Source organism: Cobetia sp. 5-11-6-3 (genome assembly GCF_013374055.1).
Classification (GTDB): domain Bacteria; phylum Pseudomonadota; class Gammaproteobacteria; order Pseudomonadales; family Halomonadaceae; genus Cobetia; species Cobetia marina.
Window position 1 is genome coordinate 230,687 of sequence record NZ_BLWJ01000004.1, and the last position, 115,343, is coordinate 346,029.

Annotated in this window: 96 protein-coding genes and 2 pseudogenes (1 of these 98 cut by a window edge); 65 read left to right on the forward strand and 33 right to left on the reverse strand. The window is 62.0% G+C overall.

Features of this window, described 5'->3' with window-relative positions; genetic code table 11:
• The 5 genes from flhD to fliD all read right to left on the reverse strand — a co-directional run.
• A protein-coding gene (gene flhD / locus HXS66_RS09045) for a flagellar transcriptional regulator FlhD (RefSeq protein ID WP_255303174.1) crosses the window boundary here: on the reverse strand, positions 1-29 show its start. It extends 304 nt beyond the left edge of the window; 29 of the gene's 333 nt are visible here — the first part of the coding sequence; the start codon lies at positions 27-29; its stop codon lies beyond the left edge, outside the window.
• Between the two features lie 925 nt (positions 30-954).
• Complete coding sequence (locus HXS66_RS09050; protein ID WP_176503359.1) at positions 955-2,856, reverse strand: hypothetical protein; 1,902 nt, start codon at positions 2,854-2,856, stop codon at positions 955-957.
• Positions 2,857-3,020: 164 nt separating this feature from the next.
• Positions 3,021-3,371, reverse strand: coding sequence for a flagellar protein FliT (locus HXS66_RS09055; protein WP_176503360.1), 351 nt, complete (start codon positions 3,369-3,371; stop codon positions 3,021-3,023).
• Between the two features lie 2 nt (positions 3,372-3,373).
• Entirely contained in the window at positions 3,374-3,775 is a 402-nt protein-coding gene (fliS, locus tag HXS66_RS09060) for a flagellar export chaperone FliS (protein ID WP_176503361.1), read from the reverse strand.
• Positions 3,776-3,865: 90 nt separating this feature from the next.
• Complete coding sequence (gene fliD, locus HXS66_RS09065) at positions 3,866-5,302, reverse strand: flagellar filament capping protein FliD (RefSeq protein WP_176503362.1); 1,437 nt, start codon at positions 5,300-5,302, stop codon at positions 3,866-3,868.
• A gap of 339 nt (positions 5,303-5,641) precedes the next feature.
• Between fliD and rbsD the strand changes: the two genes are divergently transcribed.
• The 8 genes from rbsD (at position 5,642) to HXS66_RS09105 (ending at position 15,002) form a co-directional block, all read left to right on the forward strand.
• Entirely contained in the window at positions 5,642-6,061 is a 420-nt protein-coding gene (gene rbsD, locus HXS66_RS09070; RefSeq protein ID WP_176503363.1) for a D-ribose pyranase, read from the forward strand.
• Between the two features lie 5 nt (positions 6,062-6,066).
• Positions 6,067-7,701, forward strand: a complete 1,635-nt coding sequence (locus tag HXS66_RS09075) for a sugar ABC transporter ATP-binding protein (RefSeq protein WP_176503364.1) — start codon at positions 6,067-6,069, stop codon at positions 7,699-7,701.
• A complete protein-coding gene (gene rbsC, locus HXS66_RS09080; protein WP_176503365.1) occupies positions 7,701-8,684 on the forward strand; it encodes a ribose ABC transporter permease in 984 nt (327 codons plus the stop codon). Before HXS66_RS09075 ends, rbsC begins: the two co-directional genes overlap by 1 nt.
• A 157-nt stretch (positions 8,685-8,841) precedes the next feature.
• Complete coding sequence (gene rbsB, locus HXS66_RS09085) at positions 8,842-9,735, forward strand: ribose ABC transporter substrate-binding protein RbsB (RefSeq protein ID WP_176503366.1); 894 nt, start codon at positions 8,842-8,844, stop codon at positions 9,733-9,735.
• Positions 9,736-9,899: 164 nt separating this feature from the next.
• The gene (locus tag HXS66_RS09090) at positions 9,900-10,925 is read left to right on the forward strand and encodes a LacI family DNA-binding transcriptional regulator (protein WP_077376151.1); all 1,026 of its coding nucleotides are present in this window, start codon (positions 9,900-9,902) and stop codon (positions 10,923-10,925) included.
• A 138-nt stretch (positions 10,926-11,063) separates the two neighbouring features.
• Entirely contained in the window at positions 11,064-12,284 is a 1,221-nt protein-coding gene (locus HXS66_RS09095) for an MFS transporter (RefSeq protein WP_255303175.1), read from the forward strand.
• A 226-nt stretch (positions 12,285-12,510) separates the two neighbouring features.
• Positions 12,511-13,716, forward strand: a complete 1,206-nt coding sequence (locus HXS66_RS09100; protein ID WP_176503368.1) for a dicarboxylate/amino acid:cation symporter — start codon at positions 12,511-12,513, stop codon at positions 13,714-13,716.
• 248 nt (positions 13,717-13,964) lie between these two features.
• Positions 13,965-15,002 (forward strand): hypothetical protein, encoded by a 1,038-nt coding sequence (locus HXS66_RS09105; RefSeq protein WP_176503369.1) that lies wholly within the window; start codon positions 13,965-13,967, stop codon positions 15,000-15,002.
• Positions 15,003-15,144: 142 nt separating this feature from the next.
• Here the strand turns inward: HXS66_RS09105 and HXS66_RS09110 are convergent, their stop codons facing one another.
• The 4 genes from HXS66_RS09110 to HXS66_RS09125 form a co-directional block, all read right to left on the reverse strand.
• On the reverse strand, positions 15,145-15,684 hold the full coding sequence (locus tag HXS66_RS09110; RefSeq protein WP_176503370.1) for a hypothetical protein: 540 nt from the start codon (positions 15,682-15,684) through the stop codon (positions 15,145-15,147).
• Positions 15,685-15,997: 313 nt separating this feature from the next.
• Positions 15,998-17,539, reverse strand: coding sequence for a cytochrome c (locus HXS66_RS09115; RefSeq protein WP_205632757.1), 1,542 nt, complete (start codon positions 17,537-17,539; stop codon positions 15,998-16,000).
• A gap of 2 nt (positions 17,540-17,541) precedes the next feature.
• Positions 17,542-19,155, reverse strand: coding sequence for a GMC family oxidoreductase (locus HXS66_RS09120; RefSeq protein WP_077376139.1), 1,614 nt, complete (start codon positions 19,153-19,155; stop codon positions 17,542-17,544).
• A gap of 109 nt (positions 19,156-19,264) precedes the next feature.
• Complete coding sequence (locus HXS66_RS09125) at positions 19,265-19,849, reverse strand: sugar dehydrogenase complex small subunit (protein WP_176503371.1); 585 nt, start codon at positions 19,847-19,849, stop codon at positions 19,265-19,267.
• A gap of 319 nt (positions 19,850-20,168) precedes the next feature.
• Here HXS66_RS09125 and HXS66_RS09130 point away from each other — a divergent pair, with 319 nt between their 5' ends.
• The 4 genes from HXS66_RS09130 to HXS66_RS09145 all read left to right on the forward strand — a co-directional run bounded on the left by HXS66_RS09130 (position 20,169) and on the right by HXS66_RS09145 (position 23,999).
• Positions 20,169-20,711, forward strand: coding sequence for a carboxypeptidase regulatory-like domain-containing protein (locus tag HXS66_RS09130; protein ID WP_176503372.1), 543 nt, complete (start codon positions 20,169-20,171; stop codon positions 20,709-20,711).
• Positions 20,712-20,775: 64 nt separating this feature from the next.
• A complete protein-coding gene (locus HXS66_RS09135; RefSeq protein WP_166018146.1) occupies positions 20,776-21,510 on the forward strand; it encodes an AraC family transcriptional regulator in 735 nt (244 codons plus the stop codon).
• Positions 21,511-21,700: 190 nt separating this feature from the next.
• Positions 21,701-22,828 (forward strand): DMT family transporter, encoded by a 1,128-nt coding sequence (locus tag HXS66_RS09140; protein WP_176503373.1) that lies wholly within the window; start codon positions 21,701-21,703, stop codon positions 22,826-22,828.
• Between the two features lie 172 nt (positions 22,829-23,000).
• Positions 23,001-23,999 (forward strand): DMT family transporter, encoded by a 999-nt coding sequence (locus HXS66_RS09145; RefSeq protein WP_176503374.1) that lies wholly within the window; start codon positions 23,001-23,003, stop codon positions 23,997-23,999.
• A gap of 119 nt (positions 24,000-24,118) precedes the next feature.
• Here HXS66_RS09145 and HXS66_RS09150 read toward each other — a convergent pair whose 3' ends face one another.
• From HXS66_RS09150 to HXS66_RS09165, 4 genes are all read right to left on the reverse strand, one after another.
• Positions 24,119-24,448, reverse strand: coding sequence for a HigA family addiction module antitoxin (locus HXS66_RS09150; protein ID WP_176503453.1), 330 nt, complete (start codon positions 24,446-24,448; stop codon positions 24,119-24,121).
• A 14-nt stretch (positions 24,449-24,462) separates the two neighbouring features.
• Positions 24,463-24,618: a type II toxin-antitoxin system RelE/ParE family toxin gene (locus tag HXS66_RS17360; RefSeq protein WP_218015160.1), complete on the reverse strand. Its 156-nt coding sequence runs from the start codon at positions 24,616-24,618 to the stop codon at positions 24,463-24,465.
• 305 nt (positions 24,619-24,923) lie between these two features.
• Positions 24,924-26,225: a cytosine permease gene (codB, locus tag HXS66_RS09160; RefSeq protein WP_176503375.1), complete on the reverse strand. Its 1,302-nt coding sequence runs from the start codon at positions 26,223-26,225 to the stop codon at positions 24,924-24,926.
• Between the two features lie 548 nt (positions 26,226-26,773).
• Positions 26,774-29,224 (reverse strand): FdhF/YdeP family oxidoreductase, encoded by a 2,451-nt coding sequence (locus tag HXS66_RS09165; RefSeq protein WP_176503376.1) that lies wholly within the window; start codon positions 29,222-29,224, stop codon positions 26,774-26,776.
• Positions 29,225-29,565: 341 nt separating this feature from the next.
• Here HXS66_RS09165 and HXS66_RS09170 point away from each other — a divergent pair, with 341 nt between their 5' ends.
• Positions 29,566-30,006, forward strand: a complete 441-nt coding sequence (locus HXS66_RS09170) for a hemerythrin domain-containing protein (RefSeq protein WP_077376112.1) — start codon at positions 29,566-29,568, stop codon at positions 30,004-30,006.
• Between the two features lie 273 nt (positions 30,007-30,279).
• On the opposite strand, the pseudogene HXS66_RS09175 reads toward HXS66_RS09170, so the two are convergent.
• A pseudogene (locus HXS66_RS09175) lies at positions 30,280-30,960 on the reverse strand (spermidine synthase); the annotation flags it as partial.
• A gap of 658 nt (positions 30,961-31,618) precedes the next feature.
• On the opposite strand from HXS66_RS09175, the gene HXS66_RS09180 reads away from it, so the two are divergent.
• The 4 genes from HXS66_RS09180 to HXS66_RS09195 all read left to right on the forward strand — a co-directional run bounded on the left by HXS66_RS09180 (position 31,619) and on the right by HXS66_RS09195 (position 35,709).
• Positions 31,619-31,978, forward strand: coding sequence for a hypothetical protein (locus tag HXS66_RS09180; protein ID WP_077376109.1), 360 nt, complete (start codon positions 31,619-31,621; stop codon positions 31,976-31,978).
• A 222-nt stretch (positions 31,979-32,200) separates the two neighbouring features.
• On the forward strand, positions 32,201-33,055 hold the full coding sequence (locus HXS66_RS09185; RefSeq protein WP_084208606.1) for an SDR family oxidoreductase: 855 nt from the start codon (positions 32,201-32,203) through the stop codon (positions 33,053-33,055).
• A gap of 333 nt (positions 33,056-33,388) precedes the next feature.
• Complete coding sequence (locus HXS66_RS09190) at positions 33,389-34,411, forward strand: patatin-like phospholipase family protein (protein ID WP_176503377.1); 1,023 nt, start codon at positions 33,389-33,391, stop codon at positions 34,409-34,411.
• 89 nt (positions 34,412-34,500) lie between these two features.
• Positions 34,501-35,709: a hypothetical protein gene (locus HXS66_RS09195; protein WP_218015161.1), complete on the forward strand. Its 1,209-nt coding sequence runs from the start codon at positions 34,501-34,503 to the stop codon at positions 35,707-35,709.
• Between the two features lie 80 nt (positions 35,710-35,789).
• Here the strand turns inward: HXS66_RS09195 and HXS66_RS09200 are convergent, their stop codons facing one another.
• On the reverse strand, positions 35,790-37,256 hold the full coding sequence (locus HXS66_RS09200; RefSeq protein ID WP_176503378.1) for a PLP-dependent aminotransferase family protein: 1,467 nt from the start codon (positions 37,254-37,256) through the stop codon (positions 35,790-35,792).
• Positions 37,257-37,672: 416 nt separating this feature from the next.
• Between HXS66_RS09200 and HXS66_RS09205 the strand changes: the two genes are divergently transcribed.
• The 9 genes from HXS66_RS09205 (at position 37,673) to HXS66_RS09245 (ending at position 49,005) form a co-directional block, all read left to right on the forward strand.
• On the forward strand, positions 37,673-39,097 hold the full coding sequence (locus HXS66_RS09205; RefSeq protein WP_084208603.1) for an APC family permease: 1,425 nt from the start codon (positions 37,673-37,675) through the stop codon (positions 39,095-39,097).
• A 158-nt stretch (positions 39,098-39,255) separates the two neighbouring features.
• Positions 39,256-40,749, forward strand: a complete 1,494-nt coding sequence (locus tag HXS66_RS09210) for an NAD-dependent succinate-semialdehyde dehydrogenase (protein WP_176503379.1) — start codon at positions 39,256-39,258, stop codon at positions 40,747-40,749.
• 137 nt (positions 40,750-40,886) lie between these two features.
• On the forward strand, positions 40,887-42,173 hold the full coding sequence (gene gabT, locus HXS66_RS09215; RefSeq protein ID WP_371861075.1) for a 4-aminobutyrate--2-oxoglutarate transaminase: 1,287 nt from the start codon (positions 40,887-40,889) through the stop codon (positions 42,171-42,173).
• A 306-nt stretch (positions 42,174-42,479) separates the two neighbouring features.
• Positions 42,480-43,904 (forward strand): amino acid permease, encoded by a 1,425-nt coding sequence (locus tag HXS66_RS09220; RefSeq protein ID WP_176503380.1) that lies wholly within the window; start codon positions 42,480-42,482, stop codon positions 43,902-43,904.
• Positions 43,894-44,889 (forward strand): homocysteine S-methyltransferase, encoded by a 996-nt coding sequence (mmuM, locus tag HXS66_RS09225; protein ID WP_176503381.1) that lies wholly within the window; start codon positions 43,894-43,896, stop codon positions 44,887-44,889. The genes HXS66_RS09220 and mmuM overlap by 11 nt, the downstream gene beginning before the upstream one ends.
• A 266-nt stretch (positions 44,890-45,155) precedes the next feature.
• Positions 45,156-45,809, forward strand: a complete 654-nt coding sequence (locus tag HXS66_RS09230; RefSeq protein WP_176503382.1) for a DsbA family oxidoreductase — start codon at positions 45,156-45,158, stop codon at positions 45,807-45,809.
• A gap of 165 nt (positions 45,810-45,974) precedes the next feature.
• Positions 45,975-46,910 carry a pyrimidine-specific ribonucleoside hydrolase RihA gene (gene rihA, locus HXS66_RS09235; protein WP_176503383.1) on the forward strand — a complete coding sequence of 312 codons (936 nt, stop codon included), beginning with the start codon at positions 45,975-45,977 and terminating at the stop codon, positions 46,908-46,910.
• 16 nt (positions 46,911-46,926) lie between these two features.
• A complete protein-coding gene (locus HXS66_RS09240; RefSeq protein WP_176503384.1) occupies positions 46,927-48,606 on the forward strand; it encodes a GMC family oxidoreductase in 1,680 nt (559 codons plus the stop codon).
• A gap of 171 nt (positions 48,607-48,777) precedes the next feature.
• Complete coding sequence (locus tag HXS66_RS09245; protein ID WP_176503385.1) at positions 48,778-49,005, forward strand: glutaredoxin family protein; 228 nt, start codon at positions 48,778-48,780, stop codon at positions 49,003-49,005.
• Positions 49,006-49,264: 259 nt separating this feature from the next.
• Here the strand turns inward: HXS66_RS09245 and HXS66_RS09250 are convergent, their stop codons facing one another.
• Both HXS66_RS09250 and HXS66_RS09255 read right to left on the reverse strand, forming a co-directional pair.
• Entirely contained in the window at positions 49,265-50,038 is a 774-nt protein-coding gene (locus HXS66_RS09250) for a hypothetical protein (protein WP_176503386.1), read from the reverse strand.
• Positions 50,039-50,305: 267 nt separating this feature from the next.
• Positions 50,306-50,986, reverse strand: coding sequence for a GntR family transcriptional regulator (locus tag HXS66_RS09255; RefSeq protein ID WP_176503387.1), 681 nt, complete (start codon positions 50,984-50,986; stop codon positions 50,306-50,308).
• Between the two features lie 426 nt (positions 50,987-51,412).
• On the opposite strand from HXS66_RS09255, the gene HXS66_RS09260 reads away from it, so the two are divergent.
• The 4 genes from HXS66_RS09260 to madM all read left to right on the forward strand — a co-directional run bounded on the left by HXS66_RS09260 (position 51,413) and on the right by madM (position 56,143).
• Positions 51,413-52,903: a malonyl-CoA decarboxylase gene (locus HXS66_RS09260; protein ID WP_176503455.1), complete on the forward strand. Its 1,491-nt coding sequence runs from the start codon at positions 51,413-51,415 to the stop codon at positions 52,901-52,903.
• A gap of 164 nt (positions 52,904-53,067) precedes the next feature.
• Positions 53,068-54,627 carry a malonyl-CoA synthase gene (locus tag HXS66_RS09265; RefSeq protein WP_176503388.1) on the forward strand — a complete coding sequence of 520 codons (1,560 nt, stop codon included), beginning with the start codon at positions 53,068-53,070 and terminating at the stop codon, positions 54,625-54,627.
• A gap of 270 nt (positions 54,628-54,897) precedes the next feature.
• Positions 54,898-55,371, forward strand: coding sequence for a malonate transporter subunit MadL (madL, locus tag HXS66_RS09270; protein ID WP_077376063.1), 474 nt, complete (start codon positions 54,898-54,900; stop codon positions 55,369-55,371).
• Positions 55,372-55,381: 10 nt separating this feature from the next.
• Positions 55,382-56,143 (forward strand): malonate transporter subunit MadM, encoded by a 762-nt coding sequence (gene madM, locus HXS66_RS09275; protein ID WP_077376060.1) that lies wholly within the window; start codon positions 55,382-55,384, stop codon positions 56,141-56,143.
• 209 nt (positions 56,144-56,352) lie between these two features.
• Here the strand turns inward: madM and HXS66_RS09280 are convergent, their stop codons facing one another.
• Together HXS66_RS09280 and HXS66_RS09285 are read right to left on the reverse strand one after the other, a co-directional pair.
• A complete protein-coding gene (locus HXS66_RS09280) occupies positions 56,353-57,228 on the reverse strand; it encodes an alpha/beta hydrolase (protein WP_176503389.1) in 876 nt (291 codons plus the stop codon).
• 170 nt (positions 57,229-57,398) lie between these two features.
• A complete protein-coding gene (locus tag HXS66_RS09285; RefSeq protein WP_176503390.1) occupies positions 57,399-59,570 on the reverse strand; it encodes a TonB-dependent siderophore receptor in 2,172 nt (723 codons plus the stop codon).
• 135 nt (positions 59,571-59,705) lie between these two features.
• On the opposite strand from HXS66_RS09285, the gene HXS66_RS09290 reads away from it, so the two are divergent.
• From HXS66_RS09290 to HXS66_RS09330, 9 genes are all read left to right on the forward strand, one after another.
• Entirely contained in the window at positions 59,706-60,710 is a 1,005-nt protein-coding gene (locus HXS66_RS09290; protein ID WP_176503391.1) for an AraC family transcriptional regulator, read from the forward strand.
• Positions 60,711-60,878: 168 nt separating this feature from the next.
• Positions 60,879-62,186: an O-acetylhomoserine aminocarboxypropyltransferase/cysteine synthase family protein gene (locus HXS66_RS09295; protein WP_176503456.1), complete on the forward strand. Its 1,308-nt coding sequence runs from the start codon at positions 60,879-60,881 to the stop codon at positions 62,184-62,186.
• Between the two features lie 419 nt (positions 62,187-62,605).
• Positions 62,606-63,598, forward strand: coding sequence for a DctP family TRAP transporter solute-binding subunit (locus tag HXS66_RS09300; RefSeq protein ID WP_176503392.1), 993 nt, complete (start codon positions 62,606-62,608; stop codon positions 63,596-63,598).
• 2 nt (positions 63,599-63,600) lie between these two features.
• Entirely contained in the window at positions 63,601-64,194 is a 594-nt protein-coding gene (locus HXS66_RS09305; RefSeq protein WP_255303176.1) for a TRAP transporter small permease, read from the forward strand.
• Entirely contained in the window at positions 64,191-65,480 is a 1,290-nt protein-coding gene (locus HXS66_RS09310; RefSeq protein ID WP_176503393.1) for a TRAP transporter large permease, read from the forward strand. The genes HXS66_RS09305 and HXS66_RS09310 overlap by 4 nt, the downstream gene beginning before the upstream one ends.
• A 3-nt stretch (positions 65,481-65,483) precedes the next feature.
• Positions 65,484-66,263, forward strand: coding sequence for an aldolase/citrate lyase family protein (locus tag HXS66_RS09315; RefSeq protein WP_176503394.1), 780 nt, complete (start codon positions 65,484-65,486; stop codon positions 66,261-66,263).
• Between the two features lie 108 nt (positions 66,264-66,371).
• Entirely contained in the window at positions 66,372-68,108 is a 1,737-nt protein-coding gene (locus HXS66_RS09320) for a thiamine pyrophosphate-binding protein (RefSeq protein WP_176503395.1), read from the forward strand.
• Position 68,109: 1 nt separating this feature from the next.
• A complete protein-coding gene (locus HXS66_RS09325; protein WP_176503396.1) occupies positions 68,110-69,447 on the forward strand; it encodes a Zn-dependent hydrolase in 1,338 nt (445 codons plus the stop codon).
• The gene (locus HXS66_RS09330) at positions 69,444-70,976 is read left to right on the forward strand and encodes an aldehyde dehydrogenase (protein ID WP_176503397.1); all 1,533 of its coding nucleotides are present in this window, start codon (positions 69,444-69,446) and stop codon (positions 70,974-70,976) included. Before HXS66_RS09325 ends, HXS66_RS09330 begins: the two co-directional genes overlap by 4 nt.
• A gap of 148 nt (positions 70,977-71,124) precedes the next feature.
• Here HXS66_RS09330 and HXS66_RS09335 read toward each other — a convergent pair whose 3' ends face one another.
• Positions 71,125-72,129, reverse strand: a complete 1,005-nt coding sequence (locus HXS66_RS09335) for a LysR family transcriptional regulator (protein ID WP_084208581.1) — start codon at positions 72,127-72,129, stop codon at positions 71,125-71,127.
• A gap of 187 nt (positions 72,130-72,316) precedes the next feature.
• On the opposite strand from HXS66_RS09335, the gene HXS66_RS09340 reads away from it, so the two are divergent.
• From HXS66_RS09340 to HXS66_RS09360, 5 genes are all read left to right on the forward strand, one after another.
• Entirely contained in the window at positions 72,317-73,744 is a 1,428-nt protein-coding gene (locus HXS66_RS09340) for a sodium:solute symporter (RefSeq protein ID WP_176503398.1), read from the forward strand.
• Positions 73,745-74,421: 677 nt separating this feature from the next.
• Positions 74,422-75,411, forward strand: coding sequence for a TRAP transporter substrate-binding protein DctP (dctP, locus tag HXS66_RS09345; protein ID WP_176503399.1), 990 nt, complete (start codon positions 74,422-74,424; stop codon positions 75,409-75,411).
• A gap of 10 nt (positions 75,412-75,421) precedes the next feature.
• Positions 75,422-75,973 (forward strand): TRAP transporter small permease, encoded by a 552-nt coding sequence (locus HXS66_RS09350; RefSeq protein WP_141391557.1) that lies wholly within the window; start codon positions 75,422-75,424, stop codon positions 75,971-75,973.
• Positions 75,974-75,976: 3 nt separating this feature from the next.
• The gene (locus HXS66_RS09355) at positions 75,977-77,281 is read left to right on the forward strand and encodes a TRAP transporter large permease subunit (RefSeq protein WP_176503400.1); all 1,305 of its coding nucleotides are present in this window, start codon (positions 75,977-75,979) and stop codon (positions 77,279-77,281) included.
• Positions 77,282-77,303: 22 nt separating this feature from the next.
• Positions 77,304-77,972, forward strand: coding sequence for an RraA family protein (locus tag HXS66_RS09360; RefSeq protein WP_255303177.1), 669 nt, complete (start codon positions 77,304-77,306; stop codon positions 77,970-77,972).
• A gap of 117 nt (positions 77,973-78,089) precedes the next feature.
• On the opposite strand, the gene HXS66_RS09365 is transcribed toward HXS66_RS09360, so the two are convergent.
• Positions 78,090-78,587 carry an OsmC family protein gene (locus HXS66_RS09365; protein WP_176503401.1) on the reverse strand — a complete coding sequence of 166 codons (498 nt, stop codon included), beginning with the start codon at positions 78,585-78,587 and terminating at the stop codon, positions 78,090-78,092.
• Positions 78,588-78,745: 158 nt separating this feature from the next.
• Between HXS66_RS09365 and HXS66_RS09370 the strand changes: the two genes are divergently transcribed.
• The gene (locus HXS66_RS09370) at positions 78,746-79,834 is read left to right on the forward strand and encodes a hypothetical protein (RefSeq protein WP_176503402.1); all 1,089 of its coding nucleotides are present in this window, start codon (positions 78,746-78,748) and stop codon (positions 79,832-79,834) included.
• Positions 79,835-79,852: 18 nt separating this feature from the next.
• Here HXS66_RS09370 and HXS66_RS09375 read toward each other — a convergent pair whose 3' ends face one another.
• Genes HXS66_RS09375 through HXS66_RS17450 form a run of 4 tightly spaced genes read right to left on the reverse strand, consistent with a single transcriptional unit; the run spans position 79,853 to position 82,432 of the window.
• On the reverse strand, positions 79,853-80,704 hold the full coding sequence (locus HXS66_RS09375) for a hypothetical protein (RefSeq protein ID WP_176503403.1): 852 nt from the start codon (positions 80,702-80,704) through the stop codon (positions 79,853-79,855).
• Positions 80,694-81,176 (reverse strand): hypothetical protein, encoded by a 483-nt coding sequence (locus HXS66_RS09380; protein WP_176503404.1) that lies wholly within the window; start codon positions 81,174-81,176, stop codon positions 80,694-80,696. Before HXS66_RS09380 ends, HXS66_RS09375 begins: the two co-directional genes overlap by 11 nt.
• A 23-nt stretch (positions 81,177-81,199) precedes the next feature.
• Entirely contained in the window at positions 81,200-82,030 is an 831-nt protein-coding gene (locus HXS66_RS09385; protein ID WP_176503405.1) for a hypothetical protein, read from the reverse strand.
• 51 nt (positions 82,031-82,081) lie between these two features.
• The gene (locus HXS66_RS17450) at positions 82,082-82,432 is read right to left on the reverse strand and encodes a hypothetical protein (protein WP_255303179.1); all 351 of its coding nucleotides are present in this window, start codon (positions 82,430-82,432) and stop codon (positions 82,082-82,084) included.
• A gap of 260 nt (positions 82,433-82,692) precedes the next feature.
• Here HXS66_RS17450 and HXS66_RS09395 point away from each other — a divergent pair.
• Positions 82,693-83,019, forward strand: a pseudogene (locus tag HXS66_RS09395) (transposase); the annotation flags it as partial.
• Positions 83,020-83,073: 54 nt separating this feature from the next.
• On the opposite strand, the gene HXS66_RS09400 reads toward HXS66_RS09395, so the two are convergent.
• Together HXS66_RS09400 and HXS66_RS09405 are read right to left on the reverse strand one after the other, a co-directional pair.
• Positions 83,074-83,652: a hypothetical protein gene (locus HXS66_RS09400; RefSeq protein ID WP_176503406.1), complete on the reverse strand. Its 579-nt coding sequence runs from the start codon at positions 83,650-83,652 to the stop codon at positions 83,074-83,076.
• A 273-nt stretch (positions 83,653-83,925) separates the two neighbouring features.
• Positions 83,926-85,584, reverse strand: coding sequence for a sigma-54-dependent Fis family transcriptional regulator (locus tag HXS66_RS09405; RefSeq protein WP_255303199.1), 1,659 nt, complete (start codon positions 85,582-85,584; stop codon positions 83,926-83,928).
• Between the two features lie 394 nt (positions 85,585-85,978).
• Here HXS66_RS09405 and speB point away from each other — a divergent pair, with 394 nt between their 5' ends.
• The 4 genes from speB (at position 85,979) to HXS66_RS09430 (ending at position 91,949) form a co-directional block, all read left to right on the forward strand.
• Positions 85,979-86,929, forward strand: a complete 951-nt coding sequence (speB, locus tag HXS66_RS09415) for an agmatinase (protein WP_077376000.1) — start codon at positions 85,979-85,981, stop codon at positions 86,927-86,929.
• A gap of 353 nt (positions 86,930-87,282) precedes the next feature.
• On the forward strand, positions 87,283-88,599 hold the full coding sequence (locus HXS66_RS09420) for a YjiH family protein (protein ID WP_255303200.1): 1,317 nt from the start codon (positions 87,283-87,285) through the stop codon (positions 88,597-88,599).
• Between the two features lie 146 nt (positions 88,600-88,745).
• A complete protein-coding gene (locus HXS66_RS09425) occupies positions 88,746-90,398 on the forward strand; it encodes a 5-guanidino-2-oxopentanoate decarboxylase (RefSeq protein ID WP_176503408.1) in 1,653 nt (550 codons plus the stop codon).
• 84 nt (positions 90,399-90,482) lie between these two features.
• Complete coding sequence (locus HXS66_RS09430; protein WP_255303181.1) at positions 90,483-91,949, forward strand: aldehyde dehydrogenase family protein; 1,467 nt, start codon at positions 90,483-90,485, stop codon at positions 91,947-91,949.
• 154 nt (positions 91,950-92,103) lie between these two features.
• On the opposite strand, the gene HXS66_RS09435 is transcribed toward HXS66_RS09430, so the two are convergent.
• The 3 genes from HXS66_RS09435 to HXS66_RS09445 all read right to left on the reverse strand — a co-directional run bounded on the left by HXS66_RS09435 (position 92,104) and on the right by HXS66_RS09445 (position 96,209).
• Positions 92,104-93,945 carry a SulP family inorganic anion transporter gene (locus HXS66_RS09435; protein WP_176503409.1) on the reverse strand — a complete coding sequence of 614 codons (1,842 nt, stop codon included), beginning with the start codon at positions 93,943-93,945 and terminating at the stop codon, positions 92,104-92,106.
• Complete coding sequence (locus HXS66_RS09440; protein WP_176503410.1) at positions 93,938-95,251, reverse strand: FAD/NAD(P)-binding oxidoreductase; 1,314 nt, start codon at positions 95,249-95,251, stop codon at positions 93,938-93,940. Before HXS66_RS09440 ends, HXS66_RS09435 begins: the two co-directional genes overlap by 8 nt.
• A gap of 79 nt (positions 95,252-95,330) precedes the next feature.
• Positions 95,331-96,209: an MBL fold metallo-hydrolase gene (locus tag HXS66_RS09445; RefSeq protein ID WP_176503411.1), complete on the reverse strand. Its 879-nt coding sequence runs from the start codon at positions 96,207-96,209 to the stop codon at positions 95,331-95,333.
• Between the two features lie 232 nt (positions 96,210-96,441).
• On the opposite strand from HXS66_RS09445, the gene HXS66_RS09450 reads away from it, so the two are divergent.
• The 11 genes from HXS66_RS09450 to HXS66_RS09500 all read left to right on the forward strand — a co-directional run bounded on the left by HXS66_RS09450 (position 96,442) and on the right by HXS66_RS09500 (position 110,546).
• Complete coding sequence (locus HXS66_RS09450) at positions 96,442-97,914, forward strand: sugar porter family MFS transporter (protein ID WP_255303182.1); 1,473 nt, start codon at positions 96,442-96,444, stop codon at positions 97,912-97,914.
• Positions 97,915-98,290: 376 nt separating this feature from the next.
• On the forward strand, positions 98,291-99,292 hold the full coding sequence (locus HXS66_RS09455) for a substrate-binding domain-containing protein (protein WP_176503413.1): 1,002 nt from the start codon (positions 98,291-98,293) through the stop codon (positions 99,290-99,292).
• A 55-nt stretch (positions 99,293-99,347) separates the two neighbouring features.
• Entirely contained in the window at positions 99,348-100,616 is a 1,269-nt protein-coding gene (locus HXS66_RS09460) for an ABC transporter substrate-binding protein (protein ID WP_103751427.1), read from the forward strand.
• 259 nt (positions 100,617-100,875) lie between these two features.
• Positions 100,876-101,724, forward strand: a complete 849-nt coding sequence (locus tag HXS66_RS09465; RefSeq protein WP_077375970.1) for a carbohydrate ABC transporter permease — start codon at positions 100,876-100,878, stop codon at positions 101,722-101,724.
• Positions 101,724-102,629: a carbohydrate ABC transporter permease gene (locus tag HXS66_RS09470; RefSeq protein ID WP_218015162.1), complete on the forward strand. Its 906-nt coding sequence runs from the start codon at positions 101,724-101,726 to the stop codon at positions 102,627-102,629. The genes HXS66_RS09465 and HXS66_RS09470 overlap by 1 nt, the downstream gene beginning before the upstream one ends.
• Before the next feature lie 87 nt (positions 102,630-102,716).
• On the forward strand, positions 102,717-103,742 hold the full coding sequence (locus HXS66_RS09475) for an ABC transporter ATP-binding protein (RefSeq protein WP_077375967.1): 1,026 nt from the start codon (positions 102,717-102,719) through the stop codon (positions 103,740-103,742).
• A gap of 110 nt (positions 103,743-103,852) precedes the next feature.
• Entirely contained in the window at positions 103,853-105,196 is a 1,344-nt protein-coding gene (locus HXS66_RS09480; protein WP_176503414.1) for a trehalase family glycosidase, read from the forward strand.
• On the forward strand, positions 105,196-106,458 hold the full coding sequence (locus HXS66_RS09485; RefSeq protein ID WP_308478220.1) for an AGE family epimerase/isomerase: 1,263 nt from the start codon (positions 105,196-105,198) through the stop codon (positions 106,456-106,458). Before HXS66_RS09480 ends, HXS66_RS09485 begins: the two co-directional genes overlap by 1 nt.
• A 348-nt stretch (positions 106,459-106,806) precedes the next feature.
• On the forward strand, positions 106,807-108,102 hold the full coding sequence (locus tag HXS66_RS09490; protein WP_176503415.1) for a DUF3100 domain-containing protein: 1,296 nt from the start codon (positions 106,807-106,809) through the stop codon (positions 108,100-108,102).
• Between the two features lie 84 nt (positions 108,103-108,186).
• Positions 108,187-109,347 (forward strand): M20 aminoacylase family protein, encoded by a 1,161-nt coding sequence (locus tag HXS66_RS09495; RefSeq protein WP_176503416.1) that lies wholly within the window; start codon positions 108,187-108,189, stop codon positions 109,345-109,347.
• Between the two features lie 119 nt (positions 109,348-109,466).
• Positions 109,467-110,546 carry an NAD(P)-dependent oxidoreductase gene (locus HXS66_RS09500; protein WP_176503417.1) on the forward strand — a complete coding sequence of 360 codons (1,080 nt, stop codon included), beginning with the start codon at positions 109,467-109,469 and terminating at the stop codon, positions 110,544-110,546.
• A gap of 49 nt (positions 110,547-110,595) precedes the next feature.
• On the opposite strand, the gene HXS66_RS09505 is transcribed toward HXS66_RS09500, so the two are convergent.
• The gene (locus tag HXS66_RS09505) at positions 110,596-111,516 is read right to left on the reverse strand and encodes a LysR family transcriptional regulator (RefSeq protein WP_077375953.1); all 921 of its coding nucleotides are present in this window, start codon (positions 111,514-111,516) and stop codon (positions 110,596-110,598) included.
• 440 nt (positions 111,517-111,956) lie between these two features.
• On the opposite strand from HXS66_RS09505, the gene arfB reads away from it, so the two are divergent.
• The 4 genes from arfB (at position 111,957) to HXS66_RS09525 (ending at position 113,951) form a co-directional block, all read left to right on the forward strand.
• Entirely contained in the window at positions 111,957-112,370 is a 414-nt protein-coding gene (gene arfB / locus HXS66_RS09510; RefSeq protein WP_077375950.1) for an alternative ribosome rescue aminoacyl-tRNA hydrolase ArfB, read from the forward strand.
• A 105-nt stretch (positions 112,371-112,475) separates the two neighbouring features.
• On the forward strand, positions 112,476-113,183 hold the full coding sequence (locus tag HXS66_RS09515) for an SIMPL domain-containing protein (protein ID WP_176503418.1): 708 nt from the start codon (positions 112,476-112,478) through the stop codon (positions 113,181-113,183).
• Between the two features lie 73 nt (positions 113,184-113,256).
• Complete coding sequence (locus tag HXS66_RS09520; protein ID WP_077375943.1) at positions 113,257-113,559, forward strand: helix-turn-helix domain-containing protein; 303 nt, start codon at positions 113,257-113,259, stop codon at positions 113,557-113,559.
• Between the two features lie 83 nt (positions 113,560-113,642).
• On the forward strand, positions 113,643-113,951 hold the full coding sequence (locus tag HXS66_RS09525) for a hypothetical protein (RefSeq protein WP_084208557.1): 309 nt from the start codon (positions 113,643-113,645) through the stop codon (positions 113,949-113,951).
• A gap of 101 nt (positions 113,952-114,052) precedes the next feature.
• Here HXS66_RS09525 and HXS66_RS09530 read toward each other — a convergent pair whose 3' ends face one another.
• Both HXS66_RS09530 and HXS66_RS09535 read right to left on the reverse strand, forming a co-directional pair.
• Positions 114,053-114,388, reverse strand: coding sequence for a hypothetical protein (locus HXS66_RS09530; protein WP_084208556.1), 336 nt, complete (start codon positions 114,386-114,388; stop codon positions 114,053-114,055).
• A gap of 349 nt (positions 114,389-114,737) precedes the next feature.
• Positions 114,738-115,163: a DUF1090 family protein gene (locus HXS66_RS09535; RefSeq protein WP_176503419.1), complete on the reverse strand. Its 426-nt coding sequence runs from the start codon at positions 115,161-115,163 to the stop codon at positions 114,738-114,740.
• Positions 115,164-115,343 lie beyond the last annotated feature (180 nt).

Below are 115,343 nucleotides of genomic sequence, written 5' to 3' on the forward strand. Positions count from 1 at the left end.
CTCTGTATATCATTGAGCAGTGAGGACATCATGATTCCCTGAGTGGTCTGATCGTCCCGAGCTACCGACAACCCTGGCGCTCGACCGTCATTCCTTATGGTTTTGATGTAATGAAACGAAATACTCAATGGCGCCAGACCAGTGGCGCCATGCGGGCTAGTGGCTTCATGACCATATGAGCCTCCCGCTTTAAGATGGCGATTCTAATACTTAATCAAGTAATGAACCAGACTCTTTACAAACATTTTTTTACATGCCGCTACGCTATATGCACAAAAGATGCATCAAGCAGCCAAAATGGCAGCAAGCTGTGTGAGAAAAGCCCTCAATCTTATCTTCAATACGACTTGAATAATCACGATGCATCAGATTTGTCATACAAAGCAATAGCAAACGAATGGTGCGCACAGCGTGTTGCATCTTTGTGAAAGGGAGCCCTAGCTCTCTCCCGGCACCCAAAGCATGCCTTGTACAATATCGAAAAATCGCCCTAAATAGGCCGGCAACAGTCAGCAAGTTAGCCCTTCGTAAAGACTAGGAACAAAGCGATACCAGCACTTGATCAGGATAAACTATCTGCTATTTCAACGCAGCGTGAGGATCCGCTAGCGGCCCGCATAAATGGGCTTTTCTCTGCGCTCAACAGAATAAAACACTGCATATGAGGCTCCTGGAACAAACAACATGCAGGGCCTGATCGTATTTTCATGGCGACTTTCGGTGGAGTTTCATTCCCGTCTCCACGCAAGCAATGCGACTGAGACGCAATTTATTTAGATATTAAAAATAAATTATATTCCTCAATGTCATGACAAATGGCGTGCCGTCTGAGGTGTCATTTTACACTCCCTCTGGCGCCATGCAGGGACATGCCAAAAAACATTCACCAGGGCTCAATGAGCAAGAATCGTACAAGGATGAAACATCATCATGCAGGACTGGACACTCGAGGATTTATTCGGAGGGCGTCTTCTGTGAGCGATGTCTCTCTACCCATAGCTCGGCGATCTTGACGACGACCTGCATCAAGGCTGCGGGCAACTCCTTGCGTGCCGGCAAGCCGGTGGCCAGCATTTCAACCAGCTCAGGCATCTCATGCACGCTCAGACCCAGCGAATTAGCACGCTGCTGGATACGCTGCCCCAGCCTCTCACCCTGGGTATGCATGAAGTCCACTGTATGCCCTGCTGTGGTCTGGGGGGCATCGACAGATGTGCCATCAGAAGACGCGGGCGCCTCATGATCAGGCACTGCATCGACGGGGCGTACGTGCACCCTGGGCGCCATCCCGGCCAGACCTTGCGCGAGCGCATGCTGAAGATCGCGCAAGGCCGTATCACGCTCGCCTGAGTTGCTGGAGGGTTGCGTCAGTCGCTCGATCTCGACCACCAATGCCACAGGCGCAGCTAGCTGATACCAGGTCAGCTTCACTGCAAGCATTGCCCTCTCTGAAGCATCACTGCTCCTGCTCTTCTCACCACCCTCACTTTCCGCACTGGCTGGCGCGGACGCTTGCGTCTGCTCTTCGCCCTGCTCCGCGGTGTCTCGCGCAGCAAGATCCTCCGGCTCAGCAGTCACCTGTGGTTTGCGATCGCCGCCCTCCTCGCCATCGCTGTCGCCTGCCACCAACGTCAGCGACATCTTCCACTGTTGAGCCTCGCCGTGATCACTGCGGCGACTGTCAGGTGTGGCGTCATGCGCAGCCACGGGTGTCACGCCCAATGGCGCTGCACGTCGCTCCTCCTCATCCCGCGAGCGATGCCGATAAGGCGGCCCCGGGAAATAGAGGCTGAAGAAGACATGCAGGCCGGGCATCAACAAGCCCTGCCAATTGAAGGGCTGACCCAGAATCAACAACAGCTGTTGCTGTACCAGCCCGCTGGCAAGGGCGTCTGAGCCAATCGCCTGGCGAGACACATCAGAGGCGGCAGGTTGAGCGACGCCCAATTGCATGTTGGCGCGATAGGCACCCAGCGCACTGGCTTCATGGGAGCCTGCGCCCTGTCGGGCCGCGTCAATGCCACCCAGCGGCAAAAGCATGTCACTGCTCGGGCGAGCCATGCCCGGGCGCGACTCACGCCGCAGCTCTGCTCGCATGTCTCGCATGCGCCAGACAAAGGCGTCCTCGCGTGCCGCCTCCCAGGGGATGAAGCGCGCTTCCGCCAGCACCGGCCATTGCCGCCAGGCCAACAGAGCCTCCAATCTGGCATTGGCGAGCTGCGGATGACCGATGAGGTCGGCCAATCCCAGGCGATTCTCGACCCAGGCAAGCAGGTCCGCCTCGTAGAAGAGCCCGCTCTGGTGAATCTGCTGGCTCAAGGCCGCCGGCAGACTCAGAAGCGATGCGCTGGACAACGCCATGGGCGCCAGAAGACCGGGCAAGGGCTGGCCGCGCGCCAGCAGAGAAACAAGCGATTGCCCTTCCGGCAACGCCAACCCTACCCGCGCAGACGGTGAGCCGCTGGCCACCAGCTGTGACAGGGCATCGAGCAAGCGCGACATCGTCTGTGTCTGCGTCGTCAGTTCGACGGAAGCACCGGACGGTGGGAGGAAAGAGGAAGGTGACGCGGGGGCGCCGGTTGGAGAAGTGGAGGCTTGCGAGGCTGTCAGCAACGATGCGCCAGCATCCAATGACGGGGCCGCAGGCCTTGCGCCTGCTCCCGTGTCTGTCTGGAAGAGCAGATTGGTGCCATTCTGGCCGCCACTGCCCTTGGCGTCTTCCGCCCCCAGCCCATGACGCGACTGGAGAGCGGATGTCGGGAAGACGACACCGGAGTCCGCCGGCGGCGGGCGTTGTGCCGCCCTCCCCAACACCTGATGGAGCAGACTATCGATCAAGGGATTGATGCCGCTCATGTCGTGCAATCCTCATTGCCAAGGAGGCCGCCGGGGAGTCTGCCCGAAGCCTTGGAGACTCGACTCTCGGCGCTCACGATCAGGACTTGCTGCCTTGTTCGTATCAGCACTGCTCCTGGCCGATCTAATCGTAGTTCCCCTGGTTGGCCCGGGCTGTTCTGGACTTAGCTATTCTGACCGTAGCTGCCTTGGCCGTAGCTGCGTGCCAGCTTGCGGCGCGTACTGACATCTCCGAGCACTTCCTGCAACTGGCTCTGGCGCGCCTTGAGCTGAACGGTAAGCTCTGACTCCAGAGTCGTCAGAGTGCGCAGACGTTGTTCCAGCGCCCTGCGCGTCTCGGCGTTTCCACCTCGCGGCATGCGCAGCTGCTGCATCTTCTCGATATAGCTGGCCTGCCCGCCGAGTACCGCGGGCCAATCACCCAGGCGTGCTGAGCGCAACATGGCATTCATCTGCTCCAGCAGCTCATCGCATTGCTGGAAGGTGTCATAGGCGAGCAGTGCATTGCTGTCCATGGTCAGCCCAATCCCTTGTCGTGAGCCGCGATCTGACGCCAGGCCTCGCCCAGCTCGCTGAGCAGGCGGCGCGCTTCATCCAGCTTCTCCACACTGTTGGACAGATTGGCCTGGAGCAGCAAGCGGGCAATGTAGTCATACATCCGATCCAGGTTGGCGGCGACATCCGCTCCCTGCTCGTGATCCAGACAGGCACGCAACCCATCGGTGATGATGTTGATGGCCTTGGTCAGAGATTGTCCCTTGGCCACGATATCGCCTGCCTCCATCTGCAGACGGGCCGCGGCCAAGGTGCGATCAGCTCCCTCGAACAGCATCACGATCAGCTGGTGGGGACTGGCAGACAGGACTCCGGATTCCACGCCGACACGGGCGTAGGCATTGGCCCCACGATAGCGACTCATGACGTTTGTCTTCCTTTGTTCATAGCGTATTCAAGGCCTTCAACAGCCTGAAGTCAGATGTAGGATGGCGGCGTTTGATCACCTGGCCGGCTAGTCGGTCAGGTTCCAGCTGTTTTCCAGAGTTTCCAGCTGTCCCGTCAGGTAATCGCTGGTCGAGGTCAGGTTGGCGACCAGAATGTCCAGTGCCGTGAACTGTTCCCGGTAGCGCTCGATGGTGGCGTCAATGGTGGTCTCGGTCTGCTCGTACTGACTCTCGAGACTTTCCAGCGAGCTTTCGATGCTTTCGGTCGTGTTCTCGAGGGTACCGTCATCGCCGACCACCTGATCCAGCAGGCCAGCCATCTGACTTGCGAAGCCCACGCTTCCCGCCTCGCTGTCCGAGATGAAGAAGCCGGACATGGCGGCCAGCTGCGTGGCATCCGCCTCATCGACCATGGCGCTGTCGAACTCAAGCTTGCCATCGTCCGTGCGAGTGACTCCCAGCGAGGACAGCGCATAGAAGTCCCCCTCACTGGTGAAATTCAGCGCCGAGGTGAGCCGGCTCTCGATGGTTCGCAGCGTCGAATCGCCCAGCAACTCGCCCGCCGTGCCTTCATCGGCATTGAAGGCGGTGTAGTTGTCGATGGTCTTCTGCAATTCGTTGTAAGCGGTGACGAAGGCCTGCAATGCCGAACTCGCCTTGTCCGGGTTCTCGGCCACCGTCACCGTGCTCGGTGTCGTGGTCACGTCGCTCAAGACGAGACTGAGGCCATCCACGGCATCGTCGATGTCATTGGAGGTGCTGTGCATGGCGATGCCATTGACACTGAAGCTGGCATCCAGCGGTTCCACCACCTGCTCGACCTGACTCGCGGATGGCGCGGCGGGGTCGAAGCCAAGCAGGTCCTCCAGCGCCGGCTCTTCACCGCTGGTCGACAGGCTGATGACGGAGTCCTTGCCGGTCTCCCGGGAGGTCAGCACCAGACGATACGGCGAGTCAGAGCCGTCGTTGACGATGGAGGCGCTGACCTCAAGCCCTGCCGCATTGATGGCATCTCGGATGCCTTCCAGACTGTTGTTGCTGGAGTCGATCACGATCTCGGCGGTGCGCTCGGCGTCCGCCACATAGCCATCGTCACTGCCGAGACTTCCAAGCGAGAGCGTCAGCGTGGTGGCCGTCCCGCTCCCGATGGCCTCATCGCGATGGGTCTGACCCCCGGTCGCCAGGCTCTGCGCCTGCGCCAGCTGGGAGATCGAGACCGAATAGCTGCCCGGCTCCGCGATATTGGTGGCGCTGGCACTGACGCCACTGCCACTGGCGGTGGTCGTCATGCCGGCATAGATATCGGGATCAGCCAGGGACGCTGCCGCCGTGTCCAGCGACTCCAGACGGCTCTGGATCGTTCCCCAGGCCGACAGCTCCGCCTCGTAGCTGGCCTGCTTGTTGGCAATCGGCGTGAGCTTCTGGCGCTCGGCGCTCTCCAGGTCACTCAGCAGGCCATTGAGGTCAAGCCCTGACCCTATCCCCAGCGATGAAATCGTCGCCATAAGCCTTCCCCTTGAGCATTAGCGATATTCTGGCATGCCGTTCGCAGCGCCATCGGGCGAAAAAGCACGCATACCACACGCATTTGTGTCCCGGTTGCTGCATTTATCGGCCACATCAGCAATCACTTGAGTCCCGTGGCGTCATTTCTTCATCACCGATTCTCGCCCCCGCTCGCTCGCCTTCTGCGCCGTCCACTACAAAAAAGTAGTCGCTCTACAGGGGCTACGACGTTTCGCCTACCGCGCCGCAAACGTTTGCGCGTCATACTGTCGCCCATGGTGAACCCGTCAGGTAAATGACTGGATCGACTCGCCCCTGCCTCATTCAAGGACTGAGACGTGAAACGACAAGGCCTACTCAACGCGCCGCTCAGCGGGCACATCGCTCGCCTCGGCCATACCCAGACCCTGGTGATCGCCGATGCCGGCCTGCCGATTCCCGCCGATATCCCCTGTGTGGATCTGGCGATCATTCCCGGGCTGCCGGCCATGCTGCCGGTGCTCGACGCCCTGCTTGCAGAGCTGTGCATCGAAGCCGTGACCCATGCCAGCGAGCTGGCGCTCAAGAGCCCGGAGCTTCACGACGCGCTCTCGACCCGCCTGGCCTCACTGGAGCAGCGTGACGCCAAGCCGCTTGAGCGCCATGTGATCGAGCACGAGGCCTTCAAGGCCGAACTCCCCAAGGCCAGCGTGATCGTACGCACCGGTGAGTGCACGCCCTACGCCAATCTGATCCTGCATTGCGGAGTTCCCTTTTGATGGGCATGCAGACGCAAGATGTCACGCATCCGACCCCGCAAGCGCCCAAGGTCAATGAGGACGCTGCCCCGCGCGTGCTGATGGCATTGCGCGGCATCGACAAGGGCTTTTCCGGGGTCAGCGTGCTCAAGGGCGTCGACCTGACGCTGCGCGCCGGCCGCGTGCATGCGCTGGCTGGCGAGAACGGCGCAGGCAAGTCGACGCTGATGAAGATTCTCTCCGGCGTGTATCGCTATGACGCCGGCACCCTGTGGCTTCGCGATGAGGAAGTCATCTTCACCACCCCACGCCAGGCCATGGACAGTCGCATCGCCATCATCCACCAGGAACTCAATCTGGTGCCGGGCCTGTCCGCCGGCGAGAACATCTTCCTCGGGCGTGAACCACGCACTGCGCTTGGCACCGTCGACTGGAAGCGCCTGCATGCCGATGCCCGCCAACTGCTGGATCGCCTGCGCCAGACACTGGATTCACGCACCGCCGTCAGTGAACTGAGCATCGGTCAGCAGCAGATGGTGGAGATCGCACGTGCCCTGTCGCTTGACGCCGAGATCATCATCATGGATGAGCCCACCGATGCCCTGACGGACATCGAGACGGACATCCTGGCAGAGGTGGTCGCGGAGCTGCGCGGTGAAGGACGCTCACTGGTGCTGATCACCCATCGTCTCAACGAGATCTTCAGCATGTGCGATGAAGTCGCCGTGCTGCGTGATGGTCAGATGATTCATCAGGGGCCGACGGCGGAACTGGACGAGGATGGCTTGATTCGCCTGATGGTCGGCCGTGAACTGGCCGAGCGCTATCCCTATACGCCCGCCAGTCCCGATGGCGAGGTGATGCTGGAGGTGAAGGAGCTTCACGCGCCGGGCGTCAATGGCATCAGCTTCTCGGCGCGCCGCGGTGAGGTGCTCGGCTTCGGCGGCCTGATGGGCGCAGGACGCACCGAGCTTGCGCGCGCGCTGTGCGGTGATACCCGCATCGCGGCGGGAAGCGTGACCTTCAACGGACAGTCCGGGCAGTTCCCCTCGCCGGCCGCGGCACTGGCGGCAGGCCTGGTCTATGTGCCGGAAGATCGCAAGCAGTCAGGACTCATTCTGGCGCACTCGGTGGCCAGCAACATGTCTCTCAGTGCCCTGCCGAACTTCTGCGGTGCGCTGGGGCGCATTCGTCACGGCGAGGAAGCCGCCGCGGTCGAGCAGTTCGTCAAGAGCATGCAGATCAAGATCAGCGATACCGCCCAGGCGGTCGATACGCTGTCCGGTGGCAATCAGCAGAAGGTGTCGCTGGCCAAGGCACTGATGCCGGCACCGGAGCTGGTGATTCTCGATGAGCCGACCCGCGGTGTCGATGTCGGTGCCAAGCGCGAGATCTACCTGCTGATCAACGAGCTCAAGCGTCAGGGCAAGTGCATCCTGCTGATCTCCTCCGAGATGCCCGAGCTGCTGGGTCTGGCAGATCGCATTCTCGTGGTGGCCGATGGCCGGATTTCCGGTGAATTCAGCCGCGAGAACGCCACCCAGGAAGCGATCATGACAGCCGCCTCCGGTCTCGAGAGCCCGCTGAGTGCCAGCACTGGCGCTGCCCGGGCGACTCCGCCACACACGTCTTCTGATTTCCCCCACGAGATGCCGAACTGATGTCCACTCCCACTCCCACTTCCTCCGCCGCCGGCGACCGTCGACTCGACATCATGCGCCTGCTGGTCGACAACAAGGCACTGATCGCGCTGGCACTGTTGATCGCCGTCAGCGCCGGCCTGTCCGACAACTTCCTGTCTGCCGACAACCTGCTCAACGTGCTGCGCCAGACCAGCATCAACGCCATCATCGCCATGGGCGTGACCTTCGTCATTCTCACCGCCGGTATCGACCTGTCAGTGGGTGCGGTACTGGCACTGACCGGCGCCTTCGCCGCCTCGATGACCGCCGCCGGCCTGTCACCGTGGCTGAGCGTGCCCGGCACCATCATCGCCGGTGCCGCACTGGGCGCAGTCTCGGGTCTGTTCGTCGCCTTCGGACGCATCCAGGCCTTCATCGTCACCCTGGTGGCGATGACGGTACTGCGCGGCGCGACACTGGTCTATACCGATGGTCGCCCGGTCTCCATCGGCGTCAGTGAAGCCGCCGACAGCTTCTGGAACCTGGGCGGCGGCTACTGGATGGGCGTCCCGATTCCCATCTACATGATGTTCTTCGTCTATGTGCTGTGCTGGGGCGTGCTGCATCACACCCGCTTCGGCCGTCACGTCTATGCGGTCGGCGGTGGCGAGAAGGTGGCGCGCCTGTCCGGCATCAACGTCAATCGCATCAAGATCAGCGTCTACGCCATCGCGGGTGCCTTCGCGGCACTGGCGGGTGCCATCCTGGCCGCCCGTCTGGGTTCGGCACAGCCGAATGCCGGCACCGGATACGAACTCGACGCCATCGCGGCCGTCGTCATCGGGGGCACCAGCCTGATGGGTGGTCGAGGCCGCATCTTCGGCACCTTGATCGGCGCACTGGTGATCGGGGTCTTGAACAACGCGCTGAACATCATGGGGGTCTCAAGCTACTTCCAGATGATCGCCAAGGGCGCCGTCATCCTGCTCGCGGTACTGATCGACAGCCGCGCCCAGAAATAGTCTCGAACGCGCGCGAAAGACGCTTGCGATTTCATTCCCGGCAGCATCGAAGACCCTCGATCCCGTGCGCCAACCACGGGGTCATGCATCGCCAGCAGGGTCGCCGACAACGAAGACGCCAGACGATGGCGTCGACAACAATGAAAGGAACCACGCCATGAAAAAACTGCTCGTTTCCTCGCTGACCACCGCCATCACCGCCGCCGGTCTGAGCATGATGCCGGTGCAATCCGCCATGGCGGACAAGATCGCGCTGGTCGTGTCCACACTCAACAACCCGTTCTTCGTCAGCCTGCAGCAGGGTGCCAAGGACAAGGCGGCGGAGCTCAGCCATGAGCTGATCGTGCTGGATTCCAGCAACGACGCCGCACGTGAGCTGTCCAACGTGGAAGACGCCCTGTCACGTGGCGTGGACCTGCTGCTGGTCAACCCGACCGACTCCGACGCCGTCGTCTCCAGCGTGCGTACCGCCAATGCGCGCAACGTGCCGGTGGTGACGCTGGATCGTAGCGCCAACGGCGGCCGGATCGCCGCCCACGTGGCCTCCGACAACGTCGCGGGTGGCGAACTGGCCGGCAGCTTCATCGCCGAGAAACTCGGCGGAGAAGGCAAGGTCGTCCAGCTTGAGGGCGTGGCCGGTGCCTCCGCGACACGTGACCGTGGGGAAGGCTTCCTCAAGGCCATCGAGGGTCACTCGGACATCAGCCTGATCGCCAGCCAGCCGGCCAACTTCAATCGCACCCAGGGCCTCAACGTGATGGAGAATCTGCTCCAGGCGCATCCTGAGGTGAATGCCGTCTTCGCGCAGAACGATGAAATGGCCCTCGGCGCACAGCGCGCGCTGCAGGCGGCCGGCAAGGACATCCTGCTGGTCGGTTTCGACGGCACCGATGAAGGCATCAAGGCGGTTCAGGCCGGCAAGATGGACGCGACCATCGCGCAGCAACCGTCACTGATCGGCAGTCTCGGCGTGGAAGTCGCCGACAAGCTGCTCAAGGGCGAGGACGTCGACAAGACCACCGACGTGCCGCTCAAGCTGATCACCGAGTAAGCGCGAGCCCGCGAGACGTGACACCAAGACGCCGGCCTCGTGCCGGCGTCTTCGTCACCGCTCTCCACCGGCGCCACCAACACGCCACGACATTCACATCGACAGACGTGACGACAGGCGTCAGAACAGACGCATCATTCCACCAGGGACAGGGGACAGGCAGCGTGATTCGACTCAAGGATGTGGCGGCACGGGCAGGCGTTTCTGTCACCACCGTCTCACATGTGGTGAATGCCACTCGGCCCGTCGCCAGGGACACCGAAGCGCGGGTGCGCGAGGCCATCGCGGCACTCGGCTATCGGCCGGACAGCGTGGCACGTGCGCTGAAATCCAATCGCAGCCGCACGCTGGGGATGATCGTCACCAGCGCACACAACCCGTTCTTCGCCGAGGTGATCCGTGGAGTCGAGGACCGCTGCTATCAGGCAGGCTACAGCCTGATCCTGTGCAACAGCGATGATATCGATGCCAAGCAGCTCAGCTATCTCGAGACACTGCGCGATCGCCGCATCGATGGGCTGGTGGTGATGACCGCCGAGAACGGCGAGGGCTTTCTGCAGGCTCTCAGCGCCCTGCCGCTGCCGACGGTGATGATGGACGCCGACCCTCAGCCGGGCTGGGACATGACGGTGGTCAACGATGACTCGCGCCTGGGGGGCAGGCTTGCCATCGAGCATCTGATATCCCGCGGACTCGAGCGCATCGCGCTGCTGACCGGCCCACGCGATCACGCCCGCTCGCGGGAGCGCCTGTGCGGAGCACTCGGGGCGCTCAAGGCCGCCGGCCTGGGCGTACCGGAGGACTGGCAGGTCGCCACCGACCTGATGCTGGAAGATGGCCATCGCGCCGCTCACCTGCTGCTGGCGGACCCCGGGGATCGTCCGGACGCCATCTTCGCCTTCAATGACCTGCTGGCGCTGGGCTGTCTGCGCGCCGCGCAGGATCTTGGCCTCGAGGTCCCACGCGAGCTGTCGATCATCGGCTACGACGACATCGAGATCAGCGCCTACCTCAACCCGGCACTCACCACCATCCGCCAGCCGATCTATGATCTCGGCACCACGGCAGTGGAACAGCTCATCGCCCGCCTGGAGGGTTCCCCCTTCCCGGGACAGACCCAGCTGGCCCCCACGCTGGTCGTGCGCGAGAGCGTCTCGAGGGTAGACCGGGCCTCATCAGGCTCGCGCTGATAACAGCTCGGCATCAAAGATATCCATTATCAACATTTCTCTTATAGGTGATGGCGACATACCGTAGGCCACCTTGATCGACGCCAGATCAGCGCGTCAGATCCGCACATCAGCACAATGCGCAAGAGGAGCCTTTCGGTGAGCCATCAAGACGAGACGACCACGGAGACCCCCGAGTCCTCCCCCATCAGTCGCGGCCTGCTGTTGCTGATGACGATTGCCGTGGCCGCCACGGCAGCCAACCTGTATTACAACCAGCCGCTGCTGGCCGACATGGCAGCCTCACTCGGCGTCAGTCAGGGCACCATCGGCATGATTCCCTCGGCCACGCAGTTCGGTTATGCCGTGGCGATCCTGCTGATCTCGCCGCTGGGCGACACCATGGACAGACGCCTGTTGATCCGCAATCTGTCCATCACCCTGGCCGTGGCCTCGCTGGGCGTCTTTCTTGCCCCGAGTCTCTGGCCATTGCTGGTGGCGAGTTTCGTGGTCGGTCTGGGCGCCAACATCACCCAGCAGCTGATCCCGTTTGCCGCGTCACTCTCCACTCCGCAGAGGCGCGGCAAGGTGATCGGCACGCTGATGACGGGGCTGACCATCGGCATCCTGCTCTCGCGCACCCTGAGCGGCAGCATCGCCGAGTACTGGGGCTGGCGCAGCGTCTTTCTGGTCGCCGCCATCCTCGCCATCATCATCGGCGTGTCACTGTATCGTCAGCTGCCGAGTCGTGCCCCTGCGGTGCAGATGGCCTATCCCAGGCTCATCGCCTCGATGTTCACGCTGCTGAAACGCCATGCGCTGCTGCGCGAATCCGCGCTCACCGGCGCACTGTGGTTCGCGGCCTTCAACGCCATGTGGGCGACACTGGCACTTCATGTCACCGACACGCCCTTTGATTACAGCGTTCAGCAAGCCGGACTGTTCGGCATCATCGGACTGGCGGGGATCATCGGAGCCAAGGCGTCGGGACGTCTGGTCAATCGTGTCGGCGCAGGCCCCTTGATCAGCCTCGCGCTCACGATGGTGGTGGCCGCCTTCGCGGTACTCGGCCTCTGGGGCGACAGCCTGACGGGGCTGATCGTCGGCATCATCCTGCTGGATCTCGGGGTCTTCGCCGCCCAGATCCCCAATCAGGTACGCATCTTCTCCATCGACCCCGAGGCGCAGAGCCGCATGAATGCCGTCTACATGCTGTGCTATTACACCGGTGCCGGCCTGGGCTCGGCCGTCGGGGTCAAGATGATGAGCCTCTTCGGCTGGCAGGGCATGGCAGTGTTCGGGCTGACGCTCGGGGCGCTGGCGCTCGTGCATCACCTGCTCAGACAGCGCCGGCCAGCGGCGCCCTCCCACAAGGCCTGAACGTCCCTATCAAGGGGACCGTGGGCCCCGACGACAGCGAATGCCGCCATCACTCACGGACTGCGGCAAATGACGCCATGATTCAGGTAGTCGATTCAGGTACACTCTGCGCGCCATTTCGGTGCGTGGCCTGACTGCGACGACCTGCAGTCCGCCGACCAGCGAGATGGTACGCGATTCACGGCCTGTACTCAGGGCAAGAACCCGTCAAACTCTCGAGATCCACATGAAGCTCATCGTCAAACTTGTCCTCGGCATCATCGCCGGTCTTCTGATCGGTCTGATGGCCCCGGATATCGTGGTCCGCGCGGCGCTGACCGCCAAGGTCATCATCGGCCAGCTGATCAACTTCACCATCCCGCTGATCGTCCTGTTCTACGTGATGAGTGGCATCGCCTCTCTGCCGAAGAATTCAGGCGCCATGCTTGGACGCACCGTCGGCATGGCCTATGGCTCCACCATTCTCGCTGGCATCTTCGCCTTCCTGGTCGCCAGCAATCTGCTGCCGGGCATGCTGTCCGGCATGGCGCCCGTGGCCGAAGGCCGCGACGCACTGGCCCCCTTCCTCGATCTCGAGATTCCGGCCGCGTTGCCGGTGATGACGGCGCTGGTACTGGCCTTCGTCTTCGGTGTCGTCATCAGTCGTCGGGAGCTTCCGACCCTGAAAAGCGCGGTATTTGAATCACGTGAAGTGGTCGACGTGTTCCTCAACAGCGTCATCATCCCGCTGCTGCCGCTGTTCATCGCCGGTACCTTTGCCGAGATGGCCTATGAGGGCAAGGCGCTGTCGACACTGGATACCTTCTGGAAGGTGCTGGTGCTGGCCATCGTGATGCACTGGATCTGGTTGAGCACGGCCTATCTGATCACCGGGCTCGTCCAGCGTCGCTCGCCGCTGGGACTCCTGCGCAACATGCTGCCCGCCTATCTGACGGCGCTGGGCACCATGTCCTCCGCCGCGACCATTCCGGTCAGCCTGCGTCAGACCAAGGCCAACGGGGTCAGCGATGAAGTGGCGGATTTCAGCGTGCCGCTGTGTGCCACCATCCATCTGTCAGGCTCCACCATCACCATCGTGACCTGCGCTACCGCCGTGATGATGATGAGCCATGACCTGGCCATCGCCAGTCTCGGCGAAGTCGTCCCCTTCCTGATCATGCTGGGCCTGACCATGATCGCCGCGCCCGGTGCGCCGGGCGGCGCCGTGATGGCCGCACTGGGCGTGCTGGGCAGCATGCTCGGCTTCGGCGAGGCGGAACTTGGCCTGATGATCGCGCTGTATCTGGCACAGGACAGCTTCGGCACCGCCACCAATGTCACCGGCGACGGCGTGATCGCGCTGTGGGTCGACCACTTCGCCCGCCGCGATGGCGTCGTCGCGGACAGCGATGCCCGAGCGCTTGATGAGCAGACCGCGCGTTCACGCTCCTGAAGCAGGCCACCCGAGCGTCACGGGCTGATCTCCAGGGCGTTCGGGACAACCGCTGCACACGAAAAAGCCCCGTCACTCGAGAAGTGGCGGGGCTTTTTCGTGTGCAAGGCTTCCACATGCTCAAGGTGAGGCATGACGCCGCGCCGCGCCTGACACCATGCCCGCGAACGGCTACCATGAGCGCCCACGCGTGAGCGCTGTCATGGCGGTGAGTTACCGCCTCTCTGTTACCGTTGCCGGAGTGCCAGATGTCCCTGCTTGACTCTTTCCCCCTCACCTCGCGTGCCCAATGCCTGCCCCTGCGACGCACACTGGCGGCCTGGTGCCTCGCCGGTGGCAGCTTGATGCTGGCGCAAAAGGCCAGCGCCCTGGAGATCGGCATGCCTGCCGACGCCGGTGTCAGCGCCAGCCCTGCCGTCGTGCTGGAAGCCGAAGGTACCCTCGAGGACTCATTGCGCGAGCCGCTGACCCTGACGCAATTCGCCAGTGCGGATGAGGTGATGAAGGGGCTGCGTGATGGCACGCTGGACGCCGCCTACCTGACGCCCTGGAATCTCAAGGCACTGGCCGAGAGCGGCGTGCCGCTGCGGGTACTGGATGGCGCGGACCTGGATGATGTCAGCCTGGTCGCACGCGATGAGCTGATCCGCTATACCAAGCTGTTCGAGCCGCAGGAAATGCTGATCCGCTTCCTGAATGACACCACGCGTGCAGTGCGGGTGGTGATCAGCGACAGTGATGCGCGCTCGCATCTGGCGCTCAAGCAGTGGATCGAGGTCAAGGTCGGTTCCAGCATGCAGCTGGTGAGCCCGCGCTCGCTGGAAGCGCTGGAAGGTGATGAGTACGCCGGCGATGCGCCCAAGGCGCTGATCAACAGTCGCAAGATGCATGCCGCCTTCCTGGGTGGCGATGACGCCTCCCGTCTGGTGGCCCTGCACCCGCTCTCCAAGGACTGGCTGCCGCGCGCCAACATGCTGGATCTCCCGCGCATGCTGCTGGTCAGCCGCGCCGACATCGCCGATGACGCTCTCGATGCCGAGCTTCAACAGCTGGGCCAGGCCCACGCCGCGGCACAACGCACCCTGCATCAGGAAGACCCGACGAAGGCGGCCTTCATGCTCAAGCAGGAGTGGCCGGCCCAGGCCGGTGAAGCGCCAAGCCTGCCCCAGGTGGTACATGCGCTGAATGGCAATGCGCTTGCCGTCAGTGACATGCGTCAGGCGCTCAATGACTGGCTGGGCGAGCAGCAGGCCAACGTCACCTGGCCCGAACTCCAGAGTGAGTGACAGTCGTGAGTGACAGTCGTGAGCCGTCTTGATCCCAGGCCGTCTTGTCCCTCAGGCCGCCTCGGGCCGTCAAACGCCAGGCACGTCAGCCAGACACGAAAAAACCCGCCAATTGGCGGGTTTTTTCATTCATCAGCGACGATCAGGCGTCCAGCGCTTCCGCGATCTGGGACTGAGCCTTGGGACCGATACCCTTGACCTCAGCGATCACGCCGTCAGCGTGGGCCTTGCGGACCTTGGCGACGTCATCGTAGCCGGCTTCGGTCAGCGCGCGGATAGCCGCAGCGTTCAGACCCAGGTCTTCCAGGGTAGCCGCGTCTGCGGTGTCCTCGGACTCCGCCTGCTCTTCAGCGGCTGCCATCGGCATCATGCGGGACTGGGCGATGGCCTGTTCACGGGCCAGACGCGCCTTGTACTGCACCAGCTTCTGGTTGAACTCGTGTTCGACCTGCTTGCGGTGCTTGTCAGAGGCTGCTGCCTTCTCGCTCAGACGCTCGTTGCGAGCACGCAGGTCCTCGACTTCCTTCTTTGCCTTGTCACGGGCATTGCGGAGCTTGTCGGCTTCCTTGCTGGCTTCACGCAGCTGACGCTCCAGCTCCTTGATGCGGGCGTTCTGGTCCTGCTTGGTGTCCTGCTCCTGAAACAGGGATGCAAGCTGATCGTCAAGAGTAGCGTCGGTCATACTGCTATGTTGCCTCGAATAATTGATAAAGAGCTAAAGTCTGGGCGCACATTCTACCGCAGTTCTTCAGTTTGTGCTGCATTTGAGCGCAACCGAGCGGGATGAATGTGATGTCGGTGTCCTGCCTGGCGCAATTTTACCCCATCCTCACCATAGCGCCAGCACTGGTTGTCTCTGGCGCCGGGTGAGCCTATCGGCCAGTCGTCGTGGCGGTCTTCACGCATGCCACGTCGACTGGCCAGGCAATTCCTGCCCCCTTCTCACGTTCACATTCACATTCATGTTCACGCAAGAGGGGGCGATCAAGGGCGCCTCAGTGCTTGCGCCATTCTTCCAGCTTGTCCGCCAACTGCTGGCGACGCGCATCAGGTGCCGCGAGAGAGGCACTCTGGTGACCTTCCCCGAAGCGATTCTCCAGGTAGTCCATCAGGTTGATCAGCTCGCCGTCGGTCAGGTTGTCATCAAAGGCCGGCATGAAGACGCTGTGACCATTGTTCTCGCGCTGCACGCCATTGAGAATCGCCTGCGCCAGGTTGTCCGGATAGACACTGCCCGTAACGCTGTTGTGGAACAGCGACGGGTAGTAACCATCCTGGGTGCCGGCGCCATCCGCCCCGTGACACATGGCACAGTGGCCCAGATACAGGCGCACACCCGGGGTGGCATCCGTCAGCTGGCCGATCAGCGCTTCGTCATCCGGGCGCTTGTCGAGTGGCTGACCGCGCAGCAACAGGACATCGTCAGCCGGTGCCCCCTGATTGAACCGCGTGGCGACCTGAGGCTCGCTGGCCTGCTCGGCTTCCGCCTGGCGATCGCCATCATTGATCGCCTCGCCCTGCTCACCCTTGCCATTCACGGCCGGGATGGACTTCAGATAGACGGCAATGGCACGCAGATCATCTTCGCTCATGTGACGCATGGAGTGCGTGACGACATCCGCCATCGGGCCGCCGGCCTGCGCCTTGCCCTTGAGGTTGCCGGTGGCGAGGTAGGTCTGGATATCCTGCTCACTCCAGCTGCCCAGACCATCCTGCATGTCCGGCGTCAGGTTGAAGGCACGCCAGCCTTCGATCATCGCACCACCGAGATAGCCGTCCTCATCGCCTGTCAGCGCCTTCTCCTGGAAGGCGATGCCACGCTCGGTGTGACAGCTGCCACAGTGTCCCGGCCCCTGGACGAGATAGGCGCCACGGTTCCAGTCGGCGCTCTTCTCGGGGTCATCCTGCCAGGGCTCCAGCGGCGAGAAGATCTCTTCCCACAGCGCCATCGGCCAACGCATGTTGAGCGGGAACGGAATCTCGCTCTCACGGTTCGGCGTGGCGCTCGGCGTCACGTCATGCATGTTCCAGGCATAGAGTGACTTGATGTCGTCATCGGTCAGACGTGCATAGGACGGGAACGGCATCGCCGGATAGAGATTGTGGCCATCGGCCGCCTCACCTTCGCGCAGTACACGGGTGTACTCCTCGAGGGTGTAGTTGCCGATGCCGTGTTCGGTGTCCGGGGTGATGTTGGTGGCGAAGATCTTGCCGACCGGCGTCTCGAAACCGAGGCCGCCGGCGTACTCATCACCGTCTTGCGTACTATGACAGGCAGCGCAATCACTGGCGCGTGCCATGTACAGGCCCTTCTCGATCAACGCCGGATCATTGGTGGCGGCCTTGTCGGCCTCCACCTGCCTGGCGTGCTCATCTTCACCACTGCCACAGGCGCTGAGCAACAGCGCACTGGAACCGGCAATGGCAGCAAGACGAATTGCACGGGCCAGACGCGCGGGACGGGCCGTGAGGCGGGCACCTCGGGCATTCTCATCAATGGCATCACGAATGCCAGCAGTACGGGCGTGCGGGACCATGCTTATATTTCCTGTTCGAGCAGATCGGCAATACGAAGAGACAAGGCGGCAATCGTCAGAGTGCAGTTGACCGAGCCGACTGTCGGCATGCTGCCGGAGCTGGCGACGAACAGATTGTCGTGGCCATGCACTCGGCAATCGCGGTCCACCACGGATTGCGTCGGGTCATCTCCCATCAGGGTCGTACCGCAGATATGCTGGTTGTTGGAGAACTCATCACGGAACGCGATGTCCGTGCCTCCCATCAGCTTGGCGATGCGTGCATATTGCTCCCGCGTATGCACGGCGCTGCGCTTGACGTAATCATCGATAGCATAACGGAATTCCGGGCGCGGCAGACCCAGTGCGTCACGTTTTTTTGACGGCGTGATGCGATTGGCTGGCTCGGGCAGCAGCTCATGGAAGCTGTCGAACTGCACATAACGGCTGGCACGATTGTCGATCTGCGCCTGCAGGTCTGCGCCCAGCCTCAGGGGTGTCTCCGCCAGCACCTCGGTGGTCATCTGCTGAGTCCGGGCGATGTTGGAAAGGTGCAGCTTCTTGGAGGCGAATTCACGGCGGAAATCCCCGTCACGCCAGGTGATGATGGACGTCATCTCCTGGGGGCCACGGCCGGCCCACAGTGCCTCATCGGCCAGAAAGCTCACACCGGTACCCGGGTGATCCATCAGATGCCGGCCGACCATGTCGTTCTGGTTGCCCACACCGTCGGGGGTATGCGCATTCACCGACATCTGCATCAGCTTGGGCGTCTCGATGCCATTGGCCGCCAGCACCACCTTGGGTGCGCTCAGTCGATGCTGCTTGCCTTGCGGGTCGAGATAGCGCACCTCGCGGATCTTGCCGCTGGCATCGCTTTCCAGATGATGGACGATGGCATTGTCGATCAGTCGGGCACCGGCGCGCTCCGCCTTCTCGACGTGAATGATGCCGGAGTACATCGCCCCGATCGGGCAGATCGGCATGCAGTTGTTGTTGCCGCAGCAGGTCGGGCGGTCATCGTAGGGGCGGCTGTTGCGCGCCACCGGCTCGGTGACCATGTCAAAACCATGGGGATTGATGCGCTCGCTGACCCGCCGTTCGTTCCACGACAGCGGCAGAGGCGCCATCGGATACTCGGCGCTGCGCGGGCTGCCGAGATCGACATCATTCGGCCCCCAGACACCCAGCGCCACCTCGGCCCGGAAGTAGTAGTCTTCCAGGTCCTCATAGGCGATCGGCCAGTCGAGACCTACTCCATATTCGCTCTTGAGACGGAAATCGCTGGGCAGGAAGCGCCAGGCCGAGGCCGCCCAATGCCAGGTGGTACCGCCGACGGCGCGGATATACTGCGCGTCATAGGGCTGCTCACCCTTCTGGACGAGATAGTCGGCATTGTCGCCATGCAGCATGGGATGCGGTGCCGCCTTGCTGGCGGGATACGGCCCCATGAAGTCCATCTTGTCGGCCTGATTGCGAAAGCGCTCCACGATCTGCCAGCGCTCCAGGCGCGGGCCGGCTTCCAGCATGATGACCGCCTTGCCGGCTTCGGCCAGACGATGCGCGATCAGGGCACCGGCAACGCCGGAGCCCACCACGATCACGTCAGCGTCATACGTACGAGCTTCCTCAGCCATGCGGGGTTCTCCTCAAGGTGCTTTGCGTCACCGCAGCGGGACTGCGATGTCGTCAGGGCATTCGTTGCCGCCCGCTCTCATGGCGATGCTGGCAGTTGAACGAGTGGGTTCAGGCAGGACGCTCGGCCCAGAAACCGGGACGATTCGGGCAATAGGTCCGCACGACCTGGACATCGCGGGGGCCTGCATACATGCCGGCATGTTCAAAGGCGATCACCTCGGCCTGCGGGTCGGTGGCAGATTGCCCCACCGTCCCCAGCATCCAGGCCTGCAGCACGCGGCGCACCAGCGCCATCTCGGCTTCGCTCACGTCATCCCCGCGCAGATATTCACGCTGCTCCCCCAGGGCCAGGAGACGATCTCTCAGGTCCACCAGCGTGCCAAGGCCCGGCACGCCATCGACGGGCGTGCGCGCCAGTGCCTCGAAGAACCGCTGCCCGAGGCGCTCATTGAGGACTCTGTCACTCAAGAGCCATGCCGAGAGGGACATGAAGGCGGCAAAGGCGCCATCCTCATCCGTCTCCTGGGCACTGCTGGTGACCGTTTGCGCCAGCGCCGACAATGGCAGGCTGGTCAGTGTCGCGGCACCGACCCCGAGCAGACCACGCTTGAGCAGGCGACGCCGGGAAGCATCGACGCGTGCGATGTCATGAGTCGAATCAGGCAAGGCATCAGTCTCAGGCGAAGTCGTCATGGGGCTCTCCGGGCAATCATGGGAACAGATACGCACACTCGAGCACGCTGGCAGGCGAGCAGCAGGTCAAGCGGGAAACATTAACATTGGGTGAATGGTAACAATTGGCACCCCCTCATAGACGAAAGACTAATGAATCGTGCGTTCGCACTTGCGCAACCCTGTCATCGCGCTCGATGCAACCCGAGCGAACGCGGCAGCCCCCATCCCTCGCCCCGAGAGCGTGGCTTACGTCTTTCGCGGCGGCTGACGTTTTCAGTCATCTCGCGGCACAGTAGGATGTGGGCTTGATCCCTTCGTCATTCCAAGGATGGCCATCATGCTTCGCACCCTGCGTACCCCTCTCGCGTTGATTCTCACCACCACTCTGCTGGCAGGGTGCGAGAGCGCGTCCCGTATCGCCGACAGCATTTCCCTTCCGGACTTCGGCAGCACCACTGCCTCCGAGGACGGCGATCAGCGCGTCAAGCGGACAGTGGCCTTCCCGGAGGCGGAGTACGCCAAGCTCGACAAGACGGGAACCTCGGTCATTAAGGGCCGCATGTCCTATGACTGGCAGGGTCAGACGATCCATGCCAACCGAGCCGGCATCTCCATTGCCCCCGTCACCACCTACTCCGCGGAAGCCGCGGAACTGGCACTGGCCGGCAAGACGGCAGAGCGCGCCGACCCGCGTGCCCAGGCCTATACCCATATCGTGCGCACCGACAGCAATGGCTACTTCAATGCCACCGGCCTGCCCGCCGGCACCTTCTATGTCGCCGGCGTCATCAAACTGCCCGATGGCACACGCAGCCCGCTGATTCTCAGTCAGGTGCAGGTGGGCAGTGGCCAGACCCGCGACATCGAGTTGAGCCGCTGACAGCCCGCGTGTTCCTCTTGCTCTGCTTGCTGCCCTTGCACCGCCGGATGAAGGCCACCGCTCCATGACGACGCTTTCGCTGCGCGCCTATACCCCGCAGGCCACGGTTCACGACCACGACCACCACCAGCTGGTGCTGCCGATCCGCGGCCATCTCGATATCCAGGTCGGCAGCCATCACGGTACCGTGGTCACCGGCGAGTGCGTCATCATTCGCCCAGGAGAGTCACACCTGTTTCATGCCAAGGACGCCGCGCGTTTCATCGTCGCAGACCTGGACTACCTGCCCGACAATCTCGCGGCGTCGCAACGGGTAGTGTTCTCGATCAGCACCCTGCTGATGAACTACCTGCTGTTTCTCGAAGCCCAGCTGCAGGGCGAGGTCGACAAGCACATCGATCAGCTGTCCATCGCGCTGTTTCTCGGCCTGCTGGAGAAGCAGACCTGTGATCAACGTGTCGATCGTCGTTTGCTCAGAGTGCTCGACATCATGAATGCGCAGCTTGAGCAGCCCCACGACGTGGCATCACTGGCCAGACTCGCCCACCTGAGCCCGACCCAGTTTCACAAGGTGTTCCGCGACAATCTGGGCGTTAGCGTCAAGCAGTACCTGACCGCGAGACGCATGGAGCGCGCGCGGGCACAGTTGATCCATACCGATCTCAGCGTCCAGCAGGTCGCCGAGGCCGTCGGCTATCAGAACCTTTCCGCCTTCTCGCGACGCTTTTCCTGCTACTTCGGCCAGTCCCCGCGCGAGATGACGCGCCAGTATTCGAGTCTCACTCCCGCGAATGACTGAATGAGCGACTGACTCGATCATCTGGACAACCGATTGAGTCCCCGAACCCGACAGACAATCACCGCACTCTGGCGGTCCATGACGTTTTGCTTCTCCTGGCAGAACAGAGCGTAGTTTCAGCACAATATATTCTCGCGATGAGGCGTAATCTCGTGCACACCGAGACACACTTCATTGCGAGCCATCCACCATGCAGCACTCCTTCTCCCGGACGCCCTTCCGCCCAGCGCTGGAACGCCAGATCGGCAACCTTTCCGTCCTCACGGCCGCCCTGCTATGGGGCACGACCGGCACCGCCGCCCACTTCAATCAGGATGTCAGCCCGTTGGCCACCGGCGCCTTCGCCATGGGCTTTGGCGGCATTCTGCAGGCCGTGCTGTCGCGACGAATCCTTCATGAGGAACTGGCCGCCCTGCTGGTCCACAAGCATCTCGTGCTATGGGCAGCGCTGTTCATCATCATCTACCCGCTGGCGTTCTATTCGGCCATGGAATACACCGGCGTCGCGATGGGCACCGTGATCACCATCGCCACGGCGCCGTTGGCGGCAGCGGTGCTGGAATATGTGCTGGATCGCAAGCGCGTCAGTGCGCACTGGTACGCGGCGCTGATACTGGGCATGGCCGGCGTAGGGCTGATGGCGATGGGCGAGACACGTCTGGCAGATACGGCGGCGCACGCCACTGCCAGCGGCGTTGCCAGCGAGAGCCGCAAGCTCATCGGTATCGGGCTGGGCGTGCTGGCCGGCGCGAGCTACGCCACCTATTCGCTGCTTGCCAGACGCATGATGCTGCTGGGCGTCCATCGCCGTGCGGCCATGGGGGCGATGTTCGGCTGTGCCGGCGTCGTGTTGTTGATCGGCCTGGCCATCAGCTGCCTGTTCCTCGATCCGCGCCTGTTCGCCACACCGATGAATTCGGCGGTCGCCATCTACATGGCGCTGATCCCGATGCTGCTGGCCAGCCTCATCTTCGGACGCGGGCTCGCCAGCGTGCCTATCAGCCGGGTGACGGTATTGACCATGTTCGAGCCACTGGTGGCGGGCCTGCTGGCCGTCATCGTCGTCGGCGAGCAGTTCACGCTGATGGGGGCCATCGGCATGGTGCTGATCATGACCTGCTTGATGCTGCAACTGCGTCCGCAGGCAACGCAGGCGTCGATGGCCAGCCCGCAGGCAGACCTCGCGGCCTGGACGACGCCAGACACCGCCTCCGACGCTCTGGTTGAGACACAAGGCGACACGGCCTGTTGGGGTGAGCGTGAATCGTGGAGCGATAACGAGCAAGGATCGCAGCCATGGCAGCGTCACGACGCCTGAAGGCAATGAGGGTAATGAGGGAATGGATGGCAAGCCACGTTGGACGTACTGAGCGGCAGCCAGCTGGCGTGACGACTCACCTGGCCGAAAGTGGTTTCAGCACACTTTTTCCAGGACTCATGCCGCGACTGAAAACGGCCACGGGAATGGCAAGACACGCAAGGACATCACCATGACAACCACTCGCACCGATATCGCGGCCTCTTCAAGGTCGGCCGACATGGGCAGCCTGGCCGTTCTGTTTGCCGCACTGCTGTGGGGCACCACCGGGACGGCGGCCCACTTCAATCAGGATGTCAGTCCGCTGGCGACCGGCGCCTTCGCCATGGGCGTCGGCGGCATGCTTCAGGCAGTGATCGCACGGCCCAATATCATCGGCTGCCTGGGCCTGTTGATGGCGCAGAAGGGCCGGGTATTGCTTGGCGCCGTATGTGTCGTCATCTACCCGCTGGCCTTCTACTCCTCGATGCATCTGGCCGGCGTCGCCATCGGCACGGTGATCACCATCGCCACGGCGCCACTGGCCGCGGCGATTCTCGAGCGCCTGTTCGGCCACCACCGACTCACGCTGAGCTGGTACATCAGCCTCGCGCTGGGCATTGCCGGTGTGGTGATGATGGCGATGGGCGAAACGGCCACACATGGTGGGGACATTGCCGCGGTCAGCGCCGCTGGTGACCCGATGGTTATTGGGTCAGGGTGCATGCCTGACGCTGACTGGCAACGTCTGCTCGGTATCGTGCTGGGCATCATCGCCGGCACTACCTACGCTGCCTATTCGCTGATCGCCCGGCGCATGATGGACCACGGCACCCACGCCCGCGCTGCCATGGGTAGCCTGTTCGGCGTCGCCGGTTTCGCGCTGATCGCAGGCCTTGGCTTCAGCATGCTGGTGGCCGACCCACGTCTGTTCGCCACCCCTGGGAATACAGCGGTCGCGCTCTATATGGCGCTGGTGCCGATGTTCCTCGGCTATATCACCTTCGGCTTCGGCCTGAAGACTGTCGCCGCCAGCAAGGCCACCCTGCTCACGCTGTTCGAACCGCTTGTCGCCGCGCTGCTCGCCGTGACCATCGTCGGGGAACATATCGCTCCGCTCGGCTGGCTCGGCATGGTGCTGATCGCTGTCTGTCTGGTGATTCAGGTGAAGCCGAAACGATCTGAAGAATGACTGAAGCCTGAACAACAGAAAGCCCCAGCCTGATCCTCAGGCTGGGGCTTTCTGTGTTACTGGACATCAACTCTCGGCCTCACGCCATTCCGATCTCTCGCCGTGAAGCGCGCGTGACGTCAATGCGAGGCAAGCTCGGCGGCATCGACCTGTGGTGTTATGCGACGTACGCCCTTGGCATCCTGCGCGTAGGCACGATGACGCACATCCCAGAGCTCCACGGCATGCTGGATGTTGAGCCAGAACTCCGGCGTATTGCCTAACGCAGCCGCCAGCTTGATGGCCATCGGGGCCGTCAAGGTGCCCTTGTCATGCACGATCCGGCTAAGGGTATTTCTGTGCACTCCCATCGCCTCGGCCAGGGTGCGGATGTCGATGTCCATCGGCTCCAGAAACTCTGCCGTCAACATCTCGCCTACCGTCAGTGGGCGCCGCTGGGTATTTCTCATCACTGCTACCTCCTCTAGCCCTTGTAAGCATGCGGGTCTAGATATGTTTGACGGGCAATCCCAGCCTCCCATCGAAAGATGAGCCGATACTGCCTGTTGACGCGAATGGAGCAATAACCTGCGAGATTGCCCTGTAGATGCTCGAAACGATTGCCTGGCGGAATCCTCAAATCAGACTCCTAGCTTGCGGCATCGAGAATCTGCAACTTGCGATAGAGCGAACTTGAGAGCGCCGCAGGTATCTTGCGGGGCCAACATCTTGCTCGTAGAAGCTCTCGAGCCACTCATCCCTGAATTCCAGCGCCATGGCAGCACCTTTTTCCCTCATTCTATGCACAACCATGTTGTGCATCAAGTGACTCTCCCCTGAGGTGGCTCTCCCCTGACGCTTCTTCACACATGAAAAACGCCCAACGAGTCCAGGACTCGTTGGGCGCTTCGTATGCCTCTGGCCTTCACATCAGCGCTCAGCGGCTCACGCTGCCGTCTTGTTGACCAGCTCGACCTTGGCAAGCTTGATCAGCCCGCCGTAGACGACGAAGGCGACCACGACCCCCACGACCGGCGGCATGAACGGTGAGCTCCAGGCACACAGGCAGGCGATGGCGTAGGCGGCGAGGCCCGGCCAGTGGTATTCCACCTTGGGCATCTCGGCGAGACGCGGATACTGGCCTTTATGGCCGAGCCAGAAGTTGGCCATGATCACGCCGCCGATCGGCGGAATGAAGGTGCCGAGCAGAATCAGGAACGGGATCAGCCACTCATACATGCCGAGTACCGCCAGCACCGTGCCGATGGCCGCGCCGCCCAGGGTGACACGCTGACGATGCGGCGTGCGCAGCAGATTGCAGCCGGCGATGGCGAAGTTGTAGATGGTGTTGTCCTGGGTGGTCCAGATATTGAGAAACAGCATCAACACCGCGAGGCTGACCAGCCCCTGGGCAATCATCACATCGACGATATCGGCCTGCTGATAGATCATCGCGCCGAGCGCACCGGTCAGCACCATCAGGCCATTGCCGACGAAGAAGGCCGCCAGCGTGGCGATCACGGCGATCTTCGGCGAGCGTGCGAAGCGACTCCAGTTGGTCGCCTGGGTGCCGCCACTGATGAAGGTACCGATCACCGCCGTGATGGCGGCCGTCCAGCTCGTGGAATCCGTGGGCGTCAGTGCCGCGAGTCCTGCCATGCCACCGACATCGACCATGCCGGTATAGAGACTGAACAGAATGAACAGCAGCATGGCCGGCACGGCAACCCGCGAGAGCATGTCCAGGCCGCGATAGCCGATCATCGCCGTCAGGCAGAAGGCGAAACCGAAGATGACCATCAGCGGCGTGGTCAGCCATTCCGGCAAGCCGAGTGTCTTGACCAGCACGATGGCGATGGTCGCGGTGCCCCAGGCGTACCAGCCGATCTGGGTGAAGCCGAGCACGAAGTCCGACAGACGGCTGCCCTTCTCGCCAAAGCACAGGCGGCCCATCAACACCGAGTTGAGGCCGCTCTTGCAGGCGATGTAGGCCAGCGCCGCCGCATAGCTCCCCAGCAGCAGATTGCCGATCACGATGATCCACATCAGCTCATTGAGTTCGAAGGCCGCGCCCAGTGACCCACCGGCCCACATGGTGGCGGTGAAGAAGGTGAAGCCGAGCAGCACCATCGAGGTAGAGAGCAGCCCACGTCGTGCCGAAGCGGGGACTTCGCTCAAGGGATAGTCATTGCCTGCGGCCGAAGCCAGCGGTGAGGTCTGTGAAGTTGATGAGCGGTCATCTGCCATGCGGGGTATCCCTCGGACTCGTGCATCGCGCCGAGTCTCTTCGTGTGAGGCCGTGTCAGCCGGAGTTAAGGTGCCATGCTCTCTCGCCACCTGGCAGATCGCTCTCATGGAACGCTGCGCTCGACGGGCAGCGCGTCGGTCGATGAGAGCCTGCCAACCGCTGGCGAAGTGCGGATGAGCGGGACTGGCGGTCGCCACCCTAACACCACGCAAGAAACGCGCCAGTCCTTGAGATGTCCGCGCACCTGTCCGCGGACTGCCCAGCGCCATAACTTGTCCCTGGCGTCAGGATCTCGCGCTGGAGAGGGGGTGAGGCAGTCATTGGCGCAGCAATGCCCTCTCTGGCGTATCGCTTGCGTCACTTGGCCGGTGATGGCGCAAGATCCCCGTAAGATGCCCTCAATATGGCAGTGATCCACAAAAACGCCACGCGGCGCACTCTTTCAGTGCAGCGCGTGGCGTTGATCGCATCGTCCTTCCTCCACGCCATAACCTGACGCCAAGTGCAGGATGCAAATTTTTTCAGACATTCCCGGTCAGAGGCGTCCTCAAGCGCTTGCCAGCACTCCTTCACTGGCATTGACCTCTTCGCTGTCCATCAGACGCAATCTGACAGGCACCGATTTCGAGGCCGGCGTATTGCTGCGCGCATCACGGTGATCCAGCGGAATCAGGTCATTGGTTTCCGGGTAATACGCTGCCAGACAGCCGCTCGGGATATCGTAGGCCTTGAGCTTGAAACCGGCCATGCTGCGCTCGACACCATCCTCACTCACGGTTTCCATACGCACGCGCTGGCCCTCGGACAGGCCGAGCGTTTCCAGATCCTGCGGGCTGATCATCACCACCATGCGCGTCCCGTACACGTCCCGATAGCGGTCATCATTGGAATAGACGGTGGTGTTGAACTGATCATGGCCCCGCATGGTGCTGAGCAGGAAGGTACTGTCCATGTCCAGCGTCTCGTGGGTGACCTTGTCGAGGCCCTGCTCATCGGTGCCAAGTCCCTCGGGGAACAGGAAGTTGGCGCGCCCGGAGTCGGTGTGCCAGATGCGCTCACGCGGGGCGATGCGGATGTGGAAGCCACCCTGCGCCAGGCGGGCATTGTAATCCGGGAAGATCTGCGGGAAGACCTGTTCGATACGGTCGCGAATGCGCGCGTAATCCGCCTGCAACCAGTCCCAGTCCAGGGTGGGATGCGCCGGCAGAGCGGCCTTGGCCAGCTGACAGGTGATGGCGATCTCGGAATGCAGGCTGGCATCCGCCGGCGCCATCACGCCGCGCGAGGGCGAGACGTTGCACATGCCGTCCTCGACACTGGTGGTCTGCTCCGCGCCCTTGCCATCGGCGCCGGCCTGCAGATCCCGCTCGCTATGACCCAGCGTCGGCAATACCCAGCCGTGCTTGCCGGGATGCAGATGGCTGCGATTGAGCTTGGTGGCGATATGCACCGTCATGTCCAGCTCGTGCACCTTCTCCACGATGCGCTTCTGGTCCGGAATCGCGCGGAAGAAGTTGCCGCCCATGCCGATGAAGGCCCGTGTCTCACCGCGCAGAATCGCCTCACAGCATTCGGCGACATCATGGCCGTTGTCCCGTGGGCACTGGATGTCGAAGACGCGATCGAAGGCATCCAGCATCGCGCCGTTGGGCAGGTTCTCGATACCGACGGTGCGATCGCCCTGCACGTTGGAATGGCCGCGCACCGGACAAGGCCCGGCGCCCGGCTTGCCGATATTGCCGCGCAACAACAGCAGATTGACGATCTGCTGGATGGTATCGCCCCCCCGCGCATGCTGAGTGATGCCCATGCCCCAGCAACAGATCACGCGCTCGGCCTCAAGATAGGTCTGCGCCGCCTGCTCCAGTGACTCCCGCGACAGGCCGGACATCTCGACCAGATCCTGCCAGTCGAGCTTGCGGCAGTGATCGGCGAAGGCCTCGAAGCCGTGGGTGTGCTGGGCGATGAAGTCATGATCCAGCAGCCCCACCGCATGCGGATTGCGCTCACGCAGCGCATCGTCGGCCTCGATCACGTACTTGCACATCGCCTGCACGGCAGCGAGGTCACCGCCGATGCGCAGTTGATGGTACTGGGTGCTGATCTCGACGCCCTTGCCGCTCAGCATGTCCCTGGGCGATTGCGGGTCGGCAAAGCTCACCAGCGCCCGCTCGCGCAGAGGATTGAAGCTCACCACCTCGGCACCACGGCCACGCGCCTCGTGGAGATCGCCCAGCATGCGGGGACTGTTGGTGCCGCTGTTCTGGCCGAAGATGAAGATGGCATCGGCCTGCTTGAAGTCCTCGAGATTCACCGTGGCCTTGCCGATGCCGATGGACTCCGGCAGTGCCCGGGAGGTGGTCTCGTGACACATGTTCGAGCAGTCGGGGAAGTTGTTGGTGCCGTACATGCGCCCGAACAGCGAGAACAGGAAGGCCGCCTCGTTGGAGGTGCGCCCCGAGGTATAGAACTCGACCTGGTTCGGGTCCTCATACTGCTTGAGACGCTCACCGATCTCGGCGTAGGCCGCCTCCCAGCTGGTGACCTCGTAGCGATCCTGCTCGGCGTTGTAGCGCAGCGGGTGCGTCAGGCGCCCTTCCTTCTCCAGATGATGATCCGTCCACTCGCGAAGCTGGCTCACGGTGTTCTGAGCGAAGAGTTCATCGCTGACGCGTTCACGCGTCGCCTCCCACGCCAGCGCCTTGGCACCGTTCTCGCAGAAATTGGCCCCCTTGGGCTTGTCACCATTCGGCCAGGCGCAGCTCGGACAGATGAAGCCATCCGGCTTGTTCATCTTCATCAGGCTGACATGCCCGGCGATCGGCAGGTGCTCCTGCCAGAGGAATGTCTCCACTGCCTTGAGCGATGGCCAGCCGCCGCCCGGCGGACGATCAAGCTGGCTGCCGGAAAGCTCGCGGGAAAGGTCAGGCGCATGGGACCCCTTGTGGCCGAAGGTGCTGGAAGAAGCGGGCCGGGACGTGGGCGCGTCGTGTGACATGTCAGAACTCCTGCGCGGTGCGTGCTCGATCAAGAAAGAGAAAGTAGCAGGCAAGATATGAGCGATACCTCATCTCTTGCTCTCGCGCGGGGGATTTTCAAGGGCAGCCGGCGTTGCGCCCTTGAAGTTCTTTCGATCCGCCACCAGAGTTGTACATACCTGACACAATGAGCTCGAGAAAATGCGCTGACACGGCGAGCCCCTGACAGACGTGAGCCGTCCTCTGGAATGCTGGAACTCCAAAAGCTTGAAGGGAGAAGCTGAGAGTCCGGCAAGAAGAGAGACAGGCCACGCGTCTCGCCCAGCCACTCGACAAGCTGACGCTGATGAGGAGCCCGAACATGACCATCTTTGAAGCCCTGCGCGAGACCCACGACGAACAACGCCGCCTGCTGGACATGCTGCTCAAGACCGAAGGTGACAGCGAACCGCGCGATGACCTGTTCAAGCGCCTCAAGGAATCGCTCACCAATCATGCGGGAGCTGAGGAGCGCGCGCTCTACATCCCGATGATGGAACACGACATGACGCAGGAAAAGGCGCGTCACAGCGTGGCCGAGCACCATGAAATCGATGAGCTGGTCGAGAAACTCGAGACGACGGACTACAGCTCACCGGGCTGGCTGGCCGCCGCCAAGCAGCTTGAGCATCTGGTGACTCACCATCTGGACGAGGAAGAGCAGGAAGTCTTCCAGCTGGCCGGTCGCGTCTTCGATGACGCCACCAAGCAGCGACTCGCCGATGAGTACCTGAAGGACATGAAGGCGCGCGAAGCGGCCTGATATGTTTCCTGATGCCTAGCGCCTGACGCCTGACGCTCGACAGTAGCCAGGCAGGACATGACACGGGCTGGCCACATGACGTGGCCAGCCCGTTGTCGTTGATGGCGGTCGAGAAGTTGGCGAAAGAGGCTGACGCCCGGCCGCACGACATTACCGGCGGCGGCTGCCTTTCGCCCCGGCCCCCTTGAATGAGCCACCAGCACGCTTGCCCTTCTTCTCTCCCTTGCCCGCCCCTGGCCCGGTCTCGGAGGTCGCGGAACGTCCGACATGACGTGCGATCCAGATCGTATGCCTGGCTCCGGACGTGCCATGGGCATACACCTGACGTGCCTCGGCCTTGAAACCGGCCCGCGACAGACGCTGCGAGAAGCGCGCATCGGCCGTGGCCGACCACACTGCCAGAATGCCGGCAGGTCGCAGTGCCCTGGCGCATACCGCCAGCCCTTCCGCGCTATAGAGCCAATCATTGTCGTCAGCGGTCAGCCCCTCCGGGCCATTGTCCACATCCAGCATGATGGCATCGAAGCCGCCAGGTGCTTCACGCAGCACCTCGGCCACATCGCGATTCTCGACGGTCGTGCGCGGATTGCGGATCGGATACCCCGCCTTGGCCCCCAGCGGGCCGTCATTCCAGGTGATCACGCCCGGCACCAGCTCGGCGACCACCACCTCGGCATCTGCCTTGAAGTGCGCAAGCGCCGAGGCCAGCGTGAAGCCCATGCCCAGACCGCCGATCAGGACACGCTGCGGCGCCGACGGCGTTCCGCGACTCTTCAGCAGGCCAGCAGGAATCTCTGCCAGCGCGTCTTCCGAGCCATGCATGCGGGTATTCATCAGCTGCCCCCCCTTGCCGCTCTCGATCTTGATGACGAAGTCCTCGCCATACTCGAACAGACAGAGCGAATCCGTGGTACCGGGGATCGGGGCGGTATCGAGCAGCACAAAACGTTTCATGGCATATCCAGGCTAGAAGAGATCACGCGACAATCGATACCTGCAGGCAACTCCAGCCGGGGCGACGCGCATTGACGCAATATCCCGCTGGCAGGCATCTGCATGATCCAGAGGAGCGTTATCCTACCAGCCATGCGCGTCATGGCGATAATGAGCCAGTCACTCCACAGGGATACCTGCCAGAAAGGACAACAGCAGTGGCAACGGTTGAGAGACAACAGAGCCCCTGCAACAGAACTGGCACATTCTCGTGGTATCTCTAATACTGGCTAGGTGGTTACGAAAATCCACAATCGTTAATCAATGGAAGTTGCATAATGCAAAACGCTGGCGCGAAGGTGCCAGACACGCGGCAGCGATGCTCTCTGGCTTGAGCGCCAGCCAGACCACGGCCTGCTCGGGAGATCGTGCCCGCCACGCATGACTCTCGGGTCATTGCCTGACCCCGCCTTGAGGCGACACACTATGGGGAAAGGCGGTCTGCGGGACAGGCGAAATGGTGATTTCGCACGACGATTCACGCACGCAAACAACGACACCTATAACAGCGACGCCTGACAGAAAGACACTCTCACGTGGCGGCAGACGCCGCCATGACCAGCGAATGACACGCATCATCCGCACTCGGGACACCGAGTGCCATCTAGGGGAACCACCGATGCCACACACCAACCCAGAGCAACTGGCGACCATCAGTGCCGAAAAGGTAGAGGAACGCTTTCGCGGTCTGCATCCCATCGTCGCGCTGGTGTCAGCCACGCGACTGATGCAATACCTGGAGCGTGAGGGCCTGATGCTGCAGGCACACCGCCGCCTGTGTGCCTGCATCATCCGAGAGGCCCTGCCCACGCTGGAAGCCGGTCCGGGGCATGACCCCGAGAACCTGCCAGAGCTCAATGTCCAGGCCTCACCCCTGCAACGGGAGCAGGCGCTTGCCCCCGCCGTGGCCTCCGTCTCGCCCCAGGGGGCCCCCACCCCGGCGACCGTGCACGACAAGCCACAGGGCGTCGTTTCCTGAACCGCTGACACCTGGCCTGAGCCGAAGATGACACCCCCGCCCGTTGCTTTCCCCTGAGCAACGGGCGTTTTCATTGGTGGCATGACCCCGCCCCACATGAACATCAAGTTTTTTGAATGTAGGGGTTTGAATCCGCACGAAGATCCACATGTCATTCAGGTAGGCGTTCGCGTCTGAAGGCGATTGCGTCGTCATCATGATTCACGGACAAGGAGTGACAGCATGAGTCAACTACAACCCCCGCAGCATCAGGATCATCAACCGGGTGATGAACATCGCATGCAGCCTCGCCCCGAATATATCCGGGAAGGCTATCAGGGCAGCGGAAAGCTCAAGGGCAAGGTCGCCGTCATCACCGGAGGCGACAGCGGCATCGGGCGCGCCGCCGCCGTCCACTTCGCGCGCGAAGGGGCCGACTGCATGATCACCCACGTCGGCAGCGAGGAAAAGGACGCCGAGGAAACCCTCCGACTGATCGAGGCCGAAGGTCAGAAGGCCAGCCGCATCGCCGGTGACATCGGTGACCCGGCCTTCTGCCGCAAGGTGATAGAAGGCACGCTGGAGGAATTCGGCAAGCTCAACATCCTGGTCAACAACGCCGCCGAGCAGTACGACTGGAATGACGTGACCGAGATAGATGACGAGCAGCTCGAACGCACCTTCAAGACCAATCTCTTCAGTCACTTCTATCTGATCAAGGCCGCCGTCCCGCATCTTTCCAAGGGCGACTCCATCATCGCCACCTCCTCGGTCAACGCCTTCAAGGGCAATGACAGCCTGATCGATTACAGCGCCACCAAGGGGGCCATCCAGGGGCTGGTACGCTCGCTGTCCGGCACGCTGATGGACCGCGGCATCCGCGTCAATGCCGTGGCCCCCGGCCCGGTCTGGACACCGTTGATCCCCGCCAGCTTCGAGGATGACAAGGTCGCCGAATTCGGCAAGCAGGTACCGATGGAGCGCCCCGGGCAACCCAGCGAGATGGGCCCGGCCTACGTCTATCTGGCCAGCGACGATTCAAGCTACATGTCGGGACAGACGATCCACCTCAATGGTGGCGTCGTGCTCAACACCTGATCACGATGCGTCCCTGAACGCTTCACTGCGCCAGCGGCTGGTGATCACTGTCCGCCCAGCGACGAGACGATCACCACGCAGCAACACCAAAGGCCACCCGATCCGGGTGGCCTTTTTCACATTCCCATAGGGGTCTGCTCAAGGAATGCGTACCGCGTCTCAGCGCTTGTGCCGCGTTCGAATCACCTCTTCTCCCTGCCAGTATCAGGCCCTCCTGTCGGTCCGTATCAGGCATTTCACACGGCTGTAAAGCGTTGGCCTCTCTATTCTGGTAGCAGCCCAGGGAATGCCATGGGCAGGAAAGGAACGTCACTCGCGCTGCAGGAGGCCTGCATGTCCAAGCTGATTCTCTCGCTGGATGGTGGCGGCATACGTGGGGCAGCCACCGCCCGGTTTCTGATGCATGTCGATGCGACACTCAAGCGCGACCACCAGACCACACTGCGCGACTGCGTCGATTTCTACGCAGGCACCTCTACCGGCAGCCTGATCGCGCTGGCGCTGGCTACCACCGACATGAGCCTCGAGGACATCAACGGGCTCTACAGCGCCACCAATGCCAGGAAGATCTTCGTCGACAATCGTGGCTGGTTCGAACTCGATGGCATCAATGCGCCGCGCTATGAGGCCAAAGGCAAGAGCACGATGCTCAAGAAGCATCTCGGCCAGGCCAAGCTCCGGGATGTCCCTGACGGCAAGCAGGTCCTCGTCGTCACCTACGGGATCGAGAGACGCCGCCCGCATGTGCTGAAGTCCAGCAAGCGCGAGCATCACAAGCTGCTGGCCTGGCAGGTGGCGGATGCCTCGAGCGCCGCGCCCACCTACTTCCCGACCCGCGACATGAAACTCGGGACGGACAATGAGCAGACCTGGCTGATCGATGGCGGCGTGATCGCCAACAACCCGACCATGTGCGCTATCGCCGAAGCCTGTCGACTGTGGCCGCATGACACCCGGCGCGTGCTGTCGATCGGTACCGGGACGCGCACGCGCAAGATCAACGGCCCGGATTCCCGGCATTGGGGCGCGGTGCAGTGGATGCTGGAAGGCAGTCTGATCGATGTGCTCTCCGACGAGAAGGTCGTCGGCTATCAGGCCATTACCATCTCGCCGCCGGGCAGCTACATCCGCGTTAACGCCGAGATGCGCCCGCAACCGGGATTGCCCAGGGCGCCTGACGATGCGATGGACGACATCAGCGTCACCAATATCCAGCGCCTCAAGGGCATGGGCGACTTCTGGTTCGCGCAGTACGGCGAGGCAGCGGTGGCGCTGATCATGGACCACTATCGTGGCCCGTCGCTGGACCGCATCGACCCCGCCACCGGCAAGCCCGAGGCCTATGAGCCTCACTGAGCACGCCTTGCAAGACGCGAACTCGGAGACGCCTGTCAGCGATTTTGCTACTCTGCGCTGCCATGCTCATGCCGACCCGAGTGTCCCCGATGCCCCAAGGTAGTTCGCCAGTGTCTCGCCGCCCCGCCACCCGCCTCCTGGCAGCGCTCAGTCTGTCATTGGCGACCCTCGCGCCCACCCTGACGCCGGGTCTCGCCCTGGCAGCCGATGACATGCACTTCGACCAGCCGGAAGCCTTCGCCACCTTGAAGAAGGCGGTCGGCTATTTCGATGAGATGGACACCTTGCCGGAAGAGGCCTGGATCAGCCGCGATCAGGCCTCCGCGCACAGCGATATGGACGAGATGATCGAGGAAGCCATGCAGGCCCTCGACGTGCCACAACTCTCGACCCTGCGCAGCACCTATCGACAGGTCGAGGACAAGATACGTGAATCGCGCCGTGAGATTTCCGAGTTGAAGGAGAAGCGTATCCTGGCGCCCGACACCGAGGTCTCGACGCTGACGCGTTTCACGCCTACCGATACCCTGCGCGAATTCACCGCCAGCACACGCGGCGATTATGACCTGCTGATCGCCGCGCATGAGAAGAACATCACCGCCTATCAAGGCGAGCTGACCACGCTGGAAGGCAAGCTGGCCGCGCGGCTCGATGAGATCGGCATCACCCTGACGCCGGACCAGGTCCAGGTGTGGCTGTCCTCGGTGGTCGGCGACGACGTGCTGACCATGAGTGTCGTGTTCGCCAGCATCAAGTCGGTGGCCCAGCAGCTCGCCGAGCTGACCCGCGACAGTGGCGAGAATCTGGACTACGCGCGTCGCTACTACGGCATGGTCGTCATGCTCCACCGCATGATCGTGACCATGCAGCAGGACTTCATCACGCGCGTGGATGACGAGGTATTGCCGCAACTGCAAGGGTTCGCCGACGAAGCCGAAGCCACCACGCGGGATGCGCGGGCGCTGATCAAGCAAGGCGGCTCACGTGAGAGTCTGGAGAATAACATCCGCGCCAATGCGCTGACGCTCAAGACGATCAACCTGTATCGCTCGCTGGTGAGCGAGCAGCGCGACCGCGTCAAGACATCGCTCACCAAGAGCCAGCGCGAACTTGCAGTGGCGACCAATACCTATCGCACCGTCAAGCTCAGCGCGCATGTCGCCGACCTGATCCGCCAGGGCGTCAAGACCTTCGACACCCTCGCCGGCCTGCAGGTACCGGTTGCCACCAGCTTCGAGAACAGCGCCATGCGTGAGGAATTCCGCAAGCTGACCGAGCGCATGCAGCAGGCAAAGTAGCACTCGCGTTCAGTGTCGATACCACGCCTTCGCCCTGCCGGGCGGAGGCGTTTTCAGTTCTGGCGCTGCTCAGTGCCGCCCTACCGGATGTCGCGCATGGTCAATATGCTCTCCAGCGTGCGTCTGAGCCGGGCCACCTCACTGACCAGACTCTCGCCTGCCAGCATGCCGACCCCCAACACCAGCCCGCGCCGCGAGTCCTCGCTGCTGCAGACCATGCTCAGTGGCCGCACGATCAGATGCTCCTTGACCATCAGTTGCGCGACACGCTTGTCATCGATCTCGGGGGCGAACTGCACGCACAGGCTGATGCCGCGCGAGGGCGGCGAGACGCTGATCACTCCCTTCACCTGACACAGCTGGTCATGTACCACCTGCTGTCGGCCGAGATAATCGCGCTGGATGCGCTGATACCAGGCATCGAGATCCCCATCGGCGATGAACTGCGCCAGCACCGCCTGATCCAGCATGCGCCCCTCGCGAAACACCTCGCTGCGCAGCCGATTCATCGGCCCGGCCAGCGCGCGTGGTACCACCAGATAGCCCAGCCGCAGGCCAGGAAACATCAGCTTGGAGAACGAGCCGACCAGCAGGCGATTGTCGGCGTCCGGGTCAAACAGCAGCTGATCATGGTCATCGCCACTGAACTCGTAGTCATCCTCGAGGATATAGGCGGGCTGACAGGCCTCGCAGAGCGCCAGCTTGTCACGCCGTGAGGTAGGGACACTCAAGGGATAGTGATGCGAGCCGGTGAAATAGGCGATCTGCACCGGACGACGCGCCAGCAGGGCGATCTCGTGGCCCGGGGCATCGGCGGTGTCATCTCCGGGCCGCCAGGGAATCAGCTGGGTCTCGAGTCCGGCGGCCAGAAAGACATTGCGTGCCCCCCAGTAGCAGGGAGACTCCATCACCACCTGCTGGCCGGCGTCCGCCAGCGCCAGCGCGCACAGCTCGATGCCGTGGTGGGTGCCCTCGGTGATGATGATCTGCTGGGTATCGCAATCGATGTTGCGCCAGCGGCGCAGAAAATCCCGAATCTCCCGCTTGAGGGGGCCATAGCCGCCGCTGGAATACGACAGCAGCAGCGCGTTGTGGGGCACCGTCACGCTGGCATACAGCTGACGCCACTTGCGCATCGGAAAGCGCGCGATATCCGGAATGCCCGGCACGAAGGCGCCACTCTGGATCAGGCTGGCCCCCTGCCCGCCCAGCACCCGGCGTGCGCGAGTGGAGAGCGGCAGTGGCGCAGGTGCCTCGGGCGAGGCGCTGTCGGGTCTCGCGGCATGCGGGCGGCGCGTCCAGGTGCCCTGACCCTGCCCGGTGTGCAAATAGCCTTCCTCGATCAGCGACTTGATGGCCAATGACAGGGTGTTGCGTGCCACGCCCAGCGCCTCGCACAGCTTGCGATGCGCAGGCAGCCGTACCCCCACCGGCCATTGCTCACGAATCATCTCGAGCAATGCCTGCTCCAGCCGCACCTGCTTGCCCAGGGCCTGCGACTGGCGGCGATAGCACTCGATCAATGGCTCAAGCGTGGCCAGTTCCATGCAGGTCTCCCGATATCGTTCATGTAGCACGTAACGTCCATACGCTGCATAGATCACGTGAGCAACCAGCCTGGCTGGCGGGGTACAGCGCCCATTCATCCCTGATTATCCGCAGTCCACCAAGATTGGTCCAGTCAAACGCTCAATTGGTCTATTCGCCTGAACAGTGACCGCTGATAGCGTGTCCCTCAGGCGCTGCCTACTGACTGATGCTCACAGCCCACGATGGCTGGATCGCTCCTGCGATGTCGACAGGAGCGAATTTTTTCCACAAGCCTCAGCCAGCGACAGGACTGACCTTGCACCTGCTTACCCGCCAGAACGTTCGGCAGAGGACAGCAGACGCACACGAAAGACATCAGCAGGTCCGGCACCGCCATATAACAAATTCCAAGATCGACTCGGACGCATCCCCCATGACCCAAACAACTCCCCCTGCAGAACAACTTGTCAGAGTCCTCGCCCGCGGCGACGTTCTGGCCCTCGCCTTCGGTGCCATGGTCGGCTGGGGCTGGATCGTCCTGACCGGCGGCATGATCCAGAATGCCGGCAGCATCGGTGCCATCATCGCCTTCATCATCGGCGGCATCGCCGTCGTGCTGATCGGCCTGACCTATGCCGAACTGGCCGCCGCCATGCCCAAGGTGGGTGGCGAACACGTCTACAGCTACCGTGCCATGGGACATTTCTCGTCCTTCCTGTGCACCTGGACCATCATTCTCGGCTACCTGAGCGTGGTGTCCTTCGAGGCGGTGGCCCTGCCGACCGTCATCGAGAACCTCGCACCCGGCTATGCCGTCGGCCACATGTGGACCATCGCCGGCTGGGACGTCAAGGCCACCTGGGTTGCCGTCGGTGTCGGCGGGTCTCTGGCGATGATGGCGATCAACTATGTCGGCATCACCACGGCAGCGCTGCTGCAGAAGGTCGTGACCGGCGTGATCCTGATCGCCGGTGTCCTGTTCGTGACCGGTGCACTGTTTGAAGGCGATGTCGCCAACATGACACCGCTGTTCACCCAGTCTGAGGGTGGCGTGACGGCTGGCATCATCGCGGTACTGGTGCTGGTGCCCTTCCTGTTCGTCGGCTTCGATGTCATCCCCCAGGCCGCCGAGGAGATCAATCTTCCCTACAACGCCATCGGCAAGGTGCTGATGATGTCTGTGGTACTGGCAGTGGTGTGGTATGCCCTGATCATCCTGGCCACCAGCCTGGCACTGGATCACGACTCCCTGCTGGCAAGTTCACTGAGCGTGCCGGATGCCATGCAGGCACTGTTCAACACGCCCTGGGCCAGCAAGCTGATGATCCTGGCGGGTATCGCCGGCATCATCACCAGTTGGAACGCCTTCTACATCGGTGGCTCACGCGCCATCTACGCCCTGGCGCATGCCGGCATGCTGCCGGCCGCCCTCGGCAAGCTGCACCCGAAACACAAGACACCGACCAACGCCGTACTGCTGATCGGCCTGCTGTCCTGCATCGCGCCCTTCTTCGGTCGTCCGGCACTGGTGTGGATCGTCGATGCGGGCGGGCTGGGTATCGTCATCGCCTATCTGTTCGTCGCGATCTCGTTCCTGATCCTGCGCATCCGCGAGCCGGACATGCCGCGTCCGTTCCGCGTGCGTCACGGCAAGCTGTGCGGTGTGCTGGCCATCCTGCTGTCCTTCGCCATGGCCTGTCTGTACCTGCCGGGCAGCCCTTCCGCACTGACCGGCACCGAGTGGATGATCTTCGGCGCCTGGATGGCACTGGGCCTGGTGATGTACGCCATCGCCCTCAAGCAATTCGGACGTGAATACAGCGACCGCATCATGGCACCGGCCTTCACCGCTCACTGAGCAAAGGCCTCGTCATGTGACCGCCGGGCAGGTCCGTCCGCCTGCCCGGCCCCATCGGACTCGACTACCGCGAGCCGATATCAGGACAGTCCGCGCGATTCTCCAGCGCTGTCCACTCAATGAATGCACTGCACGCCAGACCGCCAGAGGAGCTCCACATGTCCCGTATTGCACTCCCGACCAGCGACTTCCTGAAGCGCTACGTCAACTCGGAGAACAGCCGCGACGTCTTCGTCCCTGCCTTGATCGGCAGCGAGCGCCGCGAGACCGGTACCACCTTCAACGTGACCAATCCGGCGACTGGCGAGCAACTGGCCCGTGTCGCGGAAGTCAGCGCCGAGGATACCCGTGACGCCGTCGCCGCCGCCGAGATCGCCGGCAACGCCTGGAAGAAGGTGCCGGTGAAGGAGCGCTCCGCCCTCTTGCGCCGCTGGTTCGACCTGGTGCTTGAGCACCGGGAAGACCTCGCCCAGCTGATGACCCTGGAACAGGGCAAGCCGCTGGCGGAATCGCGTGGCGAGGTGACCTATGGCGCCTCCTTCATCGAATTCTTCGCCGAAGAAGCCAAGCGCATGGCCGGTGAGACCCTGCCGTCCCACGGTGCCGACAAGCGCCTGATGGTACTGCGCGAGCCCATCGGTGTGGTGGCCGCGATCACGCCGTGGAACTTCCCGCTGGCGATGATCACCCGCAAGTGCGCGCCGGCGATCGCCGCAGGCTGTGCGGTAGTCATCAAGCCGGCCGAAGCGACACCGCTGACCGCGCTGGCGCTGGCGGATCTCGCACTGGAAGCCGGCCTGCCGGCAGGTCTGATCAGTGTCGTCACCGCCATGAAGCCGATCGCCATCGGCGAAGTGCTGACCACCGACCCGCGCATCCGCAAGGTCTCCTTCACCGGCTCCACCCCGGTGGGCAAGACGCTGATGGCGCAGTGTGCCTCCACCGTCAAGAAGACCGCCATGGAGCTGGGCGGCAACGCGCCGTTCATCGTCTTCGATGATGCCGATGTCGATGCCGCCGTCGACGGTGCCATCGCCTCCAAGTTCCGCAATGCCGGCCAGACCTGCGTATGCACCAACCGCTTCCTCGTCCAGGACGGCGTCTACGATGCCTTCGTCGAGAAGCTCGCGGCGCGGGTCGCCGCCATGCAGGTCGGCGATGGCCTGGTCGATGGCAACACCATCGGTCCGCTGATCAACGGCGCTGCCGTCAGCAAGGTGCAGAGCCACGTCGATGACGCCATCGGCAAGGGCGCGCGCCTGGTCACCGGTGGCAAGCCGCACGCCCTGGGCCACAGCTTCTTCGAGCCCACCGTGCTGGCCGATGTCACCACCGAGATGGTGGTGGCGGATGAGGAGACCTTCGGGCCGCTGGCACCGGTGTTCCGCTTCCACAAGGATGAAGACGCCATCGCGATGGCCAATGACACGCCCTTCGGCCTGGCCGCCTACTTCTACGCCACCGACTACCGTCGCATCTGGCACACGCTGGAAGCGCTGGAATACGGCATGGTCGGGGTCAATGAGGGTCTGATCTCCACCGAGCTGGCGCCCTTCGGCGGTATCAAGGAGTCCGGTCTGGGTCGTGAAGGCTCCCATCACGGCCTGGAAGAGTTCACCGAGCTGAAGTACGTCTGCATCGGCGGCCTCTGATTTTGTGAGGACGCCTCGCGTGGTTGTCTCACGAGGACGCCTCGAGAGGACGTCTCACGACATTATCCCACCACGTTTACTAGACAACGGTGGCATGGCCCGCGCCATGCCACCGGCAACAAGAAAAGGAACCTGACATGAGCCACTCCCAGCTGAGCAACGAACAACTCGACGTCCTCAAGCACAAGTACGTCGCCAAGGGTGCCGTCACCGCCACGCCGCAGTTCGCCGACACCGCGCTGAACGCCGAGATCTGGGATGCGGACGGCAACCGCTGGATCGACTTCGCCGGCGGCATCGGCGTGCTCAACCTGGGTCACCGTCACCCGAAGGTCGTCGCCGCCGTCAAGGCACAGCTCGACAAGGTCATGCACACCGCTGCGGGCGTCATCTCCTACGCCCCGTACGTGCAACTGAGCCAGAAGCTGGCCGAGCTGACGCCGGTGCGTGGCCCGGAACGCAAGACCCTGCTGGTCAATTCCGGCGCGGAAGCGGTCGAGAACGCCATCAAGATCGCACGTGCCGCTACCGGCCGCAGCGGTGTCATCACCTTCGACGGCGCCTTCCACGGCCGCACCATGATGACCCTGGCGATGACCGGCAAGGTGCTGCCGTACAAGAACGACTTCGGCCCGATGCCGGGTGACATCTTCCGTGCGCCCTACCCGAACCCGATTCACGGCATCAGCGAAGAGCAGTCCCTGAACGCCATCCGCACCCTGTTCAAGACTGACATCGCACCGCACCGCACCGCCGCCATCGTCATCGAGCCGGTGCAGGGCGAAGGCGGCTTCTACATCGCCTCGCCGAGCTTCCTCACCGCACTGCGAGAGCTGTGTGACGAGCACGGCATCCTGCTGATCGCCGATGAAGTGCAGTCCGGCTTCGCGCGTACCGGCAAGCTGTTCGCGATGGAGCACAGCGGCGTCGAAGCCGACATCATGACCATGGCCAAGAGTCTGGCCAACGGCATGCCGCTGTCAGCCGTCGTCGGTACCGCCGAGGTGATGGATTCCTCCGGCCCGGGCTCTCTGGGCGGCACCTACAGCGGCAACCCGCTGTCCTGCGCCGCGGCCCTGGCCGTCATCGACGTCATCCGCGAAGAGAACATCCTGGAGCGCAGCACCCAGATGGGCGAGCAACTGGCCGCGCGTTTCGCCCAGTGGGAAGAACGCTTCGCGCATGTCGCGCACTCACGCAACCAGGGTTCCATGGCGGCCTTCGAGCTGGTGGACGCCGATGGCAAGCCGGACCCCGCCGCGACGGCGGCCGTATGTGCCAAGGCCAAGGAGCTGGGGCTGATCCTGCTGTCCTGTGGCTTCTACTCCAACTCCATCCGCGTGCTGGTGCCGCTGACGGTCGAGCCGGAAGTGCTGGAAGAAGGTCTCGACATCGTCGAGAAGGCGCTGGAAAGCCTCGTCTGATCGGTTGCCTTTTCCGACACACGTGTAACAGAACGGCCACCTTCGGGTGGCCGTTGTCGTTTCCAGCGCCACTCGCTGCGCTGGAGGGAAACCCTGGGCCGAGAAATGAATCGCAAGCTCATTACCCATCTAACCATATAGCCAATCAACCCAAGCAGCCTTTTGTGGCAACTAATTGATTAAATTATGATATTCGCTGCATTTCTGCGTATTCCCGACCGATTCTCGCCATGCCACACGCCATCGTGAACGACGGCTGCCAGAGAGAGGCCTTTCTCATCGGCAGCACCTCGAGTGACCCCTACCATGACTGACAGCAACGCCCACGACTTCAAACGCAGCATGCAGCAGCGCCACCTGGTGATGTTGTCCCTCGGCGGTGTCATCGGCACCGGCCTGTTTCTCAGCTCCGGCTATACCATTCAACAGGCCGGTCCGGCGGGGGCGGTGCTCGCCTATCTGATCGGCGGCCTGGTGGTCTATCTGGTGATGATGTGTCTCGGCGAGCTGGCCGTGCACCATCCCGAACCCGGCGCCTTCAGCGCCCACGCCACCCGGTATCTGGGCCCGGCCACCGGCTATACCGTCGCCTGGCTCTACTGGCTGACCTGGGCCGTGGCACTGGGCTCGGAATTCACCGCCTCTGCCGTGTTCATGGGCCGCTGGTTCCCCGATGTCGAACCCTGGATCTGGTGCGGGCTCTTCTCGCTGATCGTGTTCGGCATGAACATCGTCTCGGCACGCTTCTTTGCCGAATCCGAATTCTGGCTGTCGTTGATCAAGGTCGCCGCGGTGATCGTGTTCATCGCCGTGGGCGCCGCCGCCATGTTCGGCTTCACGTCACTCTCGGGCAATACCGAGGCGCCGGGCGTCACGCGCATCCTGCAGGAGGGGGTGTTCGATCACGGCGTGATGCCGATCCTGATGACACTGCTGGCCGTCAGCTTCGCCTTCTCCGGCACCGAATTGATCGGCATCGCCGCGGGCGAAAGCGAGAATCCCGAGAAGAACGTGCCCCTGGCGATCCGCGCCACCCTGTGGCGACTGATCATCTTCTTCATCGGCACCATCATCGTCATCGCCGCCCTATTGCCCCAGGACAGCGCCGGTCTCAAGGAAAGCCCCTTCGTGGCGGTCTTCCAGCTCACCGGTATCCCCTACGCGGCGGACATCATGAACTTCGTGATCATCACCGCGCTGCTGTCGGCGGCCAATTCCGGTCTCTACGCCGCCTCGCGCATGCTGTGGACCCTGGCGGACCAGAAGACGCTGCCGCGCGTGTTCAGTCGCGTCAATCAGCGTGGCATTCCGGTGCCCGCGCTGCTGATCACCATGTTCGGCGGTCTGCTGTCGCTGCTCTCGAGCGTCTATGCCGAGGACACCCTGTATCTGGCGCTGGTGTCGATTTCCGGGCTTGCCGTGGTGCTGGTGTGGATGGCGATCGCCGCCAGCCAGTTCAGCTTTCGCCGTCAGTGGCTTAAAGCCGGCCACAGCGCCAGCGAGCTGACCTACCGCGCCCCGCTGTATCCCGTCGTGCCGATTGCCGCCTTCCTGTTCTGCGCGCTGGCCTGCATCGGCATCGCCTTTGACCCCAACCAGCGCATCGCGCTCTACTTCGGCGTGCCCTTCGTGGCGCTGTGCTATCTGGTCCACTTTCTGACCCATCGCTCGTCTACCGACGACGCCAATTCCCCGACTCCGCCCCCGCAGGAGGCCCTCGATGCCCGCTGATGCCATCCGCAATCCGCTGAGCGCCATCACCGCCCAGCAGCCCTTCCTGATCGTCGATGGCGCCCTGGCCACCGAGCTTGAGCGTGCCGGATTCGATCTCAACGACTCGCTGTGGTCGGCCAGGGTGCTGGCCGATGAGCCGCAGGCGATCGTCGATGTGCACCGCGCCTACTTCGAGGCCGGTGCCGATGTCGCCACCACCGCGAGCTACCAGGCCACGCTCGAGGGCCTGATGGCGCGCAGCCTGAGCGAGACCCAGGCCAGCGCGCTGATCCAGCGCTCTGTCACCCTGGCCGCCCAGGCCCGCAGCGAGTACCTCGCCGCGCACCCGGAGCGCCTGGACTGCCCGCCGCTGGTCGCGGCCTCGGTCGGCCCCTATGGCGCATATCTCGCCGATGGCAGCGAATACCGTGGCGGCTACGCGCTGGACCGCGCCGGCCTGCGCGACTTCCACCGTGCTCGTCTCGCCACGCTGCTGGATGCCAGACCGGACGTGCTCGCCGTCGAGACGCTGCCGTGTGCCGAGGAAGCCCAGGCCGTGTGTGACCTGCTGCGCGATGACTTCCCCACGGCGCGTGCCTGGATCGCCTTCAGCGCGCGCAACGCCACCGAATTGAGCGACGGCACGCCGATCCGTGAGGCCGTGCGCGCCATCTCCGACTGCGAGCAGGTGGTCGCCATCGGCGTCAATTGCACCGCGCTTGAGCACATCGAATCGCTGGTACGCGAGATTCGCGGCGAGACGGACAAGGACATCGTCATCTACCCGAACTCCGGTGAGGTCTATGACCCGGTCACCAAGACCTGGTCCGCCGCCTGCGCCGTCTCGGTAGATTCTGATGGCGACGGCTCTGACCACGACCATGACCTCGCCGGCTGGACACCGCGCTGGCTGGCCGCAGGTGCCACGGCCATCGGTGGCTGCTGCCGCACCGGCCCGGACGATATCCGCGCGCTGGCGGATCTGCGCAAGGCGCTGGGTTGATTGAGTTGCTGAGTCCGATGCAGTGAATACGCAGCACTGAACTCCAAGCGCTGAACTCCAAGTACTGAATTATTAGCGCTGAACACGAACGCCCTGTCCGGTCATGACACATGATCGGACAGGGCGTTTTCGGTAGCGTCCCAGGCCCAAAATCTCTAGGATGGCAGGACACTGATGAGCGGTTGCTCAAAATCATTCCGATGTGCTCTCAAGATGGCCCTAGGCTCCCATTGAAGAGCGCGTGAGAGATCAGCAGGAGAATCCCCATGTCACAGCTCGATATCCAGGTCGCCTACGACGTGGTCTGCCCCTGGTGCTGGATCGGCAAGCGTCATCTTGATGACGCCATCGCGCAACTCGACTTCAAGGATGAGGTGCGCGTCAGCTACCTGCCCTTCCAGCTCAATCCGTGGGTGCCACGTGAAGGCATGGCGCGCGCCGACTACCGCGCGCAGAAGTTCGGCAGTGTCGAGCGTGGCGCGGAGCTGGATGCCCAGGTAGCACAGTCAGGCGCGCAGAGCGGCGTCACCTTCCGCCACGCCCTGATGGAGCGCACGCCCAACTCCACCGATGCCCAGCGCATCGTCTGGCGTCAGCAGTCCGCGGGCCTGGCGGAGCGCCCGCTGCTGGAAGCGCTGTTCACCGCCTACTTCCACGATGGCAAGGACGTGGGAGACCGTCAGGTGCTGGCCGAGATCGCAAGCCTGCACGATGAGAATCTGAGCGTCGAACAGGCGCTGACCTTCCTCGAATCCGGCGCGGGCGAGCAGGAAGTCGCCGCCCAGCAGGAAGCGCTGCGCAATGCCGGTATCCAGTCGGTGCCCAGCACCATCGTCGGTCAGTACTACGTGCCCGGCGCGCAGCCGGTGGAAGTGCTGGTGCAGATGCTCAATGAGGCGCGTGCCCAGCAGAAGGATTGATCTGCCACGCACTGATGCCAAGCGCTGGCACCAAGCGCGAATGCCATGAACGGACAGACGACACGCCCTTCGCAAGGATGGCGTGTCGTTTTGCGTTCAGGCATAAAGGAAAGGCTGATTGAGGCAAGTCACGACAACAATACGACTCACGACAAGGACTGCTGCATGCCGCGCCCCATCATTCTCGATTGTGATCCCGGCCACGACGATGCCATCTCGCTGATTCTGGCCCTGAGTTCAGACGCGCTCGACGTACTGGCCGTCACCACCAGCGCCGGCAATCAGACGCCTGACAAGACCCTCAACAATGCGCTGCGCGTGCTCACCCTGCTGGGGCGGCATGACATTCCGGTCGCCGGTGGCGCGCCCAAGCCGCTGGCGCGTGAGCTGATCATCGCCGACAACGTGCATGGCGAAAGTGGCCTGGATGGCCCCAAGCTGCCGGACCCCGCCTTCACCCCCGTCACCCAGAGCGCCATCGAGTTGATGGCCGAGAAGGTCCGTGCCTATGAGCAGAAGGTCACGCTGGTGCCCTCCGGCCCGCTGACCAATATCGCGCTGTTTCTCTCAGCCCACCCGGAGCTACACCACAAGATCGACAGCATCGTGCTGATGGGGGGCGCGGCAGGTGTCGGCAACTGGACCCCCGCCGCCGAGTTCAACATCTTCGTCGACCCCGAAGCCGCCGACATGGTGTTCAAGTCCGGCCTGCCCATCGTGATGTGCGGGCTGGATGTCACCCATCAGGCGCAGATCATGGATGAGGACATCGAGCGGATTCGCGCCATCGACAATCCCGTTGCGCAGTGTGTCGCCGAGCTGCTCGACTTCTTCATGATCTACCACCGTGATCCGAAATGGGGCTTCAGCGGTGCGCCATTGCATGACCCCTGCACCATCGCCTGGCTGCTGAAGCCTGAGCTGTTCACCGCTGTCGAGTGCTGGGTCGGGGTCGAGACACAGGGCGAGCATACCCAGGGCATGACGGTGGTCGACCGTTACCAGCTCACCGGCAAGCCGCACAACGCCAGGGTATTGTTCGATATCGACCGCGAGGGTTTCGTTGACCTGATCGCACAACAGCTCAAGCGCTATCAATGACTACCGATGACTATCGATGACTACCGCTGATCGCCACGCCAGTGCCACTGCGCCACAAGAGCACGACCACGGCCACGACCACGACTACCTGATCGTGGGCTCGGGCTTTGGCGGCTCCGTCTGCGCGCATCGCCTGACCGAGAAAGGTTATCGCGTGGCGGTCATGGAACAGGGCAAGCGCTGGACGCCGGACAACATGCCGCGCTCCAACTGGCGTCTGAGTCGTTGGCTGTGGCGGCCGATGCTGGGCCTGCGCGGCTTCTTCACCATGAGCTTCTTCCGTCACGTCATCGTGCTGCATGGCAACGCGGTGGGCGGCGGCTCCATCACCTATGCGCAGACACTGCTGGTGCCGCCTGCCAAGATCTGGGACAACGGTCAGTGGGCGGGGCTCAATGACTGGCATGCGGTGATGCCTGAGCATTACGCCACGGCGCAGAAGATGCTCGGCGTGACGACCAATCGGATCATCGCGCCGGCGGATGACGCCCTGAAACGCATGGCGGAAGTCGCCGGCTGCGAGGACACCTGGTACCCCACCGAGGTCGGCATCTTCTTCGGCCCCGAGGGCGAAAGCGGCACGCCCGACGCCGGCAGCACCCATCCAGACCCCTACTTCGCTGGTGAAGGGCCTGAACGAAAAAGCTGCATCGGCTGTGGCGGCTGCATGATGGGTTGCCGTCATGGTGCCAAGAACACACTCGACAGGAATTATCTGTATCTGGCCGAGAAGCACGGTGCCAAGGTGCATGCCGAGACCAAGGTGATCGACGTCGTACCGCTCAATGGCAAGACGGACGGGGCCGATGGCTATGTGGTGACGACGGTGCCCTCCACCTTTGCCGGGCTCTATCTTGGCAGAGGCAAGCGCACGTTCACCTGTCAGTCCATCGTCTTCGCAGGCTCGTCGCTCGGCACCCAGGAGTTGTTGTTCCGCCTCAAGGACAAGGGCTCATTGCCGAACCTCTCGGATGCGCTGGGCAAGCGAGTGCGCACCAATGCGGAGTCCTTGATCAGCTGTCGCATGCCGGGAAGTCGCGATGACATGTCCAAGGGCATCGCCATCGGCTCCGGCATCCATATCGATGAGCACACCCATATCGAAGCCACACGCTATCCAGCGGGCTCCGATTTCATGGGACTGCTATTCACCGCGATGGCCAGGGGCAAGCCCGGCTGGACACGCCCTTTTTCCTGGCTGAGCGCGATGGCGAAGCTCTTCCTCGCCAATCCACTGCGCGCGCTGAAATTCCAGCTGCCATGGGGCTTCGCGAAGGAAACCATCATCTTCCTGTGCATGCAGACGGCGGAGGGCCACCTCGACATGACGCTCAAACGTCTATGGTACTGGCCATTTCGCAAGGCGCTGGTCACCGAGGGCAAGCGCATTCCCACCTTCATCCCCGAGGCGAATGACTTCGTCACGCGTGGTGCCAAGGCCATCGGCGCCATCCCCGGCAGCAGCATCCCCGAGATACTCTTCAACATCCCGACTACGGCGCACTGCATGGGCGGCGCGGCCATGGCGGCCTCCCCCGAGGACGGCGTCTGCGACGGCCAGAATCGCGTCTTCCATTACCGCAACATGCTGATCTGTGACAGCTCGATGCTCGCCGCCAACCTGGGCGTCAATCCCAGCCTGACCATTACTGCACTGGCGGAACATGCGATGAGCCATATCCCGCGCAAGGATTGATCTGCAGGATGCGTGGTGTAGGGGGTGCTGATGCGGGAAGTGCTGGTGCAGAAAGTGCAGGCTCAGGAAGTGCTGGTGTAGAGAGAAAGCGACGGCTGGTATCATTGCCCGCCAGCATCTCAGGCCAGGTGCCTACAACACGCGGGATCGCTCAACACAGGAGCAACAGCAATGAAACGGGTGTCACTTTTCACCATGGCGAACTGCCCGCACTGCAAGACAGCCAAGCAGTATCTGGAGCAGCAGAAGATCGGCTTCCGTCTGGTGGATGTCCGCTCCCCCGCAGGACAGAAGGAATTCGCCAAGACCGGCTTTCGCAGCGTGCCGGTCCTGAAGATTGGCGATCAGTACCTGAAGGGTTTCAGTGTGAAAGGCTTCAATCAGTTATATAGGGATTAAGCGTAGGAGCTTTCAGTAGATGACAACATCCCCTTTATTCTTGACATATCACAATACTCATACACCTTACGCGCAATGTGGATATAGCACTACATTGGAAGAAATATTATTACACCATTATAGGAAACTCAATCACCACAACATGAGAATCCACAATAGCTAAACAATGACCATCACACTAACAACTTTAAACCATCTAAAAATAGAATTAACAAAAAACAAAAGCCAACCACTCTGAAATATAAGTTCTGCCCCCTCCTTATCTACCCCAATCATGTAGTTCTCCTCCAGATCCAACCCAAATGCCATCACCTAAGTATGCAGGGCCGCCAGTTCCATCTGAACATGCATCATAGATATCTTGCATTTCATTATTATATGGATCTAATTTTTTCGTTTTATTTTTTAGCTCATCCGTTCTTTTGTCTGCCGAGCCTTGAGGAACAAAATAACGACTGAGATCTTCTTCATTACTATTAAAGCTTTTTGCGAATCGAAGCACACCCTCAAACAAGTTGAATTTCGTATGGGGCAAAGAGTGCCTAACAACTTCCCCATCATGTAATGTCTTATCGTAAAAACCATAGGGGATCACTTCCCCATGCTCTGATTTTGAGATAATCTGTAAATCTATTCCATTTTTTCTATGAAGTATATAAGCGACATTAGCATTATTAGTTTTTGCAAAAGCTGCTCTATACATTTTATTCCTGAGCTTACATGACATCCATCCTAAATCCTTGAGAGATTTTGCAAAAGCATAAGGAGTCGATACTCCTATATGTACAGGTGACTTTTTAGGAAGAACAATATTTCCACTATAATCCAAGGCTGCTTCTTGTCTTCGGCATTCAATTCTTCCATTACAGTCCCAGTTCAAATATCTAAGCTGTGCGATTCGAGCAAATCTTAACTTTCCATCTTTCCTTCTAACTATAACCTCGTCACCAGCTTTCAAATCAGTACGGAAACATTGGACAGGAAATTCTTTAGAACTTTCAGAAAAATAAACGAATGCGATTATATAACTCACCCCACAACCTCCATTATCAGACAGTACACCTTATAAATGAACAGAAGAATAACTTAAAACACGAAACCATCAAACACTTTAGATTTATAATAACACTTGCAGAAACTCTTTTATGCACCCTGATAAATTATACCCCTATATATTGTCATTCGACCTCAAATTCAAAGAGCCCTTCTAACACAACAAACAATATACACAAATACTTATATCCCAAAATTAAATAAAACATCTGTAATATCACATACTCAAAATTAATCATCATACAGATCAAGGTACATCATGTAATCCCACCTCATGCAACCTCTCAATATTCGCCACTAGATCGGTGAACCTCTCCCCCTGGATATGCACATGATCCTTCAATGCCTGCTCGGCAGCAGCAGCGTCGCCGGCTTCGATGGCGGCGACGATGGCTTCGTGTTCGGCGTAGGAGCTGTGCATGCGGTGGCGGACGTGGAGTTGCAGGCGGCGATAGGGCTTGAGGATGGCGTGCAGGCGCGTGGCTTCTTCGGTGAGGAAGGCGTTGTGGCTGGCGCGATAGAGACAGTGATGAAAGAGGCCGTTCTCGTAGTAGTAGCCATTGGCGTCGTCGGCTTCCAGGCGTTCTCGGCAGGCGGCGTGGGCGTCCTTGAGTTCCGAAAGCTCCTGCGTGGTGATGCGCCGCGCGGCGAGTCGGCCGCACATGGCTTCCAGTTCCGCCATGACTTCAAAGCGTTCCACCAGCTCCGAGACGCCCAGCTGCGTCACGAAGGTGCCACGCTTGGGCACCACCTTCACCATGCCGGAGGCGGCGAGCTGCTGCAGCGCCTCGCGGATCGGGGTACGGGAGCACTGATACTCGCGGCCCAGCGCTTCGGGGTCGAGCTTGATGCCCGGCGGGAAGCGCCCTTCGACGATGGCATCTTCCAGCAGGTCTCGCAGGCGTTGCGCATGAGACATCTTGATCATCATCGTCGTCCTTGTACTGTGGCCTGACGGCGCTTCTCTCGAAAGCGGCCCTTGAATCCCTGTAAGCCTGAGCGCTGGAACACTGAAGAGCCTGAGAGCTCGAAAGCCTGCAAGCTCGAGCGCGACGGCCTCGTCATTGCGATGATGCTTGATGAGTCGTCAATGATTCACCGCGACCCCGCCCAGCACCACGCCGTTCTCGCAGCATTCTGCCCTCGCTCTCCTGCCTTCATTGAACAGGGAAGTGGCCGTACAGGAAACTGACTTTAGTCTAGTCATGCATGGGATTCCTTGACGCTACCACACGATGCGCCTATCTGTTGTATACAACAAGACGACGAAAATATTTAAGCCTCAGACGCCATACTGAGAGCTTGAGCAGTGAACACGTCGCTTCGTCCCGCGCCTTGAGGAACCGCCATGAACATCAATCTGAGTTTTCTGCAGGATCTGCTGACCCATGTCGGCCAGCGTGCCCGTCAGCAGGTTGGCCTCTCGCCCGGCGCCGGCAATGAAGACACCGCCCTCGCCCGCCTGACCGAGAGCTGTCACAACCTCACCGAGAGCAGCGGTGAAGCCTCGCGCATCATGATGGCCCAGCGGGCGCTGGAGGATTATCAGCAGCTGGATCACGAGCAGCGCCTCGCCTTCTTCCAGCTGCTGGCCGAGCATTACGCCGCCGATGAAGACCGTATCCACGCTGCCTACGCGGCCTATCGCGACGCCCCGGACAACGCCAATCTCAGTGCGCTGTTCGCCGCCAGTGAACCCAGGCGCCAATCGTTGCTGCGCCGCCTGAACCTGTGCCCCGGCGGCACCTATGAAATCGTGCGCATGCGTGCCGACCTGCTCAAGCTCATCAAGCAGCATCCGGAGTTGAAACCGCTGGATGCCGACTTCGCGCATCTGTTCGCCTCCTGGTTCAATCGTGGCTTCCTGATGCTGGAAGCCATCGACTGGAACACGCCCGCCGCGGTGCTGGAGAAGATCATCCGCTACGAGGCGGTGCACGCCATCCAGGACTGGAGCGACCTGCGCGGACGTCTCGACCCCGAGGACCGCCGCTGCTACGCCTTCTTCCATCCGGCCATCGGCGATGAGCCGCTGATCTTCGTCGAGGTGGCGCTGTGCAAGGGCGTGCCCAACAACATCCAGCATCTGCTCGCCAACAGCGGCCAGACCACCGAACGCGAGGCGGACACCGCCGTCTTCTACAGCATCAGCAATTGCCAGAAGGGCCTGAAAGGCATCTCGTTCGGCAACTTCCTGATCAAGCAGGTGGTGCAGGAGCTGCAACGCGAACTGCCCAATCTGAGCCGCTTCGTCACCCTCTCGCCGGTGCCCGGTTTCAGTCAGTGGCTGACACGCGCGCGTGATGAGGAAGGCCTGGAAGTCTCCGAGCTGCTGGCCCATCACCTGCAGCACGACGACTGGATGAATGACGAGGAGGCCCAGCAGAAGATGGCACCGGAACTGCGCGCCCTCGCCGCCCATTACCTGGTCAACGTCAAGCACCGCAGCGGCCAGCCGATGGACCCGGTCGCCCGCTTCCACCTCGGCAACGGTGCCAGCCTGCATCGCCTCAACTGGCCGGGTGACACCTCCCCCAATGGCCGCCAGCAGGCCCACGGCCTGATGGTCAACTACCTCTATGAGCCACACCGCATCGAGCAGAACCACGAGGCCTTCAGCCGCAACGACAGCGTGGTATGCAGCAGTGAGGTGAAAAAGGAGTCGAAAGCCAACAAGGAGCTGGCCAAGGCGCCGAAGCGCGAAGCCAGGAAGGAAGGCGATTCCCTGTCCAGTTCGCCCCTGTCCAGTTCGCCCCTGTCATCAAAAGGGTCCGAGCAGTCGCCCGCGACCAGATCGGCCACGGATGCCAGCGACAGCAAGCCAACGCCGTCACTCGAGGAATAAGTCACTCGAGGAAAGCGTCACACAAGGAAAGAGCCGCCCGGCAGACACGCCATCTGCCGGAGCGCGCCTGATCAGAATGTCGCCTTGCGTCAACGCCACATGACAAGACAAGGCTCATGCCAAGACAACGACTCACGACAAGAACAACGCCATTGGAGCCAACGATGTCTCACGCCAACCACGACAACCTCTATCTGCAATTCGCGCGCAACTTCGATGAGCGCCCGGATGCCACCTTCCTCGATACCGTCGAAGGCCACGGCTACACCTTCGCCGAGGCACGCAGCGCCGCCGGTCAGATGGCCAACGCGCTACGCGAGCTGGGCGTGGCACCGGGCGACCGCGTCGCGGTGCAGATCGACAAGAGCTGCGAGACCGTCATCCTGTATCTGGCCTGCCTGCAGGTCGGCGCGGTCTATCTGCCGCTGAATACCGCCTATACCGGCGAGGAGATCCGCTACTTCCTGGGCGACGCCGGGCCGCATCTGTATGTCTGCCAGCCCAAGGTGCTGGAAACGGCACGCACGCTGGGCAAGGAATGTGATGTGCAGCGTGTCGAGAGCCTGGGCACCGAGCAGGACGGCACCCTGATGGAGCAGGCCCGCCAGTGCAGCGCAAGCAGTGAAGTCGAGCCACGCGCCGCCGATGATCTCGCCGCCATCCTCTATACCTCCGGCACCACCGGGCGCAGCAAGGGCGCGATGCTGACCCACGCCAACCTGGCCTCCAACTGTCAGGCGCTGGCCGAGACCTGGCGCTTCACCCGTGATGACCATCTGATCCACGCCCTGCCAATCTTCCATACCCACGGCCTGTTCGTGGCCTGCAACATCGTGCTGACGGTGGGCGCCTCGATGACCTTCCTGCCAAAGTTCGATGCCGAGCAGATTCTGGATCTGATGGCGCGCTCCAGCGTGCTGATGGGCGTGCCGACCTTCTACACGCGCCTGCTGGAATCCGAGCGCCTCAATCGCGAGACGACCGCCGGCATGCGGCTGTTCGTCTCCGGCTCCGCGCCGCTGCTCAGCGAGACCCACAGTGAGTTCAGTGCACGTACCGGCCACGCGATTCTCGAACGCTACGGGATGACCGAGACCAACATGAACACCTCCAACCCCTACGACGGCGAGCGGCGCCCCGGCACGGTGGGCATGGCGCTGCCCGGCAGCGAAGTGCGCATCACCGACCGCGAGACAGGTGCCATCCTGCCGCGTGGCGAGACAGGGCTGATCGAGGTGCGCGGTGCCAATGTCTTCAAGGGCTACTGGAAGATGCCGGAGAAGACCGCCAGCGAGTTCCGCGAGGATGGATTCTTCATCACCGGGGATCTCGGCCATATCGATGCCGATGGCTATCTGTGCATCAGCGGCCGTGACAAGGACCTGATCATCTCCGGCGGCTACAACATCTACCCGAAGGAGGTGGAGCTGCTGATCGATGACATGCCCGGCGTCAACGAATCGGCGGTGTTCGGCGTGCCCCACCCGGACTTCGGCGAAGGTGTCTGCGCGGTGGTAGTCATGCAGGCCGGCCACCAGGGCAGTCTCGATGAAGCGGCGGTGCTTGCCGCCTTCAGCGACAAGCTCGCCCGCTACAAACAGCCCAAGCGCGTGTTCTTCATCGATGGCCTGCCGCGCAACGTGATGGGCAAGGTGCAGAAGAAACAGCTGCGCGAGGAATATGCACAGCTGTTTGCCCCTGAGCCGGCCCGCTCACACGGCTGAGCCACCACTGTCAGGCCTGACACCCGACACCTTCGTGCCACCGGCATGGCGTGACGCCATCACGTCATGTCGGTGGGTTCACTCACCCCGATTCCTTGCAAGGACAGGCAAGGAACGCCCGATAGTCAGACACAAGACACGGAAAGACAGGCTCGCCAGCCTGGATGGACGTGATGAAAGACACGAATGAGACGACACACATCAGATAGACGACAAGACGCCACACTGCTTCACCACCACTTCACCACAACAACAAGAAGGTAATACGCCATGGTGATCTACGGAGTTGCCCTGCTGGCAGGGTGCATGATGGCCGGTCTCGTGATCGGTGATCTGCTCGGAGAAATGCTCAATATCGATTCCAACCTCGGCGGTGTCGGCATCGCCATGCTGCTGCTCATCTTCATCACCGGTGTGCTGAAGGACCGCGGCAAGATGGCCGACAGCACCTCCAGCGGCATCAATTTCTGGAACGCGATGTACATCCCCATCGTGGTCGCGATGGCCGCCAGCCAGAACGTGGTCGCGGCCTTCAGTGGTGGCATGGTCGCGCTGGTCGCGGGCGTGCTGGCGGTGGTGCTGGGGCTTGCACTCGTTCCTCTGCTGACCGGCAAGCGGCCGGAAACCGCACTGGAAGAGGCTCCCCTGCCCGATGAGAACCGCCCCAGAACCTCAGTGACGACAGGCGCCCCGGTGCTGGATCGCAGTCGCCATGCCTCCCCCACTCCTGCTCACAAACACTGAGGGCTGACCCATGATCGATTCACTCGTCCATCTCTTCGACAAGTATCATCTGGTCGCTGCCTTCGCCGTGATCGGACTGGCGATGTATGTCGCCTACTGGATCAGCAACAACCTGACACGCGGCAAGCTGCACGGCTCCGCCATCGCCATCATCCTCGGCCTGGTGCTGGCCTACGTGGGTGGCGCAACCACCGGCGGCAGCAAGGGGCTCTCGGATGTCACGCTGTTCTCGGGGCTGGGCCTGATGGGGGGCGGCATGCTGCGTGATCTCGCGATCATCGCCACCGCCTACGGGGTCAATCTCAAGGAAATCCGCCAGACCGGCTTTCGGGGTGTCATCGCGCTGTTCGTCGGCGTGCTGATCTCCTTCGTCGCCGGTGGTGGCGTCGCCATCGCCTTCGGCTATACCGATCCTGTCGATATCACCACCATCGGTGCGGGCGCGGTCACCTACATCGTCGGCCCGGTCACCGGTGCCACGCTGGGCGCAAGCTCCGAAGTGGTCGCGCTGTCGATCGCCGCCGGCCTGGTGAAATCGATCCTGACCATGGTCGCCACGCCAATGACGGCGCGCCTGATCGGGCTCGACAATCCGCGCTCCGCGATGATCTTCGGTGGCCTGATCGGCACCACCAGCGGTGTGGCGGCTGGTCTCGCCGCCACCGATGCCCGCCTGGTTCCCTACGGCGCGATGACCGCCACCTTCTACACCGGCCTGGGCATCCTGCTCGCCCCGACGGTGCTGTTCCTCGCGGTACGTGCGGTGATGTAAGCATCGCGCTGACACGAGAGGCAATGACACAAACCGCTCTGGTATGAGCCGCTCTGACACAAGCAGCTCTGACACAAGCAGCTCTGACACAAGACGACGGCGGCATCAGCCAGGACAAGACGTCCCACGCTGATGCCGCCGTCGTGTCGTTTACCGCCCATATGACTGTCCACTTTACTGCTCAACCCACACCGTGGCGGCCGGTCGGATCAACGTGGCCTCATCAAGCGTTCCATCACTGCCCGCGCGGCGGGCCACATCACGCTGCCGTGGTCTTCGCCCTCGAACAGTCGCCACTGGACGGCTGCCTGTGGACAGTGCTCGCGCAGCTGGCGTGCATGCTCATGTGCGTTGTCGATCATCGCGCGCTGGACACGCAGCCTGTCACGCTCAGGGTCCTGTCGCCTGGGCTGCGGCGATTGCTCACGTCCGCCAGCGGCGATGTACACCGGGCCCGCCGCCTCGGAGCAGGCAAGACGCAGCGGCCAGCTGGCCGGGTCATTCTCCTGCAGCCACCACAGTGAAGGGCTGATCGCGAAGATGGCCCCGAAGGCCTCGGGCGCCTTCTGCTGGGCATGGAGCGCGAACAGGCCGCCGAGTGAATGTCCGACCAATGCAGGCCGCTCGAGATCGAGCGGATAGCGTGAGGCCAGTTCAGGCAGCAGAACCTGTATCAGGTAGGCGAGAAAATCCTCGCCACCGCCGGTACCCTCTGGCGCCGTGCCGGTGGTGAGCGGTGGCGTAAAATCCTTGAAGCGTGCTTTAGAGATAAAGGCTCTGTCAGGGCCGCGACCGCCACTCCCCGCATAACCGACCGCGACGATGGCGAGGTCTGACGGCGCCTTATCAAAGCCACGGCGTCCCAATATGTTGCGCGCTGCCATGAACAGATCCAGATGGCGATTGCCATCCAGCACCAGCAGTACCGGATAGCCGCCCTCGGGCGGTGCGATCTGCGGCAGCGCCACCTGAATCAGGTAGTCATGTCCCGTGGTGGATGAGTGCTGCGTGAATGCGGTCGTCGTTCCCTGCAGCACCCTGGCGTCTCCCATGTGGCTCATGACGGGGCCGGATGACAGCAGCACGCCTGACGTCACTCCTGCCATCACCCACCGGCGCGCCCAGCCACGCAGTCGGTCGTGCAAGCGGTGGTGCCATCGGCGGTGTTGCCATCGGTCGTGAAACGGTGGACGAGTGCGAGAAGGACGTCCCTGTCCTCCCCTCACTGCCAGTGCCGTCTTGATGAGTGTCATGCTCAGAACTCGTACTTCATGGTCGCGACGGCGCTGGCCGGACGTCCCACGAAGTTGAAGACACTGGCCGAACCGGCGCGCACGTAATATTCACGATCGAACAGGTTGTAGACGTTGAGCTGGCCACTGAGTTTGGGCGTGAACTGATAGCCCAGCATGGCATCGAACACGGCATAGCCCGGTGCCTGGATGGTGCCCTGGGTGCTGTCGAAATCGCTCAGTGCCGTCATGCCGGCACCGACGGAAACGCCATCCAGCAGGTTGCCCTCGAAGCGATACTGGGTCCACAGATTGACCATGTTGTTGGGCATCAGCATCAGCAGTGCATCGGAGCTGCCGGCCTCCAGCACCTCGGAATCCATATAGGTGTAGCCGAAGATGACATCCCACTGCGGCGTGATGTTGCCGGCCAGTTCAAGCTCCGCACCGGTAATGCGCATCTTGCCGGAATCCACCGAGTAACTGACGCTACCGTCGGTCGAGGAGGCAGCACGGTGATTGTCGGTCAACTGGAAACCACTGATACGCGCATTCAGCGCACCATCCAGATAGCTGCCCTTGATCCCGATCTCGTATTGCTCGCCTTCGCGCGGGTCGATCAGGTCGCCATCCTCGCCTTCGCGGGTCTGTGGCTCGAAGACTCTGGAGTAGCTGGCATAGAGGGAGTGGTCGGCGTCCAGGTCATAGACGAGTCCGCCATAGGGCGTGACGGCGGTGTCCTGCATGTCACTGCTGCCGCCGTTGAGCTTGTCTTCGGTCTCGGCCGAGAACTGGCTGACGCGCGCACCCAGTATCACCGCCAGCGGTGCCACGGGACGCAGTGTCACCTTGCCGTACAGGCCCTGCTCCTCCAGGGTGGTCTCGGTGCGCGACAGGCTGTAACCGCTCACGCCATCCCGGGCGTTGCCGAGAATGTCGACATAGGCCAGGGAGTTCAGCTCGCTGATGCTGGCGCTGGAGCCGGTCAGGTTGCCGGTGCGCGCCGCGGTGGTATCCGATTCCGATGTCTTGTAATCGACCCCGACCACGAATTCGTTCTGGTTGCCGAAGGCATCGAAGCCCTGGGTGTAGCTGGCATCCACGCTCACCGAGGTCTCATCGGTGACACCGGCATAGCCCGCGACACTGCTCAAGTCGCCGGTATCGCTCAGTGCCGATCCGCTGTAGGCGTATTCGTAATCGGCATTGCGATCACTGTAGCGCGCCGCCAGTCGACCATAGCCGCGTGAGCTGAAGCGGTGGGTCAGCTCGGCGATCACATCGGTAGCATCGCTCTCGAAGCTGTTCCAGTCCGCGCCGTAGAATGCCGAACGGCGACCATAGCTGAAGTTGTTGTCACCATCGACCGGCTGCCCCTGATTGACGCTGATGTCCTTGGTGTTGTGGATCACCCCCAGCGACAGCTCGGTATTCTCGTCGAGATCGATATCCAGCGCGCCATAGAAATCATTCAGCGTGTTGTCGTTGTCATCCACCCATTGCGCCTGCTCGGTGGAGCGGGTCACCAGGCGCCCGCGAATACGGCCCTGTTCATCGATGGGCCCGGAGAGATCGACACTGACGCTTCGGTCTTCCAGCGTACCGACACTGCCGCTGATGGCGCCCTGGAAGGTATCGGTCGGGCGCTTGCGCACCAGATTGATGACCCCGCCCAGCTCACTGGTGCTGTTGAACAGACCGGATGGCCCACGCATGACCTCGACCCGGTCGATGGCGGTCAAGGATGGCACCGAGCCCGTCAGACTCGACATCGGCGCGGACAGCCCATCGATGCTGTAGGCATCGTATTCATAGCCGCGCGCGAAGATCGACGAGCGACCGCTGTCATTGTTCAGCACCCGCACGCCCGGCGTACGTGCCGCCAGCTGATCCAGCGTGATGAAGTTCTGGTCCTCGATGGCATCATGGGTCACCACGCTCACCGACTGCGGAATGTCGCGCAGCGAGGCCGGCACCTTCGAGCCCACCGTGGCAGCGTCAACGCTGTAGCCGCCGCTCTGCTCACTGGACGCCATGTCATACAGGCGCAGGCCCGTCACCCGCTGGGTATCCAGCACCATCGTCGCGTCTTCCGCCTGTGCCGGCAGACTGACCAGCACCACCCCCGCCCCGATCATCAGACGACGCGTACCTGCCCCGCACAGACCGCGTCCCCGTACCGTCACCTTCTTCATCGTGTCCCCTTGGCTCACCTGGCTATCGCTACTAATGATAATTATTTGCATCTATGTGATTGACGGGGCATTTTGGCACTCCATGACGACAAAAACCTTTGCGGGACCCTCCCTGATGTTTGCAGGTGCGACAAGATGAGCCTTACTCCCCCTCCCGGCCTCGCCAGCTCTCACACCTCGGCAGGCGCACGCCACCGGATCATCGAGCTCGATCACGTGCACCGCATGGCGCGAGCACTGACCAGCGACCACCAATGCCAGCCCGCCGAGGGCCAGTCAGCCGATGGCGCGCTGATCGGCAACATGCACCTGCAGGAAGTGCAGCCGGGCCTGTTCATGCGCCTCAACCGCATCCGCAAGCGGGCGGATCTGATGATTCGCTCCCGCATCGAGCCATCGCTGAAGATCGCCGTGGTATGGCGTGGCGAGCCCAGGGTCAGTTTCGGGCCACAGCGCCATGCGCTGAAGCCGGGTCGCGCACTGTGCATCGCCCTCGATGAGCCCACCGAATTCCGGCTGCAAAGCCCCAAGGGGGCTTATGAGCACAGCGCCATCCTGACGCTGACGCCAGCCTGGCTGACGTGGCATCTGGGGGTTTCAAGCGCCAGCGAGGTGATGCCCGAGGCGCGGCATCTGGCGCATTACCATTGGCAGCCGTCTGCGCGTCTGATCGAGCGCCTGGAGGAATTCAGTCGCCAACGGCCGGGAACGCTGGCGCTTAGACTCGGCATCGAGTCAGTGGCGCTTGAGGTGATCAGCGAGTGCCTGGCGGCCAGACCGCCCCTGGCGGATGACAGCGCACAGCGCCGCCTGCAGGACACGTCAGAGTGGCAGGCGAGGCTCGAGGACTGGATCTCCAGCGGGGAAGTGGCCTATCTGAGTCAGGCGGAGATCGCCGCCCGGCTGGGCATGAGCGTGCGCCAGTTGCAGCGCCGCTATCGCGACGCCTACGGCCAGACCATGGCGCGGGACCTGAGGCGGCGGCAGTTGCTCCGCGCGGCGCACCTGTTGCAGGACCGCAATGTCACGGTGGAGGCCGCCGCCGAGATGGCGGGGTATCGCAGCGCGGCCAATTTCGCCACCGCCTTTCGTCGCCAGTTCGGCGTGCCGCCCAGCCAGCGGCCTGTCGTGACGGCGTGAACGACGCATGGACCTGGAGATGCCCCGTTGCTAATGTTGAGCGGCATCGCGGCCCGCGCCATGCCTGCCGATTGCGGCAGCACCTGAACGGCACGCACGAAAACCGCACCCCACAACAAGATCTTCGCCACGCTCTCGCACAAGGACACTGCCATGTCAGTCGACAACATGAAGCTGGAATCGCTCGCCCTGCATCACGGCTACACCTCGGAAGCCACCACCAAGGCGGCGGCGGTGCCGATCTACCAGACCACCTCCTACACCTTCGACGACACCCAGCACGGCGCGGACCTGTTCGATCTCAAGGTGCCGGGCAACATCTATACCCGCATCATGAACCCGACCAATGACGTGCTGGAGCAGCGCATGGCCGCCGTCGAAGGCGGGATCGCGGCGCTGGCGGTGTCCTCCGGCATGGCAGCGATCACCTATGCCATCCAGGCGCTGGTGGAAGTCGGTGACAACATCGTCAGCACCAGCCAGCTGTATGGCGGCACCTACAACCTGTTCGCCCACAGCCTCCCGCGTCAGGGGGTCGAGGTGCGCATGGCGGCCTTTGATGACTTCGCCGCACTCGAAGCGCTGATCGATGACAAGACCAAAGCGGTGTTCTGCGAGTCCATCGGCAATCCTGCCGGCAACATCGTCGATCTCGAGCGTCTGGCTGAGATTGCACACAAATACGGCGTGCCATTGATCGTCGACAACACCGTGGCGACGCCGGTACTGTGCCGCGCCTTCGATCACGGCGCCGACATCGTGATCCACTCGCTGACCAAGTACATCGGCGGCCACGGCACCACCGTGGGCGGCATCATCATCGATTCCGGCAAGTTCGACTGGGTCGCCCACAAGGAGCGCTTCCCGATCCTCAACGAGCCAGACCCCTCCTATCACGGCGTCGTCTACACCGAAGCCTTCGGCCCGGCCGCCTATATCGGTCGCTGTCGCGTGGTACCGCTGCGCAATACCGGCGCCGCGCTCGCCCCGCACAGTGCCTTCCTGCTGCTGCAGGGGCTGGAGACACTCGCACTGCGCATGGAACGCCACTGCAGCAATGCGCTCGCGCTGGCCGAATACCTTCAGCAGCACCCGAGCGTCAGCTGGGTCAACTACGGCGCCCTGCCGGACAGCCCCTATCACGCCACCTGCCAGAAGATCACCGGCGGCAAGGCCTCCGGCATCATCAGTTTCGGTATCAAGACGGACGCGACAGGGGCCGATCAGGCTGAAGCCGGGCGTATCGCCGGCGGCAAGTTCATCGATGCGCTGCAGATGATTCTGCGCCTGGTGAATATCGGTGACGCCAAGTCGCTGGCCTGCCACCCGGCCTCCACCACCCACCGCCAGCTCAACGAGGAAGAACTCGCCATGGCCGGTGTCTCGGCGGACCTGATTCGCATCTCGGTGGGGATCGAGCATATCGACGACATCATCGCCGATGTCAGCCAGGCGCTGGACAAGGCGGTGGCCTGACGCGAGCGCGGCTCTTAAACGACAGTCAGGCGACATTCAGACGCCGACCAGGCCGCCTCAGCGACACATCAGCGCCCGCGAAGACACGCCTCTTCGCGGGCGCCTTGCATTGCTCGCAGGCGCCCGCGAAGAGGCGTGTCTTCGCGGGCGCCTTGCATTGCTCGCAGGCGCCTTGCATTGCGTGTCCCGATGACTGCTGCTTCTCTCAGGCCTGCTGGAACCGAAATGGGCACCGAGAAGATAACGGTATATAAATAACTGGCTCTCAGATGGTCGGGACATCCAGACCCAGCATAAATCTGATTAATACCAAGAATAAGAATTCGCAACTACCGAAATACACGAGCAGAACACACTCTTGGGTCAAGGCGTACACAGAGACGCCTGTCACGACCATAACAACTCCAAGAGGTGTCCCGATGAAATCCGTCCCGCTGAAGCCTGCCCTGCTGACTGCTGCCATCACGGCGGCCTGTGCCCTGCCGCTGAGCGCCGCCCAGGCTCAGGATATCAAGCTCGGCCACGTGCTGGCGCCGACCCATAGCTGGAACATCGCGGCGGAAGGCTTCGCCAAGGATGTCGCCGAGGCCACCGAGGGCCGCGTCAATTTCCAGGTCTTCCCCAGTGGTCAGCTCGGCAATGAGAAGACCGTCGTCGAAGGCATGCAGATCGGCAGCGTGCCGGCCGGCGTGATCGGCTGTGGTTCCTTCCAGCCGCTGGATGCGCGCTTCGGCATCGTCGAACTGCCCTACTCCTGGCCGGACCGCGAACACGCCTACGCCGCCTATGACGGCAAGCTGGGCGATGCGCTCGAGGACATCGCCGACGAGCACAACATGAAGATCCTGTCGTGGTGGGAGAACGGCTTCCGTCACGTCACCAACAATCGCGGCCCCATCACCAGCCCGGAAGACCTCGCGGGTCTCAAGATTCGCGTCACGCCGGACAAGATGCGTCTGGACACCTTCACCGCGCTGGGTTCAAGCCCGGCACCGCTGTCCTTCGGTGAGCTCTACTCCGCATTGCAGCAGGGCGTGTTCGATGCCCAGGAAAACCCGCTGGCCATCATCTATTCCTCCTCGTTCAGCGAAGTGCAGGACTACGTCTCCCTTACCGGTCACGTCTGGGCACCCGCGTGTCTGACCATGTCCAACTTCAGCTGGAATCAGCTCTCCGAGCAGGATCAGGCCGCGGTACAGAAGAGCGCCGTCGAATGGCGTGACAAGCAGCGCGCGATGACCCAGAAGGATGACGCCGAGCTGGTCGCCAAGCTGGAAGAAGCCGGCATGCAGGTCAACGAGGTCGATACCGCGCCCTTCAATGCCAAGGTGCAGGGTGTGTGGGCTGATTACGCCGACGTCTTCGGGCCTGAGCTGATGGGCCTGGTCGAGCAATACCGCAAGGGCGAGTGACGATGTCTTCCGCCGCTCCCTCCGTCAAGCCGCTGGTCGCGTTGTGTGCCGTGCGCACCTTGATGATCACTCTCTCACGTTGGTGCTGCCGGGGCTGTCTGGCCCTGGCAGCCAGTGGCGTGGCCGCGCTGTCGGCATTGGTGATCTGGACGGTCTTCATGCGCTGGGTGATGGGTCAGCCGCCGCACTGGGCAGAGGAATTGCCGCAGCTGGTGCTGGTCTGGACGACATTGCTGGCCGCGGTGTCCTGCACCCGCAACCGCACTCACCTGAGTGCGGGTCTGCTGCCGCTGCTGGTGCGCTCGCTGCGTGTCCAGCGCATCACCGGACGCATCACTGACGCCATGATCCTGATCATGCTGCTGTTGCTGGCCAAGGCAGGCATGGACCTGAGCGCCATCACGATGCGCCAGACCACCACCGCGCTGCAGATTCCCGCCGGCATCGTCTACCTGTCCGTGCCGCTATGCTGCACCGCGATGGCTCTGATCCAGCTTGAGCATCTGTTGAGTCCTTCGGCCATCGGAGCCGAGGTTCACGAGACGGATGCCACTGCGCCTGACAACGCTTCCTCTCGCCAAGGAGATGCCCCATGACACTCGGCGCCCTGGCTCTGCTCGGCGTATTCGCGCTCGGCATCCTCATCGACATCCCCATCGCCTTCGCGCTGTTGATGTCGGCCCTCTTCTACCTGCTGGCCTTCGGTGCCGCGCCGATGATGGTCTCGGCGCAGCAGTTCGTGGCCGGAATGGAAAGCTTCACCCTGCTGGCGATTCCGCTGTTCGTGCTCGCCGCCCAGTTGATGAATCGCGCTGGCCTCACTGAGCGCCTGGTGCGCCTGTGCATGGCGATGGTCGGTGACATCCGCGGCGGCCTGGCGGTGGTCGCGGTGCTGGCCTGCATGATGTTCGGCGCGCTGTCGGGTTCCGGCGTGGCGGACGTGATCGCCATCGGCAGCATGCTGCTGCCCACCATGGCCCGCAACGGCTATGACAAGGGCTTCAGCAGTGCGCTGGTCGGTACCGCCAGCTCCATCGGCACCGTGATTCCGCCCAGCATCGTGATGATCGTCTACGGCACCACCTCCAACACCTCGGTGGGCCAGCTGTTCATGGGCGGCATCATCCCCGGCCTGATGCTGACGGTCGCGCTGGTCGGCGTCGCCCTCTACCTGTCACGCAAGCATGGCTGGTCGGGCGGTGTCGCGGCCCGTGTGCCCGGCGAGCGCCGCCGCGCGCTGCTCAGTGCCATGCCGGCGCTGATGGTGCCGGTGATGATCATCGGCGGTATCCGCTTCGGGGTCTTTACGCCCACCGAAGCCGCCGCCTCCGCGATTCTCTACGCCATCATCATCGGCACCTGTGTCTATCGCAGCCTGACCTGGCGCGGCTTCCTGGACAGCGTCAAGGCGACCGCCGAGACCACCGGCGCCATCCTGCTGATCATCGGCGCGGCCGGCATGTTCGCCTGGGGTCTGACCTACGAGCAGGTGCCGCAGGCCATCGCCCAGTTGATCGGCGAATTCACCGACAGCCGCATCAGCGTCCTGCTGCTGCTGACCGCCGTGCTGCTGGTGCTGGGCTCCTTCATGGAAAGCGTGGCGATCATCATCATCGTGACGCCCATCGTGATGCCGCTGCTGGCGCAATACGGCATCAGCCCGGTGCACTTCGGGGTGCTGCTGACCGTCAATCTGGCCATCGGCGCCAACACGCCGCCGCTGGGGATCGACCTGATGGCCGCGTGTCGCATCGCCGGGATCAACGTCAGCGACTCGCTGCGGCCGCTGGGCCTGATGCTGGGCGCGATGCTGACCGTACTGATGCTGATCACCTTCATCCCGGAACTCGTGCTGTTCCTGCCCAACCTGATGGAGGGCTGAGCGATGACCTCTCTTGCCACTCAGTCCCTCCCGCAGCGCTGGCTGTTCGTGCCCGGGGATGACGCTGCACGACTGGAAGCCGCGCTCACCAGCGGTGCCGATGCCATCGTGATGGACCTCGAGGAATTCACCGCCCCCGAAGGCCGTGCACTGGCGATCAGTCGCTTCGCCGAGTTCGCCAGACGTGCCCGTCGCTTGCATCTGTGGCCGGCGGTACGCCTCAACCTGCTGGAGCAGGGTGGACGCGAGGAGCTGGCCGCGCTGATGCAGACCGCACTGGGCGAACTGGCCGGCACACCTGCTGCGGTCTTCCTGCCCGCCGTCGAGCAACGCGCCCAGCTGGCCGCGCTGGATGAGGCACTCGCCGAGCAGGAACGCCTGCATGCCCTGCCCGCGGGCTGTCTGAAGAGCATCGCGACCCTGGAAAGCGAGGCCGGCCTGTTGAACGCCGAGGCCTTGCTCGCATCGGGACGTGACACGTCACGCCTGCTGGGCGCGCTGATCGGCACCGGGGACCTGGCCACTGACCTGGGCCTGATGCCGGACCAGCCCGCCGCCATCATCACCGAAACCCTGAAACCGTGGCGCCAGCGACTGGCCGTGGCCTGCAGGACACATCAGCGACTGGCCATCGATGGTCCGTGGCGCTGGCAGCACGGACTGGGCACCGACCAGCACTGGGCCAACCAGCAGGGACTGCATGCGCGGTGTGTCATCCACCCCGATCAACTCGAAGCGCTCTACGACCTGATGCCCGCAGACAGTCACCGACTGCGCCGCTGACGACATCGCTCCGGCACCCTCTTTCGCTCTGACAGCCTCTTTCGCTCTGACAGCTTTTATTGCACCGACAGCCTTTTCACCTTACGCAACCACAACGAGAACCTTCCCATGACTCAGGCCGCTGACACCTACACTCACGAATCCACTCTTCCGCTGCGCAATGGCGGACAGATCCTCGTCGACCAGATCCGTCTGCACGGCACCAAGCGTGTCTTCCTGGTGCCGGGCGAAAGCTATCTGCCGTGCATCGATGCACTCAATGAGCACAGGGGCGCCATCGACCCCATCGTCTGCCGCCAGGAAAGTGGCGCGGGCTACATGGCCGAAGCCTACGGCAAGCTGACCAACGAGCCGGGCGTGTGCTTCGTCACCCGTGGACCGGGCGCCACCAACGCCTCCATCGCCGTGCACACCGCCTATCAGGATTCCACGCCGATGATCCTGTTCATCGGTCAGGTCGGTGGCGACTTCATCGAACGCGAAGCCTTCCAGGAAATCGACTACCGCCGCATGTTCGGCGAGATGACCAAGTGGGTCGCGCAGATCGACGACACCTCGCGCATTCCGGAATACATCGCCCGCGCCTATCAGGTGGCGCGCAGCGGTCGCCCGGGGCCGGTGGTGCTGGCACTGCCGGAAGACACCCTGTGGGGCGAGGCACAGGTCGCGGACGTCAAGCCGCACCCGCGCCTGATGACCTATCCGGGACAGCCGCAGCTGGATGAGCTCAAGGGCCTGCTCGCGACTGCCGAGCGCCCCTTCCTGCTGGTCGGCGGCAGCGGCTGGACCCGCGATGCCCAGGTCGCGCTGGAAGGCTTCGCCCAGCGCTTCGACATCCCCACCGGGGTCGCCTGGCGCCGTCTGGAATGTGTCGATGCCGAACTGCCGCAATTCGCCGGTCACGTCGGCATGGGCATGCACGCCGAGCTGCGCCAGCAACTCCTCGAGAGTGACCTGGTGATCGCCGTCGGTACCCGCATCGGCGAAGCCACCAGCGAAGGCTATAGCTGGATCCAGTCACCGGTGCCGACCCAGAAGCTGGTGCATGTCTATGCAGACCCGGAAGAGCTGGGGCGTGTCTATCAGCCGACGCTGGCCATCAATACCGACGTCAACGGCTTCGCGCTGGCGCTCTCCACGCTGTCACCGGACAGCGCGCCGCGTTGGTCCGGCATCACCCGCGAGGCACGCGCCGCCTATCTGGCCACGCTGGAAGAGCAGCCGTCGCCGGGCCCGCTGAGCCTGGACAAGGTCAGCCTGACCGTCGACCGCATTCTCGATGGCAAGGGCTGCATCAGCGTCGGCGCCGGCAACTACGCGCTCTACGCCCACCGCTATGTGCGCTTCCGTGGCCTGGGCAGCTCGCTGGCCCCAACCGTCGGTTCCATGGGTTACGGTCTGCCCGCCGCCATTTCCAGCAAGCTCGAATTCCCGGAACGCCCCGCCGTCTGCTACGCCGGTGATGGCTGCTTCCAGATGAACCTGCAGGAACTGGGCGTGGCGCTGCAGTACCGCCTCGGCATCGTGGTGCTGGTGTTCAACAACGGCATGTGGGGCACCATCCGCGCCCACCAGGAAAACGACTTCCCGGGCCGTGAGATCGCCCTGACCTTCACCAACCCGGACTTCGCCGCGCTGGTCACCGCCTACGGCGGCCTCGGTCAGGTGGTGGAGAAGGACGAGGACTTCGAGGCGAGCTTCACGCGCGCGCTGGAATTCGCCGACCGCGAGCGTCTGCCGGCCCTGATCGAGCTGCGCTATGACCCGGACGGCATCGCCCCGGGCAAGCTGCTCAGCGGCATCCGCGAAGACGCCCTGACACGCAACGACAAGGCAGGTATCTGACATGAGCACATCCTCAACTCAAGACGTGCTGGACTCCCTCGCCCTGCGCGTCGATGGCAAGCGCCTGTGGGACTCGCTGATGACATTGGCCGAGATCGGCGCGACGCCCAAGGGCGGCAACTGCCGTCTGGCCCTGACCGAAGAAGACCGCGCCGGCCGCTTGCTGGTCACCGGCTGGCTGGAGGCCGCTGGCCTGACACTGCGCGTCGACGAGATCGGCAACATCTTCGCCCGTCGTCCGGGCCGCGATGACAGCCTGCCGCCGGTGGCCACCGGCAGCCATATCGATACCCAGCCCACCGGGGGCAAGTTCGACGGCTGCTTTGGCGTGCTGGCTGGCCTTGAGGTCATGCGCGTGCTGGATGAACACGGCATCGAGACCGAAGCCCCGCTGGAAGTGGTGATCTGGACCAACGAGGAAGGCAGCCGCTTCGTGCCGGTGATGATGGGGTCCGGCGTGCATGCGGGCCTGATCCCGCTGGAGAAGGCGCTGGCCGCCACCGACCGTGACGGCGACAGCGTTGCCGCATCGCTTGAGCGCACCGGCTATGCCGGCGACGTGGCGGTGGGCAGCCATGATTTCGGCGCCTATTTCGAGGCGCATATCGAGCAGGGCCCGGTGCTGGAGCAGGAAGAGATCACCATCGGTGCCGTCACCGGCTCGCTGGGCCTGCACTGGTTCGACGTGGTGGTCAGCGGTCAGGAAGCCCACGCCGGCCCGACGCCGATGCCCTACCGTCGCGATGCGCTCAAGACCGCCTGCGCGCTGGTCAGCGACATCCTGACGCTGGCCGATGACTACCAGCCCAACGGTCGCGTCACCTGTGGCGAATTCAATGTGCATCCCAACTCGCGCAACGTGATTCCGGGCCAGGTCCGCTTCAGTGTCGACCTGCGTCACCTGGAACCGGCAGTGCTCGCCGAGATGCACGACCAGCTCAAGGCGCTGTGCCTCAAGCATCACGTGGCCAATCAGGCTGACAAGCAGCGCGTCGATGTCGAACTGATCGAAGTGCAGCACATTCCGCCGACGCCCTTCGCGCCGGAACTGATCGAGATGGTGCGCAGTGCAAGTCAAGAACTGAACCTCAGCTTCCGCGACATGGAAACCGGTGCCGGTCACGACGCCGTGCAGATCGCCGGCATCAATCCGGTGGCGATGATCTTCGTGCCCTGCGAGGACGGCATCAGTCACAACGAGAGCGAGAACGCCGAGCCTGCCGATCTCGAAGCCGGCGCCAACGTGCTGCTGCTGGCGATGCTCAAGCGCGCCGGTGTCGTCAGCCGCGGCTCTCTCGCCGACAGCGCCAACACCACGACCGCGGAGAACGCCCAATGAGCACTGCCACTGCTTCGACCACTGCCGCCCCGCTGACCCATGCCGACTGGCAGCAGCGCGCGGCAGCGCTGACCTTCGAGACCCGTGCCTTCATTGACGGTGCCTATGTGGAAAGCACCGGCTGCGATACCTTCCCGGCCTGGAATCCGGCCACCGGCGACGTACTGGCGCATGTCACCGCCTGCACCGAGCAGGACATCGACCGCGCCGTGATGGCGGCGCGGCGTGCCTTCGACTCCGGCGTGTGGTCGCGCCAGTCACCCCAGGCGCGCAAGGCCGTTCTGCAACGCTTTGCCCAGCTGATCCGCGAGCATGCCGAAGAGCTGGCGCTGCTGCAGACACTGGAGATGGGCAAGCCGATCGGCGACAGCCTGGGCTTTGATCTGGCGGAAACCGCGCGCTCGGTGGCCTGGTATGCCGAGGCCATCGACAAGCATTACGACGAGATCGCGCCCACCGGCGAGAACGTGCACGCCACCATTACCCGTGAAGCGCTGGGCGTGGTCGCGGCGGTGGTGCCGTGGAACTTCCCGCTGATGATCGCGTCGTGGAAGTTCGCTCCGGCGCTGGCGCTGGGCAACAGCGTGGTACTCAAGCCGGCCGAATCCTCAAGCCTGAGCGCGCTGCGTCTGGCGGCACTCGCCGATGAAGCCGGCCTTCCGGCGGGCGTCTTCAACGTCACGCCAGGGCTGGGCGCGGTGGCGGGCCAGGCGCTTGGCCTGCACATGGAAGTCGATGCGCTGGCCTTCACCGGCTCCACCGCCACCGGCAAGCGCTTCATGCGCTACGCCAGCGACTCCAACTTGAAGCGTGTATGGCTTGAGTGCGGCGGCAAGTCACCGCATATCGTGTTCGCCGATTGCCCGGATCTCGACCAGGCCGCACGCGCTGCGGCAGACGCCATCTTCATCAATCAGGGCGAAGTCTGCATCGCCGGCTCCCGCCTGTATGTCGATGAGGCCATCTTCGATGACTTCATGCCGCGCCTGATCGCCTGCGCCCGTGCCATGCCGGCCGGTGATCCGCTCGACCCGGCCACGCGCATGGGCGCACTGGTCAGCGCGGACCACCACGAGAAGGTGCTCGGCTTCGTCGAGACGGCGCTCTCGGAAGGCATGACGCTGCACCAGGGCGGCCGCGCCATCGCCCCTAGCGACGCCACCTCCGGCGGCTGGTATCTGGAGCCGACCATCGTGGAAGGCGGCCAGAACAGCACCGTGATGCGCGAGGAAATCTTCGGCCCGGTGCTGGGCGTGACCCGCTTCAGCGGCGAGGAAGAGGCCATCGAACTGGCCAATGATTCCATCTATGGCCTGGGCGCTGGGCTGTGGACGCGGGATCTGGCGCGTGCCCATCGTGTCTCGCGGCGTTTGAAGGCGGGGCTGGTGTGGGTCAACTGCTACGCCGATGGCGATATCAGCGTGCCCTTCGGTGGCGTCAAGCAGTCCGGATTCGGGCGTGACAAGTCACTGCACGCGCTGGACAAGTACTCCGACCTGAAGACCACCTGGATCAATCTGGCCTATTGAGCCGTCAGTCGGCCCTCGAGGGGCGCCCCGAAGCGCCGCTGCCACCCGGACTGACTGGTGACAGCGGCGCGGGCCATTCAGAACGCGCTTCAGGACGGGCTTCAGGACGGGCTTGAGAGCAAGGTCTTGATCGAGCGCCAGGGGTGACTCAAGTGGCGGGCGCGCCGTCACTGGCCAGCACGGCATTGGGGTCCGGCAGCTGCATTTCCAGACCGCGATGCAGGCGTTCTTCCAGCGGCACCTTGGCCAGCGCGTTGTGCAGGAAGTCGACGAAGGTGGATTCGGCGGCGCTGAAACGCGCCTCACGGTGCCACATCAGATGCAGGTCGATATCGGCCACGCCACCGTAGGGTGGCAAGGGCCACAGCTGCTGCTCCTCGACCTCACGCCGCACGATGTGCTCCGGCATGCAGCCGATGCCCCAGCCGGCCAGCACCATGCGGCGGATTTCCTGCAGGCTGCTGGATTGACCGATCACCGGGCCCTGCAAGCCCTCGCGGGCGCGGAACATCGCCAGCGGAGACAGCACGCCATCGAGCTGCTCGCTGCCGAAGGAGACATAACGCTCATTGCGCAGCGCCTCCAGCGGCAGATTCTGCTGACCGAAGAGCGGATGCATGCGACCACAGAAGTAACGGTAATTCTGGCGCGCCAGCACCTGGGACATCAGTGGCTCCGGTGTCTGCTGCGCCAGGCAGATGCCCAGCGCGCCCTGGCGCTGCAACAGGCCCTGCTGCACCTCGTGACTGGACATCTCCTGGATCGAGAAGGTGACCTGGGGGAAACAGCGATGAAAGCGCGCGAACACGCTATCAAGGAATCGGCACTCGATGCCGGTAATGAAAAGGAGCGAGACATGCCCGGAAATCTCCGTATGACTGTTGCCCACCTCAGAGGCGAGACGCGCCACGTTGGCGTAGATCTCCACGGCCTCGCGATAGACCACCTGCCCCGCCCCCGTCACGCGAAAGCTGTGACTGTCTCGTTCGATCAACCGTTGCCCGAGGCGCTCTTCCAGACGCTTGAGTGACAGACTCACCGCCGGCTGGGACAGATAGAGACGGGCTGCCGCTCGACTGACACTTTCCTCCTGAACGATGACGATGAAGGTTCTCAGCAGGTTCCAGTCCAGAGTGTCATGGATGGGTCGCATGGCGAGGATTCCTGTCCAGAAAATGACGCCCCCGGCGTGGCAATGGCCACGCAACGTCTTCGTGACGAGCCAGGTAGCATGGAAGTCAGCACTGCCTCGCCATTGCCATCCACTTGAGTGATATATTGCCTTTCTCTCAAGCTGGCAATGACGATCAATACAACATCAACAATGCGGAAAAATGACAATGTTCGATAGCCGAGAAACCGAGATTCTCTCGATCATGATCATAGCATGTGGCCTATTTCTGATGGGGCTTTCGCTGTATTTCTTTCGCCGCATCAAGACCTATGATGACTACAATGTCGCCGGCCGTTCCACCGCGACCTTTCCGCTGATCTGCACGCTTGTCGGCACTGCCGTCGGCGGCTCCACCCTGCTGGGCTTCGTCTCCAAGGGCTACACCTTCGGCATGGGGCAGCTGTGGCTGCCGGTGGGCATGACCGTCGCCGGCATCGCGCTGTACTTCTTCATCGGCAAGATCCACGCCGAAGGCCGGCGCCTGGAGATGGTGACACTGGCCGACTTTCTGGTCAGCCGTTTCGGCGAGGGGGTCAGACTCCCCACTCTGCTGAGCATCCTGTGCGCCTACGCGGCCATCACCGGCATGCAGTTCGTGGCGGTGGCCACGGTGCTCAAGCTGGTGTTCGGCCTGGCGCTGCCGGTGGGTATCCTGCTGACCTGGGCGCTGCTGACCGCCAAGACATGGCTGGGCGGCCTGATGGCGGTCATCTGGTCGGATGCGATTCTCGGTACCCTGCAGACACTGGGCATCTTCTTCCTTCTGGTCACCGTCTACTACGCCAGCGGTAGCTGGGAGATCATCAGTGCATCGCCCACACCACAGGGCAGCCCTGACTTCCTGAGCCTGACCGGCATCTCCGGCCATGAACTGGCGGTCTACATGCTGACCATCGGCGCCTATCAGTTCGTGCGCCAGGACCTGTGGCAGCGCTTCTGGGCCGCGCGCAGCCTCAAGGCGGCACGTACCGGCTACGCCGTGGCCATCGTCTTCACGCTGCTGGTCGGTGGTGCCGTGGTGTTGATCGGTGCCTTCGCCAGGCTGGGGCTGGACATCGCGGTGGCCAATCCGGACCTGTCCTTCTACGCCATCATCAAGGCCACCCTGCCACTGCCGCTGATGGTCAGCATGGTCGTGGTGCTGCTGGCGACCATCATCTCGTGTGCGGATTCGTTCTTCATCGCCGGCGCCTCGTCGATTGCCAATGACGTGATCAAGCCGCGCATGAAGGGCCGTGATGATGCCTTCATGCTGCGCATGAGCCGTCACTCGGTGATCGCCATGTCCTTGATTTCGCTGGGTCTGGCACTCTACGCCCCGCGCCTGCTGGATATCTGGATTCTCGGCAGCGCGATGCTGGTCTGCGGGGTACTGGTGCCGACGGTGGTGGCCCTGTGTCGCCGCTCGCCAGACCCGCGCGGCGGGGTGATCATGATGTGGGGCGGGCTTGCCACCGCCATTCTCTGGCAGCTGCTGGGCCATCCCTTCGGGCTGCATCCGGTGATGATCGGCCTGCCGGTCTCGCTGGCACTGATGCCGTTGGCGCTGCGCAAGCCGAGCCTCAGCCTCGCGACCGACACCGCCACGCGCTGAGCCTGATGAGCGGGGCTCGCGCCGCTGTCAGACGCTGGGGCACGCCTCGTCATGCATGAGACCTGATGCAACATACACGATGCATGAGACCTGATGCATGAGACATGTTGCATAGGGCATGAAGCCCCGGTTCCCGATGCTGTCATCACGACATCGAGAACCGGGGCCTTGTTGCGATCTTCGCTCGAAGCCCTGCGGTTCTTGTCTTTCTTGCAGTGGTGTCTGTTCTTTCCTCTTCTTCTCCCCCCCTTCCCTTTCGTTCTCACCTTGTATTCCATCGTTTTCCACCAGATTCATCCCCCTGAATCGGTCAGAATTACTCTGAGATATCTGCCAGTATCACTCTGGTTTCTCTACCAGGATCATCTCGTGTTTCCTTGTGGTTCGCACCGGGACTTTGCCTTGAATTGCCGAACTATGCCCCTCGAATTGACGCTGGAAGTCACTGGACCAAACACACAGATTTTCTTACATAAATCTCGCAAATACTGCATATTGAAATTTGAAAGCCCAAAAGGCTGATGATTCGTTGACCGCAGCCAAGGCGGCTCATAGATTGAAGACGTACCATCAACGACAAGTCGCAAGGGACGCCGCTGCACCTCCTGGCCATCTGATCCCACCAGGTACGTGCAGACAGCATCGCCCGACACAATAACGATAAAGTGGAAACTGCTATGAAAACCCTCAAGCCCGCTCTGTTGCTCCCGCTGCTCGCACTGCTCCCGGCCACCCAGTCAATGGCCACCGAGCTGCGCATGCTGTCCAGTTACGACCAGACCACCGCCTATTCCCGTGAAATCGCCCAGCGCTTCATCAAGGAAGTCGAAGCCAATGACGCTGCCGACCTCACCATCCAGCTGACCGGCCCGGACGTCGTGCCGCCCTTCGAGCAGCTGCAGCCTGTCGCTGCCGGTGTCTTCCAGCTGCTCTACACCCACGCCGCCTACCACACCAACACCACTGGCGTTGGCGCGGCAATGGATGGCGTGGCGGTGAATCCGGAGCAGACGCGTGAATCCGGCCTGTGGGACATGGTCGATGAGCACTACAACGGCCTGGGCCTCAAGCTGATCGCCATTCCGCCGCTGGGCAGCCACGGTTTCCAGTACGTGCTGAAGGAGCCGATCACCGGCACGCCGGGTCTGGACGGTCGTCGTCTGCGCGGCAGCCCCACCTATACCAATGTCACCAAGGGGCTGGGCGGTACGCCGGTGCTGATGTCCAGTGGCGATGTCTATTCCGCGATGGACCGTGGCGTGATCGACGGCGCGGCCTGGGGCCTGAATGGCGTCAAGGACATGGGCTGGCAGGAAGTCGCCGGCTACTACTCCAAGCCCACCTTCGGTCAGACCTACAACTTCGTGCTGATGAACTTGAACGCCTTCAACAGCCTGACCCCAGAGCAGCAGAAGGTGCTGCTTGACGAGGGCCGTCAGCTGGAGACCGAGATCGTCCAGGTGCTGGATGAACTGGCGATCGAGGAATGGAAGGCGCTGAACGAGGCTGGCATGCAGGCCACCGAATTCGCCCCGGAAGACGCCGAGCGTCTGGATGCCCTGGTCACCGACGGTATCTGGCAGCTGGGCATCGACAAGTCGCCGGAAGCCGTGACCGCCATGCGCGAGCTGGCGATCGAGAAGCACCTGACCACCGTCAGCGAGTAAGGAATCCACCATGCCAACCCTGCTTGCACGTGTGCATGACGGCGTGACGCGAGCAGGCTTCCTTCTGGGCGGTGTCACCCTGTGTGGCATCGTCCTGTGCTTCTGGCTGGAAGTCATCGCGCGCTATTTCTTCAATTCGCCCACCCTGTGGTCCGGCGCGATGGTGGCCTACCTGCTGTGCCTCTCCATCTCGCTGGCCGCGCCGGAACTGGCACGTACCCATGGCCATATCGCCATCACCGTGCTGCCGGAACGCCTCAGCCCTGCCACCCGCGCTCTCTATGACCGCCTGCTGGCGCTGATCACCGGTGGCGTCTGCGCCGTAGCCGGCTGGATCTGCCTGCAGGAAAGCCTGCGTCAGTTCCAGTACCACACCACCACCGCCATGGGGCTCGATATCCCCAAGGTCTGGGTGTCCTCCTTCATCGCCTACGCGTTGATCAATGCGGCCCTCTACTTCCTGCGCCACGCCTTCACGCGCGCCGCGCCCGAGGCGACCCCATCGGACGACTCCGACTCCGCCGCCTCCTCGGCGACCACCGACGCCAGAAAAGGACCCTGAGTCATGGAATGGTATTTCTCTCTGGGCCTGGCCATCGCCTTGCTGATGGGCCTGTTCGCCCTCGGCATCCCCGTCTTCGCCGCCTTCCTGACCATCAACGTGCTGGGCACGCTGTGGTTGATGGGCACCGCCGGTTTCGGCATGTTCGCCAACAGTGTCTACGACAGCATGACCTCGGAGACGCTGACCACCATCGCGCTGTTCGTGCTGATGGGGGAGCTGCTGTTCCGCTCCGGCTCCATCGATGTGATCTTCGACTCGCTGGATGCCCTGATGGGCCGCATGAAAGGCCGCCTCTACTTCTTCGTCGTCGCACTCTCGACCCTGTTTGGCGCCCTGTCCGGCTCGGCACTGGCCGTGACCGCCATGCTCAGCCGCTCGGCGCTGCCGACCATGCAGGAGCGCGGCTATGATGACAAGCTCTCCATCGGCCTGATTCTGGGCGGGGCGAGTCTCGCGCCGATCATCCCGCCGAGCCTGTTGGTGATCATCATCGGCTCGATGGTGGATGTCTCCATCGCGCGGCTGCTGATCGCCGGTATTCTGCCGGGTATCCTGCTGGCTGCGCTGTTCATCCTCTACGTGAAGGTGCGCATCACGCTGGACCCTCGCCGCGCGCCGCCGGTCGATGAAAGCGGTGGCGGCACGGCAAAGGAGAAGCGTCGCGCCCTGATCAACATGCTGCCGTTCAGCATCATCATCTTCGCCGTGCTCGGGTTGATCCTGCTCGGTATCGCCACACCGTCCGAGTCCGCCGCCACTGGTGTACTGGGCTCGCTGGTGGTCGCGGCCTACTACCGCAAGTTCTCCTTCAAGATGGCGGGCGAAGCGGTGATGTCGTCGCTGAAGGTCAGCACCATGATCATCCTGATCCTGGCGTGCTCGAAGCTGTTCTCGCAGCTGTTGAGCTTCACCGGCGCCACCAGCGGGCTGGTGAGCAGCGTGACCGGGCTGGATCTTGACCCGGTGTGGATGCTGCTGATCCTGATGCTGATTCCGCTGATCGCCTGCATGTTCATCGACCAGATCGCCTTCATGATGGTGGTGATTCCCATCTACGCGCCGCTGGTCAAGCTATATGGCTTTGACCCGGTGTGGTTCTGGACGCTGTTCCTGATCAACATCTCGGTGGGCAGTCTCACCCCGCCCTTCGGCTACAACCTGTTCGCAGTGAAAGGTGCCGCCCCCGCGACCCCGATGCAGACCATCTACGCCGCCGCCTGGCCCATCGTCATCTGCTTCCTGTTCGCGATGCTGATGCTCTACTGGGCCCCGTGGCTGACGACCTTCCTGCCCAGCCTGATCTGACCGACCACGCCGAGAGACTTCCATGTACCAACTCAATGACATGCCAGACCAGGTCGCGCCGGAGCTGCTGGCACAGCTCACCCAGTGCGAGACGGCCACCATCGGTCACTTCCACACCCACGGCTTCGTCGAACCGGCGATTGCCAGCATGCTGCACCAGGTACGGATTGCCGGCACCGCCGTCACCGTCTCGCTGCCGCCGGAAGATGGCACCCTGCTCAACCACCTGATGCGTCTGGTGCGCCCGGGCGATGTGCTCATCGTGCATCGTCAGGGCGATCGTCACCGCGCCTGCTGGGGCGGCGTGATGACCACGGTCGCCTCACGCCTCGGCGTGGCCGGTGTGGTGATCGACGGCATGGCCACCGACGCCTTGACCATTCGCGACAAGCATTTCCCGGTGTGGAGTCGCGGGGTCGCCTCGCTTACCACCCGCTTCGCCGGGATCGGCGGCGCGCTCAACGTGCCGGTCAGCATCGGCGGCGTGGTCGTCAATCCGGGCGATGCCATCCTCGCAGACGAAAGCGGTGTCATCGTCATGGCCCCCTCAGAGGTCTCCGCCATCGCCACCCACGCCATCGAGGTGCAAGAAGCGGAAGACGTGCTGCTGGCGAAGATCGCCGACGGCGCCTGCCTGCCCGACCTCACTGGCGCAAGCCAATTGATCGAGGAAGTGAACGCACGCGGCTGATCCCCCCGCTTGATCAGGTCGCGAGACGCTGATTCTTTTGAGAGATGCTGAAAGCAAAAAAGGCCACCAGATTGCTCTGGTGGCCTTTCGGGTTCTGACAGGTCAGTCTGCCACGTATCACTGATGAGTGATCACTGCCTCGCAGCTGACCGGGAAATTCAGCGAATTGGCGATGAAGCACAGCGCATGCGCCCGGTGGTGCAGCTCATGGGCGAGCGCGATATCGTCGCCGGCGGCCAGGGTGATCGCGGGGCGCAGCACGATGGCGGTGAAGCGGCCTGCCTCGGCAGCTGGATCGCCTTTGCCGCCACTGGTGCCTTCCCGCATCGTGCCCTCGGCGTGATCGAGATAGGTCATGACACGAATGCCGGCGTCGGCACACAGATGCAGATACCACAGCTTGTGGCAGGCCGAGACGGAAGCCACCAGCAGGTCTTCAGGATTCCAGCGCGCGCCGTTACCCCGAAAGGCGGGGTCCGCGGAGCCTTCAAGGCTCGGCTTGCCACTGACACGGGCCTCGAAATCGCGCTCATAGGCGGTGTAATGCGTGGTGCCCTCGCCGCGATTGCCGGTCCACTCGAGATCAACCGAATAATGGTGTTGTCTGGACGTCATTGTCTGGGGGGTCTCTTCACAAGGGGAGCGCGGACGCCGGCATGACGTGCCGCCTGATACTTCCGCATGATTAGTCTTCCAATCAAGGAGGGGAGGCAAGAAGTCCCCACACCCCGATGATAGGATTGGCACATTCGCACTCTGACAGGATGTCACGCATGGCGTTTGCAGCTGGACGACGGTTTACCGGGATTCCCGGGCTGGCAATCGCCGCCCTGACAGTCGGGCTCGGCCTGGGCTCATGTCTCATGACGGCCGGCGCCTCGGCACGCGCCGACGCCGCACAGTTTCGCCCCACGCCTCGGGTCATCAATACCCTGAGCAGCACCTACGGCTTCGTCATCGCTCAGGACATCACGCTGGCGCGCATCGCCGAGACCTATCCTGAACTCGCGCATGACGCTGACCTTGCCTCCGCCTACTTCGCGAATGCCTTCCCCGATATCACCACACGTCTCGCGGACAACCTCGAAAGCCTGATGGGGCGCGAGCATGCACGCGAAGTGCTCGACGGGATACGCCGGCAGATGCAGAAGGAACTGGCCCCGCAACTGACCGCCGACAAGCTGACCACTGACTTTGCCGCCCGCTTCATCGAGGCCATCCGCCTGCGTGCCGAGGGCGAATACCTGCCCTCACCCTTCAAGGAATTCCTGCTGGCGACCAAGTACCAGATAGAGCCGGTGTACGAACTGTACGACGGCTATTTCCAGGAATTCCATTCCAAGGGCCATGCCAAGTCGCTGGGCATCAACCTCGCGCTGCACCTGCCCGCCTCGTGGTCTGCCGCCGAGGGTCGCCTACCGCATATCGTGCAGAAGTGGCAGAGTCAGGCCGGTACCGGCACCGACATGATCATCCTCGAGATCTATGACCTGCATGGCGACACCGTCAGTGACGCGCAGCTCAAGGTGATGGCCTCCACCAATACGCTGGCCCAGTGGGCGCCCATCAACAGTCAGATGCTCGACTCCGGCCTGACCCGGGTGGATCACCGTCAGGCCTACTGGTTCGATATCGCCATGACACAACAACACCAGGGCATGCCCATCACCTCGCAGACCCGTGAATACGGCCTCTTCCTCGACGACAAGCTGATCCGCCTGCACTGCACCAGCTACCACCCCGCCGCCGACGGCACCGCCTACGCCAAAGCCAAGACGGACTTTACCGTCGATGACGGCTTCAGCGAGATCAAGCCGCTTTGTGAAGGGGTGATGGAGAGTTTGGTGGTGATGGAGGAGTGATGGCTTAATTTATCAACTTCAAGAGTTTTGGTTTTTCTTCAAAATATTTACCGCCTCATCAACAACATCTTTAAAATTGAAACTAGTCTGATCACAATTTAAGAATGATTGAGAGTATTTTTTTAGAATATCAACTTTCTTTCCCGTTTTCTCTTTAATAAATTTCCGCCCCAAGTTCACATTTTTTCCACCCAAATTTACATAATCTGTTACAAGATCTTCTTTCCTTTGTCTATATGCCGCTCCTAGGCAATAATTATAAACATAGCATGTCAATGACCTAAATAAAATATTTTCCGCTACTACAAATTGAAACTCATTCTTTAAGCAGTAATCGTATGAAACAAAAATATCAGCAGACTGAAGTAATTTTTGGTAAAACGGTAATATATTGTCTTCAACATAGCCAAAAGTTGTTTTTTGTTTAGCAGCTATAAGTATTGCAAATGGCATATATTCGGTCAGCTTAATTTGCTTAATAACATTTAAGCCAAAGCAACTAGAACATACAACAAACAAGTTCCCCTCTGTTGCTTTATTAAGCTTCCTTAGCATATAAAACAACTCTTCCCAACTGATAAATTCAGATGAACGTGAAATACTTATTCCTTGTACGTCGCTACCATGAAAATCTAGATTCAGAATAGGTTTTAGTTTGGATACTAATGCAGCTTCACATAACCTATCAATATAATACTCGAAATCTTTTTTGCATATTATAATGTCAGAAAAATAGCTTATATTGTTATATAGACAAAGAACATCTAAATCGTCGCTTACTCTCTTGCTAGAGTTTAATTCTTCATCGCAGAGACCAGTCATCCATATAATACAATTATATTCCACAGTAGTATGTGAACTATTCATCATCAGTATTACTCTCTTGAGCATTATCATTAGCGCCACCTAACAGCATAATATGCTTTAGGATATAAACAACTACATCAACAATTTCATAAATAATTAAAAATGCTAGCATTGCCACAAAAATTTGTATAGATGAAAAGGCTTTATCAACCAAGTAAACATACTGATTAGCAAAATATAGAACATCTAAAGTATGAACATAGACTCGAAAATAAGGAAGTGAGACAGCTAAAAACAAACAGAGCAGCAGTAGTTTAACATCCTTTTCTAAATAAGTTACAAAACTCTTAAAATGATCACTTTTCTTTGCCTTCCTCTTTACGTTCATTGATGAGGAAGTTAGCATGCCAACAATGATTGAGGTACATGCCAATACACCACCGAATGTGGCACCAAGTACCAAAGGCAAATTCTTTTCAAATAAAGAATAAGATTCTTTCTCAACACTTGAAACTAGTATTGAGACAGTGAACAAACAAAAATACTTTATTATTGTTTTCATTTTTTATATGTATAACCATCTCGTAGAGCCTTTAATAAATCAGCCACATATTGAGGGCTACAGTTTTCAAGCTCAATCTCTGTTATATTTTCTTTTATGTTCAAAACCTTGACTTTTTGCTTACTCGAGATAACTTTACATTTATCTGATGCATCCTTTTTTCCTCGTATAGTCCAGTCTCCTGCACCATCTTTAATCCAGTCTATCATTGAAGTAAGCCAATTAGACTTTTTTAAATTCAGATTCCCATCAGGGTTTTTAAAAACTGGTGTAAACTCAGTCGCATTTGTTTCATCTTCTACCTCGTGAAGAAAATCTCCAATTTCTTTTTTAGTTTTACCAAACAAATTAGGCGAGAACATATTAAGCCTAACTTCATACACATATTCGAAAGACTCGAAAGTATCCCAAAACCTACTTTCCACTGACTTTGGTCTTATGTGAACGCGCATCATATATTCAATCATAGTATAGTTATTAGCTATCTTTTCAAGTGCTCTTGAAGCTGTGGTCGCATTTCCAAAAACACTCCTCCTATTTTCAATCAATATCACTTGCTCATCTCTATCCCATAACCATACTACGGGTGGAAAATCCTCCGCATGATGTAACTGAAAATCCCTGTCATGATATTTAACTTTGGTCCTTCTAGAGATCACACCAGCCATAAAACCCTCAACTGGTTCCACAGTTATAACCTTGATTGAATACTTATCATTATAAGCATGAGGATTGGACAATGACTTTTCAAATACCCTAATATCCTTTGTAAGATCTGATCGTGAAAAAAGATCATTATCCATTGGTAAAAGAGAAACCTGCAACACATTGAACTCCATATAGCCGCCTTATATTAAATCACAACAATAGAATAAAATTCATTTTATTTTGAATTTATAGATTTTCCTCACCACCGATGGCTGACTAATCCCTGCCCTTTTGGCTATCGCATAGGTACTGGGCAATTCGGCTGCCATCTCACGTAGCCATTGTGCTTCTATGCGCGCCAGGCCTTCCTTGAGAGTTTCGTTAGGGCCAAGTTTGGAGATTGGCATGGCTACCGCCCCCTCAGCGGCAGGCTCTGAGAGGGAATTGGGACTATGAGAGTTATCGGCAGTGGGAAAACTTTCAGTAACGCCTATTCCATTAGATTTGTCATTACTGAAGCCAAATGAATTGCCTAGTCCATTAGCGTTATTCGTGGAACAAGTGTTGAGCAGTGTTTTCACTGAGTCGCTGTCGATGACATCACTGGGGGCGCTGAGCCAGGCGCGTTCCAGCCAGTTTTACAGTTCGCGGATATTGCCGAGCCAGTCCTGGCGCATGAGGATGGGCCATAACGAGGCGTCGAGGAGTTTGCGGCGGCCGTGACGTTGATTGAGGCGGGAGAGGTGTTGCTCTATCAGGGCGGGAATGTCTTCGCGGCGTTCGCGCAGCGGCGGCAGGCTGACGGGGAGCACATTGATGCGGTAGTAGAGGTCGGAGCAGAACCATGACTACCGAGACGGTCATCGATGCATTCGACCAGTTTGCCGATCAGAAAGCCCCTGATACCTTCGCTGTCGTGGTGCTGGACAATGCCAGCATGCATCACTCCAAAGTGTTCAGGAGGATGATGGTTGAGTGGATGTCGCAGCGTGTGTGCTTGACCTACCTATCGGCGTACACGCCGGAGCTGAATCTGATTGAGATTCTCCGACGGCAGATGAGGTATGCATGGCTGCCACTGAGTGCATATCTAGCATTTGAGCACCTATGCGATGAGGTACACCGGCTGCTCGACGGTTATGGCGCTGAGTGCATGACTAATTTTTGAATAGGCATTTAACTCCCTCATATGTTGAGTGAGGGAGTTAACAAATTATATGGATTATCGCCCGAGCATAAAGACGACAGGCGTTGCGAAGTATCCCAACACGCCAATAAGCGCATAGGCATAATGAACATGCGATTTACTGATTAAGTAACCATTACCAAAAATTGAGATTCCAAGGTAGCCAAAGCCAGAGACGATCACCAGTACAATGGTGTTATACATATTGTTACTAGTGGAAGTTAAGCCCATGGCCAGAATCGCAGCTGCTATTATCTGACCGACTATAATACAGTTACATCTCAACTCAATTTTCTCTTTGAGAGCTTCTTTGTCTTTCGATTTCGAGCTTTCATCTGTCAATTCGGAGCCAGGGCCCGCAATCTTGCACGTAGCCGGGGGGGCTTCTGGAGCCTTCTCCTGGTTGGCCGTATTCGCCTCATCGGGAGTTGCCCCAGACTTTGCATGAAACCCGATATACATGATGACAATCCCAAGCACCGCCAAAACACGTGACGGTGTCGGGTCAGTATTGGAGAAATGATGCCAGAAGGCACCCACGAGGAGAAACACCCCAGACCAGACCAAGATTGGATTGGGAGTTTTCTTCACCTTACGCTGTGTGGGGTTGCTCATGAGGCACTCCCCAACATGGCATCGTGCACCTCATTCTTCTCGGGGAGCTTTATTTTTATCGTAGAAGGTAAATCCTCAGCAGAGGCTTTGGAAAGTATTTTTTCAGACATGACGCATTTCTCTGATAGCGGTGTAATGTGGAACGTCCAGCATTCAATCTCAAATAGTACAATAGATCCCTAATAAAGTGAATATAATTGTATTTCAGGTAGCTGTCGGGCCCCGTGTGATTGACTAATCGATTGGTCATAACATAGATCCGACACATGGAAATTATTTTAACAACATATGCTTCAACTTCCTCACTACAGACGGCTGACTGATCCCTGCCCTCTTGGCTATCGCATAGGTGCTGGGCAACTCGGCTGCCATCTCGCGTAGCCATTGCGCTTCGATGCGCGCCAGGCCTTCCTTGAGCGTTTCATTGGGGCCGAGTTTGGGGACTGGCATGGCTACCGCCCCCTCAGCGGCAGGCGCTGAGAGGGATTTTTCGCTATGTAAGGTATCGGCAGTGGGAAAACTTTCAGTAACGCCTATTCCATTATATTTGTCATTACTGAAGCCAAATGAATTGCCTAGTCCATTAGCGTTATTCGTGGAACAAGTGTTGAGCAGTGATTTCACTGAGTCGCTGTCAATGACATCACTGGGGGCGCTGAGCCAAGCGCGTTCCAGCCAGTTTTCCAGTTCGCGGATATTGCCGAGCCAGTCCTGACGCATGAGGACGGGCCATAGGGTGGCGTCGAGGAGTTTGCGGCGACCGTGACGTTGATTGAGGCGAGAGAGGTGTTGCTCGATCAGGGCGGGAATGTCTTCGCGGCGTTCGCGCAGCGGGGGCAGGCTGACGGGGAGCACATTGATGCGGTAGTAGAGGTCGAGGCGGAACTGGCCCTGCTCCACGCGGGCGGCGAGATCTTGATTGGTGGCGACGACCAGTCGGAAGTCGGCGCGGCGGGTGGTGGTGTCGCCCAGGCGGGTGATCATTCCGTCCTGAATCACCTTGAGCAGCTTGGTCTGGGTGGCCAGCGGCAGCTCACCGATTTCATCCAGAAACAGGGTGCCGCCTTCGGCCTGTTCCATCAGGCCCGCCTTGCCACGGTTGCCCGCGCCGGTGAAGGCACCGGCTTGATAGCCGAACATCTCGGACTCGAACAAGCTCTCGGGGATGGCGCCGCAGTTCACCTCGATGAAGGGGCCGTCAGCGCGTTGGCTCCAGCGATGCAGTTGATGCGCGAAGGCCGTCTTGCCGACCCCGGATTCGCCCAGCATCAGTACCGTGGCGTTGGTGGGCGCGACCCGCTTGAGCAGCAGCGCTATCTCACGCATCACGGGGCTTTTGACCTGTAGCTCGCCCAATTCCAGCGCGGCGTCTTCACACTCTGCCTGCTCGCGCGCGGCCTGCTCACACAGGGCACGCCCCTGCTGCTGCGCGTCATGGGTGGTCTGCTCGGCACCGGAGCGCGCACTCCCCACCGCCCCCCAATCACTTTCCCCCGCACTCCCCCCGCCCAGCTCACTGCCCCGCGAGTTACGGCGCAGGTGATCCGTGAAGCGCTGCTGGAGCACCGCATATTCCTGCTGCAACAGCTGGATATCGGTGAGATCCATCGAGCGGCTGACCACGCACTCGAGCTTGCCCGCGACGAATACCGGATGCGCCTGCGCCACCACCCGCCGCCCGGTGGCGGTGAGCTGCATCATCTGCAGCGTTCTCCCCGTGCGCAGCACCTCCAGGCTGATGGAGGGCTTGAGCACCCCGCTGGCTTCCAGGTCATGCACGTTGGCGGCACACAGCGCCTCACGCGTCATGCCATAGACCGCCGCGGCGCCGGGGCTGACATCCATCACCTGGCCATCCGCGCTCACCACGAAGTAGTGGTCATGGGCGGTGTCGATGATGGTCTTGAGAATCTGGTGGTCGAGCTCTGACATGGCGGGCACCTCATGGTCGAGCCTGGGAATCGGGACGGGGCTTTCTGCGCTTCTTTCTCGCAGGTCTTTCTTCCTGACAGTGCGCTGCAAGTACTGCGCTAAAAGACACTCTCGATGATGCCTGAATGTGATCCACAAATGAATCGACGATCCATTTTTGAATCGATATTGACGCACGAGTGATCCACAAATGAATCACTCGACAACCATCTCTTTAGAAAATCCAATAAAATCAATCGACTGAAAATTGGCATGGTTACTGCAAAGCTGGGGTATGCGCCAAGGAGAATCGCCGGCTTTCATGACACCGTCCGGCCAGGCGATCAGGCGAACCATCACAATACCCCGCTCGCCGTCAGCGTATCGCGAGCGACTCAAGACCCTGGAGAGACAGATGAGCGAATTCAATCAGCCACTGGGCGGCAACGACATGCCACGTTTCGGCGGCCCGGCCACCATGATGCGCCTGCCGGCTCAGGAAACCGCAGAAGGCCTGGATGCCGCCTTCATCGGCATTCCACTGGACATCGGTACCTCCAACCGTCCGGGCGCGCGTCTCGGCCCGCGTCAGATCCGTGATGAATCGCGCATGCTGCGCCCCTACAACATGGCCACCCGTGCCGCGCCCTTCGACAGCCTGCAGGTGGCAGACATCGGCGATGTGCCGATCAACACCTTCCACCTGCCCAAGAGCATGGACATCATCGAGAAATTCTACGATGAAGTGCTCAGCCACGATTGCGTGCCGCTCACCCTGGGCGGTGACCACACCGTCACCCTGCCGGTGCTGCGCGCCATCGCCAAGAAGCACGGCCCGGTCGGCCTGATTCACATCGATGCCCACGCCGACGTGAATGACCACATGTTCGGCGAGCCCATCGCCCACGGCACGCCGATTCGTCGCGCCCAGGAAGAAGGCCTGCTCGACAGCCACCGCGTGGTGCAGATCGGCCTGCGTGGCACCGGCTACTCCGCCGATGACTTCGACTGGTGCCGTCAGCAGGGCTTCCGCGTGGAAACCGCCGAGATGTGCTGGTTCAAGTCACTCGCCCCGCTGATGGCCGAAGTGCGAGACATGATGGGCGATCGCCCGGTGTACATCACCTTCGACATCGACGGACTGGACCCCTCCGTCGCACCCGGTACCGGCACCGTGGAAGCCGGCGGCCTGACCATGCCCCAGGGCATGGAAATCGTGCGCGGCGCACGTGGCCTCAATATCGTCGGCGGTGACCTGATGGAAGTCTCCCCGCCCTACGACACCAGCGGCAACACCGCGCTGATGGGCGCGACCCTGCTCTACGAGATGCTCTGCGTATTGCCGGGCGTGCAACAGCGCGACTGATCCAGCAGAACGGCTGAGTCATCAGCACGACTGCGCCAAGACGCTCGCGAACGATCCACGAATGACCCGCTGTCCTGCTGCACCCGCGCCGGGGGCTCGTCCCGCCCTCGGCGCACACAGAATCACCCAGCACGATACGGCATGATGCATCACACAATGCTCGGCTAGAGCCTGACCATTACAACAAGATCTAGGTGACCCGAATGACAACCAGCATCGACCCGACGGCGGATCACACGCCGCCCCGCTCCAGCTCAAGCACTGATTCACGTTCCGACAAGACACAAAATGGCGAGAAAGCTCAGAAAGACCTCATCGCCACCCGCCCGGTGCCGCTCACGGCCAAGGGGCTGATGAAATTCCTGGTGCCGTCACTGCTCGGCGTCAGCTTCTTCCTGGTGCCGTTCAGTGTTGGCGACACCATCAACATCGGCATGGGCCTGATGGCCGATTGGCTCAAGGCCGCGCTTGGCAGCGCCTTGCCCGCCATCGCCGTCGCGGTGCTATGTCTGTCGGTGATCCTCACCGGCTTCGTCAAGTTCGCCAAACCGGCCTGGGCACGTCAGGGCGCGGCACATGAGCTGTTCGATGTCGCGCCGGTATGGTTTGCCATGCGCGCCCTCGGCGCCATCTTCGCGCTGATGACCTACTTCCAGTGGGGGCCGACCCAGGTCACGGCGGCCTTCACCGGCGGTGTGATGCTCAATGATCTCGCCCCTGTCCTGCTGACCTTCTTCTTCTTCGCGGCCATTCTGCTGCCGCTGCTGGTCGACTTCGGCTTCATGGAATTCATCGGCAGCCTCGTGCGTCGCCCGTTCCGCGCCATCTTCGATCTGCCGGGACGCAGTGCCATCGATGCCACCGCCTCATGGATGGGCTCCGGCACCGTCGGCGTGCTGATCACCACCCAGCAGTACGAGCAGGGCTTCTACAGCAAGCGCGAAGCGGCGGTGATCGCCACCAACTTCTCGGTGGTCTCGATCGCCTTCGCGTTGCTGGTCACCAGCTTCATGAACATCAATCACCTGTTCGTGCCCTTCTATCTGACCGTCGTCATCGCGGGCCTGATCGCCGCCGTCATCGTGCCGCGTCTGCCGCCGCTGTCGCGCAAGCGTGATGACTACCACGAGCCGGTCGGCTGTCAGATCAGTGAAGAGAACCAAAGCGACTGTGGCGTGCTGCGTTACTCACTCGGCATGGCCGTCGCGCGCGCCGAGCATGCCCCAGGCCCGCTCAAGCTGGTGAAATCGGCCGGTTTCAACGTGGCGGACATCTTCCTCGGTCTGCTGCCGGTGGTGATCGCCATCGGGACCGTGGCGCTGATGCTGGCCGAGTTCACGCCGGTCTTCACCTGGCTCTCCTACCCGATGATTCCGCTGCTGGAACTGCTGCAGATTCCCCACGCGGCAGAGGCAGCCCCGGCGACGCTGGTCGGCTTTGCCGACATGTTCCTGCCGGCGGTGCTGGCCAAGGACATCGACAGCGAACTGACCCGCTTCGTGATCGCCTGCCTGTCCCTGACCCAGTTGATCTACATGTCCGAGATCGGTGCCCTGCTGCTCAAATCGAAGATTCCGCTCAAGATCTGGGAACTGGTGGCCATCTTCGTGCTGCGCACGCTGATCACCCTGCCGATCATCGCTGGTATCGCCCACGTCTTCGTGTTCTGAGCCGAGGCCAGCACGCCGCAAGAGCGCTGTGCCACCACCAGCCTCCTGTGCCTGGGCTCCTGTTCCTTGGACTCCTTTTCCTAGGACTCCTTTTCCTCATGACTTCCGGGGGCGCCACGGCGCTCCCGTCTGCCGGATAGCCTGCCATGACCTGTGCTGAACTCCTGATCCGACTGCTGCGTGACACCTACGGCGTCGATACCGTCTTCGGTATTCCCGGCGTACATACCGTCGAACTCTACCGGGGCCTGGAGCCGGATGCCGATCCCGCTGCGCGCACCATTCGCCACGTCACCCCGCGCCATGAACAGGGCGCCGGCTTCATGGCCGATGGCTATGCCCGCAGCACCGGCAAGCCCGGAGTGTGCTTCATCATCACCGGCCCGGGGATGACCAACATCACCACCGCGATGGGCCAGGCGCTGGCCGACTCCATCCCGATGCTGGTGATTTCCAGCGTCAATCGCTCGGACACCCTCGGGCGGGGCCAGGGGCGTCTGCATGAACTGCCCAGCCAGCAGCAGCTGGTCTCGGGCGTGGCGCGCTTCAGCCACACCCTGCTCGACCCGTCCGCGCTGCCGGAAGTGCTGGCCCGTGCCTTTGCGCTGTTCGAGGGTGCCCGCCCGGGCCCGGTGCATCTCGAGATTCCCATTGACCTGTTCAATGCCGAGATTCCACTGCCTGCCGGTCGCATCACCCATGACGTCACGCGCTCACGCATCGGGCGTCTCGCGCCGGACCCGGCGCTGATCGACGAGGCCGTGGCCCTTCTGACAGGCGCCGAGCGCCCGCTGGTACTGCTGGGCGGTGGCTGTGTCGCCGCGCCTGAGGCCGCGCGTCAACTGGTGGAGGCGCTGGATGCCCCCACCGTCACCACCATCAATGCCAAGGGCCTTCTGGGCAGCGCCCACCCGCTGGATCTCGGCGCCAATGCCGCACTGCCTGCGGTACGCGATCTGGCGCGCGACGCCGATGTGGTGCTGGCAATCGGCACCGAGCTTGGCGAGACCGATTACGACGTGGTGTTCGATGATGGCTTCGTGATCGGCGGAGAGTTGATCCGCATCGATATCGACCCCGAGCAGCTGGCGCGCAATCAAGCCGCCGCGCTGGGTATCGTCGCCGATGCCAGCCTGGCGCTGGAGACGCTCGCCGATCGTCTGGCTGACCTCAAGGGCAACCCGCAAGGCACAGGTCGCGGCGCGCAGATCACCGCTGCGACACTGGAAGCCCTCGCCCTGCCGACCGACCCGGCCTTCGCGCCCTACGTGCCGCTGTTCGACACCCTCCAGCAAGCGCTGCCGGAGGCCATCTGGGTCGGCGATTCCTGCGCGACGGTCTACGCGGCCAACCACCTGCTCAGCCAGCCGGCACCGCGCCGCTACTTCAATGCCTCCACCGGCTACGGCACGCTCGGCTACGGCCTGCCCGCCGCGATGGGCGCGACCCTGGGCCGCCCGGACCTGCCGGTGATCGCGCTGGTCGGCGATGGCGGCATCATGTTCACGCTGTCGGAACTCGCCTGCGCGGTGGAAGAACAGCTGCCGGTCGTCATCGTGCTGTGGCACAACCAGGGCTATGAGGAGATTCGCCGCTTCATGGACAACGCCGGCGTCACGCGTCTGGGCGTCGACATCCAGGCCCCCGACTTCCAGCTGCTGGCCCGCGGCTTCGGCTGCGCCGCCGTCGCCATCGATTCCCCCCAGGCACTGCAGGTCGCCTTGGACGAGCGCGACGCTAGCGCCCCGCTGCTGGTGGAAATCGACGCGGCCGGGTGGCAGCGCTCGATCGCCGGCTGAGTCCGATTCGGCGCATCGCATCTCTTCACAACATTGAACAATGACCGCCAGTCCCCCGTATGTCACTGGCGGCAAGGAACTCCCATGTCAGCTACTTCAATGCACAAGCTCGATCAGCAGTTCATCAACAACGAGTGGGTCAAGTCCCACGGCGAGCGCCGTCTGGCGGTCACCAATCCTTTCGAGGAAACCGTCATCGCCGAGGTGACGGCGGGGGATGCGCGTGATGTGGAGGCCGCCGTCACGGCGGCTGCCAATGCCTTCGAGGGCTGGCAGGCGCTGAGTGGCGCCGAGCGTGCCGTCTATCTGGAGGCCTTCGCCGAGGGGCTGACATCTCGCCGGGAAGCGCTGGTGGAAATGTCGTGCCGCAACAACGGCAAGATTCGCGCCGAGGCCGAGATCGATCTCGATGACGCCATCGGCTGCTACCGCTATTACGCCGAGCAGGCACGCGCGCTGGATGCCCGTCAGGGCGCGGTGGTCGCGCATGATGTCGAGGGCTATGCGGCGCACAGCTATCAGGAGCCAGCCGGCGTGGTGGGGTTGATCACGCCGTGGAACTTCCCGCTGGTCACCAGCGCCTGGAAGGTCGCGCCGGCGCTCGCCGCGGGCTGTACCCTGGTGATCAAGCCGTCTGAAGTGACGCCGTTGCCGGAGCAGGTGATGGCCGAGATCGCCCTGGAAGCCGGTCTGCCGGCAGGCGTGTTCAACCTGCTGCACGGCGATGGCGATGGCATCGGCGCGCCGCTGACCCGTCATCCGCGCATCGACAAGATTTCCTTCACCGGCAGCAATGTGGTCGGCGAGAAGGTCATGCAGGCCGCGGCCTGCGGTACGCGTGGGGTGTCACTGGAACTGGGCGGCAAGTCAGCGATCATCGTGCTGGAAGATGCCGACATCGACGACGCCGCTGACTGGGTGATGGCCGGCATCTACTTCAATGCCGGGCAGATTTGCTCCGCCACCTCGCGCCTGCTGGTGCATGAGGCCATCGCCGATGACCTGCACACCGCCCTGGCCAGTCGTATCGATGCACTGGTGCTGGGTGACCCGCTGGACGCCGCCACCCAGATGGGACCGATGACCAGCGCCCGCCAACGTGACACCGTGCTGGGCTATCTCAATGTGGCGCGCGAGGAAGGTCTGACGGCGCTGCGCGATGACACCCATCGCAGCCTGCCGACCAAGGGCTACTTCGTGGCGCCGACGCTTTACACCGATGTCCCGGTGGAGAGCCGTCTGTGGCGTGAGGAGATCTTCGGGCCGGTGCTGTGCTCACGTCGCGTGGCGGATGAGGCCGAGGCGATTCGCCTCGCCAACGACAGCGATTTCGGGCTGGTGGCCACGGTGGTCAGCGGTGATGCCAGGCGCGCCCAGCGAGTCGGCCGCCGTCTGCGCGCAGGCGTGGTGTGGTACAACAGCGAGCAGCTGCCGCTGGTACAGGCCAGCTGGGGTGGCTTCAAGCGCAGCGGCATCGGCCGTGAACTGGGCCCGTGGGGCCTGGCGGGCTATCTGGAGGTCAAGCACATCATCGGGCCGGTACTTGACTGAACGTATTGGCTGAGCGTCTTGCCTGATCAGATGACGAAAACGCCCCGCCTCGGCAATCCCCGAGGCGGGGCGTTTTCATTCACCTTTTTACTTCACCACTTTTCCTTTGCGGCTTCCCTTCACGGCTTTCCCATGAAACCAGCGCCTTCTCCTATCAGCCGGCCGCCGCCGTCTGGCTGACCCCATCCCGTGCGCAGCACTGGCCACAATGGCTGCCGTGGATGCTCAGCGCCTGCCAAGCATCGAAGGTGCTCAGATAGATCTCGCCGCCGAGATTGGTCGGCAGTTCAGAGCGCTTGAGGCGGTCCATCACCGGGCCCTTCACTTCGCTCAGATGCAGCGACACCCCGGCTGCCGTCAGGCGTTCATTGATGACCTCCAGGCTTTCCAGCGCAGAGGCATCGATCAGGTTGATCGCCTGGCAGGCCAGCACCAGATGCCTGAGCGACGGCTGCTGTGCCACCAGCGCCAGCACGGTGTCTTCCAGATAGCGCGCATTGGCGAAATACAGGCTCTCATCGATGCGCAGTATCGCCAGCTCCGGGTCGGTCTCGACCTCATGTCGCTCGACATTGCGAAAGTGCTCACTGCCCGGCACGCGTCCGACCAGCGCACTGTGCGGCTGGCTGGTGCGCTTGAGATAGAGCCCCAGTGACACAAGGATGCCGACGATGATGCCGCTCTCCACCCCCTGCACGAGGGTGATGATCAGCGTGATCATCAGGGCCGCCCCATCGCCCTTCGAGTAGCGGAAGGTGCGCCTGATTGCCGCGAGGTCGATCAGACTGCTGGTGGCGACGATGATGATGGCCGCCAGCGTCGCGCGTGGCAGCCACGCCAGCCAGTCCGTCAACCACAGACTGGCGAGCAGAATGCCGATGGCCGTGAAGGCCCCCGCCAGTGGCGTGGCCGCCCCGGCATCGAAGTTGACCACCGAGCGCGACAGCCCGCCCGAGATCGGCATGCCGCCGCTGACGCCTGCACCCATGTTGGAGAGGCCCAGCGCGATCAGCTCCTTGTCGGGGTCGATGCGCTGACGCCGACGCGCGGCGAGGGTCTGGGCCAGTGCCAGTGACTCGACGAAGCCGACCACGCTGATCAACAGCGCCGACACCAGCAGTCCCGACCAGTCATTGCAGACAAGGGACGGCAGGCTCAGGGTGGGCAAGCCGCCGGGCACGCTGCCGACCAGTGCCATGCCCTGCTCGCCCTGATCAAGAGGATCATGCAGGCCCCAGGCCAGCAGACTGGACAGGATGACGGCGAGGATCGGCGTGGTCTTGCACAGCATGCCCGCCGCGCTCTCGCGCATCCCGAGGGCCATCAGGCCCTGCTTGAGATGACGACGCGCCAGCGTCAGGGCGGCCCAGCAGCCCAGCCCGAGGGCCAGTGTCGGCCAATGCACGCCGGCCCCTTGCGGCAATGACAGCCACGACTCCCCCATCTCGAGCAGATTGCCGCCACTCAGGCGCAGGCCGCTCATGGGCCCGAGCTGGCTGGCGATGATCAGGACACCGGAGGCCGTCATGAACCCGGAGATCACCGGGTGGCTGATGAAATTCACCAGCGCCCCCAACCGCAACAGCCCCATGGCGATCAGCATTGCGCCGGAGAGAAACGCCAGCAGCAGTGCCGCGGCGAGCATTTCGGGCGTCGAGAGCGCGGCACCATCGGCACCGCTCATGCCTGCGATGGCGGACGCCGTCATCAACGAGATGATCGCCACCGGCCCGACGGCCAGCGTGCTGCTGGTGCCGAACAGCGCATACAGCACCAGCGGCAACATGCTGGCATACAGGCCGACCTGCGCCGGCAGCCCCGCCAGCAGCGCATAGGCGAGCGCCTGCGGCACCAGCATGACACTGACGATCACCGCCGCCAGCAGATCACGCCCGAGACTCTGGCGATCATACTGGGCAAGCCAACCCGCCAGCGGCAGCCAGCGGGCAAGCGCGCCGCGCGAGCGTGCGTGGGTCAGCTCGGACGGCTCAGACATCGCGTGACGCCGGACGCGCCAGCCACTCATGGCCCTTGAGCATCAGGTTCCAGTAGATGAACGGCAGGCCACGTGCCTTGAGCTGCCAGGCCAGGCGCGTCGGACGGGTACCGTCATTGAGCCACTTGGGGAAGGTCGGCTGCAGCTCACCGCCGTAGCCGAATTCCGCCAGCACGATGCGTCCGTTCTCCACCGTCAATGGACAGGAGCCATAGCCACGATAGCCCGCCGCCAGCGAGTCGCCGGCCAGGGTCGCGAGCAGATTCTCCACCACCACCGGCGCCTGCTTGCGCACGGCCGCGGCGGTCTTGGCGTTCGAGGTACCGCTGATATCCCCCAGTCCGAAGATGTCGGGATGGGTGATGTGCTGCAGGGTCTCGGGTTCAAGCTCCAGCCAGCCAGCGGCGTTGGCAAGCCCGGAGTCCTTGATCAAGGCCGGCGCCTTCTGGGGCGGTACCACATGCAGCATGTCGAAGGACTGCTCGACGATCTGCGGCTCACCGCCTTCCTCGGCCGCCGCCACCTCGAAACGCGCCGTCTGCGCTTCCCCATCCACGGCGATCAGACGCTGATGGAACTGCACCTCGATGCCATAGCCCTTCACGGCCTCTTCCAGCGCAGGCACATAGGCCGGCACGCCGAACATCACGCCCCCGGCGTTGTGGAAGGTGACCTCCAGCTGACCGAGCACATCTTCACGCTGCCAGTGATCGCAGGACAGGTACATCGCCTTCTGGGGGGCGCCGGCACACTTGATCGGCATCGGTGGCTGGGTGAACAGCGCACGACCGCTGCGCAGGGACTGCACCAGCTGCCAGGTGTAAGGCGCGAGATCATAGCGGTAGTTGGAGGTGACGCCATTCTTGCCCAGGGTCTCTTCGAGGCCTTCGATGGCCGCCCAGTCCAGCTCAAGCCCGATGGCCACCACCAGACGCTCATAGCGAAGCTTGCGCCCATCCCCCAGCGTGACCTCATGCGCGTCCGCGTCGATGCCCACCACGGACTCGCGATACCAGTGCACGCCCCTGGGCATCACCGTGGACATCGGCCGGCGAGTGGACTCCGGGGTGAAGATCCCGCCGCCGACCATCGTCCAGCCCGGCTGATAGCTGTGCTGCTCCGATGGCTCGACGATGGCGATATCCATGCCGGCCTGACGCTTGAGCAGGCTGGCTGCCACGGCAATCCCGCCGGCCCCTCCTCCCAGAATCACCACCTTGTGGGCATTGGGGGGCACCGTGACGGTCGTCTCGCCCCTGGTTGCTGGTGACGGTGATGAGGCTGAATCGCTGGCGGGATTGTTCATCCGTGACTCCTTGAAAAGAAAATGGGCATAGACACGTAAGAAGTCTACGTCATTTATTTACCTGTGCAGGCGGCGAGGGTCAGAAACGATTGAGCGGAATCTTGAGATAGGCCTGATCATTGGCGTCCTCAGGCGGCATCTGGCCGGCCCGCATGTTGACCTGGACCGCCGGCAGCATCAGGCGCGGCATGCCAAGCCCGGCATCGCGCTTCGAACGCATGGCCACGAAGGCCGCTTCATCAATCCCGGTGTGCACGTGGATATTGTGCTGGCGCTGCTCCCCGACCGTGGTCTCACAACAGAAGCCCTCGCGCCCTTCGGCGGAATAGTCGTGACACAGATACAGGCGGGTGCTGTCGGGCAGCGCCAGCACCTTGTGGATCGAGCGGTACAGGGTGCGCGCATCACCGCCGGGGAAGTCACAGCGCGCGGTGCCGTAATCGGGCATGAACAGCGTATCGCCAACGAAGACGGCGTCTCCGATCACATAGCTCACGCAGGCCGGCGTATGGCCCGGAGTATGCAGCACGCGGCATTCAAGCCCTCCGATGGCCAGGCTGTCGCCCTCTTCCAGCAAGCGGTCGAACTGACGTCCGTCACGCGCGAAACCCGCCTCGGCCGCGAAGATGTCCGCAAAGATGTCCTGCACCTCACGGATGCGTGCCCCGATCGCCAGCTGGCAATCAAGCTTGTCTTTCAGGTAGGCGGCGGCCGACAGGTGGTCGGCATGGACGTGGGTCTCGAGAATCCATTCCACCTCCAGCGACTCGTCCGCGATGTGGGCCAGCAGGGCATCCGCCGACTGCGTGGTGGTGCGGGCTGCGGGGTAATCGAAATCCAGTACCGGATCAATGATCGCGCAACGCCGGGAGTGCGGGTCACGCACCAGATGCGTGAAGGTATTGCTGTCTTCGTCGAAGAAGCTCTCGACATGGGGCTGCTGTGTCGTGTTTGCCATCCTTCGGCCTCCTGAGTCAATCAAGGTGAATGGACCTCAGCCTACGCCTGTCCGGGCGCGAACGCAAAAATAGAATAACGATAAAACCATTTGGAATAACGGCAGCACCTAATTGATAACCTATTGATATCAGACATCAAAAAAGGCACGTGACGGTGCCTCGGATATCGCCAGGCGCGCCTCTCACCCTAAGGTATAGCGGATAAACGATATCGCTCACGTTAGGCTATTATTGTCAGGTGACACGATTCACCTATACACTCTTGAACGATTAACCTCCGCGAATCGCTGTCTTTCCTTCACGCCTCATTGGATGAGCTACGCCATGCCACGCATTCTTCAATGGTCGATCACGGTCGCTCTCGCCGGCTTCCTGTTCGGCTTCGATACCGCTGTCATCTCAGGTGCGGACACCTCTCTGCAGAGCCAGTGGGGTCTCAGCGACCTCATGCACGGCCTGGTCATCATGTCGATGGCACTGTGGGGCACGGTCATCGGCGCCATCTTCGGCAACTGGCCGACAGATCACTTCGGCCGCCGCGCGACCCTGATCGGGATCGGGATCCTCTATCTGGTCTCGGCGCTGGGTTCGGCGCTGGCCACCGACCCTTATGTGTTCTCGTTCTTCCGCCTGCTGGGGGGGCTCGGTGTTGGTGCGTCCTCCGTGGCAGCACCCATCTATATCTCCGAGATCGCCCCCCGCGAGCGCCGGGGCGCGCTGGTCGGGCTCTACCAGTTCAACGTGGTATTCGGGATCGTGATCGCCTTCGTCTCCAACTACTTCATCGGCTTCATGGACGGCGAGAACTGGCGCTGGATGCTGGGGGTGGAAGCCGTGCCGGCCGCGCTCTACCTGCTGATGATCTGCAAGGTACCGCGCAGCCCGCGCTGGTTGATTCTCAAGCGCAACGATGAAGCTGGTGCCGCCGAGATCATCCGACTGATCAACCCCAAGGCCGACATCGCCGAGGAAATCGCCATCATCCGTGGCACGGAAAGCGAGGAAAGTGCCAAGCAGCACACCCGTCTGTTCGCCTGGCGCTATCGTCTGCCGATCCTGTTCGCCTTCCTGATCGCGGCCTTCAATCAGCTCTCCGGCATCAACTTCATCATCTACTACGCGCCGCGCATTCTGGCCGAGGCGCAGCTGGAATCGAGCGCCGCCCTGCTCTCGACGGCCGGAATCGGGGTCATCAATCTGGTCTTCACCATGCTGGGGATGTCACTGATCGACAAGCTGGGCCGCCGCACCCTGATCCTGATCGGCTCGGCCGGCTATCTGCTGTCGCTGTGCCTGATCGCCTGGGCCTTCCATCTCGAGGACTTCTCCGCCATGGGCGGCTATGGCGTGCCGATCCTGCTGGGCGTGTTCATCGCGGCGCACGCCATGAGTCAGGGCACGGTGATCTGGGTGTTCATCTCCGAGATCTTCCCCAACAAGGTCCGTGCCATGGGGCAGTCCTTCGGCAGCTCCGTACACTGGATCTTCGCGGCCCTGATCGCGCTGCTGATGCCGACCATCCTCAGCCAGTTCAGCGGTGGGCCGGTGTTCGCCTTCTTCGCCTTCATGATGCTGCTGCAGCTGATCTTCGTGCTGTTCTTCATGCCCGAGACCAAGGGTGTCTCGCTTGAGGAACTGCAGGGCCGCCTGGTTCGTCCCACCCGACGCGAGCAGGCCGCAGCGCTGGAACCCCAGAGCCGCTGACCCGCGACGGCCCGCCTCTCGGCTGACACATGCCATCCCCACGACGCCCCGCTCTGCGGGGCGTTCTCGTTGCTGCCGTCTTGATTGCCCCTCGTCAGTACCTTCTTCAGTACCCTCTTCAGCCCTCTTCACTGCCCGGTTCACCGCCCGGTTCACGATGTCGTGAAACGTTCAATCAGCGTGTCATCAGCGCCAACGTAACAGGCAGGCGCAACGTCTGAAAATTACGAATCATTACTGACATATCCTTTGGTATCGAAAGCATTGCGGGGGCACCAAATTTAGTGAAATGATCCATCCGAAACGTTTCGGAAGATGCTTTCCAGCGATTTCACGACCTGACACCTTGCCAGACACCTTGCCAGAGGCCTGCACCATGCCACCGAAGATCACGCTGAAATATCTCGCCACTGAACTGGGGCTCTCGGTGACCACCGTCTCTCGCGCCCTGGGGGGGTTCGAGGATGTCAGCGTAGCGACGCGTGAACGAGTCCAGGCCTTCGCCAACGACGTGGGCTATCAACCCAACCAGAGCGCACGCCGCCTGAAGACCGGGCGCACCTCCTCGGTGGGCTACATCATGAACGGCGCCCAGGGCGACTTTCGTGACCAGTTCAACACCCGCCTGCTGGTGGCGCTGGGGCAGGCACTGCACGATGCCGCACCGGAGCACGACCTCATCGTCACCACGGTGCCAGAAGACCGCGACGAGCTGGAGACCTACAAGCGTTTCATCGATGGCGGCAAGGTGGACTCCTTCGTGGTGGCGCGTACCTGCATCCAGGACCCACGCGTCGATTTCCTGCTCGACAGCGGTGTCCCCTTCGTCACCCACGGTCGCACCGGCCGCGCCGACGAGCACGACTGGGTCGACATCAATGCCGCCGATGGTTTCCTGCGCGCCACTCGCCATCTGATCCAGCAGGGACATCACAACATCCTGTTCCTCAACTTCTTCAGCGATCTCTATACCGCGGTGGAGCGTGAGACCGGCTATCTGCAGGCCATGCGCGAGGCCAGCCTCGCCCCCAGCTCACGCCATTGCCCCCACGGTTACGCCAGCGCCTATCAGGTCGCCAGAGAGGTGCTGGCAAGTGCCGATGCCCCCACCGCCTTCGTGTGTGCCAGCGACATCTTCGCCTACGGGGTGATGGAAGCCGTCAGCGAGAGCGGGCGGGCGCCCGGCCGGGATATCGCCATCATCGGGGCGGACAACCTGCCACCGCTGATGTACCAGCAGCCCAGCCTGAGCACGCTGGACATCTCCTTCGAGACCGTCAGCCACGCGCTGATCGAGCTGGTACTGGCCCCGCGAGAGGGTGTGCCACGCCACCGCTGTTTCGATTACGAGCTTCTGCTGCGCGATACCACTGCCTGACGCGCCGCCCGTGAACGCTGCCTCTTCATCCCACTACCCGCCCCGGGAGACACCCATGCGCAAGATGCCGACCGCCCTCGCCGTGATGGCACTGTTGGGCAGCACCTCCGCCCTCGCTGACCTCACCTTCTTCAGCACCCAGGCAAGGCCGCTGGAAGAAGCCCAGCAGATGCGCGAGATCGCCCTGGCACCCTACGCCGAGTCCATCGATTACATGCCGCAGGAAACCGGTACCTTCCTGTCACGACTGGAGGCGGAGAAATCGAGTCCCGAAGGCGCGCTGGACCTGCTCGGCGGCCTGCATGGCGAGCTGGGCTCGCTGACGCCCGGCATTCTCGCGCCACTGGATACGCTGGCAAGCACGCTCAAGGACAAGGGCATCAGCGAGCAATACCTGACGCTGGGCAAGCTGGGCGGCGAGCAGCAGCGCTACATCCCCTGGATGCAGGCCACCTACATCATGGCGGCCAATCGCAAGGCGCTGCCCTACCTGCCCGAAGGCGCGGATCTCGATGCACTGAGCTATGACGAGCTGCTGGCCTGGGGACGCAATCTCGAGACCGCCACCGGCCAGCCCAAGCTGGGCTTCCCGGCCGGTCGCAAGGGGCTGATCCACCGCTTCCTGGAAGGCTATCTCTATCCCTCCTTCACCCATTCGGTGGTGCGCGAGTTCCGCAGCGCCGATGCCGTGGCCATGTGGCAGAAGTTCCGCGAGATCTGGGCGGTGACCAATCCACGCTCCACCGCCTACGGTTTCATGCAGGAACCGCTGCTCAATGGTGAGGTATGGGTGGCGTTCGATCACACCGCGCGCCTCAAGGATGCCTTCAACAAGCGTCCCGATGACTTCGTGGCCTTCCCGGCGCCGGCAGGCCCCAGCGGTCGCGGCTACATGCCGGTGGTGGCAGGGCTGGCGATGCCGGCCAATGCCTCCGATCCCGCAGCCAGTCGCAAGCTGATCCGCTATCTGATGACGCCCGAGGCCCAGATTCGCACTCTGCGCGCCACCAACTTCTTCCCCGTGGTCACCGCTGAATTGCCTGATGATCTGCCCGCCAGCATTCGCATGTCCGGCAAGGCGGTGGCGACACAGTCTTCCGCCGAGGATGCCGTGCTGTCCCTGCTGCCCAGCGGCCTGGGGCAACAGGCGGGCCTGTTCAACAAGATCTACCGCGATGCCTTCGTGCAGATCGTGCTGCGCGACGCCGACATCGAGGAGACGCTGGATATCCTCGCGCCGCGCCTGCAGACGCTGATCAACAAATCAGGCGCAGGCTGCTGGCTGCCGGACACGCCCAGCGACGGCCCCTGCCCGGTCAAGTAATTCGCTTACTCGAGCCGTCGCTCGACAGCACCGACAGAACGCATCACTCGCAACACTTGCATCACTTGCATCACTTGCATCACTTGCATCACTTGCATCACTTGCATCACTTGCATCACTTGCATCACTCGCAACACAAGCAGCAGCAACGGCACCCCTCGACGGGTCGCCATGACGGTACGCCAACCCCTGTCATGCCGACCCGGTGCCCCGAAACCCTTCCGACACGCCATCACAACAACGTCAAAGGTGAGCAAAGATGAAGCACGATCGCTGGCTACCTTATTACCTGATCGCCCCCAGCCTGCTGTTCATGGGCGCCTTCTTCCTCTACCCCTTTCTGGAGATCTTCGCCCAGGCCTTCACCCAGCCTGACGGCGGCGTGAGTCTCGCCAACTTCACGCGCATCTATCAGGACTTCAATTTCTGGCCCTCGCTCAAGAACACCCTGCTGCTCACCGGTGTCGTGGTGCCGGTCCAGCTGGTGCTGGCCATCGGCATGGCGTTGATGGTCACAAAGATGAACAAGGGGCGCGACAGCATCCTCTACATCTGGACCATTCCGCTGGGCATCTCCGATCTGGCCGCCGGCATCATCTGGCTGGCGATCCTGGAACAGTTCGGGTTTCTCAACAGCTTCTTGAGCGCGGTCAGCGTGATCGATGCGCCAACCTCGTGGCTCAACTATCAGAACGCCTTCGCGCTGTTCCTGGCGGTCGTGGTCGCGGAAATCTGGCGCGGCACCGCCATCGTGCTGGTGATCCTGGTGTCGGGCATGGGGCTGATCCCCAAGGAATATGACGAGGCCGGTCAGGTGTTCGGCGCCAGCTACTGGCAGCGCCTGTGGAAGATCACCCTGCCGATGCTGCGCCCGAGCATCCAGTCGGCACTGATCCTGCGCACCCTGCTGGCGCTGGAAGTCTTCGCGGTGGTGATGATGCTGGGCGGCAGCGACATGCCGGTACTGATGAGCGAGACCTTCGACTGGCAGTTCCTCTATCAGCAGACCGGCGCCGCCTCCGCCTACGCGGTGTTGATCATGCTGATCTCGGTGGTCATCACCGGCTGCTACCTCAAGTTCCTCAACGTTCCGAAGGAGGCACGCTGATGAAATCCACGACATCCGAGGCCATCATGCCGGCTCCCGTGTCTTCTCGTTCCGATTCCCAGGCCCCGGCGCAGGCGCAGAGCGCACACAAGCCACGCCGTCATGACATGGCCTGGAAATGGCTGTTCCGTGCCGGTGTCGCGATTCTGGTGCTGTGGGTGCTGGTGCCCATCGCCCTGCTGATGCTCAACAGTGTCAGCACCCCGGAGCAGATCAGCGGCTGGCCCAAGACCCTGACCCCGGCGCTGAGCTTCGAGACCCTCGACTTCTTCTGGCACTACCAGGGCGTGATCAGTGCGCTGGGCAACTCGCTGCTGGCCGCCGCCTTCACGATGGTGATCGCCATCGTGCTCGGCGCTCCCGCCGGATATGCGCTGGCCCGCTTCGTGTTTCCGGGCATGAACGCCTTTCGTCTGGTCATCATCCTGTCGCGGGCCTTCCCGATGCCGCTGCTGGCGCTGCCGCTGGCCGTCATCTTCATCCAGGTGGGCATCGATGACTCCATCCTGGGGCTGGCGATGGTCCACGCCACCCTGGCACTGCCCTTCGCGGTGCTGATCACCTCGAGCCTGTTCATGGGCATTCCGGTGGAACTCGAGGAAGCCGCCTGGCTGATGGGGTGCAATCGTTGGCAGGCCTTCCGCCGCGTGGTGCTGCCGCTGGCCGCGCCGGGCATCACCGCCTCTGCGGTATTCGCCTTCGTGATCTCGTGGAACGAGGTGTTCGCCTCGGCGATTCTCACCGTCGAGAACCGCACCCTGACGGCCTTTCTGGTCCAGAGCCTTTCCGAGTCGCCCGCCGAGATCAAATACGCCGGCGGCCTGATCCTGGTCGTCCCGGCGCTGCTGTTCCTGTTCGCGATCCGCAAGTACCTGTTCAGCATGTGGGGCATTTCCAACCGCTAGCGTACGGCCCTTCATCCGGCCAATGCATGACGACGGCTGTCACCTGTCCATCCAGCGCCGTCGCTCACGATTACAAGGAGTCCGACCATGTCAGCCATCCAGATCAGTGCCGTACGCAAGCAGTTCGGCAAGCAGGAAATCCTCAAGTCCATCGATCTCGAGATCCGTGACAAGGAATTCACCGTGCTGCTCGGCCCGTCCGGCTGCGGCAAGTCCACCCTGCTGCGCATCATAGCGGGGCTGGAGTACGAGAGCAGCGGCTCGATCCGCATCGGCGAGCGTGAGATCACCTCACTGGCACCGCGGGATCGCCGCATCGCGATGGTGTTCCAGAACTACGCCGTCTTCCCGCACATGACGGTGGCGGAGAACATCGCCTTCGGCCTGCGCGTGCGCAAGGACAGCGAAGCGCACATCCAGCGCAAGGTGAAGGAAACCGCCGAGCTGATGCACATCGAGGACCGTCTGGATCACTACTCCGGCCAGCTCTCCGGCGGTCAGCGTCAGCGGGTCGCGGTCGCGCGTGCCCTGGCGATGGAACCGGAAGTGCTGCTGATGGATGAGCCGCTCTCGAATCTGGATGCGCTGCTGCGCCTGGAGATGCGCGCCGAGCTCAAGACCATCCTCGCCGCCTCCGACACCACCACCATCTACGTGACCCATGATCAGGTCGAGGCCATGAGCCTGGCCGACCGCATCGCGGTCATGAAGGGGGGCCAGATCGAGCAGTACGCGCCGCCCTCCGAGATCTACCACTATCCGGCGACCGAATTCGTCGGCAGTTTCATCGGCAATCCACCGATGAACTTCATCGCCCCGGATGCGCGCTGGCACCAGGCCGCCCCGGCCGCCAGCCAGATCCACAGGTGCGGTATCCGCCCCGAGGACTTCGAGGTGCGTTTCGAGCCCACCGAGGACTTCGCGCCGGTCCGTGTGCTGGTCACGGAGCTGCTGGGCTCCCACAAGCAGCTGACTGCTCGCTTCGGGGACGAGATGCTGCGCGTCAACGTACCGAGTGACCTGGAGATCGCCAATGGCAGTGACATCCACATCCGGCCGCTGGCCGAGAAGATGCGCTTCTATGACCACAGCGGCCAGCTGATGTCGGCGTGAGGCGTGTTGATCCCTTTCGACCCGAGCCTTTGATTGCGAACCTTTGATCCAGAACCTTTGATCCAGAACCTTTGATTTCGAACCTGTCATCCCGAACGGAGCCGACTTACATGAATGCCAAGCTCGACGCGCTCAGCTCTCACGACGTTCTCAAGCTCAACGACCTGGGCGGCTACACCGTGCCCACGCGTGGCCTCTACCCCTTCCAGTGGAACTGGGACGCCGCCATCACCGCGCTGGGCTGGCTGGCCGCCGGCGACGAAGCACGTGCCTGGCGTGAGGTCGAGCGCCTGCTGGAAGGTCAGTGGGACAACGGCATGGTGCCGCACATCGTCTTCCACGGTGACGCGGAAACCTACTTCCCGGGGCCGGAAGTCTGGGGCGTCAAGCATAGCCCGTCGACCAGCGCCATCTCCCAGCCGCCGGTGCTGGCCAGCGTCATGAAGCTGCTGTTCGAGGAAGGCCGTGACCGCCGGCTTGCCGAGGAGAAACTGGCCGCCACCCTGCCCGGCGTCATCCGCTATCACCTGTGGTTCTACCGCGACCGTGATCCGGAACATACCGGCCGCGTGTGCAGCTATCACCCCTGGGAGTCCGGCATGGACAACAGCCCCCAGTGGGATGGCCCGCTGGCTGGCGTGCCGCCGGTCGATGCCGAATACGTGCGTCGCGATACGGGGCTGGTCGACCCGTCCGAGCGCCCGCACAAGTACGAATATGATCGTTACATCTATCTGGTGAAGTTCTTCCAGCAGAACGAGCACGACGCCGAGGTGCTGTATCGCGACTGCCCGTACCGCGTCGAGGACATCAGCCTCATCTCCATCCTGCACCGTGGCACGCGCGACCTGATCGCGCTATGCGAAGAGGATGCCGGCGGGCTAGGCCTGGTCAACACCCACGGCGAGGCGCTTTACAGCCTCAAGCAGTCGCTGGCGCGCACCGAGGAAGGCGTGCAGGCGCTGTGGAGCGATGAGCTGGGCTGCTTCCTGAGCCGCGATGCGCGCGCCAACGTGCTGCTGGAGCACGTCACCACCGCCGGTATCCTGCCGCTGTTCGCCGGGGTCGCCAGCGGTGCCCAGGCGCAGCGCATGGGCGGCCTGCTCGAGGACTGGCTGGAACAGGCGCCCTTCGGTGTCGCCTCCACCCACCCGGCCAGCACCCGCTTCGAACCCAAGCGCTACTGGCGCGGGCCGAGCTGGCTGCACATCAACTGGATGCTGGCCATCGGCTGTGAGGAATATGGCATGTCCCGCGAGGCCGACCGGATCAAGCAGGCCAGCCAGCAGTGCATCGCGGCGGCAGGCTACTATGAATACTTCAATTCGGTGACCGGCGAAGGCTGTGGCGGTCGCGACTTCTCCTGGACGGCAGCGATGGACCTCTACTGGCTCAACCCGCTGGAGAGCTTCACCGCCAGCAAGGCGGCGTCCGGCGTCGAGGAGGTCTCCTGATGACTCAGCACGCCTCTCAACAGATGCAGGCGCCGCAGAAGGCACCGCTGACCAGGCAGGCTGTGCCGCCCATGCCGGCAACGTTCGCCAGCCGCGGCTTTCTGGACACGCATATCCGCTCGATCATGGACTTCTATCTGCCGCGCGCGGTGGATCAGGAACGCGGCGGCTACTTCCAGGCGTATCGTGATGACGGCAGCGTGTATGCACCCGCAGCGCGTCATCTGGTCAGCAGCACGCGGATGATCTTCAACTTCGCGATGGAATATCTGCGCACCGGTGACCAGGCGTGTCTGGCCGCGACCCGTCATGGCATCGATTATCTGCGCGAGGTGCATCTCGATCCGCAGACCGGTGGTTACCTGTGGTCGCTGAGCGAGCAAGGCGAGGCGGACCACACCAACCAGTGCTACGGACTGGCCTTCGTGATGCTGGCCTACGCGACGGCCTGGCGCGCCGGTATCGAGGAGGCCCGCGGCTGGCTGGACGAGACCCACGCCCTGATGGAGCAGCATTTCTGGTCGGAGCATCACGGTCTGTACGCCGATGAAGCCAGTGCCGACTGGCTGACACTGTCCGACTACCGTGGCCAGAACGCCAACATGCACGCCTGTGAAGCCATGCTGGCCGCCTTTGAAGCCACGGATGACGAACGCTATCTGGAGCGGGCCATGACCCTGGCCCGCAACATCTGCCAGCGTCAGGCCGCCAAGGCCGATGGCCTGATCTGGGAGCATTACGATCGCGACTGGAACGTCGACTGGGACTACAACCGCGACGACCCCAAGAACCTCTATCGTCCCTGGGGCTTCCAGCCGGGCCACCTGACCGAATGGGCCAAGCTGCTGCTGATGCTCAAGCGTCACCGCGATGACGACTGGCTGCTGCCGACCGCGAAGCGTCTGTTCGATACCGCGATGGATCTGGCCTGGGACGGCGAACGTGGTGGGCTCTACTACGGCTTCGCGCCGGATGGCACCATCTGCGACGACGAGAAGTACTTCTGGGTGCAGGCCGAGAGCCTGGTGGCCGCAGCGCTGCTGAACGAGGCCACCGGCGAGTCGCACTACGCCGAGTGGTATGAACGCCTGTGGGGCTACGCCTGGCAGCACTTCATCGACCATCGCTACGGCGCCTGGTATCGCCTGCTGAATGCCGACAACCAGCGCTTCGATGATCTCAAGAGCTCGCCCGGCGCCAAGTGTGACTATCACAGCCTCGGTGCCTGCCATGAGCTGCTGCGCGTGATCACGGACGACTGAGCCCTGTCGCACTGCGACTGCACCACCCGACACCCCGCCCTGTGCGGGGTGTCCTCGTATGAGGAGAGCCTTCTCTGCCCATCGCCGTCCGCCAGCATGCTCTATTTATTCGTACACCTATCATGTTTCTTTAGCGCGCCGCTCGTGACAATACTGAAACCCGCTGATCGCTCCACCAGAGGGCGACAGGCTCGGGGTCTCCCCGAGGCGGTGCCCGTGTCTGAGACGTCGTCACGACACAAGCGCGCACTGGACAGGAAGGCGCCTCACAAGTCGTTGCTATTCAAGCAGTTCTTACAAAAGAAGTTACTACACAAGCAGTCACTACAATAACAAGCGGAGTCCCACATGCCCCTCGCTCAACTCCTGGACTGGCGGTTGCATCTGCTGGTCGTGGTGCTATCTCTCGGCGCCGAACTGATCGGTATCCTCAAGTTCCCCCTCGGCCCCGGCACCCTGCTGCTGTTGCCCTTGTTCTATGCCTTCATTGCGGCCGTGCTGTGCAATCCGCACCTGTTCAGCGGCACGAAACGTGTCATCCCGCCGGTGGTCAGCGCGGCGGCAGGACCGGTCATCCTGCTGTCGATCATGCCGTTCATCGCCCGCTTCGGCTCCACCATCGGCCCGGCCATCGAGCAACTGATCTCGGCAGGTCCGGCGCTGATCCTGCAGGAGCTGGGCAATCTGGGCACCATGCTGATCGCGATGCCGATCGCGGTCGTGGTGCTCAAGATGGGCCGTGAGGCGATCGGCGCGACCTACTCCATCGCGCGGGAACCCAATATCGCGATCATCTCCGACAAATACGGCCTCAAGGGGCCGGAAGGTGTCGGCGTGATGGGCGTCTATGTCGTGGGTACCATGTTCGGCACCCTGTGGTTCGCGCTGATGGCGGGCTACCTGACCTCGCTGGACATCTTCGACCCGCGTGCGCTGGCCATGGCGTGTGGTGTCGGCAGCGGCAGCATGGTGGCGGCATGTTCCGGCGCCATCGCCGGTGCCCTGCCGGAGATGGGCGAGGAGCTGCTGGCCTTTGCCGGCGCCAGCAACCTGCTGACCTATGCCACCGGCCTCTACGTGTCCCTGTTCATCGCCCTGCCGGTCGCCGAGCGTCTGTTCACCTTCTTCAGCCGCAAGCGAGCCGGCGACAATGGCTCCATGAATGACGAGGAAGCCACGCTGGCCTCCGAGGCGCTGGTTGAAGATCGCCCGGAGAACCAGCTGGGCAAGACGGCACTGGTGGTCGCGGTCGTCTGCGTGGTCGGCTGGGTGGTCAACACCATCAACGGTGCCAGCCTGATCGACGCCGCCCCCGGCATGCTGATCCTCTACGTGATGACCATGCTCGGCCTTGGCGTCGCACGCCTGATGCCCTTCTATCTGCCGGCCATCGCCTGGGTGTCGCTGGTCAGCATCCTGATGACACTGCCATGGTTCCCGGGCAGCGGCTGGATCACCGAGCAGCTGAGCTTCGTCAACTTCCTCGCCATCGTCACGCCGGTACTCGGCTACGCGGGTCTGGCGCTGAGCAAGCGCGAGTTCAGCATGTTCCGCCAAGCCGGCTGGAAGCTGGTGATCATCTCGCTGCTGGTCTTCACTGGCACCTATATCGGCTCGGCGGTCGTGGCTCAGGCACTGCTCTGATCACACGGGCTTCGCACGTTGCTTCCCCCCTCTCAACACATTCAAGCCGGCACTCCAGGGTGCCGGTTTCCACAGGAATTCAGCATGCAACTACCCGAGAACATCGACGAGGCACTGCTGCGCAGCTGGCGTCATGAGTTTCATCAGCATCCCGAGACGGCCTTCGAGGAGCACCGCACCTCGGCGCGCGTCGCCGAGATCCTGCGTGCGGCGGGTCTCGAGGTCACCACCGGACTTGCCGAGACCGGCGTGGTGGCGGTGCTGGATGGCAATCTGGGGCCGGGACGTACCATCGGTCTGCGTGCCGACATGGACGCGCTGGATGTCACCGAGGCCAACGCCGTCTCACATTGCTCGCACACACCCGGCAAGATGCATGCCTGTGGCCACGACGGCCATACCACCATGCTGCTGGGCGCGGCCTGTACGCTGGCGCGTGATCCTGACTTCGCCGGGCGCGTGGTGTTCGTGTTCCAGCCCGCCGAGGAAAACGAAGGCGGCGGACGCCGCATGGTCGAGGATGGCCTGTTCGAGCAGTTCCCGATGGAGGCCATCTACGGCCTGCACAACTGGCCGGGACTGGCGCTGGGCGAAGCCGCCGTGCATGACGAGGCGGTGATGGCGGCCTTCGATGTCTTCACCCTGACCTTGAGCGGTCATGGCTGTCATGCGGCCATGCCGCATCTGGGCAAGGACACCATCCTGGCGGCCTGCCAGCTGGTGACCCAGCTTCAGGGGCTGATCAGCCGCGAGACGCCGGCCCACAAGACCGCGATTCTCAGCATCACCCAGTTCCATGCCGGCGATGCCTTCAACGTGATGCCGGAAGTGGTCGAGCTGCGTGGCACGCTGCGCTGTTTCGACCCGGCACTGCGGGCGTACCTGCAGCAGCGCTTCCATGATGCCGTCGATGCCATGGCGACCTTCCATGGCCTCAAGGTCGAGTTCGACTATCAGCCACGCTACCCGGCGACCCTCAATACTCCGGGACACGCCGAACGCTGCGCCAATGTCCTGGCACAACTGCCCGGCATCCAGAAGGTCCATCGCGATCTGCCACCCTCCATGGCCTCGGAAGACTTCGCTTATCTGCTGCAGGAGTGCCCCGGCGCCTATATCTGGCTGGGCAACGGCGAGGACAGCGCCTCACTGCACAACCCCAACTACGACTTCAACGACGCTGCCACCCCCATCGGGGTCAGCTATTGGACGTCACTGGTGCGCGAGTTGCTGACGCGCGATTGATGGCCACATGCCCTTGGCGGCAAGCGCGATGCGGATGACGTCGCCAGGCGCGGCGTTGAACTTGATCAAGGACCATCGCAATCTACACAGTGTCATGACTCTGGTGAGGAAGGAGCGACATGAAAATCAGCGTGATCGGCAGGGAAGCCATTGGCGCACGGAGCCGTACGGCGCTCTCAAGGGCAGGGTTTGAGGTGGCGGGCGAAGTGGCAGACAAGGTGACGGACCAGGTGACGGCCGAGACGGCGGGCGCTGCGACCGCCACGGTGGAGCAACGCTGCCACGCGCCTCATGAGCAGAGCGAGGCCGAGCGGTGGTTCGATACGCATGCACGGCCGCGTGAGCGATTCACCAGCGAGGTCTACCTGCTGGCGCTGGCAACCTCCCAACAGGTGCAGAAGGTACTGACCGGCAAGGAAGGCCTGCTGCGACTGGCACCGCCGGGCAGTGTCATCGTCGATCTCTGCCGGGGCGATGTAAACATCAGCCGTGAGCTGGCCGTGCAGACCCGGCTGGCTGGCCATCACTGGCTGGAAGCGGCTTCCAGTCGCGACCCTCGCGATGAGAGCGAAGGCCATCTCACGCTGCTGGTCGGCGGTGATGACGCCACCGTGCAACGCATGACGCCCCTGCTCGAGGCCATCGCTACCCGGCACCTGCACGTCGGGGATGCCGGCTGTGGGCATGCGGCCGTGCTGGCCAATGACTATCTCCACGCCGCCCATCTCATCACCACGGCAGAGGCGATCGCGATGGCCTATCGCGCCGGGGTGCGGCCTCACGCCTGCATCGATGCCATCAATCTGGGGGCCGGCCGCAGCGCCGTCAGCGAGGTGAATTTCCCGCGCTGGGTGCTGCCGGGAGATTATGATTCCGGTATCTCCACCGGCGCCCTGCGCCGCGACCTGCGCCTGGCGCGCAGCTACGTGACCACCCTCAAGCTGCCTTCCGGGTTGATGAAGGCGGTCTTCGATCGCTGGCAACCACCCGAACTGTGCCCGGCGGATGAAGATGACATCCATCATCTGTGTGATCGCTGGCTCAGTGATATTCCCGCTCAACTGCGTCACACCTCATCACCTGCCACCGATGCCCCGAGCACGCCGACCGACGCCGGGGCGCCTCGCTCATCAGGTCGCGATGCCTCGGCGCCGGGCAGGGTGACGGATGGCTCCCGGCCGCCTGCCGAGAAAGCCTGAGCCCACCCCCATCGCGGGCTGACGCGTCTTGTCTTCGCCCCCGACAGGCCTACTCCTGACGGGGGCCACTGAAGGCCGTGATCCAGCGCTCCAGGTGGCGCAGAAGTTGAAGACTGGCCCGTGGCATGCGCCGTCCGATCCGCGTGATGATGTGGGCGCGTGCCTGGCGAAAGGCGCTGCATTCCACATCACGAGCGATCAATACGCCCTCCTCCAGCTCGCGCGCAGCCGCGAAGGCCGGCAGCAGCGTGATGCACAACTCCGAGCGTGCGGCCTGCTTGAGCACCTCCATGGAATTGGTCTGCATCACCATGTGGGGACGTACGCCCGCGTCACGAAAGCCGTCATCCATGAGCTGACGCACTCCATGGGTGGGGCCCCACAACGCCATGGGATGCGCTGCCACCTCTTCCAGGGTCAGCGCATGGTTCACCGCCGCCAGCGGATGCTCCGGGGACATCATCGCCACCAGCGGTTGTGGGCTTGAATGCCAGAAGCGCAATTGAGGGTGCACGCGTTCGTGGTACATCAGGCCGATATCCGCCTCATCCTCGACCACACGGTCGATGATGCTCTGCATGCTGCCGGTATTGACCTTGAGGGTGATCCCCGGGTACTGGGACCGGAAGGCGCGCAGGGGGATGTTGACGAGATCGCCCACGAAGCCTTCGCCGATGATCAGGCGAATCTCGCCGGTTTCCAGCCGCTGGTAGGCATCCAGACGCTCACCGAAGCTTTGATCCAGCTGTTCGCGCTGCTGAATGTAGTCCAGCAGCATCTCGCCCACTCGTGTCGGCTGTACGCCATCACGGGTTCGCTCGATGAGCGTGGCGGCCATCGCCTCTTCCAGCAATCCGATCTGGCGACTGACCGCTGACGGCGCGATATCCAGTCGAGCGGCAGCCTGCCGGATCGACCCCGCTTCAATGGTGACCTGAAAATAGACGAGGCGTTGATGCGGAATATCCATGAGTGAACGCTGCGCAAGAGGTTGAACTGAGGCCAGACATCCCGCATGTCCATGACCCTACGGAGGAACGTCTCGAAGGCCACGACCCGATGCCTTGACGTCGCGGGGACTGGGAAGCACGCTCGAGAAGAGCACTTGACACGAGAAAGACTCACGTGGATGCAGAGGCCGGCTATCAGCCGCCCGGCGGTCAGCGACTCCTGCCTCACTACGCAACAGCGTACCAGATACATGCCCGAGAAGGCGGAGTGAGTGTCGCCTGCCGTGATATCTTCGCAACCTGATTGTGCCAGACGAGGATATTCCCCTCTCGGCTGACTCTGTCGGCCGACTCTGCCGGCCGACACTCGGGTGATTCTGAAGCCCGACGTTGATTGCGGTAACATGACCCCACGACCGCGACAGATTCGATGCGGCTCCCCACGACAAGGAGATATGCCATGTTGACCATCTCCAGTTCGGTGACACTGGCGGATTGGGAAATCGACCTCACCCAGATTCGTGCTCAGGGCAATGGCGGCCAGAACGTCAACAAGGTGGCGTCAGCCGTCCACCTGCGGTTTGACGTGCAACGCTCCACCCTGCCCTCGTTCTACAAGGAACGCCTGATGCAGTTGTCGGATCAACGCATCAGCAAGGACGGCATCATCATCATCAAGGCCCAGAGCCATCGCACCCTTGAACTCAACAAGGAAGATGCTCTGGCACGCCTCAAGGCGCTGATCCTCGATGCCGTCAAGGTACAGAAGGCACGCCGCGCCACTCGCCCCAGCAAGGGCGCCAAACGGCGGCGGGTCGACAGCAAGACTCGCAAGGGCAAGATCAAGGCGATGCGCGGCAAGGTCCAGGACTGATCCGGCGCCCACGGCGGATCGACACACTCAGCGCTGATCGGCAGGCCCGGGGCTTGATCAGACAGGCTCGGCAACGGGCCTTCCACCTCTCAAGGAAGATGTGACATGCGCACTCTCGCAAGCTCACTGGTATTGGGCGGCCTGCTGGCCGTGGGGATGGTCTGGAGTGGCAGCTATCTCAAGGAAGCGGCACAGGTCTGGGAGGCGTCCAACCGGGTGGTGACGGTCAAGGGCCTGGCAGAGCGGGACGTCAAGGCAGACCTGGCTCTCTGGCCACTGCATTTCAGCGTCAATGCCAACCACCTGTCCGACCTGCACGAGGCGCTGGCTGATGATGAACGCAAGATTCGGGACTTTCTCACCGCTCGCGGCTTCCCGCCCGAGCAGATCAGCGTGACGTCACCGCAGGTAACCGACCTGCATGCCAACAGCTACAACGCACAGCGCCCTGACGAGCGCTACCGCGCCGAGGCCACGGTACTGGTGCGCTCGCCCGAGGTGGACCTCGTCAAGCAGAGCGCTTCCCGTACCGGCGAGCTGGTGCGTGACGGCATTCTGCTGTCGGCGGACTATGCCTACCGCACCGAATTCCTGTTCACGGGGCTTGCCGCTCTCAAGCCGGAGATGATCGCGGCCGCCACCGCGGATGCACGGCGTGCCGCGCAACAGTTCGCCGAGGATTCCGGCAGTCAGGTGGGGCATATCAAGCATGCAAGCCAAGGCTACTTCTCGATCTCGGATCTCGACAGCTATACCCCCGACATCAAGCAGGTCAGGGTCGTCACCACCATCGACTACACGCTCAGTCACTGACCTCCCGGCGGGCGGGCAATCGCCCCCGCCGCTCCTTATCGCCTTTCATGATTTCCTCGACAGCGGAGCCTGCATGTCCGACACCGTTCTCAGCAAGACCCAGACCAGCTTCTATCGTCGCCTGTTCGTGGCGCATCTCATCGCCCACGAGATCGCCAGCGTGCCGGACATCATCGAGGCCACCGGCATGCCGAGGCGCACCGCCCAGGACACCATCTCGGCACTTGCCGAACTCGAGATTGTCTGTGAATTCCAGCATGCGGAAGGTCAACGTCACAACATCGGTCACTACGTGATTCGGGACTGGGGGCCAATCAATGCCCAATGGGTCGCCGACAACGCCGCACGACTGCAACGAGTGCTGGGCTACGCGTGATTGATCGCCACGCGCGATTCGATGCACTGCTGACGCTGGGCGTCTGCACGATATGGCAGAGTCATTCTGGAGGGAGTTGAGACATGTTGACGGCGGACATCTGGACAAGCGCTCTCGAGCACGCCGTCATCGCCGTGATCATCCAGCTGATGCTCTGGCCAGTCTTCACGCTGTGGTCGTCTGGCGCCATTGCGGTCGCCATCTTTCTGGGCCGGGAAATTGCCCAGCACGAGTACAAGGGGGGTGGCCCCAAGGCAGTGGCCTGGGATCATGGCCTGCTGTACCACTGGAACTGGGACTCCAGCCTGGACGTGGCCCTGCCGCTGGTGTCATGCGTGATCTGCGCGACACTGGTGCAGGCTGCAAGACATTGGCGCAGGCGCTCTGCCTGAGCCGGAACGGCTGTGTCAGCCCCGCCTCGATACCGCTGCCCCGGCATCGAGTCATCCTGCCTGTACCGCAATTCCCTTGTGCACGTCTGAGGCACGCACTCTCAGCCAGAGTACGCCACTGGGGATACCTCGACCTGACGCTTCCTGCGTCGGATCGGGTGCTGCGCACGACTCTTGAGATACTCCGCCAGCGTCTTCGGCTCGATGCTGGGATGCTGATAGACGTAATCCTCCGTGATGATCGACAGGAATTCGGCACTGCGTGCCCCCGCGACCTCTATCCCCAGCACGAAGTCCTGTCCCTGATGCACCTCGAACAGGAAGTTGGGGGCTTGCGCCGCACAGGTCCTTGCCACGTAGCCATCCCCCAGACTTTCCTTGAGGATGGAACGCTCCGGGTTGAACCGACTCTCCATGTAAATGTTAACCGTTTTCATTCTCACCTCCCTTGAAGGCAAGCCAGTATATACTAGAAATCTAATACTCACAGCATCAAGAAAGCCATGCGAGCATGACCCGGCCTCGCAGATCGAGCCTTTCTTGATCTTGATCAATAAGCGCAATAACTCAGCAATATCAATATGTTGAAATGATATAACACGACCGGATGCAAGCCCTGACCCACTCTCGCTCACCGTATCAGATGCTCATGTCCTTTCATCCCGCGACAAAAGAAGAGGCCAACCGAACTCTCGGCTGGCCTCTATCTGGACTCTGGTCGGGACACTGGCGGACGAGGACGTCAAACCGGCTCATGTCTCTCTCATGTCTCTCTTATGAAAACGATCAAAGACTTCCATCGACAGCCAATTCACCTCTCGCCTCGCTCAGCGCTTTCTGGGCTTCCGTCAATTTCTTCTCTTTCTTCTCTATCTTGTCCTTGTCACCATCCGACAAGGCGTCTTCCAGCTCCTGTCGACGCTCCCCGACCTCCTCCTCCCTTTCGCGGATCTTCTGCTCTCTTTCCTTGTGCAAGGTGGATTCATCACAGCCATTTTCCACAGCCGCGAGCGCTTTCTTCAAGCCTTCCACCTTATGGGCATTTCCCTGCGCATTGGCATCCTCGAGCTCCTGCTTGATCGAATCTGCCTTGTCCTGACAACCAGTCACGAGTTCTGGAGAGGCCGCGGACACGGAAGATGCCAAGGCACTCAGCCCCATGGCAATCAATGGCAATGCGATAGCTCGGCCGAGGGTAGCGTCTCTGGACATGATCTTTTCCTGGGTGGTGGGTCTCGACCCACCAGTACCGTAATCGCTAATAGAAGACAAGCGAGAAGCACTGTCACGAGTTCACTGACAGCCAGCCATTGCACCTGGAAACCACAGAACCTGGAGACCGGCATCCATGCCCGTGCACCGATAGCCCCTTGAACCAGCGAAAGATCGTCA

Bases quoted from the DNA above. Each gene is read 5' to 3' on its own strand.
- HXS66_RS09050 (WP_176503359.1), bottom strand. From the start codon at position 2,856: ATGAGCGGCATCAATCCCTTGATCGATAGTCTGCTCCATCAGGTGTTG.
- HXS66_RS09055 (WP_176503360.1), bottom strand. From the start codon at position 3,371: ATGGACAGCAATGCACTGCTCGCCTATGACACCTTCCAGCAATGCGAT.
- fliS (WP_176503361.1), bottom strand. From the start codon at position 3,775: ATGAGTCGCTATCGTGGGGCCAATGCCTACGCCCGTGTCGGCGTGGAA.
- fliD (WP_176503362.1), bottom strand. From the start codon at position 5,302: ATGGCGACGATTTCATCGCTGGGGATAGGGTCAGGGCTTGACCTCAAT.
- HXS66_RS09075 (WP_176503364.1), top strand. From the start codon at position 6,067: ATGCAGACGCAAGATGTCACGCATCCGACCCCGCAAGCGCCCAAGGTC.
- rbsC (WP_176503365.1), top strand. From the start codon at position 7,701: ATGTCCACTCCCACTCCCACTTCCTCCGCCGCCGGCGACCGTCGACTC.
- rbsB (WP_176503366.1), top strand. From the start codon at position 8,842: ATGAAAAAACTGCTCGTTTCCTCGCTGACCACCGCCATCACCGCCGCC.
- HXS66_RS09100 (WP_176503368.1), top strand. From the start codon at position 12,511: ATGAAGCTCATCGTCAAACTTGTCCTCGGCATCATCGCCGGTCTTCTG.
- HXS66_RS09105 (WP_176503369.1), top strand. From the start codon at position 13,965: ATGTCCCTGCTTGACTCTTTCCCCCTCACCTCGCGTGCCCAATGCCTG.
- HXS66_RS09110 (WP_176503370.1), bottom strand. From the start codon at position 15,684: ATGACCGACGCTACTCTTGACGATCAGCTTGCATCCCTGTTTCAGGAG.
- HXS66_RS09115 (WP_205632757.1), bottom strand. From the start codon at position 17,539: ATGGTCCCGCACGCCCGTACTGCTGGCATTCGTGATGCCATTGATGAG.
- HXS66_RS09120 (WP_077376139.1), bottom strand. From the start codon at position 19,155: ATGGCTGAGGAAGCTCGTACGTATGACGCTGACGTGATCGTGGTGGGC.
- HXS66_RS09125 (WP_176503371.1), bottom strand. From the start codon at position 19,849: ATGACGACTTCGCCTGAGACTGATGCCTTGCCTGATTCGACTCATGAC.
- HXS66_RS09130 (WP_176503372.1), top strand. From the start codon at position 20,169: ATGCTTCGCACCCTGCGTACCCCTCTCGCGTTGATTCTCACCACCACT.
- HXS66_RS09135 (WP_166018146.1), top strand. From the start codon at position 20,776: ATGACGACGCTTTCGCTGCGCGCCTATACCCCGCAGGCCACGGTTCAC.
- HXS66_RS09140 (WP_176503373.1), top strand. From the start codon at position 21,701: ATGCAGCACTCCTTCTCCCGGACGCCCTTCCGCCCAGCGCTGGAACGC.
- HXS66_RS09145 (WP_176503374.1), top strand. From the start codon at position 23,001: ATGACAACCACTCGCACCGATATCGCGGCCTCTTCAAGGTCGGCCGAC.
- HXS66_RS09150 (WP_176503453.1), bottom strand. From the start codon at position 24,448: ATGAGAAATACCCAGCGGCGCCCACTGACGGTAGGCGAGATGTTGACG.
- codB (WP_176503375.1), bottom strand. From the start codon at position 26,225: ATGGCAGATGACCGCTCATCAACTTCACAGACCTCACCGCTGGCTTCG.
- HXS66_RS09165 (WP_176503376.1), bottom strand. From the start codon at position 29,224: ATGTCACACGACGCGCCCACGTCCCGGCCCGCTTCTTCCAGCACCTTC.
- HXS66_RS09170 (WP_077376112.1), top strand. From the start codon at position 29,566: ATGACCATCTTTGAAGCCCTGCGCGAGACCCACGACGAACAACGCCGC.
- HXS66_RS09180 (WP_077376109.1), top strand. From the start codon at position 31,619: ATGCCACACACCAACCCAGAGCAACTGGCGACCATCAGTGCCGAAAAG.
- HXS66_RS09185 (WP_084208606.1), top strand. From the start codon at position 32,201: ATGAGTCAACTACAACCCCCGCAGCATCAGGATCATCAACCGGGTGAT.
- HXS66_RS09190 (WP_176503377.1), top strand. From the start codon at position 33,389: ATGTCCAAGCTGATTCTCTCGCTGGATGGTGGCGGCATACGTGGGGCA.
- HXS66_RS09195 (WP_218015161.1), top strand. From the start codon at position 34,501: ATGCCCCAAGGTAGTTCGCCAGTGTCTCGCCGCCCCGCCACCCGCCTC.
- HXS66_RS09200 (WP_176503378.1), bottom strand. From the start codon at position 37,256: ATGGAACTGGCCACGCTTGAGCCATTGATCGAGTGCTATCGCCGCCAG.
- HXS66_RS09205 (WP_084208603.1), top strand. From the start codon at position 37,673: ATGACCCAAACAACTCCCCCTGCAGAACAACTTGTCAGAGTCCTCGCC.
- HXS66_RS09210 (WP_176503379.1), top strand. From the start codon at position 39,256: ATGTCCCGTATTGCACTCCCGACCAGCGACTTCCTGAAGCGCTACGTC.
- gabT (WP_371861075.1), top strand. From the start codon at position 40,887: ATGAGCCACTCCCAGCTGAGCAACGAACAACTCGACGTCCTCAAGCAC.
- HXS66_RS09220 (WP_176503380.1), top strand. From the start codon at position 42,480: ATGACTGACAGCAACGCCCACGACTTCAAACGCAGCATGCAGCAGCGC.
- mmuM (WP_176503381.1), top strand. From the start codon at position 43,894: ATGCCCGCTGATGCCATCCGCAATCCGCTGAGCGCCATCACCGCCCAG.
- HXS66_RS09230 (WP_176503382.1), top strand. From the start codon at position 45,156: ATGTCACAGCTCGATATCCAGGTCGCCTACGACGTGGTCTGCCCCTGG.
- rihA (WP_176503383.1), top strand. From the start codon at position 45,975: ATGCCGCGCCCCATCATTCTCGATTGTGATCCCGGCCACGACGATGCC.
- HXS66_RS09240 (WP_176503384.1), top strand. From the start codon at position 46,927: ATGACTACCGCTGATCGCCACGCCAGTGCCACTGCGCCACAAGAGCAC.
- HXS66_RS09245 (WP_176503385.1), top strand. From the start codon at position 48,778: ATGAAACGGGTGTCACTTTTCACCATGGCGAACTGCCCGCACTGCAAG.
- HXS66_RS09255 (WP_176503387.1), bottom strand. From the start codon at position 50,986: ATGATCAAGATGTCTCATGCGCAACGCCTGCGAGACCTGCTGGAAGAT.
- HXS66_RS09265 (WP_176503388.1), top strand. From the start codon at position 53,068: ATGTCTCACGCCAACCACGACAACCTCTATCTGCAATTCGCGCGCAAC.
- madL (WP_077376063.1), top strand. From the start codon at position 54,898: ATGGTGATCTACGGAGTTGCCCTGCTGGCAGGGTGCATGATGGCCGGT.
- madM (WP_077376060.1), top strand. From the start codon at position 55,382: ATGATCGATTCACTCGTCCATCTCTTCGACAAGTATCATCTGGTCGCT.
- HXS66_RS09285 (WP_176503390.1), bottom strand. From the start codon at position 59,570: ATGAAGAAGGTGACGGTACGGGGACGCGGTCTGTGCGGGGCAGGTACG.
- HXS66_RS09290 (WP_176503391.1), top strand. From the start codon at position 59,706: ATGAGCCTTACTCCCCCTCCCGGCCTCGCCAGCTCTCACACCTCGGCA.
- HXS66_RS09295 (WP_176503456.1), top strand. From the start codon at position 60,879: ATGAAGCTGGAATCGCTCGCCCTGCATCACGGCTACACCTCGGAAGCC.
- HXS66_RS09300 (WP_176503392.1), top strand. From the start codon at position 62,606: ATGAAATCCGTCCCGCTGAAGCCTGCCCTGCTGACTGCTGCCATCACG.
- HXS66_RS09305 (WP_255303176.1), top strand. From the start codon at position 63,601: ATGTCTTCCGCCGCTCCCTCCGTCAAGCCGCTGGTCGCGTTGTGTGCC.
- HXS66_RS09310 (WP_176503393.1), top strand. From the start codon at position 64,191: ATGACACTCGGCGCCCTGGCTCTGCTCGGCGTATTCGCGCTCGGCATC.
- HXS66_RS09315 (WP_176503394.1), top strand. From the start codon at position 65,484: ATGACCTCTCTTGCCACTCAGTCCCTCCCGCAGCGCTGGCTGTTCGTG.
- HXS66_RS09320 (WP_176503395.1), top strand. From the start codon at position 66,372: ATGACTCAGGCCGCTGACACCTACACTCACGAATCCACTCTTCCGCTG.
- HXS66_RS09325 (WP_176503396.1), top strand. From the start codon at position 68,110: ATGAGCACATCCTCAACTCAAGACGTGCTGGACTCCCTCGCCCTGCGC.
- HXS66_RS09330 (WP_176503397.1), top strand. From the start codon at position 69,444: ATGAGCACTGCCACTGCTTCGACCACTGCCGCCCCGCTGACCCATGCC.
- HXS66_RS09335 (WP_084208581.1), bottom strand. From the start codon at position 72,129: ATGCGACCCATCCATGACACTCTGGACTGGAACCTGCTGAGAACCTTC.
- HXS66_RS09340 (WP_176503398.1), top strand. From the start codon at position 72,317: ATGTTCGATAGCCGAGAAACCGAGATTCTCTCGATCATGATCATAGCA.
- dctP (WP_176503399.1), top strand. From the start codon at position 74,422: ATGAAAACCCTCAAGCCCGCTCTGTTGCTCCCGCTGCTCGCACTGCTC.
- HXS66_RS09350 (WP_141391557.1), top strand. From the start codon at position 75,422: ATGCCAACCCTGCTTGCACGTGTGCATGACGGCGTGACGCGAGCAGGC.
- HXS66_RS09355 (WP_176503400.1), top strand. From the start codon at position 75,977: ATGGAATGGTATTTCTCTCTGGGCCTGGCCATCGCCTTGCTGATGGGC.
- HXS66_RS09360 (WP_255303177.1), top strand. From the start codon at position 77,304: ATGTACCAACTCAATGACATGCCAGACCAGGTCGCGCCGGAGCTGCTG.
- HXS66_RS09365 (WP_176503401.1), bottom strand. From the start codon at position 78,587: ATGACGTCCAGACAACACCATTATTCGGTTGATCTCGAGTGGACCGGC.
- HXS66_RS09370 (WP_176503402.1), top strand. From the start codon at position 78,746: ATGGCGTTTGCAGCTGGACGACGGTTTACCGGGATTCCCGGGCTGGCA.
- HXS66_RS09375 (WP_176503403.1), bottom strand. From the start codon at position 80,704: ATGATGAATAGTTCACATACTACTGTGGAATATAATTGTATTATATGG.
- HXS66_RS09400 (WP_176503406.1), bottom strand. From the start codon at position 83,652: ATGAGCAACCCCACACAGCGTAAGGTGAAGAAAACTCCCAATCCAATC.
- HXS66_RS09405 (WP_255303199.1), bottom strand. From the start codon at position 85,584: ATGTCAGAGCTCGACCACCAGATTCTCAAGACCATCATCGACACCGCC.
- speB (WP_077376000.1), top strand. From the start codon at position 85,979: ATGAGCGAATTCAATCAGCCACTGGGCGGCAACGACATGCCACGTTTC.
- HXS66_RS09420 (WP_255303200.1), top strand. From the start codon at position 87,283: ATGAAATTCCTGGTGCCGTCACTGCTCGGCGTCAGCTTCTTCCTGGTG.
- HXS66_RS09425 (WP_176503408.1), top strand. From the start codon at position 88,746: ATGACCTGTGCTGAACTCCTGATCCGACTGCTGCGTGACACCTACGGC.
- HXS66_RS09430 (WP_255303181.1), top strand. From the start codon at position 90,483: ATGTCAGCTACTTCAATGCACAAGCTCGATCAGCAGTTCATCAACAAC.
- HXS66_RS09435 (WP_176503409.1), bottom strand. From the start codon at position 93,945: ATGTCTGAGCCGTCCGAGCTGACCCACGCACGCTCGCGCGGCGCGCTT.
- HXS66_RS09440 (WP_176503410.1), bottom strand. From the start codon at position 95,251: ATGAACAATCCCGCCAGCGATTCAGCCTCATCACCGTCACCAGCAACC.
- HXS66_RS09445 (WP_176503411.1), bottom strand. From the start codon at position 96,209: ATGGCAAACACGACACAGCAGCCCCATGTCGAGAGCTTCTTCGACGAA.
- HXS66_RS09455 (WP_176503413.1), top strand. From the start codon at position 98,291: ATGCCACCGAAGATCACGCTGAAATATCTCGCCACTGAACTGGGGCTC.
- HXS66_RS09460 (WP_103751427.1), top strand. From the start codon at position 99,348: ATGCGCAAGATGCCGACCGCCCTCGCCGTGATGGCACTGTTGGGCAGC.
- HXS66_RS09465 (WP_077375970.1), top strand. From the start codon at position 100,876: ATGAAGCACGATCGCTGGCTACCTTATTACCTGATCGCCCCCAGCCTG.
- HXS66_RS09470 (WP_218015162.1), top strand. From the start codon at position 101,724: ATGAAATCCACGACATCCGAGGCCATCATGCCGGCTCCCGTGTCTTCT.
- HXS66_RS09475 (WP_077375967.1), top strand. From the start codon at position 102,717: ATGTCAGCCATCCAGATCAGTGCCGTACGCAAGCAGTTCGGCAAGCAG.
- HXS66_RS09480 (WP_176503414.1), top strand. From the start codon at position 103,853: ATGAATGCCAAGCTCGACGCGCTCAGCTCTCACGACGTTCTCAAGCTC.
- HXS66_RS09485 (WP_308478220.1), top strand. From the start codon at position 105,196: ATGACTCAGCACGCCTCTCAACAGATGCAGGCGCCGCAGAAGGCACCG.
- HXS66_RS09490 (WP_176503415.1), top strand. From the start codon at position 106,807: ATGCCCCTCGCTCAACTCCTGGACTGGCGGTTGCATCTGCTGGTCGTG.
- HXS66_RS09495 (WP_176503416.1), top strand. From the start codon at position 108,187: ATGCAACTACCCGAGAACATCGACGAGGCACTGCTGCGCAGCTGGCGT.
- HXS66_RS09500 (WP_176503417.1), top strand. From the start codon at position 109,467: ATGAAAATCAGCGTGATCGGCAGGGAAGCCATTGGCGCACGGAGCCGT.
- HXS66_RS09505 (WP_077375953.1), bottom strand. From the start codon at position 111,516: ATGGATATTCCGCATCAACGCCTCGTCTATTTTCAGGTCACCATTGAA.
- arfB (WP_077375950.1), top strand. From the start codon at position 111,957: ATGTTGACCATCTCCAGTTCGGTGACACTGGCGGATTGGGAAATCGAC.
- HXS66_RS09515 (WP_176503418.1), top strand. From the start codon at position 112,476: ATGCGCACTCTCGCAAGCTCACTGGTATTGGGCGGCCTGCTGGCCGTG.
- HXS66_RS09520 (WP_077375943.1), top strand. From the start codon at position 113,257: ATGTCCGACACCGTTCTCAGCAAGACCCAGACCAGCTTCTATCGTCGC.
- HXS66_RS09525 (WP_084208557.1), top strand. From the start codon at position 113,643: ATGTTGACGGCGGACATCTGGACAAGCGCTCTCGAGCACGCCGTCATC.
- HXS66_RS09530 (WP_084208556.1), bottom strand. From the start codon at position 114,388: ATGAAAACGGTTAACATTTACATGGAGAGTCGGTTCAACCCGGAGCGT.
- HXS66_RS09535 (WP_176503419.1), bottom strand. From the start codon at position 115,163: ATGTCCAGAGACGCTACCCTCGGCCGAGCTATCGCATTGCCATTGATT.